We start from the raw sequence: 115,343 nt of genomic DNA on the forward strand, positions 1-115,343 counted from the left end.
ACCCTCGACCACGTCATTCCGAAGTCGCGGGGTGGCAAAACCAACTGGGATAACCTGCTGACGGCCTGCAAACGTTGCAACTCGCGCAAAGGTGATTTCACCCCGGAGGAGGCAAACCTGAAAATGCGTCACAAGCCCTTCAAGCCGTCCTTCATCGTCTTCCTCCGCGATTTCTCCGGTGTGATCGACGATAGCTGGATGCCTTTTCTGACCACTAAGCGGGAACGCATCTACGACTAGGTACGTGGATTGACGAGCAACGCAGTCCGCCGCTATAAGTAAGGGCCGCCGGTCAATGAGTTAGGAAAGCCCTGAGTGGCAGGTCCTCAACTCGTTGACCGGCGGCCCTTACCTATAGCGGCGGACTGCGTTGAACTTATATCGCTTGAGTGTCAGGTACGTGAACTAAATCCCAACTGCAATTGCTATCTTTGCACTCCTTTTTCAGAGAGGAGTGTATCGGTTAACCATGTGGTTACCTGATGCAGCGTATGTTCAACACAAAAGTCAGTTCGTTTCGACCCGGCGAACTGATGTACTGGATGGGTCGAGTTAAACTAGTTTATGAGCAAATCGCAGCAGTCTGCAAACTTGCCCGAATTTGATTGGGATCGGGCAGACAACAAAGGGTTCGGTAGTGGCTATTCCGCCGCTGAGCGGGAACGTATGGAGGAGATGTACGATGGTACACTCACCGAAGTAAACGAGAAAGATGTTGTAGTAGGAACGGTTGTAGGGATTACAGACCGCGAAATTCTGCTAAACATCGGCTTTAAGTCGGACGGCCTCGTGCCCTCATCCGAATTCCGGGATCTGCCTGACCTGAAAGTTGGCGATCAAATCGACGTGTACATCGAGAACCAGGAAGACCCCAACGGTCAGCTGATTCTGTCACGTAAGAAAGCCAAAGTAATTACCGCCTGGAAAAATATCCAGAAAGCCCTCGACGAAGACCTCGTTATCGACGGGTTCGTGAAACGTCGGACCAAGGGCGGTCTGATTGTCGATATTTATAGCATTGAAGCTTTCTTGCCCGGTTCGCAAATTGATGTGAAGCCCATTCGTGACTTCGACATCTATGTAGGCAAGAAGATGGAAGTGAAAGTGGTGAAAATCAACTACACCAACGATAACGTAGTTGTTTCGCACAAAGTCCTCATCGAGAAAGATCTGGAAGCACAACGCGCTCAGATCCTCAACAACCTCGAGAAAGGTCAGGTACTGGAAGGCGTGATCAAGAACATGACCAACTTCGGTGTCTTCATCGATCTGGGTGGTGTCGATGGTCTGCTGCACATCACCGACATCTCGTGGGGCCGTATCAGCCACCCGTCGGAAGTGCTTACGCTCGATCAGCGTGTCAACGTGGTTGTACTCGATTTCGACGAAGACAAGAAGCGGATTTCACTCGGTATGAAGCAACTCCAGGCTCACCCTTGGGATGCTCTGACCGAAGACATCCAGGTTGGTTCGAAAGTGAAAGGCAAGATTGTCAACGTAGCCGACTACGGTGCGTTCCTCGAAATCATGCCGGGCGTAGAAGGCCTGATCCACGTATCAGAAATGTCGTGGTCGCAGCACCTGCGCAACCCGCAGGAGTTCCTGAAAGTTGGTGACGAGGTAGAAGCCGTTGTGCTGACCCTCGACCGTCAGGACCGCAAGATGTCACTCGGCATCAAGCAACTGACTGCCGATCCCTGGACGCGCCCCGACCTCACGAGCAAGTACGCCGTTGGCACGCGCCACACGGGTATCGTACGCAACCTGACCAACTTTGGTCTCTTCCTCGAACTGGAAGAGGGCATCGATGGGCTGGTACACGTATCGGATCTGTCGTGGACGAAGAAGATCAAGCATCCGTCAGACTTCATCAAAGCTGGTGAAAACCTCGACGTGGTTGTCCTTGAACTTGACGTCGACAACCGCCGTCTGGCCCTGGGTCACAAGCAACTCGAAGAGAACCCGTGGGACACGTTTGAAGATACGTTCACCGTTGGTTCAGTTCATCGTTGCACCATCCTGTCGAAAAACGACAAGATGGCGACGCTCGAACTTCCCTATGGCATCGAAGGTTTCTGCACCCTGCGGAACCTGGCCAAAGAAGATGGTTCAGTAGCCGAAGTAGGTGAATCGCTTGACTTCAAAGTGACGGAGTTTTCGAAAGAAGATAAGCGCATTATGCTGTCGCACACACGTACCTGGCAGGAGAAAAACGAGCCGATTAAGGAAGCGAAACCCAAAGCGGCCAAGTCTACGCAGTCGGGTTCTTCACAACCGGAGCGTGGCGCCACCCTTGGCGACCTCGACGCCCTGGCTGCGTTGAAAGAGCAGATGGAAAGCAAGAACTAACCGTTCGTTGCCTTGAGTATAACGCCCCAGCGTCTTGATGACGTTGGGGCGTTTTCTTTTTGCGTACTTTGGACGGCTCACGCCTAGACTCGTCTTGCCTATATGTCTGCCCTTGAACTGACCATCCCCTTTGGGTCAGCGCATCTGTCTGCTACTGATTGGCCGCTGGAAGGAGCCAAAGCGGTTATCGGTCTCATTCATGGGTTCGGCGAACACTCAGGACGGTATAGGCATGTCGCCGAATTTCTGAATAAGCAGGGTTTCGCCGTAACGAGCTATGATCTGCCTGGCCACGGGAAAACGCCCGGTAAGCGGGGACACGTAGCTAACTACGAGGTACTGCTTGATAGCGTTGACGCATTCATGGGGTTTACAAAAGAACGCCACCCTGCTTTGCCCGTATTTCTCTTTGGCCATTCGATGGGCGGAAATATCCTGGCCAATTTCCTGATTCGCCGTCAGCCGGTTATTCGGGGGGCTATTGTGCAGGCTGCCTGGTTGCGAATGCCCTACGAGCCACCCAAAATGGAAATCTGGCTCGCCAAAACGATGCGGTATATCTACCCATCGATTCAGGTACCGTCAAAACTTGATCCGACGTCGGTTTCGCGTGACCCGGTTGTTATTGCGGCCTACAAAGCGGATACGCTGGTGCACGACAAAATAACGCCGGGTTGGTTTTTTGGCGCTTTCGAAGCGCAGGAGTATGCCATAAGCCATGCTGACCAAATCAACGTACCTACTCTAGTCATGCATGGAACCGATGACCGATTGGCAGCCCATAGCGGGTCGGTTGATTTTGCCATTAAAGGGGCTCGTAACGTAACAATGAAATCATGGTCAGGGCTTTATCATGAACTGCACAACGAACCTGAGCAGCAGGACGTCTTGCAGCTTATGACCGACTGGATCAATGATCAGTTAGAGTAGAAGCGTAAATTTTTAAAGTTGTGGCTTGGCAGGTGCGCCCGTAGCAAGAAAAGATTATATTTGCAGTCCAAACGCACAGGGTTCCGTGGCCGAGAGGCTAGGCTCAGCTCTGCAAAAGCTGCTACAGCGGTTCGAATCCGCTCGGAACCTCCCTTGGAAAGCCGTCAGATCACTATTTTCTGACGGCTTTTTTTTTCGCTCTGGCGAAAACTTGGACCGTTGCCCAGAGAGTTGAGCGTGTGATTGTGGGAATGATTTAGAACCTTTCCAGACAAGCGATTTAGTACTTAAAATAGCTCAAAAGCCCCTTTCGTAATTAACGTTCCTGCCGTACTTTTGTGCGCCAATGGAAATCAGTGGTGAGTATGCTCTCTAAAATTATTTATAAATCATTCGTTATGAGCCGTTTAACGAAGCTTTACGGAGTGGTGGCTCTGTCAACGACCTTGCTGTTGAGTGGTGGCCTTACGTACGGACAAGACTCCTCAGCTGCACAAGGTGGGGGTGGCCCGGCCACTCCAGCTCCCGCTGCCGCCGCAGGTGGTGGCGATGTGGCGAAGGGTAAAGAACTCTTCACCAACAATTGTCAGCAGTGTCACAACACCAATGAGGTGGCGCTGGTTGGCCCCGGTTTGAAAGGTGTTCGCCAACGTACCCCCGGCGATGCCTGGCTACAAAAATGGATTCGGAACTCGTCGGCTGTCATCGCTTCTGGTGATGCATACGCAGTGAAGATCTTCAATCAGTACAACAAGACGCAGATGTCGTCATTTCCGAATCTGACGGACGGTGACATCAAAGGCATCCTGGATTACATTGATTCGGAAAACGCAGGTGGCGCTGCTCAGGCTACCGCTGGCGATAACCAAGCTGGTGGTACCAAAGCCTCTACTGCCGCTGCTTCCTCATCAACGTCGTCAGGTCCGTCTGAATTGTTCACGTTCGTCCTGATTGCGCTACTGGTCGTTATGCTGCTGGTATTGGGCGTACTGTTCGTGATTGTGACCATCCTGTCGAAAGCGGTTAACCCGCAAACGGAAGGTGAGGTTGGCACGCGGGCACAACCCTTCGTACAGCGTCTTCGGGCCGGTCTGCTTGGCGCGGTTAACAACTCAACCGTTCGTTCGGTAGCGATCTGGCTGTTTATTCTGGTCGCTACGAAGATGTCGCTTGATGGCTTGTACTCAGTAGGTATCCAACAGGGTTACGCCCCTAAGCAACCTATTGCTTACTCACACAAACTGCACGCTGGTCAGTACAAAATCGACTGTAACTACTGCCATACGGGTGTGAACAAAGGCAAGTCGGCAACGATCCCCTCGGCCAACATCTGTATGAACTGCCACGGTGTGATCAAGAAAGAGTCGCCGGAGATTCAGAAGATTTACACGGCTATCGAGCAGAATAAGCCTATCGAATGGATTCGGGTGCACAACCTGCCTGATCTGGCTTACTTCAACCATGCTCAGCACGTAAACGTAGGCAACGTACAGTGCCAGAGCTGCCATGGTGAAATTGAAAAAATGGAAGTGGTTGAGCAGCGCTCATCGCTCACCATGGGCTGGTGTATTGACTGCCACCGCAAGACGGAAGTAAACACCAAAGACAACGCTTACTACGACAAGCTCGTTGCCCTACACAGCAAAGAGTCACGCGAACCTCTGAAGGTTGCCAATATTGGCGGTCTGGAGTGTTCAAAGTGTCACTATTAATTCTCTCAATCTCTACGAAGTATCAGCCAAACATCGGCTCGCTGCTTGAATCAATATATGGAACAAGTAACCAAACGGTATTGGAAGGGTGTTGAGGAGCTACGCAACGATGCTACGTTTGTAAAAAACGCGCAATCGGAATTTGCGGAGCCAACTGGGAATGATCTCCAGAATCTGCTGGATGGCACCAACGCCCCCCGCCGTGATTTTTTGAAAACACTGGGTTTCGGCATGGCGGCGGTTTCGCTCGCTGCCTGCGAAGCTCCGGTGCGCAAAGCCATTCCTTATTTAAATAAGCCGGAAGGCACGTTCCCCAGCATCTCTGATTACTATGCGTCGACTTATACAGACGGTGGCGATTACGCCAGCATTTTAGTCGAAACTCGGGAAGGTCGCCCCATTAAAATTGAAGGCAACCCGTTGTCGAGCCTGTCGAAAGGCGGTACAACTGCGCGGGTTCAGGCCTCGCTTTTGTCGTTATATGATAACGAGAAACTGCGTGGTCCGAAGCGGGGTGAGCAGGATATTACCTGGGATGTAGCTGATAAAGAAATCATCAGCCAACTGACCACGATCGCGGCACAGGGTGGAGCTATTCGTCTGGTTACGTCGTCGATTGTAAGCCCGTCTACAAAAGCAGTTATCGCTGATTTCGTAGCCAAGTATCCAACGGCCCGTCATATCATGTATGATGCCAACTCGGCGTCGGGCATCATTCAGGCCAATCAGGCTTCGTTCGGTAAAGCCGTTATTCCATCATACGATTTCAGCAAGGCCCGCACGATCGTCAGCATCGGTGCCGACTTCCTGGGTACGTGGATTGCTCCGCTTGATCACGCCATGCCTTATGCCAAAACGCGTAAGATCGGCGCCGTTGGTGGTGGTAATAAAGAAATGTCGCGCCACTACCAGTTTGAGACTATACTGTCGATGACTGGGTCAAACGCCGACTATCGGGGTACGTATAAGCCGTCGCAAGAGGGCTTGGTTGTTGCCAGTTTGTATAACAAAGTCGCTGCCAAGTTGGGTGGTCAGGCCATCAGTGCACCGGCCGTTGAGGTTCAGTACCTTGATAAAGCTGCTGCTGATCTGGTTGCATCACGTGGTCAGGCAGTTGTCGTTGCCGGGTCAAACGATCCGAACGTACAGATCGTCGTCAATGCGTTGAACAGCCTGCTGGGTAGCTACGCCTCGACGATCAATCTGAATACGCCGGTTAACTACCGTCAGGGGAATGATCAGCAAATGAACGCCTTCATCAACGAGTTGAAAGGCGGTCAGGTTAAAGCTGTGATGTTCCACATGGCCAACCCGGTTTATGATCATCCGCGTGGTGCCGAGATTGCTGAAGCGTTGCCCAAGGCTGCGCTGTCGATCTACTTCGGTGATCGTGCCGACGAAACAGGTTCACTCACGAGGTACATCACGCCAGCTCCTCATTTCCTGGAGTGCTGGAACGATGCCGAGCCCAAGGCTGGCTTCTATAGCCTGACGCAGCCTGCCATCACGCATATCTTCAAAACACGTCAGATGCAGTCAAGCCTGCTGACGTGGGCAGGTCGTAACAACGATTTTCAGGAATATGTACGTAGCTACTGGCGTACTAACATGTTCCCCAAAGCAACAGGCTATGCCAGCTTTGATGAATACTGGATTAAAGTACTGCATGATGGCGTTTTCGAAACGGCAACGGCTGTAGCCCCCTCGGCTGTTAGTTTCGCTGGTAACACAGCGGCTGCAGCAGCCGGTATTGCACAACGATACAAGCCTACTACAGGCATGGAGGTTGTTATTTACGAAAAAGTCGGTATGGGTACTGGTTCACAGGCCAACAACCCATGGATTCAGGAGTTTCCCGATCCCGTATCGAAAGCCTGCTGGGACAACTACGCAGCGATCTCGCAAAAGACAGCCACTGACATGGGGGTTGAGCAAGACGAACTGCTGAAAATCGACGTTGCTGGTAAGTCAATCGAGCTGCCCGCGCTGATCCAACCGGGTCAGGCTGATAACACGGTAGCTGTTGCCATCGGTTATGGTCGCTCGAAAGCTGGTAAATGTGCGGATGGCGTTGGTCAGAATGCGTATCAGCTTGCCTCGATCGTGGGTGGCACTGTTTCAATGGCCGCCTATACGGCTACAGTAAGCAAGGCTGGCGGTCGTCACGAAATTGCCCAGACGCAAACGCACGAAACGGTAATGGGCCGTCGGGCAGTGTTGCAGGAAGGCATCCTGGCTCGGTACAAAAAGGATCCCAAAGAAGGTCGCTACTTCCCGAAAGTAGAAACCTCAGAGGGCCCTGTTACACCGACTGATATTACACTCTGGCACGGTTACGGCAAGCCAAACCACTCATGGGGTATGGTCATCGACCTGAACTCATGTATCGGCTGCGGCGCTTGCGTAGTAGGTTGCATCTCAGAAAACAACACGCCTACGGTAGGCCGCGAAGAAGTGTTGGCCCGTCGTGAAATGCACTGGATGCGGATCGACCGGTACTACAGCAGCGATGCCGAAGAAGGCGATTATACCGCTCTGGAAAAAGCGTCGGCTAACCCCGAAGTGACCTTCCAGCCGATGCTTTGCCAGCATTGCAGCAACGCACCTTGCGAAACGGTATGCCCGGTATTGGCTACCACGCACAGCACGGAAGGGTTAAACCAAATGGTTTACAACCGTTGCATTGGTACCCGCTACTGCGCCAACAACTGCCCTTATAAAGTGCGTCGCTTCAACTGGTTTAAATACCACGACGAAGACAAATTCGATTACCAATTCAACAACGATCTGGGCAAGATGGTCATCAACCCAGACGTAACGGTTCGTGCCCGCGGTGTGATCGAGAAATGCTCATTCTGCGTACAACGGATTCAGGAAGGTAAGCTCACGGCGAAGAAAGAACGTCGTCGTCCGCTGCCCGACGAAATCCAGTCGGCCTGCGCGCAGGCCTGCCCAACAGATGCGATTATTTTCGGTGACATGAATAACCCCGAAAGCACTATCTCGAAGGTATTGGCTACTGAATTGAACGAACGCGCCTTCCACGTTCTGGAAGAAATCAACGTCCGCCCCCAAATTGCGTATCTGACCAAGATCCGTAACAAAGACGAAGGACCGAAGCAGGAGTCGACTCAGCATTCTCAGGCGTAGATAACGTACCCTTTAGCAAATTAGAAAGCAATGCATATTACTTCAGCCGTACGCACGCCACTTGTTTCAGGTGGTAAAACCTATGCAGACGTTACGGAAGACGTTTGCAAGCAGGTTGAAGGCAAACCCACCCGTGAGTGGACAATTGCCTTCACAATTTCGGCCATCGTATTGGTCTACGGCACTGCCTGTGTGTTCTACACCTGGTGGGAAGGCCTGGGCGTATGGGGGCTCAATAAAACAGTAGGTTGGGCGTGGGATATCACCAACTTCGTATGGTGGGTAGGTATTGGTCACGCAGGTACGTTGATCTCGGCCATTCTGTTGCTGTTCCGGCAGAAGTGGCGGACGTCAATCAACCGGGCTGCTGAGGCCATGACGATCTTCGCCGTACTTTGTGCCGCTTCGTTCATCTTCATGCACATGGGCCGCCCCTGGTTAGGCTACTGGGCACTGCCTCTACCCAACACGTTCGGCTCACTGTGGGTGAACTTCAAATCACCCCTTGTTTGGGACGTATTTGCCATCAGTACCTATTTCACCGTGTCGCTGGTATTCTGGTACATGGGTCTGGTGCCTGATCTGGCCACAATTCGTGACCGTGCCCGTAGCAAAGTAAGCCGTTATGTGTATGGCGCTTTCTCGCTGGGCTGGAACGGTTCGGCCAAAACATGGGCTCGTTACGAATACATGAGCCTTATCCTGGCCGGTATCTCGACTCCCCTTGTACTATCGGTACACACGATCGTAAGTATGGACTTTGCTACGTCGGTAATTCCCGGCTGGCACACTACGATCTTCCCGCCTTACTTCGTAGCGGGTGCAATCTTCTCTGGTTTTGCCATGGTGCAGAACCTGATGCTGATCACCCGGGTGGTTTTCAAACTGGAAGACTACATTACAACAGAGCACATTGAGTCGATGAACAAAATCATCACGCTGACGGGCTCGATTGTGGGGGTAGCGTACCTGACCGAGTTTTTCATTGCCTGGTATTCGGGCGTTGAATTTGAAGCCTATGCGTTCATCAACCGGGCAACCGGTCCTTATTGGTGGGCTTACTGGGCGATGATGACGTGTAACGTAATCTCACCGCAGCTTTTCTGGAGCGCTACTATTCGTCGTAGTGTGGTTTGGACATTCGTGCTGTCAGTTATTGTGAACATTGGTATGTGGTTCGAGCGCTTTGTGATTATCGTTACGTCACTGCACCGCGATTATCTGCCTTCAAGCTGGGCTATGTTTCACCCGACTTTGTTCGACATCAGCGATTACATTTTCTCGTTTGGCCTCTTCTTCACGCTCTTCCTGTTGTTCGCCAAATTCCTGCCTGTAGTCAACATGGCTGAAGTAAAAGCGATCATCAAATCTTCGTCTGAAAAACTACCGAAGTCGGTATCAGGCGTAGCGAAAGGTGAGCGTGTCACTAGCCCTACGTTCAATAAAAACGCTGATTAACCACCTCATTCCAATTGTATATGGCATCGCCAGTTAATAGTCGCTTTTTGGTAGGCATCTTTGATGACGACGATGTGGTCATGAAGGCTGTCAAAGAAGTTCGGGAAGCAGGCGTTCGGATTCACGAAGTATACACGCCATTCCCGATCCACGGGCTTGACGTGGCATTGGGTCATCCGCGCTCCCGTCTGGGTATTGTCGCTTTCATGTTCGGTCTTACGGGTTGCCTCTGTGCTTTGGCGCTGATGTCCTACACGGAGAAGTTCGACTGGCCGATGGTCGTAGGCGGTAAGGATTCATTTTCTTTCCCCGTTTATATTCCTATTACGTTCGAGTTGACGGTGCTGTTTACAGCCCTGGGCATGGTAGCCACTTTCATCATCTCAAATGGTATGGGGCCAACTGTGAAGCCGCTGATGTTCGATCTGCGGACAACCGACAACAAGTTTGCCATGGCAATCGACATGGAGAAGAACAAGCTGTCGGAAGCAGACATCGAATCGATTTTGAAGCAGTCGGGTGCTGCTGAAGTCAACGTCAAGCAGTTCTAATTCGCCGAATATGAAATTTAAGCATATAGCTCTGCCAACCATCGGATTTGCCGTTGCTCTACTGATGACCGCTTGTGGCGATGACCACAATTCGACCGGGGTTCAGTATGCGCCGCAGATGTACGATCCCGTTGGCTACGAAGCTTACAAACAGATCGATTCAAACCGCATCAATCCGTATGGATTGAATATGCGTGACCCGGCCCGAGGCACTGTTTCTCGACGGAACTACCACACCACGTTTGGTAAAGGCGATAGCGCTGTCACCGACTTGATGGTGTACAACATTCCCAAAGACAGTATCGGCATTGCTGAACGTACCCTGTCTAATCCTATCCCGGCCACGGAAGCCACGCTGGAAGAAGGCAAAGTTTTGTACGGACGTTACTGCGTACACTGCCACGGCGAAGGTGGTAAAGGCGATGGTCTGGTAGGCAAAATGTATGCTGGTGTACCGAACTACTCAGCAGACGCCTACAAGACGATGAATGATGGGCATATTTTCCACGTCATCACGCACGGCAAAGGTCGGATGTGGCCGCACGGTTCGCAGATGACGCCAGAAGAACGCTGGAAGATCGTTATGTACGTTCACAAACTTCAGCAAGGTTAAACCGCTAAACAACGCACAGACCTGACCAAAGCAGGATTGTGCATCATCTTTTAATCAGTCAATAATGGCATCAGTACACGCAATACCTTCTTTAGACGAGCAGTATGAATTTACGGCTGAGTCGAAGCGGCGGCTAATTATTGGTGGAGCCGTTGGCGTGGCACTTGTCGCGCTTGGTGCATTCCTGCTTGCGTCTGGAGTTGGTGAGCATGCCCACGAGGCAGTACAGGGACATGGCCTGAGTGAGGGCCACGAAGGCGCACACGGTCACTACAAATGGATTACCCGTATTTGGGCTAACTTGTGGGTAAACGCGGTTTACTTCACCGGTATCTCAGTCGCTGGCGTATTCTTCATTTCTTACAATTACTTGGCGCAAGCCGGCTGGTCGTCAGTAATCAAGCGTGTGCCCGAGGCCATGCCAGCTTTCTTGCCGGTGACCGGCGCGATTTTGCTGGGTGTTTTCTTCATTGCTGGCCACGACATTTTTCATTGGACTCATGAAGGACTTTATGACAAGGCAAGCCATGACTACGACCCGGTTATTGCTGGTAAGCATGGCTTTCTGAACACGCCCTTCTTCCTGATTCGCGTCGTTTTCTATTTCGTTGCCTGGTATATGCTGTGGCGTATCCTGCGTAACCTGTCATTGCAGGAAGACCTGTATGGTGGCACCGAGTACTACTACAAAAGCATGAAGTATGGCACCGCCTTCCTGGTTGTTTTTGCTGTAACTTCATCGACGGCCGCTTGGGATCTCATCATGTCGATTGATACCCACTGGTTCAGCACGATGTTTGGCTGGTACACACTGGCAAGCTGGCACGTAGCTGGTTTGGCAACCATGACGCTGACCGTGGTGATGCTGAAAGAGCAGGGCTACTTGAAAGCCGTGAACAACAGTCATCTGCAAGATTTGGGCAAATTTGTGTTCGCTTTTAGCATCTTCTGGACGTACGTTTGGTTTGCGCAGTTCATGTTGATTTACTATGCCAACCTGCCAGAAGAAACGATCTATTATCGGGAGCGCTTTAGCGGCTATAATGAGATCTACTTAGCTCCTTTCTTTGTTAACCTGTTCCTAAACTTTGTATTTCCGTTCCTTGTTCTAATGACACGGGATGCAAAGCGTACAACGCTCATTTTGAAGGTTGCTTGCTGGGGTGTACTTGTTGGTCACTACTTTGATTTTTACAACAACATCATGCCAGGAACGGTTGGCGAACACGGTGGATTCGGGCCAGTTGAATTTGGCATGATCCTCATTTTCGCTTGTGCTTTTATCTGGTCAGTGTCTACCCAACTGGCAAAGGCTAATTTGATTGCCAAGAATCATCCACTACTAGAAGAAGCCTTGCACCACGACATTTAGACTTTATCTAAATCTTATTCTTATGATTTACATCGTAGCACTATTGTCGCTCGTGTTTCTGGCCCTCGCCTTCATGGTGTTTGGCCGATTGACCAGCGTGCTTAAAGGCGTTAATGGCGGCGAAGAGGTAGAAGACTACGGCGGCACCAGCAACAAGATCAACGGGATCATGTTCATCGTGTTCCTGATCGGCGGTATTACTGCTGCAACGTGGTCGTTTATCCATTCGACGCAATACTTTCTGCCAGAAGCGGCTTCGGAGCATGGTCGCCGGACGGATTCGCTCTTCTGGTTGTCTATGGCCATCGTAACGTTGGCGGCTCTGGTTACTAACATTCTGCTTTTTGTTTTTGCCTGGAAGTACCAGTACAAAAACGGCAAGCGGGCAACCTATTATCCCGAAAACCACAAGCTTGAGCTAATCTGGACAGTAGTACCTGCCGTCGTAATGGCCGTGATGGTATTTACAGGCTGGCAAGCTTGGCGCGACATTATGTCTGAAGCGCCCGAAGGAGCCCAGGAAGTTGAGCTAGTTGGTAAGCAATTCAACTGGATTGCCCGCTACCCCGGCGTAGACAATAATAAACTGGGCGCTTTCAATTATAAGCTAATCGATAACAATAATGAAGTTGGTATTGATTACTCAGACGAAGCTGCATTTGATGATTTCACGGGTACCGACTTGCACATTCCTGTTGGCAAGCCTGTACTGATCAAAATTCGCGCTCGTGACGTGTTGCACAGTGTCTTCATTCCTCACATGCGTGTGAAGATGGACGCCGTGCCCGGCATGCCGACTCGTTTCTGGTTCAAGCCTGAGAAGACTACTGAGCAGATGCGTAACGAGACGGGCAATCAGAATTTCAAATATGAAATTGCCTGCACCGAGGTATGTGGCCGTGGCCACTTCTCAATGAAGATGAACCTGATCGTGGAAGATGAGGCTTCATGGAAAAAGTGGTGTGCTGAACAGAAACCACTGCTGACAACGTACCCAGAGTATGCATCGCGTATTCCGGCGAATTTGAAAGCAAAAGCGGCAAAATACCTGCCTGCGCAAACGGATAGCACAGCTACAGCTTCAACGGCTGGTGTTGGCGGTACGGGAAGTGCGGCATTACGTTAATTTCTTCAAAAACAACAAAAGCTACTACCTATGGCAACTACAGGAGCACTTTCTACGACTGCGGTTCAAGTGGCTGAGCACGATCACCACGACCACGAACTGAACTTTTGGAGAAAGTACGTTTTCGCCGAAGACCACAAAACGATTGCTAAGCAATACCTGATCACAGGTATTCTTTGGGCAATCATCGGCATTAGCTTCTCCGTCATATTTCGTCTTCAACTGGGCTTCCCAGCGATGAAGATGGAATTCCTGCGTCCCCTCATTGGTGGATGGGTTGATGAGTCAGGTAAGCTAAGTGCTGACTTCTATCTGGCACTAGTTACAATGCATGGTACCATTATGGTATTCTTTGTATTGACAGCTGGCTTGAGCGGCACGTTCTCAAACTTCTTGATCCCATTGCAGGTGGGTGCCCGTGATATGGCATCGGGCTTCCTGAACATGCTCTCTTACTGGTTCTTCTTTATGGCCAGTCTGGTAATGTTTGTTTCGCTCTTCTTAGAAACTGGTCCCGCAGCGGGCGGTTGGGTTGTTTATCCGCCTTTGAGTGCCTTGCCCCAAGCTCATGATGGGTCAAAGATGGGTATGACGCTCTGGCTTACGAGTATGGCGCTGTTCATTGTGTCGCAGTTGCTGGGTGGTATTAACTATATCACAACGGTGATCAACCTGCGTACGCGCGGTATGTCGTTCAGCAAACTGCCATTGACAATCTGGGCTTTCTTCCTGACGGCTGTGCTTGGTCTGATCTCGTTCCCCGTTCTTTTGTCAGCCGCTCTGTTGCTGATCTTCGACCGGAGCTTCGGTACGAGCTTCTATTTGTCTGACATCTATATTGGTGGGGAGGCGCTTCCTAACGTTGGTGGTAGCCCCATTCTGTTCCAGCACTTGTTCTGGTTCTTGGGTCACCCTGAGGTGTACATCGTGATGTTGCCTGCTTTGGGTATTACCTCAGAGATCATCGCGACGAACTCGCGCAAGCCGATCTTTGGCTATCGTGCCATGATTGCCTCAATGATGGGTATTGCTTTCCTAGCGTTCATTGTTTGGGCTCACCACATGTTTGTAACAGGTATGAACCCCTTCCTTGGGTCGGTGTTCATGTTCCTGACGTTGATCATTGCCGTTCCGTCGGCGGTGAAAGCGTTTAACTATATTACAACACTGTGGCGGGGTAACATTCGGTTCACACCGGCCATGTTGTTCTCAATCGGTCTGGTATCGTTCTTTATATCAGGTGGGGTAACGGGATTGATTCTTGGTAACTCTGCCCTGGATATTCAACTGCACGATACCTATTTCGTTGTTGCTCACTTCCACTTGGTAATGGGCGCTTCATCGGCTTTTGGTCTGCTGGCAGGTGTGTACCACTGGTTCCCCAAAATGTTTGGCCGGATGATGAACGACAAGCTTGGGTACGTTCACTTCTGGATGACGTTTATCGGTATCTACTGTGTGTTCTTCCCAATGCACTATATCGGTATTGCCGGCTTCCCCCGTCGTTACTACGCTTTCACAAGCTACGATTTCACGAAGAACATTTTCCAGGATATGAATGCCTTCATCAGCATCGCAGCTATCCTGACGTTCTCCGCGCAGTTCCTGTTCTTGTTTAACTTCGTCTATAGCTTGTTTAAAGGCCGTCGGGCTTCTCAGAACCCGTGGAAATCGAACACGCTGGAGTGGACAACGCCGGTCGTTCCGGGACATGGTAACTGGCCGGGCGAAATCCCTGCGGTGTACCGTTGGCCGTATGATTACAGCAAGCCGGGTGCGAATGATGACTTCATTCCGCAGAACGTACCGTACTCGCAAACCCCTGAATCAAATCTTCCACATGAGAATGAATTGATTTCACTGGAGAAAGCGATTGAAGCCCAAAACTTCAATGACCAGTTTAAACAACCTCATTAATGAGCGTTCGTTTCGGCGGCTGGCACTCCTGACGGTTATTGCAGTCTACCTACTGATTCTGGTGGGTGGCATCGTCAGGAGTACCGGCTCCGGGATGGGATGTCCCGACTGGCCTAAGTGCTTCGGTCAATGGGTACCTCCGACCAACGTTAATGAGTTGCCAGTTAACTATCAGGAGATTTATAGTCACCGAGGTTACGCGAATACAGAGTTTAACGTCGTAAAAACGTGGACAGAGTATTTGAACCGGCTACTAGGCGCGCTGATTGGCGTGTTTATCTTCCTGACGTTTATAGCCTCTACTGTAGCCTACTGGCGTAAAGATCGCGCCATCGTAGGCTATAGTTTTTTGGCCTTTATACTGGTAGGCTTTCAAGGTTGGTTGGGCGCTAAGGTCGTTTCGAGTGTACTGGCTACCTGGCTGATTACCTTGCATATGTTGCTGGCTATTGTCATCGTCGGTGTACTGATGTATGTCATGGCGCGTAGCCGGGCCGCTTTGCTGGTAAACGAGCAGACGAACGTGTCGAAAACCGGACAACGCTGGCTACTGATTAGCTCGATTCTGCTGTTAACGCAAATTTTGTTGGGAACGCAGGTACGTGAGGTAGTTGACGAGGTGGCCGATCAATTTGGGGCTCAGCAACGCTTTCGTTGGATCGATGAGCTAGGTATTCGTTTCTATATCCACCGCAGCTTTTCATTAGTAGTTCTTGCAACGCAGCTACTATGGATCTGGCCACTGGTTAAGAGCCAATCTCCAGCTAATACGGTGAGGCAATTGGCCCTTTCCATGGTAGCGCTGATTGGGGTGGAAATAGCAACTGGCATTGTTATGGCATACTGGGCAATACCGGCTTGGGCGCAACCAGTACACTTAACGTTGGCCGTTGTAGCGCTTGGAATTCAGTTCCTGGTAATTCTGTTTGTAAAAAAGGAGACGTTGCTAATCAATACAGCCCGTTCGGAAGTTCGGTATGAGCAGGTGTAGCAACAGCACGTTATGAATCAAACAGATCAACCCACGCTTAACTCCCCACGTCTTCGATCAAAAGCGGCCACCTGGAAAGATTATCTGGCGCTCACGAAGCTACGGCTGTCGTTGTTAGTTGGGTTCTCTGCGGCGCTTGGCTACATGATGGCTGCGCCACGACCATACGATGTGGGAGCAATTTTGCTGTTTACGTTGAGTGGTCTGCTAATTACGGGGGCCGCCAATGCGGTCAATCAGGTGCTGGAAGTTGAGTTTGATCGCCTGATGAAACGTACCGGTGGAAGACCACTGCCGTCTGGACGTATCAGCAAGCAAAGAGCGCTAGTGTTTGTCGCTGTGCTGCTGTTTGCGGGTCTCTTTATGCAGACGCTCTGGTTTAACCCACTGACGGCTGGTATCTCGTTCGTCTCGTTTCTGTTATACGGCTTTGTCTATACGCCTTTAAAACGCGTTGGATCGATTGCTGTGTATGTGGGTGCTGTGCCGGGGGGCTTGCCACCCTTGATTGGATGGGCTGCTGCTGCAGGTACGTTGTCGTCAGAAGCCTGGTGGCTGTTCGCAGTCCAATTCATCTGGCAATTCACTCACTTCTGGGCCGTAGCCTGGGTGCTCGACGAGGATTACGAGAAGGCTGGCTTCAAATTGTTACCGTTGAAACGACCCGCCACCGCCATGACGGCGTCGGTTATTTTGGCGTTTACCGTGTGGTTGATGCCGCTCGGTTGGTATGCCCATGACTGGGGCTTCGTGGGTACGGCTTCTGCCTGGATTGCTCTAGGTTCAGCCGTTGGGCTCACCATCCTGAACGGCATGCTGGTAGCAAACCCATCGATAGGGGCTGCCAAACGGCTCATGTTTGCGGCATTTGCGTATTTACCTATAGTGCAAATCGCGTTTGTGTTAGACCGTCTTTAAAATGCAGGAAGAAACTGAAGATATTAAATGGCTCGAGGAAGAGCCTGAAGAGACGCTCTCGGTGAACCCGCGCAAGTTTATATTGTGGCTGTTCATTGTGAGTATAGTCATGCTTTTTGCCTCCTTTACCAGCGCATATCTGGTACGGCGGGCCGAAGGCAACTGGCTTGAGTTTACGGTACCAGCCGTGTTTGGTTATAGCACGGTTGTGCTACTTGTGAGTAGTTTAACGATGCATTGGGCCTACTTTGCTGCCAAAAAAGACAATTTCAACGCACTCAGGATAGCGATATCTATTACTTTTGCGCTCGGAATGGTCTTCCTGTACATGCAGTTCCAGGGGTGGGTCGAGCTGGTGCGCAACAACGTTTATTTTGTGGGTAACCCGGCAGGCTCGTTCATTTATGTGTTTACAGGTATGCACGGCTTCCACCTGATCTCAGGGCTGGTTGTATTGGTGTTCGCACTAGTAGCGGCGTATCGGTTCAGGATACACGCGAAAGCACTGGATCAGATTCAGATTGCAACAACGTACTGGCATTTTCTGGATGCCCTTTGGCTTTACTTGTATTTCTTTTTACTCTATTTCCATTAATCTGCTTCGGTACGCATGGCGGCTACAGCGACAACAACCGACGAGTCGGTACTATTTGATAAGAAAGCCTGGATGGGTGGGGTAGAACCCATGAACGCCAGCTATGGTAAGTTGATGATGTGGTTCTTCCTCATCTCAGATACCTTCACGTTCTCGGCACTGCTTGTAACCTACGGACTTATTCGTTACAGCTACCCAGCATACGACCCGGCGATCCATGGGGTGCCGTTCCATTTCTCGAACATGTACTGGCCGGTTCCCGATCAAGTATTCAACGCGCTTCCATTCCTGCATGGAATGAATGCGCCCCTGATATTTGTGGGTATCATGACCTTTATCCTCATCTTCTCGTCGGTAACGATGGTACTAGCCGTTGAAGCTGGACACCGCCGCGATCAGGCTGATGTGGAGAAGTACATGCTCTGGACAATTCTGGGTGGCTTTGCCTTCCTGAGTAGCCAAGCCTGGGAATGGTCACACTTTATCCATGGTACCGAGCAAGGCTCAACCTTCCGAGAACTGATCGGGGGTGAGTGGGTGTCGCGCACGATTTTTGGTGCAAACTTGGCCGAAAACCAGTACGGCCCGCCAGCTTTTGCTGACCTGTTTTTCTTTATTACGGGTTTTCACGGTACACACGTGTTCTCGGGAGTGGTGCTGAACATCCTTATCTTCTACCGGACGGCGACAGGCATGTATGCACGTCGTGGACACTATGAGATGGTTGAGAAAGTTGGTCTGTACTGGCACTTTGTTGACCTGGTTTGGGTGTTCGTATTTACCTTCTTCTACCTGGTTTAAACGATTGTTGAAACCACTATTCTTTTTGCAAACATGGCAAATACACCTTACTCGGATAACCACGGTGGTACTGACGTTGCGCCACCACCTGCCAATACCAAAGCCATCTGGCGGACGTTCATTATCCTGTCGATCATCACTGGCTTTGAATTTCTGATTGCCTTCACGTTGCCAGCCAACCACCTTCGGGTTGCTATCTTCGTGGGCATGACGATCGTGAAAGCGTTCTACATTGTGGGTGAGTTTATGCACCTCAAACACGAAGTGAAAAGCCTTATATGGGCGATTCTGCTTCCGATCATCTTTATCTGCTGGTTGCTGTTGGCGCTGATGTATGAAGGCGGTTCGATTTTCGAACTTCGATAAAACAGAATGACTAAGTACCAGAAAGCCGGGACCCTCCTCGTAACGTTGATGGCCCCGGCTTTTGCGTATATATTGCTTAGAGCGTGTACGCAAAACCATTACACGTTACCTCGCTTTATTCCGGTCATCGACTCAACTCGGGGCGTGCCAGTTATGCAAACCGTTGTGGATGCTGACGGCAATAAGCGAGAAGATACCCTGTTTCGGACAATTCCTCCGTTCAAGTTGATTGATCAGGACGGGAAGCCTGCCACAGAAGCGTTAGCAAAGAACAAGATTCACATTGCCGATTTCTTCTTCACACGCTGCGGCACCATCTGCCCCAAAATTCAGTCGAATTTGACGCGGGTGCAGGAGTTGTTCAAAGACAATCCAGACATCGTCTTTCTGTCCTATTCGGTCGATCCGGTCAATGACCAGCCTACCGAGTTAAAAGCGTATGCCAAGCGCTACGGCGCCATTCCGGGTAAATGGTATTTTCTGACGGGCGATAAGGGGGTGATCTATAATTTGGCACAACGAGGGTACTTCCTGCCCGTTGTGGATCATGGGGTCACCTACGGCAAGCCAGACGAAACTTTTATCCACAGCGAAAAGTTGGTTTTAGTGGATAAACAGGGTGTTATCAGAGGCTTCTACGATGGCACCAACAAAGAAGACATCGAGCGGCTGATTGCCGAGATTCGTGTCTTGCTCGACATATATAAGAAGGAAGCGTAACCTATGGAAACCTCCACGCTGCTTACCAAAGAGAAGAACGCCAATCGGCTGATCAATGTCATTTCAGTAGCGGTTCCGATTGTAGTGGCCGTGCTGTTAGGGATTCGCCAGAAAGTGGATCTTGGGGAATGGACAACGTACCTGCCTCACATTAATGGCGTAATTAATTCCATCACATCCGTGTTGTTAGTAGTAGGCTACTACTTTATCCGGCAGAAGAACGTACCTGCGCACCGGGCCACTATGACGATGGCTTTCTCGCTAGGAGCGGTTTTCCTGGTGAGTTATGTGCTCTACCACATGTCGAATGAGTCGACGCCGTTTGGCGGTCAGGGGTGGGTACGTCCCGTCTATTACGTTCTGCTGATCTCACACATCGTTCTGTCGGTGGTGGTTCTGTGGTTTGTGTTGCGGGCCGTGTATTTCGCCTGGACAAAGCAATTTGTTCTTCATAAGCAGATGACCCGTTGGGCCTTGCCCATCTGGTTTTACGTAAGTACAACCGGCGTAATCGTTTACCTGATGATTCGCCCTTATTACACCCATTAAAACAGCCTGGAACGATGAAAACGTGGAGTTGGGCGTTTGTACTTGTCCTGATCTTACTCGGGCAAACCGATCTGATGGCGCAGTGTGCCATGTGTCGGAGTGTGGTTGAAAGCACAGTAAGCAATGGTCGGAGCGTTGTCGCGTCTGATCTGAATGTCGGAATTTTGTATTTGCTGGCAGCGCCCTACCTGATTGTGGCCGTTGTTAGCTATCTCTGGTATCGCACCAGTAAAAAAGAGCATGGCCAACGTCTCGAAATTGCAAGCCGTGTCCGCCGGGCTATGTCCTAGGTGTCGACAGGGTAAGATCTTCAAAACACCGCTGTACGCGCCGCTGGGTTTTGGTGAAATGAACGAGTTCTGTCCGCATTGCGGGCTACGCTTCGAGGTCGAGCCGGGGTATTTTATTGGCGCTATGTACGTCAGTTATGCGTTTTCGGGTGGTCTGGCGCTGATCCTCGGGTTTACTCTGTTCTACCTGCTCGATAACCCGCCCGGCTGGGTGTATGCGTTGGTTGTCTCCCTGGGGGTAATCATTATTGCGCCCATTAACTTCCGACTGTCACGGGTTGTGTGGTTGCATTACGTAGCTGGTATCCGATACGATCCTGCCCTGTGAAAACAAGGTGAGCGGATTTAGCTCACCGAGGCTTTGAATCCCAATCTGAGACGGTTGGGATTTTTTATTGGCCTTCATGCAACCTGAGCCCAAACCAAATGCATCTTCGCTACAAACAGGGACAGCATGGCCACCTCTATACCATACTACTTCTCGGAACGTGAGCTGGTAGTTGCGTTGCAACAGAGGGAAGCCCGCGCCCAGAAGATTGCTTACGAGAAGTATGCCGGCCGGATGATGGCTGTTTGTCTCCGGTACGTTGCCAATCGCGACGATGCCGAGGATGTACTGATTGAAGGTTTCATGCGTGTGTTTGACCGGATTGACCAGTTCAGAAATGAAGGTAGTTTTGAAGGCTGGGTACGTCGGGTGATGGTGACCGAGTCGCTGATGTACCTCCGCAAAAATAAAGCCTGGCGACAGGAGGTTCCGCTGGACGATCTGGGCGGTGAGCCAGACTACGAACTGGCCGATGCAAACCTGGATGCGGAGGCGCTGATTCGACTGGTTTCTCAATTGCCCGATGGATACCGCACCGTGTTTAACCTATATGCTATTGAAGGGTACAGCCACGCCGAAATTGCCGAACTGACGGGCATTAGCGAGGGCACCTCAAAATCACAATTATCCAGAGCCCGTGCTTTGTTACAAGACAAGATCCGCCGCCTGGAGATAGACTATAAGCCAGCTAACCACTATGGAAAAGCAGCCAGTTGACGACCTGTTCGCCCGGAAACTCCGCGACGCCGACGTAACACCCGGTGCCGATGTGTTTGGGCGTTTGCAGAGTCGGATGAATACGACCCCTATGCCAGTAGCCCAGCCTAAACGCCGGCTGGCAGGTTGGTGGTATGGGGCTGCCGCTAGCCTCTTACTAGGGGGACTCTGGCTGAGCTGGCCTCGTACCGGCAGCATAGATAAGCCAACCGCAACGGGCCACGATGTGGCTCATCAACTAGACACTGCGTCGCCCCGGCTATCAATGCCAAAAAACGAGTTGCCACAAACTGGTGCGGAATTAGCCACGGCAGCTGATAACGCTTCATCAGAAACGGTTAATCGCCCCCAACGAAAACCGCGCTTTGGGAAAGCGGATGCCTACGTAACGAAGAAAGAGATCAATAGCCGGGAGACTGCGCCAGTTGAACAAGTCGTCTCCCAAACTAAGACGCCAGACAACGTACCTGCGATTGTAAGCGTAGAAGCACCAAGTATTGCAAAAGCAGAAAAAGGCCCATCGACCGTAACTGAGTCGGAAAAGTCGTCTTCGGGTCGCACTGTTGTGTTGACGATCGCTGAGCCAGAACCAACTAAACTGGCGGCTTTGGAGCCGACAAAACCAGACGCCGCTCACAATGCCCCTAACCTGACCCAGTTTTTTGATAAAGTAAAACAGATTAAGCGTGGAGAGGTATTTGCCCGCGCTACCCCCACCCGGCAGGCGGCCGAACCCAAAACTGGGTTAGGTCGATTAATGAACGGCGTGCGCGAAAGCCTTCGTAACGAAAATAGCTTGGAACCATGAGAACTTTATTCACACTATGCTGCCTCATCGCCTTCGGACAGACGGCGCTGGCGCTCCCCGCCGACTCGCTTATTATTCGGTTTGGTACGTCTTCACGCGTGGCGATCTACGCGCCCACCAAAGAGCAATTAAAGAAGATCACGCAGTATGACCTAAACCAGATCGTACGAGAAATGGTCAGCAAACTCGACTCCGTGCCCGAGGGACAGGTGTACGCCATTAATGAACAAAACGGTAAACGCTACCTGCGCGACACGCTGATCGTGGTGGAGAAGTCAGGCGGAAACGTAACGATCAGCGTCAAAAACGATGATAGTAGGAGCAATGAGTCATCGGACGACTATCAGCGGGAGCGAAGTTCACGGACGCGAACCACACGAACCTATTCGTCACGCTCAAACTGGAAAGTAAACACCGACTTTCACATTGGTTTGAATACCTGGCTCAACGGCCCCACCGACGCCCTGTACAATGGCGGTTCATTTGAATTGAGCCCGTTGGGATCGCGCTATTTTGCCATAAGCCTCACCCAAAATCCGTCCATTGTCCGGAATGAACACGTTCGCATCAGCGTACGGTATGGGTTACAATTCGCCTGGAACAACTTTATGTTTCAGCAGAACGTGAGACTTGAACGCGAAGCCAACGGCGTAGCTTTCCAGACGTACCCCGTGCAACTGGAAAAGAGCAAGCTCACCGTCTGCAATCTGGAAATTCCGGTGGTGCCTCAGTTCGCTATTTATAATAGTAGCCGCAAGCGCGCCTTCAGTATCGGATTTGGTGGTTTTATCGGCTATCGGCTCGATAGCTACACCAAAATCAAGCTGGAAAACAACGACGTAATTCGCGACCATAACAGCTATTTCCTGAATAATCTGCAGTATGGTTTGCAAGGAAATATTGGTGTCGCTGGCCTGAATTTCTTCGTCAAATACCACCTGACCAATACGTTCCAGGACAACCGTGGCCCTGCCTTACGGCCTCTTAGCTTCGGAATCACGATCTAAGAACCGGTAAGCCATAGGCCTACCAAAACGAAGCCGCAACAGGTACGTTGCGGCTTCGTTTTGCAGAAGTGTCAAAGAATTTTTGCGCGACCTGTTGACAACGGACAAAATCGTCGTACTTTTGCAACTCCAAACCGGGAAACGGCTAGGAATCGTTCTTTATTGATTGACTTGGGGAGTTTCCAGAGTGGCCAAATGGATCAGACTGTAAATCTGCTGGCGTACGCCTTCGGAGGTTCGAATCCTCCACTCCCCACCAACGAGTTTGTAGTTTGAGCGTGTTTAGTTTGCAGTTAGTTTCGGCTTTTCAACTGTAAATAAGAAACGCCCAAACTACAAACTAATTTTTGCGGGAGTAGCTCAGTTGGTAGAGCGATAGCCTTCCAAGCTATAGGTCGCGAGTTCGAACCTCGTCTCCCGCTCAGTGACATTAACCAAAGTTTGCCTTCTTAGCTCAGTGGTAGAGCACTTCCTTGGTAAGGAAGAGGTCGTCGGTTCAAATCCGATAGAAGGCTCTAAGCTGCCAAATATTGCTCTGTTGGGGTAGCTTTAGAAGGGTGCTTCTTTGGGGGCACCTTTTGCGTAAGGGCAAATCAACTAACACTAACAATAGTTAATCTAAGCGTTTTTAGACATGGCAAAGGAGAATTTTGACCGCTCGAAACCGCACGTCAACATCGGTACGATTGGTCACGTTGACCACGGCAAGACGACGCTGACGGCAGCCATTACGAAAGTACTCGCCGAAAAAGGCCTGGCTGCAATGCGGGACTTCTCGTCGATTGATAATGCCCCTGAGGAAAAAGAGCGTGGTATCACAATCAACACCTCACACGTAGAATATGCAACGGCTAACCGCCACTATGCACACGTTGACTGCCCGGGCCACGCTGACTATGTGAAGAACATGGTAACGGGTGCCGCTCAGATGGACGGTGCCATCCTGGTAGTAGCTGCAACCGACGGTCCCATGCCCCAGACTCGTGAGCACATCCTGCTCGCCCGTCAAGTAGGTGTACCCCAGCTTGTTGTATTCATGAACAAGGTGGATATGGTCGACGATCCCGAGCTGCTCGAACTCGTTGAGATGGAAATCCGCGAGCTGTTGAGCTTCTATAACTTCGACGGCGACAACATTCCTGTTATCCAGGGTTCTGCACTGGGTGGCCTGAATGGCGACGCGAAGTGGGTGAAAACTATCGAAGAACTGATGGACTCGGTAGACTCATTCATTCCCCTGCCTCCGCGTCAGACCGATCTGCCGTTCCTGATGCCGGTGGAAGACGTATTCTCGATCACGGGTCGTGGTACGGTTGCTACGGGTCGTATCGAGCGTGGTGTGATCAACTCAGGTGAGCCGGTTGAAATCCTCGGGATGGGTGCCGAAAACCTGAAATCAGTTGTAACGGGTGTAGAAATGTTCCGGAAAATTCTGGACCGTGGCGAAGCCGGTGACAACGTAGGTCTGCTGCTCCGTGGTATTGAAAAAACCGATATCCGTCGTGGTATGGTTATTTGCAAGCCTGGTTCAGTAACGCCCCATGCCAAATTCAAGGCTGAGGTGTACGTACTGTCGAAAGAAGAAGGTGGCCGTCACACGCCGTTCTTCAACAAGTACCGTCCGCAGTTCTACTTCCGTACCACGGACGTAACGGGCGAAATCGTACTGCCTGCTGGCGTTGAGATGGTAATGCCTGGTGATAACATCACCATCGAAGTTACCCTGATCAACAAAATCGCCATGGAGAAAGGTCTTCGCTTCGCTATTCGTGAAGGTGGCCGTACCGTAGGTGCTGGTCAGGTAACCGAAATCCTCGACTAATCGATTGATTCATAAACAAGTGCATTTCCGCAAGGGAGTGCACTTGTTTTTTGATAAGAATTTCCGATCTTTGCAGTCCGTTTCGGCGGGGCATACAATACACGGGTGTAGTTCAAGGGTAGAATAGCGGTCTCCAAAACCGTTGATGGGAGTTCGAATCTCTCCACCCGTGCCAATCCTTACATACAATGGACAAGGTGACATCCTTCCTCAAGTTGTCTTGGGAAGAAGTTCAACACAATGTGACTTGGCCGAAATTCAGCGAATTACAGGGCAGTTCGACGCTGGTACTGGTAGCTTCGCTGATTTTTGCGCTTATGGTCGGACTGGTCGATTACGTTTTTGAAAACGTACTCAACCTCTTCTACCAGTCATTTTAATTACCACCATTTAGCATGGGCACTGGCATCAACTGGTACGTCATTCGGGCGGTATCCGGGCAGGAGAAAAAGGTTAAGTCGTATCTCGACAACGAAATCCACCGGCAAAATTTGTCGGAAGTGATTCCGCAGGTATTGATTCCTTCAGAGAAGGTCTACGAAATGCGGAATGGCAAAAAGCGGATTCGCGAGAAGTCGTTCTTTCCCGGTTATATCCTGATTTCGGCTGATTTGGGCAATGCCCGCGCGCTCGACCTGATCACCAATATGCCGGGTGTGATCGGCTTTCTGGGTAACACGGGGTCGGGGAATTCGAAGATTCCGGTTCCGCTGCGTGAAGCCGAAGTGAAGCGCATTCTGGGCAAAGTCGAAGAAGAGACCCAGGAAGCAGCAACGCCGACAGTCGCTTACCTGAAAGGTGAGTCGGTGAAGGTAGTTGATGGGCCGTTCAGCGGCTTCATTGGCACCGTTGAAGAGGTGTTCGATGATCGGAAGAAACTGAACGTTGTCGTGAAGATCTTCGGTCGGAGCACCCCTGTTGAATTGAGTTACGCACAAGTTGATAAAGAGAGCTAACAGTCGTTGGTTCTCACGTTTTGCCGCCGAGGCTTCCATTCGAGGCGATAAGACACCACAACAGTCCGCAGGCAGGCGCCGACTCCCCGATTAGGCTATGACACTACTCGAGGCCGACGTACCTGATACGACTGATTAACTAAGTACTAACAATGGCAAAAGAAGTAGCTGGCTACGTTAAGTTGCAGGTAAAGGGTGGCCAAGCCAACCCGTCTCCTCCAATCGGTCCTGCGCTGGGTTCCAAGGGTTTGAATATCATGGAATTCTGCAAGCAGTTCAACGGTCGGACGCAGGACAAGATGGGTATGGTTTTGCCGGTACTCATTACGTACTACAAAGACAAGTCGTTTGACTTCGTCATCAAGACCCCGCCCGCGCCGATTATGTTGCTTGAGGCCGCTAAACTGAAAGGTGGATCGGCACAGCCTAACCGGAACAAAGTTGGTTCGGTGAACTGGGATCAGGTACGTACCATTGCCGAGACTAAAATGCCCGATTTGAACTGCTTTACGGTCGAGTCGGCCATGAAACAGGTTGCGGGTACGGCTCGTAGCATGGGTATCACGGTAACGGGAACGGCCCCTTGGGAGGCGTAGCAAACTTGCCTTAGGCATCTTAACGAATTATGGCAAAGTTGACAAAGAAACAAAAAGAAGCGCAGTCGAAGTACGATGCTACGCAGGTTTACTCGCTTGAGAAAGCGGCTGAAATCCTGAAAGAAATTTCGTACACCAAATTCGACGCTTCTGTAGACATCGACGTTCGCCTGGGTGTTGATCCGCGTAAAGCGGACCAAATGGTTCGGGGGGTAGCAACGCTGCCACACGGCACAGGCAAAACGGTACGGGTTCTGGTTCTCTGCACACCCGACAAGGAAGCAGAAGCCAAAGAAGCCGGAGCAGATTATGTAGGCTTAGACGATTACATCCAGAAAATCGAACAAGGCTGGACCGACGTTGACGTGATTATCACGATGCCGACGGTTATGGCCAAAGTAGGTCGTCTGGGTCGCGTACTGGGTCCTCGTGGTCTGATGCCGAACCCCAAGTCGGGTACGGTTACGCTGGAAGTAGGGAAAGCTGTGACGGAAGTGAAAGCTGGTAAAATCGATTTTAAAGTCGACAAAACTGGTATCATCCACACGAGCATTGGCAAGGTGTCATTCACGCCGGAGAAGATCGCTGAGAATGCTCAGGAGATCATCGCCACGCTGTTGCGCCTGAAGCCCTCTTCATCAAAAGGTACTTATGTGCAGACGATCTATCTGTCGAGCACCATGAGTCCGAGTGTTAGCATTGACAAAACTACCGTTGCCGGGCTGTAAACAATGACAAGAGAAGAAAAAGGCGCGATCATCGACGAGCTGAGTCAGAAGTTCCAGTCAATCCCGTATTTCTACATTACTGATGCCTCTGGCATGTCAGTAGCCGAAACCAACGACCTGCGTCGGAAGTGTTTCGAGAATGGTATCGAATACGTGGTGGTAAAGAACACCTTGATCAAAAAGGCGCTCGAAACGGTAACTAGCACAGATTATACTCCTTTTGACGGCGAAGTGCTGAAAGGGTTCTCAGGCGTGATGTTTCACCCGGAGAACGGTAAAGCAGCCGCTAAGCTGATCAAGGAGTTCCGCAAGACCAACGACAAGCTGAAACTGAAGGGTGCTTCGGTTGACTACAGCGTGTTCGTAGGGGCTGATCAACTCGATACACTCATCAACCTGAAGAGCCGTACCGAACTTATCGGCGACATCATTGGCCTCTTGCAATCACCTGCGAAGAATGTGGTTTCGGCCCTTTCGAGCGGTGGCGGCAAACTGGCTGGTATCCTGAAGACGCTGTCGGAGCGCGACGAACAATAAGCCCGACGTTTCATTTTTTCAATCAATCTTGTAACAACTTAATTTTCCAATACGAAAATGGCAGATTTGAAAGCATTCGCTGAGCAGCTTGTTAACCTGACGGTTAAAGAAGTAAACGAGCTGGCTGCTATCCTGAAAGATGAGTATGGCATTGAGCCCGCAGCCGCTGCTCCCGTTATGGTAGCCGGTGGTGGCGCTGGTGCTGGTGATGCCGCTCCTGCTGCTGCAGAAAAAACCTCTTTCGACGTGATCCTGAAAGCTCCCGGCGCCGGTAAACTGGCCGTTGTGAAGCTGGTGAAAGACCTGACGGGTCTGGGTCTGAAAGAGGCGAAAGAACTGGTTGACAGCGCGCCGAAGCCGGTTAAAGAAGGTGTTGCTAAAGACGAAGCCGAAGCGCTCCGTAAGCAATTGGAAGAAGCTGGTGCTGAAGTAGAAGTTAAGTAAGCATACAGCCGATCTACCATACTCCAAGCAGAAAAGGCCTGGCAAACTGTCAGGTCTTTTTCTGCTTGGAGACTTTTTATCTACATACGTCGCCCCGTTAAAACTAATTTTTGGCGGGCGGTGTTGCTTTTTTACGCCCTTTTATATACGTTACCAGATTTCGTATTGAAAGGGGGTTTTTTAGTACAGAATCAGTCGCTCAACTAAACGCAGAAGAGCCTTGGCTACAAACGCTAAAAACACCAACACACGCAAGAACTTTGCGACGATTCAGCCTGTAGTTGATTATCCCGACTTTCTGGATATTCAGCTGAAATCATTCCGTGACTTCTTTCAGTTGGACACGCCTTCAGATAGCCGTTCGCAGGAAGGGCTGTACAAGGTATTCCAGGAAAACTTCCCAATCTCGGATTCGCGCGAAAATTTCACGCTGGAATTTATCGATTATTCAGTTGACCCGCCGAAATACTCTGTGGATGAGTGTATCGATCGGGGGCTGACCTATTCCGTTCCGCTGAAGGCGAAACTACGGCTGTCGAACAGTGACCCCGACAACGAAGACTTCGAAACCATCGAGCAGGACGTGTTTTTGGGCAACATCCCGTACATGACCGAAAAGGCGTCGTTTGTAATAAACGGAGCTGAGCGGGTCATTGTTTCGCAGTTGCACCGCTCGCCGGGTGTGTTCTTCTCGATGAGCAAGCACACCAACGGCACCAAACTGTATTCAGCCCGGATCATCCCCTTCAAAGGATCCTGGATTGAATTCTCGACCGACGTAAACAACGTGATGTATGCGTACATCGACCGGAAGAAGAAATTCCCGGTAACGACGTTGTTGCGTGCGATTGGCTTCGGTTCAGATAAAGATATTCTGGATCTGTTTGGCCTGTCAGAAGAGATCAACGCTACCCCCAACACGCTGAAGAAGGCCATTGGTCGTCGGTTGGCGGCGCGGGTGCTACGTACCTGGACCGAAGACTTCGTTGATGAAGATACCGGTGAGGTTGTATCGATCAGCCGGAACGAAGTGCTCATGGAGCGCGACTCGGTGATCGGTGCTGATGACATTGATACGATTGTTGAATCGGGCCAGAAATCGATCATCCTGCACAAGGAAGATATGAACGTGGCCGATTACAACATCATTTATAATACGCTGCAGAAGGATAGCTCGAACTCGGAGAAAGAAGCCGTTGAGCAGATCTATCGGCAACTGCGGAACACCGAAGCGCCCGACGAACAGTCGGCTCGGGAGGTGATCCAAAGCCTGTTCTTCTCAGACAAGCGGTATGACCTGGGTGACGTTGGCCGGTATCGGATCAACAAGAAGCTGGGCTTGGACGTAGCGATCGACACGAAAGTATTGACGACCGAAGACATTGTCTCGATCGTGAAATACCTGATTGGCCTGATCAACGCCAAAGCGGTTGTCGATGATATTGACCACTTGAGCAACCGCCGGGTACGTACCGTTGGCGAGCAGTTGTATGCGCAGTTCGGCGTAGGTCTGGCCCGTATGGCCCGGACCATCAAAGAGCGGATGAACGTGCGGGATAACGAAGACTTCAAGCCGGTTGATCTGATCAATGCCCGGACGCTGTCGTCGGTGATCAACTCGTTCTTCGGCACCAACCAGCTGTCGCAGTTCATGGACCAAACCAACCCGCTGGCCGAGGTGACGCACAAGCGTCGTATGTCGGCGCTCGGGCCGGGTGGTCTGTCGCGCGAGCGGGCCGGTTTTGAGGTACGTGACGTACACTATACGCACTACGGTCGCCTGTGTACGATTGAAACGCCGGAAGGACCGAACATCGGTCTGATTTCGTCGCTTTGCGTCTATGCTAAAGTGAACAGCATGGGCTTTATCGAAACGCCCTACCGGATCGTTGAGAACGGTAAGGTGCCCGATAAGCCGGTAATGTATCTCACGGCTGAAGAGGAAGATTCGCACTACATCGCGCAGGCAAGCTCGGCTGTCGATAATAAAGGCAACTTTAAAGTGGATCGGTTGAAGGCTCGTTTTGAAGGCGACTTCCCAATGTCGGAGCCAACGAGCGTATCGTTCATGGATATTGCCCCGAACCAGATCGTGTCGGTGGCTGCGTCGATGATTCCGTTCCTGGAACACGATGACGCCAACCGCGCCCTGATGGGATCGAACATGCAACGTCAGGCGGTGCCCCTGCTGCGTCCCGAAGCCCCCATCGTAGGAACGGGTCTGGAAGGTCGCGTTGCCGTTGACTCGCGTGCCCTGGTTGTGGCCGAAACGGATGGCGTGATCGACTTTGTTGATTCGACCAAGATCGTTGTCCGGTACAACCTGGATAAAGACACGAGCCTGGTGACGTTTGATGAAGACGTGAAAACGTACAACCTCATCAAATTCCGCCGGACCAACCAGGATACCTGCATCAACCTGAAGCCGATCGTACTGAAAGGCCAGAAGGTGAAGAAAGGGGAGGTGCTTTGCGAAGGGTACGCCACGCAAACAGGCGAACTGGCGCTGGGCCGTAACATGAAGGTTGCCTTCATGCCCTGGCAGGGTTACAACTTCGAGGATGCCATCGTGATATCGGAGCGTGTTGTGCGCGAAGACATCTTCACGTCGATCCACATCGAAGAGTTTGAACTGGAGGTACGTGATACCAAGCGCGGCGAAGAAGAACTGACCTCAGAGATTCCGAACGTATCGGAAGAAACGGTCCGGAACCTCGACGAGAACGGTATCGTGCGCGTGGGTACGGAGGTGAAAGAAGGCGATATCCTGATCGGTAAGATTACGCCGAAAGGGGAGAGCGATCCGACTCCGGAAGAGAAACTGCTCCGCGCCATCTTCGGTGATAAAGCCGGTGACGTGAAAGATGCCTCGAAAAAGGCGCCACCGTCGCTGAAAGGGGTTGTTATCGACACCAAACTGTTCTCGCGGCCCTCGAAAGAAGATCGGGGTAAGCACAAGGAAGAACTGAAAGTGCTGATGAAAAAGTACAGCCGTGACTTGACGTCTTTCCGTTCGCGGGGGATCGACAAGTTGGTTGAATTACTTGACGGCAAAACCAGTGCTGGTGTGAAACACCGCTTCGGCGATGAAATCATCAGCAAGGGCACGAAGTTCAGCCGGAAGAACATCACCGACAACCTGTTCCCTGACAAGAACCCGTACCGCGACGAAAGCGGTTACGCGGTACCTGAAGAGGTAAACCTGCTGGGCGATCTGGTACTGGAAAACTGGACTGACGACGCCGAGACGAATGAGTTGCTGGTGCGTCTGGTGAAAAACTACAACACGCGCCGCAATGAGATCACAGGTCGCTTCAAACGCGAACGGTTTACCCTCGAAGTAGGTGACGAACTGCCGGCAGGTATCGTGAAGCTGGCTAAAGTTTACATCGCCAAGAAGCGGAAGCTGAAGGTGGGTGATAAAATGGCTGGTCGCCACGGTAACAAAGGGGTTGTTGCTCGGATCGTACGGGACGAAGACATGCCGTTCCTCGAAGACGGCACGCCGGTCGACATCGTACTGAACCCTCTGGGTGTACCTTCCCGGATGAACCTCGGACAGATCTACGAAACGGTATTGGCTTGGGCGGGTCAGAAACTGAACCGCAAGTACGCCACACCGATTTTCGACGGAGCTACCGAACAGCAGGTTGCTGATGAGCTAACCGAAGCTGGATTGCCTGAGTTTGGCCGGACGTACCTGTACAACGGTCTGACGGGTGAGCGCTTCGATCAGAAAGTAACGGTGGGTATCATCTACATGCTGAAACTGGGTCACCTGGTTGATGATAAGATGCACGCCCGTTCAATTGGGCCCTACTCACTCATTACGCAGCAGCCGCTGGGTGGTAAGGCACAGTTTGGTGGTCAGCGTTTTGGCGAGATGGAAGTGTGGGCGTTGGAGGCCTTCGGGGCGTCGAACATCCTGCAGGAAATCCTGACCGTTAAATCCGATGACGTAGTCGGCCGGGCTAAGGCGTACGAAGCCATCGTGAAAGGCGAAAACCTGCCGAAACCAAACATCCCGGAATCATTCAACGTACTCGTTCACGAGCTGCGCGGTCTGGCACTGGAAATCACTTTAGAGTAAATAGTTGAAACGTCCTCAGTCCACTGCCTTCTGTTGTCTTGCTTCTTATGGAGCGTAACAGAAGACAGTGGACTGAGGACTGACAACAGAAACAGTTAAATCTCCAACCAATGTCTTTCAAAAAGAACAAGAAGCTCAACAGCGACTTCTCCAGCGTAACGATCAGCCTGGCGTCGCCCGAGTCCATTCTGGAGAGTTCATACGGCGAAGTCACTCAGCCCGAAACGATCAACTACCGGACCTACAAGCCCGAAATGGGCGGGTTGTTCTGCGAGCGGATCTTCGGGCCGGTGAAAGACTGGGAGTGCCACTGCGGTAAGTACAAGCGGATTCGCTACAAAGGCATTATCTGCGATCGCTGCGGTGTGGAAGTAACGGAGAAAAAAGTACGCCGGGAGCGTATGGGCCACATCGAACTGGTGGTGCCTGTGGCGCACATCTGGTATTTCCGTAGCCTTCCCAACAAAATTGGTTACCTGCTCGGGCTTTCGACCAAGAAGCTCGATCAGATCATTTATTACGAGCGGTACGTGGTTGTACAGGCTGGTATCAAAGCCGCTGATGGCATCAATGAACTCGATTTCCTGACGGAAGACGAGTACCTCGATATCATCGATAAGCTGCCGGCCACCAACCAACATCTCGACGATAAAGACCCGAATAAGTTTATCGCCAAGATGGGTGCCGACGCGCTGGAAATGCTGCTGTCGCGCCTGGAACTGGATTCGCTGTCATACAACCTTCGCCACGCGGCTGCTACGGATACGTCGCAACAGCGGAAGGCAGAAGCGTTGAAGCGGCTGAAAGTCGTTGAGGCGTTCCGGGAGGCTAATGGCCGGGTTGAAAACCGCCCTGAGTGGATGATCATCCGCATGGTGCCGGTTATTCCGCCCGAACTGCGCCCGCTCGTTCCCCTCGATGGTGGCCGTTTTGCTACGTCCGATCTGAACGATCTGTATCGTCGGGTAATCATCCGGAATAACCGTCTGAAGCGCCTGATCGAGATCAAAGCGCCTGAGGTGATCCTGCGGAACGAGAAGCGGATGCTTCAGGAGGCCGTCGATTCGCTGTTCGACAACTCACGTAAGGTAAACGCCGTTCGTTCGGAAGGGAACCGTGCGCTGAAGTCGCTGTCTGACATGCTGAAGGGTAAGCAAGGTCGTTTCCGGCAGAACCTGCTCGGTAAGCGTGTTGACTACTCGGGTCGTTCGGTGATTGTGGTCGGTCCGGAATTGAAAATGCACGAGTGTGGCCTGCCGAAAGACATGGCTGCCGAGCTGTTCAAACCGTTCATTATCCGCAAGCTGATCGAGCGGGGCATCGTGAAAACGGTGAAATCGGCCAAGAAAATCGTTGACCGGAAAGACCCTGTTATCTGGGACATTCTGGAAAACGTACTGAAAGGGCACCCTGTACTGCTGAACCGGGCTCCGACCCTGCACCGTCTGGGTATTCAGGCGTTCCAGCCGAAGCTGATCGAAGGTAAAGCTATTCAGCTGCACCCGCTGGTAACGACGGCTTTCAACGCTGACTTTGACGGTGACCAGATGGCCGTTCACGTGCCGCTGGGTCAGGAGGCCGTACTGGAAGCGTCGCTACTGATGCTGGCTTCACACAACATCCTGAACCCTGCCAACGGCGCGCCGATTACGGTACCCTCGCAGGACATGGTGTTGGGCCTGTACTATGTGACAAAAGGCCGCAAGTCGACCGAAGAGTACCCTGTGGGTGGTGAAGGCATGACCTTCTATGGCCCCGAAGAGGTCGTCATCGCGGTAAACGAAGGCAAACTGTCGAAGCACGCCAACATCAAGTGCCGGGTGAACGTCCGCAACGAGCTTGGCGAGTTGGAGTCGAAAGTAATCGAGACCGTAGCCGGTCGGGTGCTTTTCAACCAGCACGTACCTGAAGAAGTAGGCTTCATCAACGAACTGTTGACGAAGAAGAAACTCCAGCAGATCATTGCCTTGATCTTCAAAATCGCGGGTGTGGCCAAAACGGCTGCCTTCCTCGATGATATCAAAGAACTCGGTTTCCAGATGGCCTTCCGGGGCGGTCTGTCGATCGGTCTGAGCGACGTGAAGATTCCGGACGCTAAGCAGGAACTCGTCGACGAGGCCAAGCAAGCCGTGCAGGGCGTATGGGACAACTACCTGATGGGTCTCATCACCGAAAACGAACGGTACAACCAGGTCATCGACATCTGGACGCGCGTAAACTCACGCGTGACCGAGACGCTGATGAAGCAACTGGAAGCCGATCAGCAGGGCTTCAATTCTATCTACATGATGATGCACTCGGGGGCCCGTGGTTCGCGTGAGCAGATTCGTCAGTTGGGTGGTATGCGGGGTCTGATGGCCAAGCCACAGAAAAACCTGCAAGGGTCAGTAGGCGAGATTATCGAAAACCCGATTCTGTCGAACTTCAAAGAAGGCCTCGACGTATTGGAGTATTTCATCTCGACGCACGGTGCCCGGAAAGGTCTGGCCGATACCGCCCTGAAAACGGCTGATGCCGGTTACCTGACGCGTCGTCTGCACGACGTAGCCCAGGACGTCATCGTAAGCGAAAACGACTGCGGTACGTTGCGTGGCATTCAGATTCAGGCGCTGAAAGACAACGAAGACATCGTAGAACCGCTGTCAGAGCGGATTCTGGGACGTACCTCGGTGCACGATATCTATGACCCGCTGAAGAAAAACGAAGCAGGTGATCCGTTGCTGCTAGTCGGCGCTGGTGAGTTGATCACGGAAGAAATTGCCGCTGAAATCGACGAAACGAGCATCGAAATGGTTGAAATCCGGTCGGTGCTGACGTGCGAAGCGAAGGTCGGTGTATGTGCCAAGTGCTACGGCCGTAACCTGGCAACAGGTCGGATGGTCGACATCGGTGAAGCGGTGGGCGTAATTGCCTCACAGTCGATCGGTGAGCCGGGTACACAGCTGACGCTCCGTACCTTCCACGTGGGTGGTACGGCGTCGAACATTGCCGTTGATGCCGCCCTCAAAGCGAAATTCGACGGGATGGTTCAATTCGAAGAAATGCGTACAGTTGAATCGCAGGACAACGAAGGCAACGCCCAAACGGTCGTGATGGGTCGTTCAGGTGAGATCAAAATTGTTTCGCCAACGGATCCGAACCTTGTGTTTATCAGCAACAACGTACCGTACGGCGCGTTCCTGCGGGTGAAAGAGGGCGACATGGTGAAGAAAGGCGACGAGCTTTGCGCCTGGGATCCATACAACGCCGTCATCCTGTCAGAATTGACTGGTACGATTTCGTTCGACGCCATCGAGGAAGGTATTACCTACCGCGAAGAGTTTGACGAACAGACGGGTTTCCAGGAGATGGTTATCATCGAGACTCGTGACAAAGCGAAGAACCCGGCTATTGTGGTGAATGGCACAACGACGCTGCTGGACGACACGACAGAGAAAGGCTATAACCTGCCCGTAGGCTCACGCCTGGTGGTGAAAACGGGTCAGCCGATCATTGCTGGTCAGCCGCTGGCGAAGATTCCGCGTAACGTGGGTAAGACCCGCGATATCACGGGTGGTCTGCCGCGTGTAACGGAACTGTTCGAAGCCCGTAACCCGTCGAACCCGGCGGTCGTATCGGAAATCGATGGTATCGTATCCTACGGCGCTATCAAGCGTGGTAACCGCGAGATCTTCATTGAGTCGAAAGACGGCACGCGGAAGAAATACCTGGTACCCCTGTCGAAGTTTATCCTTGTACAGGAAAATGACTTCGTACGGGCTGGTGCGCCGCTGTCGGATGGTGCCATTACACCAAGCGATATTCTGGCGATCAAAGGGCCAACGGCTGTGCAGGAGTACCTTGTGAACGAGATTCAGGAAGTATACCGTCTGCAAGGTGTGAAAATCAACGATAAGCACATCGAGTCGATTGTTCGGCAGATGATGCAGAAAGTTGAGATCACGGATTCAGGCGATACCAACTTCCTCGAAAATCAGGTTGTCGACAAGTGGTTGTTCCGTCAGGAAAACGACAAGATGATGGATGCCAAAGTGGTAACGGATGCAGGCGACTCAGAGAACCTGAAACCCGGTCAGATCATTTCGGCCCGTCGCTTGCGTGACGAGAACTCAAGCCTGAAACGTCGCGACATGAAGATCGCAACGGTGCGGGATGCCATGGCCGCCGTATCACAACCGATCCTGCAAGGTATTACGCAGGCATCGCTGGGTACCGACAGCTTTATCTCGGCGGCTTCGTTCCAGGAAACGACGAAAGTGTTGAGCGAAGCCTCGATCCGTGGCAAGCAAGACAACCTCGAAGGCCTTAAAGAGAACGTGATCGTAGGTCACCTAATCCCGGCCGGTACGGGGGTACGTCGTTACCAAAGTGCCATCGTCGGTTCACAGGAGGAACTCGAAACGATCACCGAGTCGCGCGAGCAGTTCACTAAAAGCAAAAAACGCCAGACGGTATAAACTGCTAGCGTAACGTAATAGAAAAGGCCAGTCTGACGTCAGACTGGCCTTTTTGTATTGGCTCTACATGGCTTAACCCGCTCAATATCCCCGGCTGAAATCAACCACGTTGGCCAATGGTAACCCGGCCTGATAAGCGTGTAGATTCTTGATAAATACGCGCACCATATCGCGTTTTTCGTCGGCGTACCCACCGCTCGTATGCTGGGTCAAGATAACGTTCGGCAACTCCCAGAGTAAGTGATCAGCGGGCAGGGGTTCCACGGCGGTTACGTCGAGTACGGCACCGGCCAAATGACCACTCGTGAGCAAGTCGATTAAAGCCGGTTCGTCTAGTAGCGACCCACGGCCAACGTTGACCATCACGCTGCCCCGTTTCATCAGGCTAAGCCGCCTGGCATCGAGCATATTAATGGTTTCGGCTGTTTCGGGCAACGTACCCACCACCAAATCAGCTTCGGGCAACAGCGAATCCAGATCAGCAAACGTAGGCGCTTCACTGCGTCGCACATACGTCACCTCACAGCCAAACGCTTCCAGCAACCGACCCGTCGTCTGACCGATAGCCCCGGCACCCAGCACTAACGCTTGTTTCCCCGACAAGACATGCAGCGACGGACGGAGTTTACTGCCCACCCATTCGTGGTCGCGCTGGTAGTCGACTAAGGGCGCGATACCTCGGTACAGAGCCAAAATACCCGCTAAGGCTGTTTCAGCGCACGACTGCCCGAAGAAGCCGTGCAGATTCGTCACAACGACCTGGGGCCGTTGCGTCCAGTCGAAGCGATTATAGGGGTTGAGCCCCGCCGAATTCAACTGAAGCCAACGGAGGTTGGCGTTGTTGGCCACCCAGTCTATGGGTACGTTCCCAAAAATAACCTCGGCTTCTCCAGAACGTACCTGCTGTTTAGCCGGGGAGAGATCTTGAGCGAAAAAGCACTGATCGGTAGGCGATAAGGCGTTGAGCAGCGATTCTTTATCTGAATCGGCTAAGTGTACGTGGCAGTAGATAGTCATTGGTAAGCAGCATGGCACAGGCCGTTGAACCTGCACAAGTCGGTGAAAAGACATCAGGCTACCGCTAGCCCGGTTCGGTTGTATTTACGACGATAAGCCTGAGGGGTAAGCCCTGTTACTTGCCGAAATACTTTTCTGAACGTTTTGGCATCGTTATAACCTACGTCGTACATAACCGTGGCGATGTCGTTTGTGTCTTTCTCCAGCGCTTTTTTGGCCGATTCGACCTTCACGCGCTGAAGGTATTCCTGCGGCGTATTTTGCGTCGCTTGTTTGAATCGACGGATGAAATTGCGCTTACTCATGTTAGCCTGTTCGGCAATTTGCTCTACCGTCAACGGGAGATGAAAATTGGTTTCGATGTAGGTCTGAGCCCGCAAGATCCCCTCGTCTTCGTGCTGCCGTTGCCCCTGAAACACCGCGAAATACGACTGACTCACCCGATCGAGATCGATGTTGAAGAGGCGGCTGATACCGATGCAGATATCGCGGCCACAGAATTTTTCGATCAGATAGAGGACCAGATTCCACGACAACAGCGCACCCCCGCTGGTGTAAATCCGATCATGGTCGGTCATGACCGTATCGGTCAGCACGTGCACGTCGGGATAGCGCTGCCGCATCTCATCGACCGACTTCCAGTGGGAGGCGCAAGTCTTACCCGTCAACAAACCGGCTTCGGCTAAGAAGAAACTGCCCACGCACATGCTGGCGATTTCGGTACCGGCCGCATATCGATCGGCTAGCCAGTCGATGAGGGCTTTGTTATGCGCGATAGCCGCTTCTGGCTCAATGTAAAAAGCGGGAACGATAATAAGGTCACTGTCGGTAGCTTCATCGAGTGTGCGCGAACAGAGGAATTGAGCCGGTACGGCCAACTGAATCGAGTTCCCTTTCTCACTGACCAACTCCAGCCGGAACGGGGCGGGCCGCCCCAATTGCTGCACAAACTGATTGGTGGCCATCAACAGATCGATCACGCCCGAGACGGAGGCCAGCACGGCTTCTTCGTACACGAGCAGCGAAATAGTTTTCATATACGTGAGGTTTAGTGGTCAGGAAGGTTACCCTAAGATACGAAATTAGGGGCAAATGGGGAAGCGCGGCTGGGTAGGTTCAGCCTAAAAAAACAGGCTGGTCAGGCAGTTCTGAACGTGCCTAACCAGCCTGTTGCTGGGCGGTTGGAATGCTGCGGATTATTTCAAAATCGGCTCCAGCGCGGCCCGGTTTTCGTCGAGCCAAACGTGGATGTCAGAGACAATATCCTGCATTGTTTTCTCGGGTTTCCAGCCGGTGAGGGCCGTTACCTTAGTGTTGTCGGTAATGTACAGGCGAATGTCGGCCGCCCGGTTTTCGGTAACCTGCCGGATGGGAATGGTTTTGCCCGTTACGTCCTGACAAATCTTGGTCAGTTCCTGCAACGAGGCGCTGCATTCGACGCCGCCACCTGCGTTCAGAATCTCGCCATTGACGGTATCCAGGTTGTGCAATTGCCAGTCGATCAGGCGGTAGAGATCATCCACGTGCAGCATATCGCGGGTTTGCTTGCCCGTTCCGCCATAGCCGATATAAGCCAGTTGCTGTTCAAAATAATGCTTGGCGATCCACAGCACCATCACGCCCTGATCGATTTTGCCCATCTGCCAGGGGCCGGTGATAACGCCGCAGCGGTTGATGACCGTTTTCAGACCATAAAACTCATTGTATTCCTGAATGATCAACTCCGACGCCAGTTTGGTGGTGCCATAGAGCGACCGAGCGCCATCGAGCGGAAAATTCTCAGCAATACCTTTGGTCGATACACCCGGTACGGGCTGCTCGTCAATTAGCTCAAACCGGGTTTCGCCTTCCTTGAAATTCAGTGTTTCCAGCGTCTTGATGGGATAAATCCGGCTGGTTGAGAGGAAGATAAACGCAGCTTTGTGCTTCAGCGCGTAGTTGAGGCAATTGACCGTGCCGAACAGGTTGGTGTTGATGAGGTAGTCGGGCGTGCCATCCAGGCCGGCCAATACCGATGGCTCGGCTGAGGCTTCGATGACCGTATCGACGGCGGGCAGGGCGTCAAAATCTTCTTTGCTCCGAATGTCGCCGTGCACAAACTCGACACCCGCCTGTTTCAGCCGTGAAATGTTGAGTTCAGAGCCGCGCCGCTTGAGGTTATCAAGGCAGTAGATGGTGTAATCGGGGTAGTTTTTCTTCAGCGCAATGGCGAGCGACGACCCAACAAATCCGGCCCCGCCGGTGATAAGAAGCTTCATAAGTAAAGGAGTGAATGACAGACAGCGTGAACGCGTGATGTTTGGGCACAGGTACGTTCATTCCGGGTACGTTCGGCAGCGTCGATATCGCGCGTCTACGCTGGCTCTCGTTCACGCATTAGTTCAAGATGGAATTCGTTTCAAAGTAACATTCTCGACGGGCCGGATCACGAGCGGGACTTTTTCGACTTTCACCGAACTGCTGTCGAGACCAAACCAGCGGTCTTCCGGCGTCGTGAATCCTTTGATCGAGAAGTAGGCATTCATGATCAGGCGCTCAAACGTAGGCAGGTCGTTCTCGAACGACAGGAATTTTTCGAGCACCACAAACCGGAAGTCGCCAATCACGTTCTGGCGGTTAAGCGATTCGTACCGGCTCGTGATATCCACCTCCTTGTTGCGCACCATGTCTTCAATCACCTTGCGCAGGAACAGGTTGATGCGTTGCTCGACCCGGAAACCGAGCTTAAACGTGATTTTGTAGGCGTCATCGGGCGCGATGGTATTCACTTTGTACTCCATCGTATAAGGGTCGTCGGTGGTGTCGACGTGCACAAACCAGTAGATGTCGGCGCGTTTGGGGCGTTTCTGGAAAATCGAATAGATAATCTTTGACTCGATCTCCGACTGTCGCGCGGCGTTGCTCATGAACACGATATGCGTGGCGTACTTTGGAATGCTGATGTCGCGACTAAGCTCTTTCAGCGATTGCAGGTAGTGGTCGATTCGCACGTATTCCGTCAGGCGCAGCTTGATCTGGAATGCCTGCAACCAGATATACATCACGCCCGCGATGGTGGCCCCGATCAGCAGTGACACGTACCCACCATGCGGGAATTTGATGAGGTTAGCTACCAGAAAGGAGCCCTCAATCGCCAGATAGACCGACAGGAACAGCACCACACCCCAGGCCTGGTATTTTTTGCTGTAGAGGTAATAGGCCATCAGCATCGTTGTCATCAGCATCGTCAGCGTGATGGCTAGCCCGTAGGCGGCTTCCATGTTGCTCGACTCGCGGAAATACAGCACAATGCCCACGCAGCCTAGCCAAAGCAGCAAATTGATGCTGGGTACGTAGAGCTGTCCTTTCTGTACCGACGGGTAACGCAACCGAACCTTGGGCCAGAAATTGAGCCGGATGGCTTCGCTGATGAGCGTAAACGAGCCACTGATGAGCGCTTGCGAGGCGATAACCGTCGCCGACGTAGCAATGACAATCCCGACGGTGAGGAACCACTCGGGCATCAGCTGGAAAAACGGAATCCGCTCGTTGAGGTTCTCGTTGGCGTGATTAACGAGCCAGACACCCTGCCCGAAATAGTTGAGCAGCAGACAGACCTTCACGAAGGCCCAGCTCACCCGAATGTTGGCACGGCCGCAGTGGCCCATGTCGGAATACAGCGCTTCGGCTCCGGTTGTACACAGAAAAACCGACCCCAGCAACCAGAAGCCGCCCGGATACTCGACCAGCAGTTCGTAAGCGTAGTAAGGGTTAAGCGCCACAAAAATGCTTGGATCCTGGGCGATGCTGCCAATGCCCAGCACGGCTAGCATACCGAACCACACCATCATGACCGGCCCGAACGCCGTACCAACCACGCTCGTGCCAAAGGCCTGAATCAGAAAGAGTACTGTCAGGATACCAATCACAATGGTAACGATCTGGCTTTCTGTGATGGTGGGGTAGAGCTGGCGCAGTCCTTCTACCGCTGAGGTGACGGAGATGGGGGGAGTAATAATCCCGTCGGCCAGCAGTGCCGAGCCTCCGATGATAGCGGGCAACGTGAGCCAGCGGGCATGCCGGCGCACCAGCGCGTAGAGTGCAAAAATCCCGCCTTCGCCCCGGTTATCGGCTCGCAGAATCAGGATTACGTACTTGACGGTGGTTTGAAGCGTGAGCGTCCAGAAAATACAGGAGAGCGCTCCGCGTACAACTTCGGCATCAATGACGTTGGTGGGGCCAACGATGGCGCGAAGCGTATAAAGTGGCGACGTACCGATGTCGCCGTAGATGATGCCCAAGGCTACCAGCAAACCGGCGGCGGAAACCTTGTCTAAGCTTTTTTTATCTTCCATAGAAGCCTATTGATCGCAACTGCATAGCGGTGAGCGATCATAGCGGGCGCAAAGATAACAGGTGGCTGTACAGAATGTTCATGGTGCACCATCAGGAGGTCCTTACGATAGGATGGGGGCATTGCTGCCGGGAATCCGCTATTTTTGCACCAATTGATGACCTTTTCCGGCTGCTCGATAGCCAGCGACCCGATCTAGGGTCAGGCTTTTTATGTTTATACTCTACGCTAAATTGGTTGCCTCGCTGCTACTGGCGGCGATTCTTTTTCTTGTTCTCTGGCAACGGCAGCGTATCGAAAGCGAGCTAGCGCGACCCAATGTGCCCTGGTTACCAGTATTCTGGCTGGTCCTGCGCCTGGTGCCGTTCTTGTTTATTTACGTAATACAGGATTTTCATCCCCAGTCAGATGTGCGGGGGTATTATTACCCGATCGCCCAGGCGGCCGCGTATGGCAAGGTGTTGTATCGCGATGTAATCTGTCCATACAGCCCGCTCTTTGGCTATTGGCTGTCGCCGTTTGTCTGGATCTGGCAGGATCCTAAAGGGATTGTGCTGGCCATGACGCTCTTCGAACTGCTGGCCGTCTGGCTAACCTACCGCGAGCCCCTGTCTCCCGAAAAGCGGCCGGCGCGGCTGTTCCGTTGCCTGGTGTATTACCTCTTGCCCGTGTCATTTGTCTTCTGCGTGACAAGTGGGCAGGAAGATGTGGTGCTGTGGATCTTCGCCCTGCTGGCCGGGAAAGCCCTTGCCAACAATCAGTCGTTCCGGGCCGGGCTGTGGTTTGCGTTGGGGCTCCTGTCGACCAAGGCCCTGTTTGTGTTGATGGGCGTACCTCTGTTTTTTATGGCGCGGAAAAAGTGGCCGTTCATCGGCGCCTGTGTAGCGCTGGGCCTGCCAGTAGCGCTGTTTTATTACTGGAAAGCCGAGTTACTTTTTATTCAGCAGCCGCTGGAGGAGGGTGCTTACCTGAAAGCCCCCAACCTGCGCTCGGTGCTGGCCCCTTTTATCGGCGAAGCGATCAACCGTTTCCAGCGTATAGAAAGCTACCTTGGGCTGCTCACCACCGTTGGCCTGACGGGTTACGTGTTATACCGGCGGCATCAACTTGGTCAATTGCAGAGCAATGTCCGGACCACGGTCGCTCTGTTTTATATCCTGATTTTTAGCTGGACAACTGTCGTGCAGCACAATGCCATCAGCAACTACGCCTACCTGACGATGTTGCCGATGCTGTTCGTGATGGTCGACCTCACCAACAGACGAGCCATGGCTGCTCTCCTCGCCTTCAATGTGCTGGCTGCCGTGCATTCATCGTTCTGGTGGAGAATTGGGCAGCCTTTCTTTTACAGCTTTCGCCAGATAGACCGGCCAACGTACCTGCTCGATTACGGAATAGAACTCCTTTTGGTAAGCGGTTTTGCGTTATTTGCAATTCAGGCTGTGAAGCAGCTACTGATCGGGCAGAACACCCAATCGGCTGTTCAGCGCCCTGTGCCTGAACACTGAACCGTTGCCGCTGACCAACGAGCCCCGTCCCACCCATGCTGTTTGATTCACTTCAGTTTCTTCTTTACTTCACCGTCGTCACCCTAACCTATTACAGCCTGCCAAAAGGCAATGGGCGGTGGTCGCTGTTGCTGATCGCGAGCTGCTACTTCTACGCGGTCTTTCAGCCAACATATATTTTTATCCTGTTCCTGACCATCGTGATCGATTACATCGCGGGTATCTGGCTGGAAAAAACGCCCGTTGGGCGCGGGCGCAAATGGCTGCTGATTCTGTCGCTGCTCTCAAACGTTGGCATCTTGGCTTTCTTCAAATACCTGGGTTTCTTCACCGAAAACATTGCCTGGGTGTTCAACCACCTCGATCTGCCCGTGTTGGCCGAGCACGTTACTCACGTAGCCAATCGGCTGTTTCTGAAAGTAATTGAGGTGTTTGGGCAAAGTGGCGTGTCGTCCTACAAAGACAACATGGCAATTCTGCCCATCGGGCTGTCGTTCCACACGTTTCAGGCCATGAGCTACACCATCGAGGTGTATCGGGGTAACCAGAAAGCCGAGCGGCATTTTGGCATCTACGCCCTATACGTGATGTTCTACCCGCAGTTGGTGGCGGGCCCGATCGAACGGCCGCAGAATGTACTGCACCAGTTCCACACGCACTTTGCCTACGATTTCGAAAACGTCAAAGCGGGGCTGATGCGGATGGCCTTCGGTTTTTTCAAGAAATGCGTGATTGCTGACCGGATTGCTATGATGGTCGACCCGGCCTATGCCGACCCCGCCAACCACAGCGGCCTGAGCCTGCTGATCGCCACCTTTTTCTACACCTTCCAGATTTACTGCGACTTTTCGGCCTATTCCGACATTGCCATCGGTACGGCGCGGGTGATGGGCTTCACGCTGATGGAAAACTTCAAAGCGCCGTACGTGGCCCATTCCATCACCGAGTTCTGGCGGCGTTGGCACCTGTCTTTGTCGACCTGGTTTCGGGATTATCTATACATTCCGCTCGGCGGGAATCGCAAAGGCGAGTTTCGGCGCAACCTGAACCAGATGACGGTTTTCCTGGCGTCGGGTTTGTGGCACGGGGCCAACTGGACCTACGTGATCTGGGGCGGCCTGCACGGGCTGTACCAGGTAGGCGCGGGCCTGCGCGACAAATGGCTGGGGAAAACCGGCGAACGGCCCATCACGCAGCAGGCTGGGGGGGCCGTGGGCGGTCGTCTGTGGCACGTAGGCAACGTGCTGATTACGTTCGCGCTGGTGATGCTCACGTGGGTGTTCTTCCGGGCCACCAGCGTCCGGTCGGCGCTGCTGATTCTGAAAAAAATTGCTACGTTCTCGCCCGTTGGCGGGTTCCAATCGCCGCTGAACAGCACTGAACTCTGGTTCAGCGTAGCCCTGATTGGGTTCCTGCTGGTGAAGGAATCAACGTACCTGACGATCCCCACGCGCAGTACGCCCCGCTTTTTCGCGCTGATGACCGTACTGGTGCTGGTGATCTACTTCTTCGGCGTCTTCACGTCGAATCAGTTTATCTATTTTCAGTTTTAAGCGGCAAACCAGCGGGCTAGTTGATGGCGTTCTTCAACTGCTTGATCGCGTCGTCGGCGTCTTCCTGCGTCTTCTTCAGCTTCTTGCCGTAACTCCTGACCGCATCGGTCGTACCCGCGTCGGCCAGGTCGTCCGCCGCGTTGGCCGATTTCTTGGCCACTTTACTCATTTCGTCCAGGTATTTCAGGTCGAGGGCTACCCCCGGTTCAGCATGCTGCAAATCGGCCAGCCGGTCTTTGCCTTCGCTAGACAGTGTGGCGGGCAGTTCAATCTTTAGTTCGGTAGCCAGACGGCGCAGTTCGTTATCGGCCTGTTGGTTGGCCGAAATAACCCGTTGCGCATACGCCTTTACCTGCGGATTGGTAGCCCGCCGCGAGGCTTCCTGACTTAGTTGATTGGCCGTTTGTTGCATGCTGGCCAGATCGACCATCTTGTCGGCCATGCTCTTGGCATCGTCTTTGGCTTCGTTGCTGAAAACCGCCGCCTGTCCGTCGATGCGTTTGTCATTGGCTTGTTTAACCTTGTCGGTGCTGTCGGTCGAGCAACTTGTGACCACGGTTAGGAGGCCAATGGCCACTAAGAGCAGGCAGACCGTGGTAATGCCGATCAGGCCCGCCCGGGTTGCAGAATTATTCATGTTCATAACGTTTTGTTGGTACCATCGAAACGTCATGTACAGGTCTTATGTTTAGACTATTCAATAAGTAGGCAAGTCGCCAACGTACCTGATTATTGCAGCAGCGTCAGCCATGCCTCCCGAACCTGTTGCTGCTGTAACAACTGATGCGCACGGTGATGCAGCAGATCGGGCAGATATTGGCAACCGTTCTGGGCTTCGTCGCGAAGTGCCCGAATCGCCTCCGTTTGGCCGTATTCCCGAATCTCGTCGGGCGTCGGGACGACCTCATAACTGCCGAGCTTGCCCAAATCATTACCGGTCAGGATGCGGCTGTTGCGGACAGCAGTGGGCAACCCATCATAGCCAATGCCGACTTTGGGACGCGCCACTTCGAACAGCGCATCGCCATTGGCCCGGCAGTACCAGTCGGCGCCCATGCGGCCAACCAGATCAATTTTATGCGGGTCGATCAGCCCGTTTTCACCGAAAATGTCGTCGTGAAAATGAGCCGTCAGCACTTCGGCCAGCACGATCGTACCGGCACCGGGGCTGTCGCCCGTCGGGATAAGCTGCCGAACGACGCACTCAAACGCGGCGGGTGACTCGGCCACGCGCGGCGGACGTACCCGATCCGACGGCACTTCGGTAAAACCCGCTTTGACAAACTCATTGACGTGCCGATCGTATTCTGCACTCGCCAGCGACATCTGCTCGACCATCCGGTGGCTCACCACGTTGATCACTACTTCGGGCACCTCCTCCACGTTCAGTAGGGAGTGCTTTTTATGCCCATGCCGGTTAAGATTTGGCACGAACATCAGCATCGGTGGATTAGACCCAACCACATTGAAAAAGCTGAATGGGCTCAGATTTACGTGCCCGTCGGCGCTGATGGTGCTGGCGAAAGCGATCGGTCGCGGGCCAACAGACCCGATCATATAGCGGTAAAAAGCCAGTTGAGGCAGGCTATCGGCAGAAATGGTTGTCATGCTAACAAAGCTACACAACTATTTGGAAGGCTGTTGTGGCCCCGTCGAATAGGCTCGACGCGGAGTCAGCGTGTAAAGCAGTTGCAGCGTTACCCCGCCCGTCAGATCGATTGGCGTGGTTCGTTCACCAGACGGAGTTAGCCCAACGTAACGCCCGATACCAGGCAGGTAAGGAGGAGCCATCGACTGCGCTGGCATGCGATTATGAAAAATGCCGTAATGAATACAGGTGCGCAACAGCCAGCGCTGACCCAGGCCGAAATCGCGGTTGGTTTGCCCTTCAATACCCACGGCCCCGCCCGTTGCGGAGGGAACGGGCAGCGTAGTGGCGCTGAACAACCCCGCTGGAATACGCACTTCGCCGGTAGTCTGCCAGACAGAAGCGATGAGTAAAGCAGCCTGTGTCCACTTGGGGCCAGGAACCCATTCCATACCCGCTTTCAAAAAGCCACCCGTCAGGTTCAGGTACGTTTGCCCAAAGGCCGCACCGGTGTAGCGCGTCACGCCCAATTGACCCTGCCACCAATGCCGCTTGTCGGGTCGTTCGAGCCGAATGACCGGTTCGATGGTGAAGAACGTTTCACGCTGCAACGGAAAATTGCTAAGCGGCCTTCCAATCCAGGAAATAGGCATTTTAGCCAGATCAAGACCCAACTGTAGCCGTCGCGGCTCTATCGGGTCTTCGGATAAGGGAGCCTGTGCCCTCCCTAACTGCGTAGCAACAGCCAGGCAAATCAGAATATAGAGCGCTTTCTGCATCGAAAAAATGATTAGAGGCTTAGTTGCACCCGGACAGACCCCGGCTTCATATACCGGACGGGAAGGTTGGCTGGCAGGGTATCGCCGCTGTAATAAACGGCCTCGACAGCGCCCAGCACACGTCGCGCCGTTGGGCCCTGCGTGGGGCGATCCAGTAGTACACTGTAGCCGCATTTATCCGACGGATTCGCCAAGCGAACAGCGTAGTTGACGGTCAGCGTATCCGTTTGCCCGTCGATTCGTACCGTGTACCGGGTCGATGAAGCGCTTAGGTTAAGCGGAAACTCAAGAACCTGCCGCCCGGTGGTAGACCCATATGTCGTGAAGGTGCGGGCCGGCCCCGTTTGATCCAGAACCTGCCAGTCCTGTACTTGCCGCCCAGCCGGAACCATAACATCGACCAGCAGACTCGGCACCTCGTTGGCGCAGGGCGGGTTGCAACTGCTGAGTAACAGCATCAGTGACAGGAGGCATGCGTACGGTTTCATAGTTGATAGACCAAATTGATGTTACCGCTTAGGCCAATACCGCCTGTTTGAGCTATCTTCAGCCAGTCGATACCTGATAGATGAGGTGGTTCGATCGCCAGCGCGTTGCGCGTCTTAGCGAGTAAGGTTGTCCGCAGAAAACACCTCAGGGCCAGCCGGGGCCCCAAGTCAATTTCGCTACCAAGGTGGGCCTCAACGCCGAGCGCCAGACCGTTAAGTGGCCCGGTTGGTTGCAGGTAATCGCCTAACGCTGGCCCTTTAAACAGGATCGAGCCTTCGCCTGACCAGTTTGCCAGTAGCGCTCCATAGCCGAGTAAGAGCTTCTTTCGCCGAATCTCGATCCCTGCCCGAACGTGTGCGCTCTGCCCGCGCTGATAAACGGTTCGGCGTAACGTACCTGCGTAGGTCGCGTACCCGATACTGGCATAAGCGTTCCGGTCTTCGAGTTGCCGTGGCCGAACGGGCCAGTACACAATCAGGGAAATCGGTTTGTAATAAATGGGCGTTTGCGCGCTGTTAAGCGCCGCATAGGCCCACCATATGCCCCGCGACAGATCGGTGCCAATCCATGGCCGACGCGATTGGGCTAACTGCGCTTTCTGCTGAGCCAACGCGGTAGAATACAGCGGGATGGTATCCTGCGCCTGAGCAGACAACGTCAGCAGCAACGTACCCAGGACTACTAAAGCGCGTTGCTTCATGGCAGCGTAATACTGACGGTGATATCACTCTTGGTGTAATAGCTGGTTAAGGCATTACTCGACAACTGCGTGCCTTCGTAATACACACTGCTAACTTTGCCCAGGGTCGAACGGGCGCCTAGAGCAAGGTTAGGTAGCCCCGTCGGGGTGGTTTTCGCGAAACCAGCGGGTGGCTGCACGTCGACCCAATAGCCACAATCGTCGTCCTTGTAGGAAAACACACGTTGGTAGTTCACCGTGAGCGTATCGCGACGGGTTGCCGACGTCAGCACGTAGCGGGTCTGATCGGCAGCGAGGCTGTAAGGCACATTGAACGACACCGAGCTTGTGGCCTGATCCGGGTCGGTGGGATGCAGGCGGGCGGGGTCGAGCAACTCCTGTGTCAGGCCGACACCCCGAATGCTGGTAGCCACGCTGCGGGCTGTAAGCGATTGCCCCGACGAGGAACTGACGTAGATGGTAAGCCTCGGTTCCTGATCAGCATCGGGGCCGCAACCGGGCGTGCAGGCTGGCAGTCCGTCGGCCAGCAGCACCAGCAAAGCGTAGAAGTGACCGCGTCGCATACAGACAAAGTTGGTTAGTCGTCACCAAGACCCCAACCGAGGCGCGCTGGTTGTAACGTTATGCGCTAAAATTACGATAAATCGAATCCATGATGCGCGTAAAGTGCTGGTAATCTTCGTCGCTCAGTTCGCCCCAGCCTTGCCGCCTGATATCGACGACCATTGGCAGTAACTGGGCATAAACGCCTTCACCCGCAGCCGTCAGTGAAATCAGGAATTTGCGGCGGTCATCGTCCGACATCCGGCGTTCGGCGAGGCCTTTTTTGGTCAGAATGTCGATGATACGCGTCACGGTAGGCGCGTCTTTGGTCGTCAGTTCACCCAGCTGATTCTGGCTAATACCGGGGTTGCGGTGCAGGTGGTCGATGAGCACCCATTGGTCGACGGTAAGGTCGAAACCAGCGTCGGTGAAGCGTTTTTGCAGGGCGTACCGAATCCGCTTGATGGCGGTATCAATCTTAAAAAAATAAGCGCGCTCGTCGGAAGGGTGCGTCATCAAGAAGGCACAATGAACATTGGACAATGAACAATATTACGCATAAATGGCTCATTGTTTACCCTTTGTCACGTGCTAGGCCTTCTCGGCGAGTAGCTCTTCCAGCGTCGTTTCGATCGCCGGCACCGACTCGTACAGTTGTTCGTAGGAGTCGATCACAAAATACTGTTCTTGAAAATGGTCGATGATATAGGGCGTTTGCAGCAGCGTTGCTACGTCGTAATCCATCCGCCTGGGTACGTCGCTTTCGAGGGCGTAAACGGTCTCACCGGGCGACGACAGAATGCCTCCGCCGTAGATCCGCAGGTGGCTGTTGCCCGACGCATCACGCTCCCGAATCAGGCCAAACTCGACCGTATACCAGTAGAGCCGGGCGATCATTTCAATGGCTTCCTCGTTATCGACGTGGCTCAGCGCCAGTCGGCTCAGCGAGGCCAGAAAGTCGCAGAACGACTGATTGGTCAGTACGGGTACGTGCCCAAAGGTGTCGTGAAACATATCGGGCTCGGGCAAATAGTCGAGTTGGTCGCGCGAACGTACCCAGGTGGTGGCCGGGAACTGCCGGTCGGCCATCAGCTCGAAAAATTCGCGGTTGCCAATCAGGCCCGGCACGGCCACCACCCGCCAACCCGTCAGGGGCAGCAGACGCGGGTTCAGGTCTTTCTCAAAGTCGGGAATGCGCTTATTGGGAAAGCCCGTCGCCACAATGCCGTCCATATAGGCCTGCGACGCCCGTCCCGGCAACTGCGCCATTTGTCGGGTAAAGAGCAACTCCCAAACTGCCTGCTCGTCGGGGGTGTATTTGGCGTAATCCTGATTCATGGTGCATAGGTTTTCACCACAGAGACACGGAGTGCGCAGAGGAACAACTACGATTTTTCTCTGCGCACTCCGTGTCTCTGTGGTGAAAACGTTATAGGGTTCCTCTCAATTCCTGTTCGCGTTCGATGGCTTCGAAAAGGGCCTTGAAATTGCCTTTGCCAAACGAGCGGGCACCCTTGCGCTGAATAATCTCGAAGAACAGCGTCGGCCGCGGACAGATGGGCTTCGTGAACAACTGAAGCAGATACCCTTCTTCGTCGCGATCCACCAGAATACCCAGCGGACGCAGCGTTTCGATTTCCTCGTCGATCTCGCCGACGCGTTCTTTCAGGTCGTCGTAGTACGTATCGGGCACGCGCAGGAATTCGACGCCCCGGTCGCGCAGGGCCGTTACGGTAGCCACAATGTCATCGGTCGCCACGGCCATGTGCTGAATACCAGCCCCGCCGTAGAAATCGATGTATTCTTCAATCTGTGACTTCTTCTTGCCTTCGGCCGGTTCGTTGATCGGAAATTTCACCCGGCCATTGCCGTTGCTCATCACCTTGCTCATCAGGGCGGTGTAGTCGGTCGAGATGTCTTTGTCGTCAAACGAGACCAATTGGCTGAAGCCCATCACGTTGGCGTAGAAATTAACCCATTGGTTCATTTCGTTCCAGCCTACGTTGCCCACCATATGATCTACGTAAAGCAGACCCGTCGGCGCAGGCTGATAAGCAGGTTGCCAGGCTTCGTAACCCGGCAGGAAAACGCCTGCGTAGTCGGTGCGCTCCACAAACAGGTGCACCGTGTCGCCGTAGGTGTGAATGCCCGACCGGACAACGTACCCAAAGCGGTCTTCTTCGCGGGTTGGTTGCAGAAAAGGCACAGCCCCGCGTTGAGTGGTTTCGCGGAACGCCGCCGTCGCATCGTCGACCCAGAACGCGACCACGCGTACACCGTCGCCATGTTTGTCGAGGTGCGCGCCAATATCAGTGCCGCCGTGGAGGGGTGAGGTCAGTACGAGCCGGATTTTGCCCTGCTCCACGACATACGATTCGCGGTCGCGGAGGCCCGTCGATAGCCCGGCATGGGCCAGTGGCTGAAACCCAAAAGCGGTTTGGAAGTAATGAGCTGCCTGCCGGGCATTGCTTACGTACAGTTCGACGTAATCGGTGCCGTTGAGCGGCAGAAAATCTGCTGAGGGCTGATTGTGTTGGGCAACGGCCAGCGCTTCTGTAGCGGGGTCCGAAACAAGCATCGCTTCCATACCGGAGAGAGCAACGGGCAGCATCGGAGGCTAACCAACCCCGATGCTACCGTCGCTCATTTGTTGATGAAGGTAATTAGCTTAACAACTATTGTTTAGCGTACAATTATAACAACAAACAACAGGTTATGGTACATTATCAAGAAGATTTATTATTGAATGGGTGAGTTATCACCTCACGGGTAACTAGCCGTAGAGTAAATGGGCGCGATACAGCCGTCGCTGACGTAGAACAAATGAATCAGGCTTGTATGTTTGTATACCACCTTATTGACCTGTATGCCCCGTTTTCGTGCTTTTTATGTAATCGCTGGATTAAGTTGGATGGTGGCCTGTTCATCACCTCAAAACGAACAGGCCCAGCAGGCTGCGGCCGATAGTGTGAGCCGGGCGGCCAGTACGTCGGCGGTTAGTGATTCGGTTACGGCCCCCACGGCGCCTACCGTTGCGAACTCGGCCAACCCGCCCATGCCGACGCGCTCGGCGCAGGATGTGGTGGCGGCGCTGTATGCGGCGCACGATGCCCAGAAAAGTCCGTTTTACCAGTCGGAAAGCCGCACGCGCATCCGGCAATATTTCACGACCGAACTCGCCAACCTGATCTGGCGCGATGCCAAAAGCACCTCGCGGGGCAAGCTGGGGCGCCTCGATGCCGATCCGCTCTACGACGCGCAGGATACCGACATCAAAGAGTTTATCATTCAGCCCGCTGTGGTCAAAAACAACGAAGCCGAAGTGCAGGTGACGTTCTCGAATCTGGGCGCGAAAAAAACCTTTACGTTCCTCCTACAAAACGAAAACGGCAACTGGCGCATCGGCGATATTCTCTACGGCGATGGCAGCCAACTCTACCAGAAGCTGAGCGGAAAGGCTGAGATTGTACAATGAAGCATGTATAATGAATAATGGATGATGTATAATGAACAATGGGGCTGACGCAAGAAAACACGCGTCAGCCCCATTGTTCATTATACATCATCCATTATTCATTCACACTCCCCCTAACTCCTGCACGGCGAGCCAGGCCATGAGGCCGGGGCCGATGGCGAGGGCGCTTTCGTCGATGTCGAACGTGGGCGTGTGGACACCGCTGGTAATGCCACGGGCTTCATTGCGGGTGCCGAGGCGGTAAAAGCACGAGTCGACCACCTGTGAGTAGAAGGCAAAATCTTCGCCTGCCATCCACAGATCCAGATCAACCACGTTTTCGCGGCCCATGTAGGCTTCGGCCTGGGTACGTAGGCGGCGGGTCAGCTCGGGGTGGTTTTTGAGGAAGGGGTAGCCTTTCACGCGGGTAAATTCGCAGGTGCCGCCCATCGCTTCGGCCATTGTTTCGGCCATTTTCTGCATCTGCGCCATGCCTTTCTCGCGCCACTCTTCATTCATGCACCGGAACGTTCCCTCGATTTCCACGTAGTTGGGAATCACGTTGGTGACGCCGTCGGCGATGAACCGCCCAAACGACAGCACCGACGGGCTGGCGGGCGGGCGGTTGCGACTGATGATTTGTTGCAGCGCCACGATAATGTGCGAGGCGATCAGCACCGGGTCGACGAGGTTATCAGGCATGGCGGCGTGGCCCCCTTTGCCGCGCACGGTCATGTAGATTTCGTCGGTGCTGGCCATGTACATGCCTTCCCGGAAGCCAATTTTGCCAACAGGTACGTTGGGGGCGACGTGCTGCCCAATCATACCCGCCGGCCGTGGGTTGTCGAGCACACCCTCTTTGATCATCAGCGAAGCGCCGCCGGGTGCTTTTTCTTCCGCGGGCTGAAATACCAGCTTGATCGTGCCCGAAAACTGATCGCGCAGCTGGGTCAGAATGCGGGCTGTGCCCAATAAGCTGGCCGTATGTACGTCGTGCCCGCAGGCGTGCATCACCCCCTCGACCGTCGACTTGTAGGGAACTTCGTTGGCTTCATGAATGGGCAGGGCGTCCATGTCGGCGCGCAGGCCAACGACTCGCTCATTGCCGGGCAACGTACCGGTGATGAGCGCCACCACGCCCGTATCGGCCACCCCTTCCTGCGGCTCAAGGCCCAGGGCAGTAAGCTCACGCGCGACAAACCGGGCGGTTTCACGTTCGTTGAACGACAGTTCGGGGTGAGCGTGAAGGTGCCGACGGGTCTGAACCGCATCGGCGGCATATTGCTGGGAAAGCGATTTTATCGAGTCAAGCATGTGTATTTAATGCACAATGACTAATGGACGATGGACAATGACCAATGCGAACCGCACTATCCATTATACATTGTTCATCGTCCATTAGTCATTCCGTTAATCCTGCATAGCCAGGTATTGATAATCATTAACAACGGCGTGGAGCAGTTGATAGCTGTCTAAGCTGGTTGTGATTGAAAGAACGTCTTTAATTTTTTCGGCGGCCCGTAACACGGCCTCCGACGATCCGCGCTGAAGCACCTCGCGGATAACCTGAATGTCCTGATCCGACAACTGGGCGGCTTGGGGGAACGTGACGCGGTAATCGTCGGGCAGTTGCGAATAGGTGATATCGCTGAGATTGACTTTAGGCTTCAACCGAATGACCGTCGTGCCGGCCGCCATATCGCCGAGGCGCTGCCCTTTGCCGTTGGCCGCCACACAGATCACCGCGACCAGGCCGCTAAAAATGCGCGTGTCGATCAGCCGGAGTAGCCAACGGAGCAAGTAGGCCCCGATACCCGGCTGGCTGCCGTCCATCATCACGACCCGAATTTTCATCGCAATCTTGCCCAGACTCTGCCCGTTGAGGAGCCATTCGCACAGGAAGTCGTAGAAAATAATGGGCAACCCGACCACAACGAGGTAATACACAATGCCGATCGTCTGGTTGAGCCCGTTGCGGCCTAAAAGCGTGGCGGGCAGGATGGCCGTCAGCAACACCCAGCCTGCGATCACTACATAGTCGATGACCGTGGCCAGGATGCGGTCACCAATGCTGGCGGGTTCATACTCAAGCAGTACATTCTGTGAGGTGTTGATTGCAATGGCCATGCGGTCGTTCGGCGTTAGCGGCGAAAAAGGACTACAACTGCCTGCAGCCAGATACGAAACCTGGCAACAAGCCTATAGGCTGACGACGCGAAGCTAATGCCCAACGACAAGTTTTTGTTTCTACTTCGTCCTTTTTTCAGTACTATTAACCTCAGAATCGACGACAACCATGCGTGAAGCCGCTTTTGTAAAACGGAATACCGACAAGTGGACTGAGATTGAGCAGAACCCGACAACCGACCCGGACGAACTGACCGCCCGGTATGTGGAGCTGACCGATGACCTGTCGTATGCCCGCACGTTTTACCCCAATGCCAATGTGACGCGCTACCTCAACGGACTGGCCGCGCAGATGCACCGGGGGCTGATGCAGAACCGGCGCGAAGAACGGGGCCGGTTTGTGGCCTTCTGGACGCGCGAGTTACCCACACTGTTCTACCAGTCGCACCGGTTACTAGCCGTATCGGCCATTCTGTTTGGGGTAGCCTGCTTCATCGGCTGGCTGTCGGCGCTCAACGACCCCACTTTTGTGCGGCTCATCCTGGGCGACGAGTACGTGAACATGACCCTCGAAAATATCAAGAAGGGTGATCCGCTGGGCGTGTATGGCAAGAGCGACCAATCGTCGATGTTTTTCCAGATTACGCTCAACAACATCGGCGTTTCGTTTCGGGCATTTGTGGCGGGCGTCGTCGCTTCCATTGGCACGGTGATGTTGCTGTTCTACAACGGGGTGATGCTGGGGGCGTTTCAGGCGTTTTTTTATGAGCGCGGCCTGCTGCTCGACTCGTTCCTCAAAATCTGGATTCACGGCACCCTCGAAATCTCGGCCATCGTGATTGCGGGCTGTGCGGGCCTTACCATGGGCAACAGCCTGCTGTTTCCAGGTACGTTCACCCGGATGGAATCCTTCAAGCGAGGTGCCAAACAGGGCCTGAAAATCGTGATTGGCCTGGTACCGATCTTCATCATGGCGGGCTTTCTGGAAAGCTTCGTTACGCGCCTCACGTTGCCGCCCATCCTAAGTTTGTTGATTATCGGAACATCGGCGGCGTTCATTATCTGGTATTTCATCCTTTACCCGATTCAACTCAACAGGAAGGGGGCGGCAAACCGGTAAACTGGATTCCATAAACACACACGGCTTCAACTGCCCCTTATAGATCCCTATCAATCCATCCTTTTTGCGCATGATCACGTTTGAACAACGCCGCGATTTCGGCGAAAAAATCAATATCACGTTCTCGTTCCTGACCGAAAACATTCGGGGGCTGGGGCTGGCGTTGCTCTACATTGTGGGGCCGGTGGCGCTGGTGGGTGGTATCATCTCAGGCTATGCCCAGGCCGGTGTGCTGGGTTCGGCTTCGTCAATCAAGACCCCCGATCAGATCATTGACTTTTACGGCCGTATCTTTTCGGGGGGGGCGCTGGTCGGCCTTGCGTTTCAACTGATTGGGTACGTGCTGGTGAGCCTCGTTACCTATTCCTACATTCATCTGTACCGCCGCAACCCCGGCCGCCCAATTGAGGTGAGCGAGGTATGGGCCGAAGTGCAAGGGTTCATTGGGTCAGGCATTATGCTCACCATTGCGTCGTCCATTATCATGGCGGTGGCGTTTGTGCTACTTATCCTGCCGGGTGTCTACGTGATGGTGGCGCTGTCGCTCGCTACGCCGGTGCTGGTATTTGAGCGGACCGACGTGGGGCAGGCCATCAGCCGGAGTTTCAAACTCATCGCCGACAACTGGTGGGCAACAGCCGGGCTGCTGTTGGTTATGGGTATCGTGGCGGGTATCATGAGTATGGTGTTTACGATCCCGGCCGGGATCGTTGGCGGCTTATTTGGCGCCGGTGTGCTCAAAGAGGCCACTATACTCACCACGCTGGTTACCGCTTTTGGCTCGGTGGGAACGTCCGTACTCCAGTCGTTATCGGCTACGGCGGCGGCGGTCCAGTATTTTAACCTGGTTGAACAGAAAGAAGGCAGTAGCCTCGACCACGCCATTGACCGCATTGGGCAGCCAACGAACCCAGCGGCCAATGAGCTGCCCGCTTCGGTGCGCCGGGCGGCCGAAGAAGAAGGCGAGTATTAAGTTGATTGAGAAGCGACGGTCAATGCCTATTGCCAATTCACGTATAATGCGTCAACTGCGAGTCTTTCTTTGCTGCCTGCTCTGTGTGACGGGATCGCCATTATGGGCGCAGGATTCAACGAAGGTTGGCCCGGCGCAGGGGAAACAGGTGGTGATTACCCCGGAAGATGCCGACGAACGTCAGGATACGGCATCGTATGCCGCCGCCAACGATCAGGCGCCGGTTCAGGTACGTTCGGCCAATGCCGATTTGCTGGACAAGCTGCGCTCCAGTCGCGATTATCAGTATGGCGACGATGTGCCGCCCACGGCCAGCCTGTGGGATCAGTTCTGGGCGTGGTTCTGGCTGAAAGTTGGTGAACTGTTGCGGACCCGAGCCTATCGGAGCGTCGGGCAGTATGTGCTGATGGTGGGCATCGCGGGGCTCGTCGTCTGGCTGCTGTATAAAGCCCAGGTGCTCAACCGGCTGTTTCCCGGTCGGGCACGCAACCTGGGCCTCGACTACACTACGCTGGACGAAGACATTCATGCCATCAACTTCGCCGACCGGATCGACGAGGCCGTGGCCGGGCGAAATTACCGGTTGGCAGTGCGGCTGTTGTATCTGCAAACGCTCAAACGCCTGACCGACACCGGCCTGATCCGCTGGCAACCCAACAAAACCAACCGGCAGTATGCCTATGAGCTAACCGGCAACCCCGCCCGGCTGGGTTTCGAGCAGTTGACCACCCATTTTGAATACGTGTGGTACGGCGACTTCCCCGTCGACGAAACGCGTTTTAACTCAATTCGCCAGGCGTTCACCCAATTCAATGCGTCCTAACAAATACATTGTTATCCTGCTGGCTACGGTGGTGGCGTTTGTGTTGTTTGAATACTACAAACCCAAACCCATCGACTGGAATCCGACGTACCAGAACGACGACAAAATTCCGTTCGGGGCCCAGGCGACCTTCGAACTGTTACCCAGTCTGATGCGGCAATCGTCGGTGCAAAGTACGCGACTGCCACCCTACAACCTGTTGACGGAGAGTCAACTGCCCGCCCGCAGCAACTACATCGCTATTTGCCAGACGTTCGATGCGGGCACGCTCGACACCCGTGAATTGCTGCGCTACGTGGCCAAAGGCAACACGGCCTTTCTGTCGGCCTACGAATTTTCGGATACACTCAGCCGGGCGTTGGGCTTCAAAGCTGACCTGAAAAATCCGCTCAAAGCCGATTCGACGCTGCGCTCTAATTTTGTGTTGCCCGCGTTGGTCCGGAAAGGGGGGTACACGTTCAAGCATGACGACGGGCGTAACTTTTTGATCGTAAAAAAGCCCAAATCGGGTATTACTGTACTAGCTCGGAACGCCCGCAACGAGGCAGTATTTCTGAAGGTTCCGCACGGCCGGGGTACGTTCTACATCCATAACCTGCCGCTGGCGTTTACCAATTATTACGCATTACAGCCCGCTTCCAGCGATTACATGGCCAAAGCGTTTTCGTTCCTGCCCGCCCAGCCGACCATCTGGGACGAGTACCAGAAACAGGGACGTTTTGGTGAAAACGAACAATCGCTGTTGCGCTACATCAAACAGCAGCCGGCTCTCAACTGGGCCTACCTGATTGGGCTCTGGGGGCTGATTCTGTACGTGTTTTTTGCGGGGAAACGTACCCAGCGCATTATCCCGGTGGTGGAACTGCCCAAAAACAGGTCGCTGGAATTTGCGCAGACGGTAGGCCGAATGTATTTCCAGCAGGCCAACCATGATAACGTAGCCCGCAAGAAAATACAGTACTTTCTGGCCGATATTCGCGAGCGATACCTCCTCAACACCCAAGCCCTCGACGCGGATTTTACGGAGACGCTCACCCGCAAGAGCGGCGTCCCACTCGATCAGGTGCAGACGCTTGTCCGGATGCTGGGGCAGGCTCAACAGGCCGTTTCGATCACTGAATTTGACTTGCTCCGACTCAACGCCGCCATCGAGCAGTTCTACGCGGCGGCGCATACTAAATTGACCACGTAACCTAAGCTGGCCACAGAATCAGGTCGTAAATTGTACATTGATAATCCCCGCATGGAACAACCGTTTGACACCCGCGTAGACCTACAAAGCCTGAAAACGGCCATCGATGCCATCCGTTCGGAGGTGGGTAAGGTGATCGTTGGGCAACACCAAACCCTCGATTTGCTGCTCACGGCGCTGTTGGCTGATGGGCACGTACTGATCGAAGGGGTTCCGGGTGTGGCCAAAACCCTGACGGCCAAATTGCTGGCCAAGACCATTTCGGTGCAGTTTAGCCGGGTACAGTTTACGCCCGACCTGATGCCCGCCGATGTGCTGGGTACGTCGGTATTCAGCCCGAAAACGGCCGAGTTTTCGTTCAAACCGGGACCCATTTTCGCCAACCTCGTGTTAATCGATGAGATCAATCGGGCCCCGGCCAAAACGCAGGCATCGCTGTTTGAGGTGATGGAAGAACGGCAGGTGACCAACGACGGGACAACGTACCCGCTGGCGCCGCCGTTTATGGTCTTGGCTACGCAAAACCCCATCGAGCAGGAGGGAACCTACCGCCTGCCTGAGGCGCAGCTGGATCGCTTTCTGTTCAAAATCGTAGTGGGTTACCCCGATCAGGCCGACGAAGTCGATATCCTGCGCGGGCACCATCAACGCCGGAATCTGGCCGATGCCATCGACGCGATTGATGCCGTGCTGGCCGCCGACCAATTGGCCGACCTCCGCAGCAAGGTGCATCAGGTGCACGTGGAAGATAACCTCTTCGATTACATCGCGCAGATTGTGCGAAGTACCCGCGCCAACAAATCATTGTATCTGGGCGCTTCACCACGGGCCGCCGTTGCGCTCCTGAATAGCGCCAAGGCGCTGGCTACCATTCGGGGCCGCGATTTCGTAACGCCCGAAGATGTGCAGGAATTAGCCGCCCCCGTGCTGCGTCACCGTATTCTGCTGACGCCCGAACGGGAAATGGAGGGCGCTACCCCCGACGACGTAATTGCCCAACTCGTGCAGCGCGTCGAGGTGCCCAGGTGAGCTAATGAATAATGTATGATGTACAATGTATAATGTATAATGGGCTGGCGCGTCTCCATTCTTGCGCCAGCCCATTATACATTATACATTGTACATCATACATTATTCATTAGCTCAACGGTCCGGCGAAGCTGATTAGGGCGGTTGCCAGGTTTGTCAGGTCTTTGCTGAAGGGGCCGTCGGGTGTGCTGTTGGCATATTCCTGCGCGGTGCCGGCCAATTCACGCATGAGCCGCTCTGTCGTGCGCATGTCGCCTGCTTCGAGCGCATCGCGCAATTGCAGGAGCGATGCCTCAATCCACTGGGTGCTCACGTCCGAGCGAACCACCGTGATCCAATCCTCGACCATGGCCGAACCCTGCTCAGGCGTAACGCCCGATGGTCCTGCCGAAAAGGTTTCTAGGGTATCGATGAACAGCTTCTGAGCTCGGTCGCCGGGGTTGTAAAGGTCATAAATAGTACCATCGGCCGTTTGGTTTTCGGCCAGTTGACTATCGTCGCCCACGCGGTTCAGATCGGTTGCAAACGAACGGAGCGATTCGGCCAGTTGCGTCAACTGATCAGTCATGTCGGCGTCGGCCGATCGGGCCAGCGATTGCGTTTGGGCCGCCAGTGCATTCAGGTGATGCTTTACCCGGTGGCTATCGGGCGTGGGGTTCAGCAGCTCATCATACAGGTCGGTCAGGTGCTGGCTGACGGTTTCGGTACCATCGGCATTTTTCAGAGCCGATTGCCATTCCCGGATCAGATCGGCTCCGCTGGCGGGTTGGGCGTCGGCCTTACCGAGTGCATGAAGCGTGTTTTGCAGAATCGTCTGCGGATAGGACTGTGCCATTGGTTTCGTTGTGTCTGTTTCTCACCGAACCAACCCGCGGGCCGAATGTTCGGCTGACTGCCTCAACGGGACAACCTGCACGTCCAATAACAAAAGCGACGGAAAGTAACGTGCGAAGTGCCCGACTGGTGACGAAACGCAGTAACCACGTCAACAGGAGGATGGCTATCCCAGACACTTCTGGACGGCTTTATCCCCTAACTCCCGTTGTTATCTGACACCATGTCTACGCCGTTTGCTAAGCGACATAACGTAGCTTTTAGCCTTGTAATCAGTCTGCTTTGCTGGTTTGGTGATGTGCCCGTTTCCCCAGGGCAAACGCTGCCTGCCGGCTTCAACAATAGCAAAGCACAGGATGGTTATACCATACCAATCGGCATTGTTTTCAGCAAAGACAGCCGCTATCAGTTTGTCTGGACTAAAGACGGCTACCTGTGGGCGTCGGTCTGGAACGGAACGCAGTATGTGAAACAAGCCACACCGGTTATCAACTTAGTCAATGAGGTGGGTAACTGGGGCGATTTCGGGCTGCTGAGCGTGGCGCTCGACCCGAATTTCGAGCAGAACGGGTTTGCTTATTTTTTCTACGTCGTCGACCGATACCAACTTTTCAACGGTGGCCGGGCCGACTACGACCTTAATCGGAATGACTACTACAATGCCACCATTGGCCGCCTGACCCGGTATAAGCTGGTGACCTCGGGCGGCACCGTCAGCGCCGATTACAACACCCGAAAGCTGCTGTTGGGCGAAAGCAAAAAGACGGGCGTGCCGCTCACGCACCAGTCGCATGCCGGTGGCACCATTGTATTTGGGCGCGATGGCTCACTACTCCTGTCGACTGGCGATAATGCCAGCTTTACCAGTATCGACAAAGGCTCTGCTCCCGAGACTTACTACCAGGCTGCACTGGCCGATACCATCATGACGCCCAACGAAAACGTCGGGGCTTTCCGGTCGCAGATGCTTACTTCGCTGTGCGGTAAAGTGCTGCGGCTCGACCCTAATACGGGCGATGGGCTCAGCAGTAATCCGTACTACGATCCGGCCAATCCACGGTCGGCGAAGTCGCGCGTCTGGACACTGGGTCTGCGCAATCCCTACCGGATGACGCTACAACCCGGTACGGGCAGCACCAACCCGGCCGACGGTAACCCAGGTACGTTGCTTATTGGCGATGTGGGCTGGGATCAATGGGAAGATCTGCACGTGATCCGGACGGGCGGGGAAAACGCAGGCTGGCCGCTGTTTGAGGGGATTACACCACAAACGGGCTACACAAACGCTGCGCAGACGTTGCTGAACCGCGATGAGCCCAACCCTGATCCGTCCTGTGGAAAGCCATATCTGACCTTCGCCGATCTGCTTCGCGACGAGGTCAGCCCTGCCGCAGGAACCGTGGTGGCGACAAGCCCTTGCGGCACAACTCCGCTGCCCGGTTTACAGCGCCGTTACTTCCATAGCCGGCCCGCCCTCGACTGGAGACATGGCGAAGCAATAGCCCGTACGCCTACCTTCAACGGCAATACGCCCACGGCTACGCCGCTGGGAGCGGCTGGCGGCGTGGCTGGTACGCCGTTTCCCGGCAACTGTTCTACCGCCGGGGCTTACTATCCGGCTAACCCGGCGTTTCCGGCCGCCTGGCAAAACACGTATTTCTTTGCCGATTATGGTACCAACTGGATCAAAGCGGCCACGCTCTCGCCCGATGGCAAAGTGACGCAGGTACGTGATTTTCTGTCGGCCTCAACGGGTATCAATAGCATCGTGGATGTGGAATACAACCCGCTCGACGGCGCGCTGTATTACGTGAATGTCTTCGCGGGCAGCGTCATGAAAATCAGCTATGGCGGCAATCGTCCCCCGGTGGCCGTGGCAACAACTACGTCGCTGACAGGTACGTCGCCGCTGAGTGTGACGTTCAACGCAGGCGCCTCGACCGACCCTGATGGCGACGCGCTCACGTATGCCTGGGATTTCGGTGACGGCACCAGTTCAACCCTGGCCAGCCCCGTAAAGGTGTTTGCCAGCTTGCCCGGCAAAGGCTTCACCGTGCAGCTGACGGTGCGGGATAGCAAAGGGCTAAGCGACAGCAAGTCGTTTCAGGTGTCGCTCAACAACGCCGCCCCCACGGCTCGAATCACCAGCCCGGTCGCCAACAGCAAGTATGCCCTCGACAAAGCCAGCAATTACACGCTCACGGCCAGCGTCGCTGACGAGTCGCCCGAAACGCTCACCTACGCCTGGCAGGTGCGGCTACACCACAATAACCACGAGCACCGGGAAGCGGTCATCAATCAGGCGTCACCAACCGTGGTGATCTCCCCCGTAGGCTGCGATGGCGAAGATTACTATTATCTGATTACGCTGAACGTCACGGATGCGGGTGGCCTCACCGCGCAGGATTCGGTGCGGATTTACCCGGATTGCAACTCGCCAAGCCTGGCCATCACCAACCTGACTGCCGCACCGCTCACCAATGCGGTACGGCTGAACTGGACCAACCCGACGATCTCGTTCGACAATGTACTGGTTGTGGGCAAAGTCGGCTCGGGTTTTACCGATCGGCCCAATGCGCCAACCTATACGGCCAATAGCAGCTTCACGGCCAACAGCGCTGAGTTTTTCGGCGGGAAGGTGCTGTACCAAGGCGTGGCGACTTCCCTGACAGTGACGGAGTTGATGGCTGGTCAACCGTATTATTTTCGGGTCTATACTCGCCGTGGTTCGGCCTGGACGGGCGGCGTGGAGATCAGCGCAACGCCTGCAGGCTCGACGCCGCCACCCCTATCGGTGACGGGCGTAGTGCCCAATACCTGCTACCGGATTTACTCGCGGGTGAGTGGCCGGGTGCTGGGTGTCGAGAATGGTGTAAAAGACGACGGGGGTGCCGTTCGGCAGCGCACCGACGCCAACCAGGATTGGCAGCGGTGGAAATTTGAACCCATCGATAATGGCTATTACCAGATCGTAGCGGCGCATAGCGATAAGGTGCTCGACGTATGGTGGTCGTCGCCCGAAAATGGGGCGGGGCTGCAACAGTGGAGTTCGAATGGGGTGTATAGCCGTAACCAGCACTGGTCGCTCCAGCGCAACGCCGAAGGGTACTTCCAGATCACGGCCCGCCACTCGGGTAAAGCGCTCGACGTGCAGAACAGCAATCAGACCGAAGGCGGGATGGTCGTTCAGTATACGCCTAACGGTACCACCGCGCAGCAATGGCTGATCGAAGAACGAGCCTGCACCACTACGGGCGGCAGTTCGACCACCGTAGCCCAGCCCACGGCCGTCATTGATCCGGCCAAGTGTTACCGGATTCAGTCACGCAGTAGTGGTAAAGTCCTGAACGTACCCTCCGGACTGCCCGACGATGGCGTGAACATTCGGCAGAACACCAACACGGATCGACCCTGGCAGAAATGGCGTTTCTATCCCATCGACGGCGGTTATTACCGGGTGTCGGTGCAGCATAACGGCAAGTCGATCGAGGTGCCCAATTACTCAACGGCCGACGGGACGCTGCTCCACCAGTGGACATTCTGGGGAGGCGATCACCAGCAGTGGAGCGTCGTACGCAATACGGAAGGCTTCTACACCTTCACGAACCGTAACTCGGGTAAACGCATCGACGTGCGGGGATTCAATACCAACGAAGGGGGCGACATTATCCAGTCGGCGGCTACAACCGGCACCAACCAGCAGTGGAGCATCACCGAAACGACCTGTCCCGTGGGTGGCCGGATCGGTTTTGTCGACGAACCCACAACGGCGGCCTTTAACCTGTGGCCCAACCCGGCCCGCGACCACGTGCTGATCGACCTCAGCGCGGTGGTTGGCCAACCGGTCGGGCTGAGTGTAACCGATCTGGCAGGCCGATCCCTACAACAGCTTCAACTAAATGCTGCTCCAGCCGCCCCCTTCCGACTAAATACAGGGCAGCTCGCCAACGGCCTATACCTGATCAACATTGCCCCCGACGGCTGGAAACCAGCCACGCTCCGGTTTATTATCCAACAATAAGGTACAGCCTCACCAATCGGGCAGGAGCCAGACAGTTGTCTGGCTCCTGCTTTTTTACGCCAAAAAAGCGGATTGGCGAGCGAAAGTCAGTACTTTAGAAAGTTAACTAACCGACTTTTTTCCGTGATTCACTTCACTCAACGCATTCGGCAACTGGCGTTGGGGCTGGCGCTGTTATCGACTGCCGCCCTAGCCCAGAAACTGCCTGCCGACAACCGGGCGGCTATCCGCGAAGTCGACCTCAAACGCGATCTCTACAAACTCGCCGACGACCATTTTCAGGGCCGCGTGGCGGGGTCGCTCAATGAACTGAAAGCATCTGCCTGGATTGCCGAGCAACTGCGGGCAATGGGCCTGCAACCCGGTGGCGACGACGGCACGTATTTCCAGTTTTTCCACATTCAACGTACCCGCGTGAGCGAAACGAGCCGCTTTGTAGTAGGTGGTAAAGCGCTGACGTACGGCCCCGACGTGATTGCGCTGGCCCCGGCCATAGCCTCCGTCGACGCGCCGCTGGTGTATGTTGGCACGGGCTCGCCCGAGGAGATGGCGAAGGTGGATGTGAAAGGCAAAGCGGTGGCGATTCTGTTTTCGGGAAATCCACCGGGCGACCTAAGTTTTCGCCGGTTTATGCTGTCGACCATGAACCGCCGCGCCGCCGAGTTCGTGAAAGCGGGTGCCGTGGCTACGCTCTTTGTATCAGACAGCCGGGCCGATGCTATCTACAACTGGTGGAGCAGCGCCATGGAAATGGGGCGCTATGACCTGCCGGGCGGTCCCAACACACGTGTCTTTTCGCAGGCTCCGCTGCTGTGGCTACCTGCCAAAGCATTGCCGATGGTGCAGCAGCCCAATCAGCAGTTTACCAACGTGGTCAATGTAGAAAGCTTCAGCTACCCGTCGGTGAACATTATAGCGAAATTACCCGGTACCGACCCGACGCTGAAAAACGAATACGTGCTGATCAGCACTCACCAGGATCATGATGGCATTCGCCGGGCCGTGGCGGGCGATTCCATCTATAACGGCGCCGACGACAACGCTACGGGCTGTGCGGCGGCGCTGGCGATTGGCCGGGCCTTTGCGCAAAAACCGGGCAAGCGCTCGCTACTGATCGTCTTCCACGGCGCGGAAGAGCGGGGGCTGCTGGGGTCGCGTTATTTTGTCGACCACCCAACGGTGCCTAAATCGAGTATCGCGGCGGTGCTGAATGGCGAGATGATGGGCCGAAATGCGCCGGATAGTGCGGCACTGCTTGGGTCACAGCCACCCCATCGCAATTCGCTCGACCTGGTCAATATGGCGATGGCGGCCAATGGGGCTACGGCGAAATTTAAGCTCGACACGCTCTGGGATCGGCCCGACCACCCCGAGGGCTGGTATTTCCGCTCTGATCACCTGCCTTATGCCCGCGCCAACGTACCCGCGATCTGCTTCACGACGCTGCTGCACCCCGATTACCACACCCCCCGCGACGAGCCCGCCCGCATCGACTACGCCAAGCTCGCCAACATGACCCGCTGGATGTACGTGACGGCTTGGCAAGTCGCCAACGAACCCAAACGCCCCGTCGTCGACGCCGGCTTCAAGCTGGAAAGGTAAAATAGGTACAATGTTCAACGTCCAATGTCCAAGGTTGGCTGACGCGTACTACACTGGCGTCAGCCAACCTTGGACCTTGGACGTTGAACATTGTACCTATTTCTTGAATACCATTGCTTTCCCCTCTGTCGGTACGGTAAACCGCTGGAGGGGAATTTTTTGGTTGAGTAGTTCCTTCGTTAGGTCTTGTTGGGGTTCAAACAGACCGTCATCGCCTTGCTGGAACGTGCCGAAATGAATGCCGACACTTTGCGGCCGCCCCAGATCATTGAACGCCTTCACCGCGTCGATGGGCGACATGTGCACTGGCGCCATGAACCAGGTGGGGCGGTAGGAGCCAATCGGCAGCATCGCCAGCTTGATAGCCCCGCTTTCACTGCTCGCAGCCTTCTGGGCTATTTTCGGAAAGAGATCGCCGTAGCCCGTATCGCCAGCAAAATAGATCGTGCCAAACCGGGTATGCAGCAGGTACCCCGCCCAGAGCGTACGATCACGGTCGCCCATGCCCCGATTGCTGAAGTGGCGGGCCTCGGTAGCGGTCACGGTCAGATTGGGTAGTAGCTCCAGCCGGTCGTTCCAGTCGAGTTCACGCGTGGTTTTGCCGCCCACTTTTTTCGGCAGGTACGACACGCCCAGCGGCGTTACCATTTGCGGCGAGAAGTCGCTGGCTAGTCGGCGCAACGTACCCAGGTCGAGGTGGTCGTAATGGCAGTGACTCAGTAGCACGACGTCGATGGGCGGCAGGTCTTCGTAACGCAGCCCCGGTGGGCGGCGGCGCTTGATGCCCAGCCACTTCGTAGGCCCGATTTTGTCGCTCCAGACCGGGTCGGTCAGGATGTTGAGGCCATCGGTCTGAATCAGAAAGCTGGAATGCCCGACAAACGTGATCACCACGCTGTCGCCCGGAACGCAGGTTGCTGGTTTAGGGCCCGGTAGCGCGTCGGGATTGTCGAGCCAGGGGCCTTTGTCGCGGTGCAGCAGCCATTTGAGCAGGCCCCCCTGCCGTTCCACTGGCGGGCCTGTATTGACAAACTTTTTACCATTGAAATGATCGGTAACGGGCCCTTTATAACGCGGGGCGCAGGCCGTCAGCAAGCAGAGTACGAGTAGCGTAGAGCGAATTATCATGGAAACGACCCCGCCGTTGAGCGGTGGTTACAGACCAAACTACGAATCGGACAAAGACAGATGGATTTTTCGAACATAAAAACGGGTGTTTTATGCTATTTGCCTCTAAATAGGTCCGTGCTAACCTCACCGTAGGCATATTAATTGCCCGTTATTTCCATCATGATGTTTATCCAAACCCCCGATGCCGCCCCCGCTGGCGGGCATTATTCGCAGGCCGTCACCCACAACGGTCTGGTTTACGTATCTGGTCTGTTACCCGTGTTGCCGTCCGGCGAAAAACTCATCGACGCGCCCCTGGCCCGGCAGGTACAGGCCGTTTTAGAAAATCTGAACGCGATCCTGACAGCCGCTCACAGCGCCCCCGATCAGGTGTTACAGGTACGTATCTACGTCATCGACATCAACGACTGGACCGAAATAAATCGCCTGTACATGGCCTTCTTTGGCCCACACAAACCCGCCCGCGCCGTGGTACCCGTGCCAACCCTACACTATGGCCTCCGCCTGGAACTGGAAGCCACAGCCGTCTGTAGCAACGAGGTGTAGGTGTCGAAGTAGTCCGTTTTTGTACTTAATCTATTGTGCCTGATGAATCGCTGACCCCGTAATGCACAAAACAGCCAAACAGCAAGCCGACTCAATAAGAAGCTGCTGGTTTAGCAGCTTGGTGAATTTTCGGAGCCCGTCGGCGTAAACTGGTTAACATACGGGTCGGTTCGGCAACAATTCGAGCGCCTGTCCAGGTAGAGGCGATGACCATCCCGGCCGCTACCAGAATAATGTCTTTGATGATATACTGCGCTGCCAGTGTAGGGGCATGCAGTGGACCAGGGAAGAGTTCGGCGGGGTAAATTAGCAACGGCGACATAGCACCTATCATCTGAAGGGCCATCAGCCAGACGCCGACGCGCAAAAAGCGGCCACTCAGAAAACACACACCAATCGCGCATTCCAGCCCGGCCACAAAATCCATGGCATTATGCCCTGTGAACACACCCAACGTCAACGTGGTGGTCGTACGCGTTGCCAGATCTTCGATTGGGCTGATGTGCGGAAAGAATTTTAGAATTCCGAAGCCAAGAAAAACCAAACCCATGCATACCCGCAGAATACCGATGCTATTCGCAACCAGCCATCGGTTAATACGCGTGTCTAGTTTGTCGAAACGGTCAAACAGTTTTTCGATCGTAGTCATGGCGCTGAGTTTAGCGTATTGTCGTGTCCACTTACGCCGCTCTGCTAAGCATAGATTCTTTGTCAGGATATTTCTGTCTGATCTGTTCAGAATGAGAAAGAGACCAAAGACACACTTCCGGGTTTGCCAATAGATAGCGACCTTTGCAGCGGGCCGAGCCACGGCCCGGCTGTTTTTCATGCTAGAAACTCTTGTTAATGCGTTCAGTGCGCAGGTCAGTGTGTTGATCAACACGGTGGCTTCGGTGCTGAAAGTGCTGATTAAATCCCGTTTCTCGGTCGATATTCTACCCCCTCAGCGGCCCGTCTGCGCCATTCTGGGCAACGGTCCGTCGCTGCGGCAATCGCTCGAAACGGACCTGGCTTTTATTCGGGAAACCGAGCTGTACTGCGTCAACAATTTTGCGTCGTCGGCCGAATATGCCCAGTTACAACCCCAGAACTACGCCCTGCTCGATCCGGCGTTTTTCCTGTATAGCGAGGAAAACAATGGTCGGAAAGATGTCGAAAAGACCATTCGCTGCCTGATCAACCTGACGGTGTGGCCCATGAACCTGTTTGTGCCGCAGACCGCGCGCAACAGCTATCTGGTGGCTCAGTTACACCGAAAGCACCCCAATGTGCGGGTAGTCTTTTACAACTACACCGTGGTGCGGGGCTATGCCTGGTTTCGGCACTTCGTGTTTCGGAAGGGGTGGGGCATGCCGCAATCACAGAACATCTTGGCGGCGTCGCTGTATCTGGCCATTACGCGCCGGTTTCGGGAGATCTACCTGTTTGGCGCCGACCATTCATGGCATGAAGAAATCAGGATTACCGACACCAACGAACTGCTCATGAAGCAGGAACATTTCTACGACAAACCCGGCGACGCCACTCACATCCCGATTTACGACGTTGTTAAGAAGGAAACCTCGCGGATGTCGGCCCAGTTTGCGTCGTTGTCTAAAGCCTTTTTCAGTTACGAAATTCTCCGCGACTACGCGCAGGCCATGCAGGTACGTGTCCTGAACGCCAGCGCCAAAAGCTACGTTGATGCCTTCAAACGGATAAAAATTTGATGTACAATGTACGATGCACCATGCATAGTCGCGTTCTGCGCCAGTATGCTGCGCATCGCTTCATTGTACATTATGCATCGTACATTGTACATTGATCTCCATGCTTGATCTTACCAATAAATCCATTCTTGTGACCGGCGGCACGGGCTCGTTCGGCAAGAAATTCGTCGAGACGATCTTCAAACGCTACCCCGACGTGCGACGTGTGATCGTGTACTCGCGCGATGAACTGAAGCAGTTTGAAATGAGCCAACTGTTTCCGCATAGTCAGTACAAGGCCATCCGGTTTTTCATTGGCGACGTGCGCGATGCCGACCGCCTCAAGCGTGCCTGCGAAGGCGTCGACGTGATCGTCCACGCGGCGGCCCTCAAGCAGGTGCCCGCCGCCGAGTACAATCCGATGGAGTGCATCAAAACCAACGTGTTCGGGGCTGAAAACGTGATCAACGCCGCGCTCGACACGGGTGTGCAACGCGTAGTGGCGCTCTCGACCGACAAAGCCGCCGCGCCCATCAACCTCTACGGAGCCACCAAGCTGTGCTCGGATAAGTTGTTTGTAGCCGCCAACAACATGAAAGGGCCGCGTGATCTGCGGTTTTCGGTGGTGCGCTACGGCAACGTAATCGGCTCGCGGGGATCGGTGGTGCCGTTTTTTCTGGAAAAGCGCAAAGACGGCGTGCTGCCCATCACTCACCCCGATATGACGCGCTTCAACATCTCGCTGGAAGACGGCGTCGAGATGGTGCTCTATGCACTCGAACACGCCTGGGGTGGCGAAATCTACGTACCGAAGATCCCGTCGTACCGCATTACCGAACTGGCCACGGCCATCGGGCCCAACTGCGAGCAGAAACTGGTGGGCGTGCGGCCCGGCGAGAAGCTGCACGAAGAGATGATCACCGAAACGGATTCGCTCAACACCATCGAGACGGACCGCTATTACGTAATTACGCCCTCAACGCCCACCTGGAGCATCGACGACTACCTGTCGGCGTTCGACGGCAAGCGCGTGGCTGAGGGTTTCAAATACAACTCAGGCACCAACGAGGAATGGCTGACCGTCGACCAGCTTCGCAGCGAAATCCGCCAACACGTTGATCCTCAATTTAATGTATAATGAAGGATGCGGTCCGCCGCTGCGGTATGATGAATAATGAATGTACTGCGGCGCACACTAACTGAGCAAGGCCAGCCTATTTATCATACATCTTACATTATACATTATTCATTCATTTCCTCATGAACAACCCCATTCCCTACGGTCGACAGCACATTACGGAGGAAGACATTGCCGCCGTCGCCGACGTGCTGCGCGGGCCGATGCTGACGCAGGGACCAACGATTGGTGCCTTTGAGAAAGCATTTGCCGCGTACATTGGCGCCCCCTACGCCGTGGCGGTGTCGAACGGGACGGCGGCGCTGCACCTGTGTGCGATGGTGCTGGGCGTTGGGCCGGGTTCGCGCGTGATTACCACACCCATCACGTTTTCGGCCTCAGCCAACTGCGTGCGCTATTGTGGGGGTGAGGTGCATTTCGCCGATATCGACCCCGACACCATCTTGCTGGACGTCGACGCTGTGCGGCGGCTGATCGAGTCGAAACCGAGAGGGTATTTCGCGGGCATCATTCCTGTCGATTTTGCGGGTTACCCGGTCGACTTTGCCCAGTTTCGGGCATTGGCCGACGAACACGGCCTTTGGCTGCTCGAAGACAGTTGCCACGCGCCGGGCGGATCGTTTGTGGATGCCCAGGGACGTACCCACCGCTGTGGCGACAGTTCGCTGGCCGATCTCGCGATTTTTAGTTTTCACCCCGTCAAGCACATTGCCTGCGGCGAAGGTGGCATGATTACGGCCCGCACCGAGGCGCACTACAACCACCTCATGCGCCTACGTACCCACGGCATCACCAACAAGCCTGGCGATTTTACGCCTCCCTACGATGGTGAACCCGAGCGCGGCGGCTGGTACATGCAGTTGCAGGAACTGGGCTACAATTACCGGCTTACGGATATGCAGGCGGCGCTGGGCCTGAGTCAACTTAACCGCGCTGATCAAATGCTGGCCCGTCGCCGGGCAATTGCCGCCCGCTACGATGCTGCTTTCGCGGGAACACCCGTGCAGATCATCGTGCCACCGGCGGGCGTTGGGCACGCTTACCATCTCTATGTGGTGCAGGTCGACGACCGGAAGGGCCTGTACGATGCCTTGCGGGCCAAAAACATCTTCGCGCAGGTGCATTATATCCCCGTTCATACCATGCCCTATTACCAGCAACAGGGCAACGTACCTGGGTCGATGCCCCATGCCGAGCGCTACTACAGCCGCTGCCTGAGCCTGCCCATGTACCCGACCCTGACCGACGACGAGCAGCAATTCGTAATCGACGCGGTACTGGATTTTACGGGCGCATGAAGCGGTGGGTGCTGATGGGACTGGCGCTGCTGCCGGTGCTGTATTACGTGGTGACGGTACTGACCTACGCCTACGATTTTCCGTACATGGACGACTACCCCACGGTGGTCGATTTTCTGAACCGGCTCCCCACGGCCACGACAGTTGGTCAGAAAGTTGGTCTGCTGATGGAACAGAACAATTTCCATCGGCTGGTGCTGGTCAAACTCATTGCCTGGCTAGACGTACTCCTGACCGGCTCGGTCGACTTTCGGCTACTACAATACGTGGGGCTGGCGTTGCTGCTACTAACGGCGGGTTTGCTGTGGCAATCCATGACCACCCCCAACCCCCTCCTTGCTAAGGAGGGGACTTCAGCTACCTTGCCTAACGAAGCCCCCTCCTTAACAAGGAGGGGGTTGGGGGTGGTCTTCCTGCCCGCACTTTTCCTGTTGTTTCAGTTTCAGGGGTGGAACATTGCTTTCTGGGGCATCGTCGCCGTGTCGAACGTGGGAGCTCCGGCGTTGGCATTGCTGGCGTTCTGGCTGGCCAACCGGCAGCAGCCCGTATGGGCGATTGGTGTCGGGCTGGTCGCGCTGTTTACCAATGGCAACGGCATCCTGGTGCTACCGCTACTGATTGGGGGCTGGGCAATGCAGGGGCGCTGGCGCTGGGTGCTGGCTACGTTGGCCGTGACGCTCCCGGCGCTTTGGTTTTATTTTCAGCATTACGAAAACCCCGCGGGTCCTTCGCTGGGTACGTTGTTGCGTCCCGAAAAGCTGATGCATCTGCTGGCGCTGGATACGGCCTTTCTGGGGGCGCTGGTCTACCATCCGGCCGTTGCCTGGTTGCCCATCGCATTGGGCAGCAGTACGCTGCTTTGGATGATATACCTGCTGCTGATTCGTTACGACCGCACGAACCCCACCCTGTTCTGGCTGCTGGTTTTTCTGCACCTGTCGGGCCTGATGCTGGCCGTAAACCGCATTCAGAATGACACCAGCATCGTGTTTGCCTCGCGCTATCGAAACATCACCGCCCTACATATCGCCGCAACGTACCTGACGGTGGTGCAGGTGCTGGCGCAACGCCGGGTACGTTGGCAAACCGCTTTCGTTGGGCTGGCTGTGCTGGGTACGTCCGGGCTGTGGGGCGTATCAAACTGGACGTACCACAGCAAGATTGTCCGGTTCCGTGAACTGAAACAGACCGACAATCTGCTCTGGCAACGCTACGGACAGATTCGGGCCTGTGCGCCGCAGTACCAGCCGGCCAGCCGGTTGAGTGAGCTGGCTCAACAGGGTTCCTTCAGGCCTGAAATGCCATCCTTGACCGCGCTTCAAAGTCAGCCGATCGCCTTAACCCCCGCAACGACGCCCGGCGACTCGTTGCAATACGCGGTCGATCTGAAGCGGGTCGATAGTGGCTTTCTGGTCGTCAGCGGTTGGGCCAAAGTGGCAGGTCGGAAAGCCAACTTCAACGATACCTACGTTGGCGTGCAGACAAGCGGCGGCTGGCAGTATTACACGACGCTCTTCCACCAACGGCTCGACAACGACGATTCGGCCAACGATAAAGACACGGGCTTTACGGCCATTATTCCGCTTACTGGAAAGATGGATGCCGCCAGCCTGCCACTGGCTATCTTCGTCAAATCAGGTCGTTTTTCGGCCTTTAAGGTGCTAAAAGTCGACAAGGACAAGTAGTGCGGAGGCTGGAAAGTCAGCGCAGGTGTTGCCTGTACGAGGCCATCACGAACACGACCCGCCAGCCACTTTACTACGAATACATCCGACTTTACAGACACATAACCCATGCCCAACCTCTGTATCATACCCGCCCGTGGCGGCAGCAAGCGCATTCCGCGCAAAAATATCCGGCCCTTCCTGGGTTCGCCCATCATCGCGTATTCCATCCGGGCGGCGCAGGAGTCGGGCCTGTTTGATGAGGTGATGGTGTCGACCGACGATGCCGAAATTGCGCAGATGGCGCTGATGTACGGCGCAGCGGTGCCCTTTGCCCGCTCGGCCGAAACCGCCACCGACCACGCCACTACCGGGGCCGTGCTCACCGAGGTGTTACAGACCTACGCGCAGCACGGGCATACGTTCGAACGTGCCTGCTGCCTGTATCCGACGGCTCCCTTCGTGACGCCCGATCGGCTGCGCGAGGCGTTCGGCAAACTGGAAACGGGCGATTTTGACGCCGTTTTTCCGGTGGTTCGCTATAGCTTTCCGGTTCAGCGCTCCGTGATCATGCAGGGCGACCGGCTGGCGTGGCTCTACCCCGAATTTGCCCAGACCCGCTCGCAGGATCTGCAACCCATTTACCACGATGCCGGGCAGTTTTACTGGTTCAACGTGCCCCGCTTTCTGGAAACCGGCCAACTGCTGGGGGCCAACACCAGCGGTCTGGAAATCCCCGAACTGGAAACGCAGGACATCGATACGCTCACCGACTGGCAACTGGCCGAACTGAAAATACGGATTCTGTATCAGGGTAACGAAACCGCCTGACCATACCTTGTTACGACGACTTACGGCCCGGCTGAAGCCGTACGCTACTTTACCGTTACCTTTGTGCCGAAAATCCGTATCCAACATACCTAACTCATGAAGAGAATTCTCTTTCGCGCCGACGGCTCGGCTCAAACCGGTATGGGGCACATCATGCGCAGCCTGGCGCTTGCCGACATGCTGGGCGAGGCAGAGGCTACCCCGTTTGACCACCGATTCGCCATTGCCAACCCGTCGGATTCGACGCGAAAGCTGCTGACCAAACTGCACATACCGCTCCTGGAACTGGCCAGCAATGAACTCGATGAGCTGCTGACGCACGTAACCGACGAGGACGTAGTAGTGCTCGATGGCTATCAGTATGACGAGGCGTTTCAGCGGGCCGTTCGCGACAAGGCGCATAAATTGGTCTTTATCGATGATCTCATGCAGGGGCATCAGGTAGCCGACGTGGTCATCAACCACGCGGGCGACGTTACCCCCGCCGATTACCAGACTGAACCGTATACCCAATTGCTGCTGGGCGCCGGCTACGCGCTGGTAAACCCGGCTTTCAAACAGAAAGCGCAACCCAAAGACGGCGAGCACAAGGCATTTGTCAACATGGGCGGTGCCGATCCGCACAACGTCAGCCGAACCATTGCCGAATTGCTGATCGATCAAAACCCGAACCTGCGCGTTACGGTGGCGCTCGGTGCGGCCAACCCTCATGCCGATACCTTCGCCGATTTACCCAAAGACCGGCTGAGCCTGTTGCACAACCTCTCGGCCAAGCAGATGGCTCGGGCCATTGGCGGCAGCGGGCTGAATGTGGTATCGGCCAGCACGATTGCTTACGAAGTGGCTACTGTGAGTCGCCCGATGGTGGTGGTGCAGACGGCCGATAATCAGAAACGGATGGTGTCGTTTATGCGCGACCGGCACCTGGTGCTGGGTACGTTGTCACTACCGATCGATGCCGACGCGTTGCAGATGGCCGTTCAAAAAGCCCGCATGACCCCCACCGTATTCAAACAGCGCCTCGTTTTCGACGGAAAAACCGCCGACCGCTACCGGCAGGTCTTCACGCAGCTATGCACTGCCGAGTAGCCAAGCCCGCCGACATGCGGCTGTATTTTGAGTGGGCCAACGACCCCGCCACCCGTCGGCAATCGTTTCAGTCGGCACCCATACCGCTGGCCACGCACGAAGCCTGGTTTGCCCGGAAAGTTATCGACCCTAATGCGCTCTTGCTGGTGTTTGAAACCGACGAGAACGTACCTGTCGGACAGGTACGTTTCGAAAAACAACCGGATGGCGAAGTAATTATTGGCGTGTCGGTCGACGCGGCGTTCCGGGGGAAGGGACTCGCGGCTGCGCTGCTGAACGAGGCCTGTAACGTATGCTGGCAGCAGTGGGGTAATGTACCCATCACCGCCTACATCAAACCTGATAATCAGGCATCGATGCGGGCTTTCCAGCGTGCGGGCTTTCAAGATGACTTGGGTTGGGCGGGCGCTGAAGGTAAAATACGTTTAGTGAAGCAATAGGCCATAAGGGTTATTTATATTGCGTAGTTTTCGGTTGATTAAGCTGCCATCCTTGTTTGCCGCTCATGCGCTATCCTCTATTCATCACACTATTGTTGCTGGCTATTCGGCCTATTGCTTTCGCTCAGGAACCTGCCGTTGGTCGATGGACGAACACCGGCGACGAAACGCGGATCACCCTACCGACGAGTGAGACTGGCCGGGTCGTCATTACAAAGGATAATCCGTGTGCGTCTGGCTACAACGAGCTCCTGCGCATGCAGGTGGCAACCTCGCCACGCGAATACATTGGCTTCCGGAATGGCACCACAGGCAGCATGCTGGTGCCGGTATTGCTGTCGTACACGGAAAACAACGCGGGCTCGGCCATGGTGCTGGCCAGCGTGACTAACCCGGTCAACGATCTCAACAGCAACTCGCCAATGATCCTATTCGACACGCGCACGCAGACCGACAATACGTTGAAAACAGGGGCCGGAGCCCTGCTAAGCCGCCCGTTGTTTTCGTGGCGGAACTACACCACTGTGCACATGCAGATGGCGGCCAACGGCAATTTAGGGTTAGGCACACAACGCCCGCAGGCGCAGTTGCACACCACCGGAACAGTGCGGTTTGGTGGTATACCTACTGGCTCGGGGGTGGCGTTTCTTATGACCGATGGCGAAGGCAACCTGATGCGCCATACGCTACCCAGCAGTACATCGATCTCCTCGTTCAGTTCGTCGGTGGGGAGTAACAACCTGCTCAAATACAACGGCGATGGTGTATTGGTCAACAGCCAACTGGTCGATAACGGGGTGGGCATCGGGCTGGGCGGTGTGCCATCGGCCAATGCAAAGCTGACTCTGTACGGGGCGATGAACCTCATGTCGGATGCCCGTTCCAAAACCAACGTAGTGCGGATGACGAATGCGCTGCAAAAAGTAAACGCGCTGAATGGCTATTACTACGACTGGAAAAATGGGTCGGGGGGCCGGGAGGTGGGCTTTCTGGCGCAGGAAGTCGAGCAGGTGTTGCCCGAAGTCGTATCGGAAAATGCGGACGGCGTCAAGTTCCTGAATTACGACGGCGTACTACCCCTGCTGACCGAGGCTATTAAAGAGCAACAGGCGCTTATCAAATCGCAGGGCGCTCTGATCGAGCAACTTCGCCGGGAAGTTGATGCCCTCAAGCGGAAGCGGTAATTTTGTGCGACAAAATTTGGTTTGTTCGTAAAGGCCGATTGGCCCCAGAACAGGCAAACCATCGTCTTCCGAACGCATGATTCAACCCATTCAGGTTGCACAGTTTACCATTTCCCCACAGCACCGGCCGTTTGTGATTGCCGAAATGTCGGGAAACCATAATCAGTCGCTCGACCGGGCCTTGGCGTTGGTCGATGCGGCGGCGGCGGCCGGGGCGCACGCGCTCAAGCTCCAAACCTACACGCCCGATACCATTACCTTCAACGGACAGTCTGACGAGTTTTTCATCCGCGACAATCAATCGCTGTGGGCCGATAAGAACCTCTACACGCTCTATAAAGAGGCCTACACCCCCTGGGAGTGGCACGGGCCTATCTTCGAGCGGGCCAAGCAGCATGGCATGGTGGCGTTCAGTTCGCCGTTTGATACCACCGCCGTCGATTTTCTGGAGTCGCTGAACGTCCCGCTCTACAAGATCGCGTCGTTTGAGAACACCGACCATATTCTGCTGAAGAAAGTGGCCCAGACGGGCAAGCCAATCATCATGAGTACGGGCGTGGCCACGGTGGCCGATCTGGCCGAATCGGTGAAGGTGCTACGCGATAACGGCTGCCGCGACCTGATTCTGCTGAAATGCACGAGCACGTACCCAGCCACGCCCGAAACGACCAACCTGCTCACGATTCCGCACATGAGCGCCCTTTTCGACGTACCTGTGGGCCTTTCCGACCATACGATGGGCATCGGGGCAGCCGTGGCGGCGACGGCGCTGGGCGCGGTGGTGGTTGAAAAACACTTCACCCTGCGCCGCGCTGATGGCGGCGTTGATTCGGCCTTTTCGCTGGAACCGGAGGAGCTGAAAAGTCTGGTCGTGGAGTCGGAGCGGGCGTTTCTGGCGATGGGTCAGGTGAGCTACACACCCACACCGAAGGAGCAAAAAAGCCTGCAATTCAAGCGGTCGTTGTATGTGGTGCGCGACATGGCGGTGGGCGAGGCCTTCACGGCCGAAAACGTGCGGAGCATCCGCCCGGCCAACGGCCTGCACACCCGCCACTACGACGAAGTACTGACCAAAACCGCCGCTCAACCCATCAAGGCGGGCACCGCCCTTACCTGGGAATTGACTAACTGATGGAACGCGGATGAAGCGGATTTTGGGGATGATTGCGGATTTTTGATTAGTCTGGAGCGGCCCGCATTGGCGAGAAAGCTGACACAACTCATCAAAAATCCGCGATCATCCCCAAAATCCGCTTCATCCGCGTTCCATACACCCAATGAGTTCCATCCAAAAACAAACCATTCAGGGAACGGCCTTTTCGTATGTTGGTATTGTCATCGGCTTTCTGACAACGGGCTTGCTGTTGCCTAACCTGTTGGGCAAAGATCAGAACGGGCTTATTCAGCTTCTGAGCAGCCTGGCGATCATCCTGACGCAGTTTGCTAACCTGGGCATCAACGGGGCGGGCGGGCGCTATTTCCCCTATTTCCGTAACTACGAGCGCGGGCATGGCGGCTTTCTGCTGTTGGCCGTGGGTACGTCGCTGCTGGGCTTTCTGGGCTGTGCTGTGGCGCTGTGGGTCTTCCGGCCCTGGGTTATCGCCGAAAATCAGGCCAAGTCGGCCTTGTTTGTGCAGCACTACTACCTGCTGCTGCCGCTCACATTTTTTACGCTCTTTTTCAACCTGTTCGACACCTATGCCCGCCTGCTTTACGACAGCGTGACGGGTACGTTCCTGAAAGACGTAGGGCAACGGGTGTTTTTCCTGTTGGCGGTGCTGGCGCACTGGTTTGGCTGGATCGACTTCTACACCATGCTGTGGGGCTGGCTCGGGTCGTACCTGATTCCGCTGGGACTGATGATCGCCAGTGTCGTGCGCAACGGCCATTTTACGCTCAACCCAACGTACCTGAACCTGCCGCCGGGGCTGGCCGTTTCGCTGTATCGCTACGCCGGCCTGACGCTCTTTGCGGGGTTGTCGTCGCAGGTGATCCTGCACATCGACAAGGCGCTGGTTAACAATTCGCTGGGGCTGAGTAGCACGGGCGTGTATGGCACGGCGGCCAACTTCGGATCGGTCATTGCTGCCCCGGCCATGATGCTCTATAAAGTGTCTGGTGTGGTGATTGCCGATGCTTGGAAAAACAACGATCTGGCCAAAATCCGGAGCGTGTACGCCAAAAGCTGCCTCAGCCAACTGTTGATCGGCTGTCTGGTGTTTGTGGGAATCGCGGCCAATCTGCCGAGTGTATTTCGTTTTCTACCCAAAGGCTACGAGGCCGGGTATTATGTCATTCTCTGGATCGGCCTGGGTAAGTTGTTCGACATGGCAACGGGCGTCAACGGGACCATCCTGAACACCTCCCGTTTTTACGTCTGGGATTCGCTCTTCAACCTGCTGATGGTGGTGCTAACCATTGTGCTGACGCCCATGCTCATCCGGCAATACGGGCTCAACGGCGCGGCGATTGGCGCGGCGCTCACGACGGGTCTGTTCAACCTGTCGCGGACCCTGTTTGTGTGGTATAAGTTTGGATTGCAGCCGTTTACCTGGCGCAATGCGGCCGTTATCGGTGTCGGTGGCCTGGTGTGGCTGATCGCTGCCTGGCCCGCCTACCCGACAGGTACGTTGGTAGCCGTCATCCTCGATGTGACCCTGCGATCGGTGGGCATTGTGGCGGCTTACGTGGGCCTTATCTTCGCGCTCCGAATCTACCCCGATCTGAACGGGATGCTGGCTCAGGGAGTGGCAAGGTTTCGTCGCTAATGACAGAAGTCGACTACTCACTGCCCGACAACTAATGATCTATTCATGCGCGTCGTTCATCTGAATACATACCATACCACGGGCGGCGCGGCCGTAGCGGCGGGGCGACTCAACCGGGCCCTGAACCGGTTTGGCGTCGATAGTACGCTGCTGGTGCAAGAAGCCACGTACCCAGACGCCAACGTCGACGCGCTGGCGACCAGTTTTCTGGCGCAGAAGATGGCCTTTGCCCGCTTTGGGGCCGAGCGGCTGGCGTTTCTGCCCTACGAGAAAGACAAATCGGTGCGGTTTCAATTCTCGCCGGCCGTGACGGGCGTCGACCTGACGTTCAACTCCGTGATCCGGCAGGCCGATGTGTTGCACCTGCACTGGGTCAACTTTGGGTTTTTCTCGGTCGAAGGGCTGGGTAGCCTGATGCGCCTGGACAAGCCCGTTGTCTGGACCATGCACGACATGTGGGCCTTCACGGGTGGCTGCCACCACAGCGGGACCTGCGAGAACTACCAGCGGTCGTGCGGCAATTGTGTCCCGTTCCTGCGTCGGCCCGGCCCCAACGACCTGAGCCACTCGGTTTGGCAGCGTAAGCAAAAGGCCTACGAAGCCGCTCACCTGGTGCCGGTCGGTTGCAGCGAATGGCTCGCCAACCGCGCCCGTAAAAGCGGGCTATTTCGGCCGTTTTCGGTATTGACTATTCCCAATCCAATCGATACGGAGCTTTTTCGGCCGATCGACAAGGCGGCGGCGCGGCAGGCACTGGGTTTGCCTACCAACCGGCGGCTGATTCTGTTTGCAGCGGCGAAAGTGAGCACCGTCGGGAAAGGGTTTCGGTATTTCGAACAAGCGTTGCACCAACTTCATGCTCAGCTTGAGAACCCCCGCGAGGTCGAACTGCTGATCTTCGGCGCGGGCGATAAGGGCCTGCTGCACGAGTTGCCGTTTCAATACCATTTCCTCGGCCCGCTGTCAGACATGCAGCAGATTAGTTACGCCTATAACGCCGCCGATATGTTCGTGATCCCGTCGCTGGCCGAGAACCTGCCCAACACGATTATGGAGGCTATGGCTTGTGGCACGCCCGCCGTGGGGTTTACGGTAGGCGGTATTCCCGAAATGATCCAGCACCGGGAGTCGGGTTATCTGGCGCAGTACAAATCGGCCGACGACCTGAGCGCGGGCATGCAGTGGCTGCTGGACCTACCACCCAACGACTACGCCGCCATCGCGCACGCCGCCCGGCAGCACGTGCTGGCGCATTATGATGAAGCCATTGTAGCCGAACAATACGCCAGCCTCTACGAATCGTTGGTGGGTGGCCGTGATTTACCGCTTCTGTAGGCATCGGTAAGCGGGCGCATTCATTCACCTGCTTACCGATGGTGCCAATCGCTTTATTCGTCGACCATGATTTCCATCATCACCATCACCTACAACGCCGGGCCGTTTCTGGAGCGTACCATCAAAAGTATCGCGGGGCAGGAGGGGTGCGTGCTGGGCGTCGATTACGAATACATCCTGGTTGATGGGGCGTCGCCGGACGATACACTCAATATCGTCCGGCGCTACGAAGGCCACCTTTCGCAGTGGATATCCGAGCCCGATCGGGGGCTTTATGACGCGATGAACAAAGGGCAGGCCCTGGCGACGGGGGAGTTTGTCTGGTTCATGAATGCGGGCGACGAACTCTACGACGAGCAGACGCTTCAGGCGCTGTTGACGTATATGCAGCGCAATCCGGCCTGTGACGTCTACTACAGCGATGCCCTGTTTGTTCGCGACGATGGCTCGCCGGTGGGGCTACGTAGCGAGGTAACGCCCCATCGGCTACCCACCGAACTGCGCTGGCAGGATATGGCACTGGGCATGAAGGTGAGCCATCAGGCATTTGTGGCCCGGCGGACCATCGCGCCAACGTACCCAATCGACAACCTCAGCGCCGATCTGGACTGGGAAATCCGCTGCCTGAAAGCGGCCCGCCGGGTTGGGTACGTGCCGTTTGCGTTGTGCCGTTACCTCGTGGGCGGATTGTCGGTGCAGAAGCATCGGCAGTCGCTCATCGACCGGTTCAAGGTGCTGACCTGGCATTTTGGCTTGCTGCCCACCCTCTGGAACCACGCCAAAATTGTGTGGCGGGCAGCCGTGAAATGAAGCCGAAGCCGTCAGGGTATTCATCCCATTTTTAGCCGGGTTCGTCCCATTTATTCATTCGGTCTGTGCGTGTTCGGTACACTTGCTACAGGAAACTGCTGTGCCGCAGCGTAACTGGAAACTAACTTCTTACCAGCCGAGTCATGATTGGGAGCTACATCAAAACCGCGACACGCAACTTGCTGCGCAACAAGCTGTTCTCGACCATCAACATTGTGGGCCTGTCCATCAGCATGTCCGTGGGATTATTGCTGATTGCGTTTGTGCTCGACCTGCGTTCGTACGACAGGTTTCACCAGAACGGCGAGCGGATTTACCGCGTCACCAGCGTGCTGTCGGCCAATAAGCAGCAAAGCCGGTCGGGCGATACGTATGCGTCTGCCTCCTTAAAGGCCGGCAAGCTGATCCGGGAGCGCGTGACGGGTATCGACCGGCATGCCGGTGCGGAGGTGACCATTATGCACGACTTTGCGCAGGATGCGAACGTGGGCGGCCAGACGCTTCCCATCAAAGGCTACTGGGCGGAATCGTCGCTGTTCAAGGTGTTCACCTTCCCGCTGCTGGAAGGCAATCCCGACCGGGCCCTGCGCGATCCGTACTCGATCGTGCTCACCCAGACGGCCGCCCGGAAGCTCTTTGGCGATGAACCTGCCCTTGGCAAGACGGTCAAGATCGACACTCTTGACTACCAGGTGACCGGCGTGATGAACGACGTGCCGTTTTTTTCGCACATCGATTTTGAAGCGCTGGTCTCGCTATCGACGTTCGAGCAACTAAACCGGAACGACCCGACGTTCGACAGCTGGACTAACATTGGGTTGACGTACGTGTATGCCCTGCTGCCGGAAAACGCTAACCTCATGGCTATTCAGGCGCAGCTCGATGCCATAGCCAGGGAGGAAAACCGCGCCGACAAAAGCGCGTTGATTCACCTCGAACTGCTTCCCCTGTATGACATCGTGGTGGGTAATGAACTCCGGGATATGCGGGGGGCGGTGCGCCGTCATATGCCGCCGGCCATGCTCTGGCTGTTGAGTGGGCTGGCGCTCGTCGTGATCCTGTCGGCCTGTTTCAACTACACCAACCTCTCCATAGCCCGGGCCATGCGGCGCTTTAAAGAAATAGGCCTCCGCAAAGCGATTGGAGCCGGGCGGGGGCAGATCGGGCAGCAGTTTCTGGCCGAGGCAATCCTGGTCTCGCTCGTAGCCCTGCTACTTTCGTTCGTCATCTTTCTCCTAATGCGGCCGCAGCTGATCAACCTGGCCCCGGAGATGCAGCGCACGGTGAAGCTCGAACTCACCCTGACGATGGTCATTGCCTTCATCGTCTTTTCGGTGACGGTCGGTATTATGGCCGGGTTCGTACCCGCCCTGTTCCTGTCAAACATAGGCGCCGTTCAGGCGTTCCGGAATAGCTCGTTGGCCAACGGATCCAAACGCCTAACTCTCCGGCGCGCGCTGGTGGTGGTTCAATACACGGTCACCCTGATCTTCATCACCGCCACAGCCATCGGCTATGTGCAGTACAAAAATATATTGGCGTTTGATCTGGGGTTCAATACGGCAAACGTGCTGAATATCAATATGCAGGGTAACCCGCCGGAGGCGTTGCTCAAGGAACTGAGCGAGGTGCCGGAAGTGACCGCACTGTCCCGGTCGCTGATCATCACCAGCGTTGGCAATGCCTGGGGCGGATATATGACCTACGACGATTCGCGCGACTCGGCCCTGGTGCTGACCAATAACGTCGACGAAAACTACCTGGCGTTGCATGACTACAAACTCATTGCCGGTAGCAATTTCAAAGCGCGACCCACCACAGCTGCTGCGGCTACTGAAGTGATCGTGAACCAGCAGGTGCTGAAACGATTCCACATTGGTGGCAACGACCCCGAGAAGGCCATCGGGAAATCGGTTACGTTCCGAAATAGGCAGGGCGCCCGCAGGATGACTATTATTGGTGTCATGAAGGATTTTCACTACGGCAAGGTCGATAACCTCATCGAGCCGGTCGCCTTCATGTTCTGGACGCCCGGCGACAGGGCCATCCTCAATGTCAAGCTGCAAAGCACCGACATGCTGGCAACTATGGCCAAGATCGAGTCGATCTGGAAGACGATCGATCGGGTTCATCCGTTCCAGGCGAAATTCTATGATCAGGAGATTGAGGAGGCCTACAGCGACTTGTCGACCCTGATCAAGATTATCGGCTTTCTGTCGCTGCTTGCCATTTCGATTGCGTCGATGGGGTTGTTCGGCATGGTCGTTTTCACCACCGAAACCCGATTACGGGAAGTCAGTATCCGCAAGGTGATGGGGGCCAGCACGGCCAGCGTAGTGTACCTGCTAAGTCGGAATTTCCTGGTGCTGCTATCGCTGTCGGCGCTTGTGGCGCTACCCGTAACGTACCTGTTCTTCGAACGAATCGTGCTCACCCGCTTCCCGTATCATACGCCGGTGCGGCTCGCCGAATTGGTGGTGGGTCTGGCGGCGGTGGTGCTGATCGCCTGTGTCCTGATTGGCTCGCAGACGGTGAAGGCCGCCCGGAGCAACCCGGCCGAAATTCTGAAAGGCGACTAGTCGCGTTGCCTATGTGGGGTTACCCCGTGATGCGAATACGGGCACCGCTGCTGTATTTCAACGTACCCAGCACCCGAGCCGCCTTCACCGATACGTTCTGACTGACCGTCACGACGTGGCCGGGATTCACGCAGATGCGCTCGCTCGCCACCGGCACGCGCCCCATCGACCAGGTATTGGCGTCGTTCCAGGGGCCGGAGCTGATGGTCTGGCAGGTATCCGAAAAGAGCGACACGGTGGGGAAGTTGTGCAGGAGCAACGAATCCGATTTGGTCTGTGTCGTGCCAAACCAATCGACCAGCATGTCGCGGTAAAGCCGCCGGAAGTCGATCTGCATCTTCACGTCGAAGTTGTTGCCGTAGCTCGGAATCAGGTCCGACAGGTTTGGGTTCTGGCCGATGACTTGCCGCTTCATGGCGGTGCCAAACACAAACTGCGGCGCCGCCACGCCATGATCGGTACCAAACGAGGCGTTGGAGTTGGCCCGCCGCCCAAAGTCGGAAAACGTCATACCTACGACCCGGTCCTGCACGCCCTGCTGCCGGAGGTCTTCCTGAAAGAGCCAGAGCGCGTCCGACACCTTGCCGAGCAACTCAGCATGGGCGCCCTGAAGTGGGTTGCCGTTGTAAATCTGCGTCGAATGCGTATCGAAGCCGCCGATTGACACGAAGTAAATCTTGGTCTTCAACCCGCCGTGAATCAGCCGCGACACGATTTTGAGCTGATCGGCGAGGTAGTTCTGGTTGGGCTGTGGGTACGTCGAAAAGTTCTGCCCCGCCCCGAATGCGGCCTTGATCTCACCTGCATAGCCAACGGCCAGTGCCTGTTGCTGCCGGATAAACGCAACCAGGTCGCCCGCGTCGCCCGGCGGTACGTCGGCAGGGGGCGTATCTTGCCCGGCGCCCACCAACTGATAAAACGCGTCGGGGTCGTTGACCGCCACGCCCATCGACTGCTGCGGCCCCAACAGGGTGGTGCTGGTGAGGTAGCCAATTTGCAGCGCCAGCGGGTCTTCCATCTGCGTGTTGGGGTAGCCGGTGGGGTAACCCGGATACTGGTCGGCGAGGTAACGCCCGGCCCAGCCCGACGTCAGCTGCACGTTCGAGTCAGCGGCGCTCATGTAAATATCCGTCGAGCGAAAATGCGACTGATCGGGGTTGGGGTAGCCAACCGAATTGATGATCGACAGCCGCCCGTCGTTAAACAGATTCCGCATACCCGTCATGCTCGGATGCAGGCCCAGTTCCGGGTGGCCGCTCAGCGCCAGCAGGTTGTTTTGCGGAATGGCGATGTTGTGGCGCAGCGTATCGTAACGGCTATACTGGTCGATGGGAATGACTGTGTTCAGGCCGTCGTTGCCGCCGTTGAGGTACACAATCACGAGCACGCGATCGGTGTTGACCGCGTTGGTGTTCATCAGCGACTGCACCAGCGCCGACTGCCGGGTCATGGCTTTCAGTTCCAGCCCGTTGAGCATGACAGGCACCGTAAACGCCGACGCGGCGGCCAGAAATTTTCGTCGGTTCATAAGCTTCTCAGTCTGGCAAGTCGGTATAGATGGCGTACATAGTCTGGAAAGGAACGGTACCTATATTGGGTGCCAAAAACGCCCAGACGACCTTCCAGAGGTCGGGACTGCACCTGCACTGACTTGCCTGGCTCCGGTTAACAAACATGGTATTCGGCCAGGCGCAGGGCGTAGCGCATCAGGAGTTGCAGCCGCCAGGTGACGGTGTTGGCGTTGGCCGGATGCGTGGGGTTGCTGCGGTAGGCGTTCCATTCAAACAGCCACGACGTGCGCGGGAGGCTCTGCATCATCATCGTGTCTATCAGAAAATCTTTGCGGGTCTGGGGTAACTCAAACACAAACAGATCGGCCGTAAAGGCCGCCAGCACCTGCTCGCAGGTAATGGGCGGCGTGCCGGTTGGGTTGGTGGTCGCGTTGTAGACGTTGCTGAAATCGGGTTGCAGCGACCGCGCCCACGCCAGTACATCGATGCCCAGGTTGTAACCCGGTTTGATTTCATACCAGCGCCAGAGGAGCGCGTCGGTAAACTCGTTGCGCTGGGCTACCGTGTTGGTATTGATCCAGTTTTTGGAGAACCCCGTCTGGTAAAACGGCTCGTAGCCAAACACCGTCGGCTGGTCGAGGGGATCCATCTGGAGCTGCTCCATCCGCCACTGCACAAACTCCATCAGCCGCCGAAATGCCACGTAGTCGGTGGCGATAACGGGTACCGGATGGTCGAAAAAACGCAATGAGCCCACCAGCAGATCGGCCGGGGATTTGACGATCGCCCCCCGGTTGCTGGCGTCGAAAAAGAGTTGGCTCGTCAGCAGTTTCACCACCACCGGCTGAATGGCCCAGTTGTTGGCCGCCGACGCGAAAAACGTGGCCAGGGGCGCAATTACGGTGTCTTCGATCGTCTGCGTGACGTGCGGGTTGACATAGAAGCGGTAGAGCTTCCGGCAGATGAATTTGGCCGTCTGTGGGTGGTTGAGCAGCATCGTCACCAGGTCGTTCAGTTCGGCATCGCCTGCGGTGGCTCCCGTTCGGCCCGTAATCACGGTGTTGTTGTGTTTGGCCGAAAAGGTTTTGTTGGTGCTGTCGTGGTCGGCGGGAGTAAATACCGTCGTGAAGGAGGTTGAGTCCTGGACCCAGAAATTAGTGTAACTCCAGCCGGTCAGCACGCGGGCGGCGGCTTTTACGTCGTCTTCGGTGTAGTTTTTAGCCCCGGCAAAATCGACCGCGCCGCAGGTAAACAACTCCTGTAGCTCGCGGGCGTAGTTTTCGTTGGGGCTGCTGGCTTTGTTTTCGTTGCCATTGAGGTAGCGCAGCATGGCCGGGTCTTTAGTCACGGCGATGAGCAGGCTCCGGAAATTACCCAGCGCGTTCCCCCGCAGCAGCCGGATGTAACGGTCGACGAAGCGGTAATCATCCACCGTGGCGCGGGTCGTGACGAAGTGGTTTTGCCAGAACATCGTCAGCTTGTCGATCAGGTTGGGCGCGTTGGTTTGCTGCGTCATCAGCCCCAGCCACCAGTATTTGATGAAATAGCCAAACTGGAAATTACGCCCCCCGTTGAACGGCCCGTTCAGGTATGGCTGCCCGGCCCCCGGAAAATTCTCGTCCATCTCGACGGGTGGCGGCGGGTTGTAATTGATGTTGCTGATGAGCGTTTGGACCGCCTGCGAAGCCGTCTGCCCAACCAGGGACGTGATCTCCGCTTTGGTGGGGCCAAACGTCGCCCGGCGCAATAGATGAGCCGCCGTCTCCCGGGTAAGCGGGACGGTGTAAGGGTCTAAAAGAGGCATTACGGTTGGGCAAAGCGCCGCCCGGTTAACGTGTCGTATCAGGCTGTATACCAAATATAGCAGCAAATAGCACGCCATTACTGGGCTAAGTTGGCCATTTGTCCAAAAGCGGTATCTTGCTGAGCAACAAGTAACAGTCTTACTACCAATGGCTACCGCTAATGGACTGACCCGGTTGATTTTACTGAGTTGGCTACTGCTCGGTGCCTTTTTCGCCCGGGCACAGGTCGTGCTTACGCCGCCTAGCCTGACCAACGGGCAAGGAGCCGTATCTGCCTTCAATCGCCTGAAAGCCGGGGCGTACCGCTACAAGACGGGTGGCGTTCTGCTAACGGTCAGCTTCAGATTGACCGAAACCGGCGAACTGGATACTGTGCGCGTCATTGCCGACGACGATGCGGAATTGCCCGTTGCTTATTTAGCCAGCATCGCGCAATCGCTACGTTCCCTAAACGGGCAATGGATACCCCAACGCCGCCATGGCGTCGCCGAAAAAAGCTACTGGCTGGTGGCTCGCTACTACCTGTTAAAGGAAGGGGCCATTTCACCGGCTATGAAGGCTACATCGTCGGCCTATCGGGTGCGGTATAACCAGGAACTAGCGGCATTCGACCAGAAACGACCCGGCCAGCCATCGGCTCAGACGGATGGCTGCTTGCTGGCTGGCGAAACATGGCTGTTTGCTCCTTATGCCTTCGCCTGGGTTAACTGCTCGATGGTCAATTGATCCCGCTAGCTATAGAGCACGCTTCGCTCCACCTGGGCGGGCAGTGGGCCTTTACGGGTGAGTTTGAGTGCGGCCAGTCTGGCACCCGCCTGGGCGCAGGCCGCCGGTACGTTGCCGTCGAGCCAGGCCGTCAGAAAGCCCGCCCAATAAGCGTCGCCCGCACCCGTCGCGTCGACGACCGTAAGTGGTTGGCCCGGCACCCGCACCACCGTAGCGCCGTGGTCCGACGAAATCAGGCTCCCGTCGGCACCCAGCGTGAGGCAGACGAGCCGGGCCCCCATTCGGTGAAAATCGGCCAGAATCTGCTCGTGAGTCGTCTCGCCAGGTACGTTGCCGTAGAGGCGGGCGGCATCATCTTCGCTCAGTTTCACCAGGGCACCCGTGCTGCAATAATCGGTTAGAATTTGCCAGGCCTGCTGACGGTCGGGCCAGATGCTGGGCGCGTAGTTGGCGTCGATACTGACTTGCACACCCAGCGCAGCGGCGCGCCGGGCCGCATCAACGATGGTCGACTGAGCCGGTTCGCGGCTGAGGGCAAAGCAGGTGGTATGGAACAGCGCCGCCTGGGCCAGCAGGCTATCGGGCAGGTGCTCGGGACGGATGAGCCGGTCGGCGGTTCGGTAGGCGATGAAGTCGGGCGTGGCGCGGGTGCGCGACACCACCACGATGCTCGTCGGCTCATCGGCGTCGGTGGCGATGTGGCTCACGTCGATACCCGTCTTGGCGACTTCCTGCACCAGAAACCGGCCTAGATTATCGTCGCCTACCGTGGCAATCAGCACCGATGCGTTACCGAGCCGGGCCATGTTGGCGGCCATGTTGGCGGGTGATCCGCCCTGAAAGCGGGTGAAATCAGCCGCGTCGAGCAGGCTTTCGGTAAAGGTTTGGCCTAGGAAATCGGCCAGTAGTTCACCAACGGACAGAACAAGGCGTTGCGACGGCATACAAGCGTGCGGTAAAGGGGTAGGTGGGATGGGTAAGCGATACTTAGTTGATCCGCCGTTTAACGACCTGTTTCAGCCAGCTGGACATGCCGAACTGATCCGGCTCCGCGTCGATCTGGTCGGGTTGCAGGTCCAGATAGGCCGTCAGGGTGGCCATCTGGTGGCGTAACTGCTCGTTGGTGACTTCCAGCTCAGCGACCCGATTGAGCACATCGTCGTACCGATCGTTGAGGGTGGCCTGCGAAATCAGCAACTCGGCGATTCGGTCTTCCAGCCTGTTTATTCGTTCTTCGAGTGACATAGGTTTGTGTGTCTATAGGAACGGCAAGTTAGTCAATGCGTTTATACATCACCACCTTTGGCCAATCCGAGCGAATCCGGAGCGCCCACCATTCCCGACCTTTGCCCTATGACGATTGACCACCTGGCTATTTGGGTTCGCGATCTGGAAGCGATGCGTGCCTTCTACGAAACGTATTTTGCCGCTACCGCCAACGAAAAATACGTAAACCCCCGAACCGACTTTTCTTCTTATTTTCTGTCGTTCCCTGACGGAGGTGCCCGCCTCGAACTGATGCGGAAACCGGGTATTCCTGACTCGCTGAATGATGCCCACGCCCAGTTTTCGGGCCTGATCCATTTCGCCGTATCCGTAGGCAGCGAGGCGGCCGTTGATGCCCTGACCGAGCGACTCCGAACCGATGGCTTTCCCATCGTTGGCGAACCCCGACGTACCGGCGACGGCTACTACGAAAGTGTCGTGCTCGACCCGGAGCAGAACCGAATTGAAATAACCGCTTAGAGTTTAGAGTTCGAGGTTTAGCGTGTAAAGTTGGCTGACGCATCCTAGTCTGGCGTCAGCCAACTTTACACGCTAAACGGTCTTCTCCACCCGGAAGAAGCGGACGTCGGCGGGTACGTTGGCCAGAAACTGCTGGGTACGTTCGGGGCGGGCGTCGGTGATGAATAGCTGGCCGAAAGTGCCGTCGCTGATGCGCTCGATGAGTTTAGCGATGCGGCCGTCGTCAAGTTTGTCGAAAATGTCGTCGAGGAGCAAAATGGGGCGCGTTTGTTTGTCGGCCAGCAGCAGGTCGAACTGGGCGAGTTTGAGAGCGATCACGAAGGTTTTCTGCTGCCCCTGCGACCCGAACCGTTTGAGGGCCACGCCGTCGATCAGAAACTCGAAATCGTCGCGGTGAACGCCCATCGTGGTGCGCTGCATAGCTACGTCGCGGCTGCGGTTCTGCACAAACAGATCCTCGAACCCCAGCTTGTTCAGGTCGGAATCATACACAATGTCGACGGCTTCGCGGCCTTCGCTCAGGTACGTGTAGTGCGCCTGTACGCTGGGCAGAAAATCCGCCACAAACCGCTTCCGCCGGTCGAAGATGCGCTGCCCGATGTACAGCAGGGGCTGGTCGTAGGTGTCGAGCAGGTCGTGATCTACCTGGCGGCGTTCGGCGAAGAGTTTGAGCAGGCTGTTGCGCTGTTTCAGCACATACTGGTACTGGAGGTAATCCTGAAGGTAGTCGATGTCGAGTTGCGAGAGCACGCCGTCGACAAACTGACGGCGGTCTTCGCTGTGTTCGCGCACCAGATCGGTGTCGTTTGGGGCCATCAGCACCACCGGGAAGCGGCCAATGTGCTCGCTGATCTTTTCGTAGGGTTTCTTATCGGCCAGAATCACCTTGCGCTGCCCCTTTTGCAGGCTGATGGTGATTTGCGTAGGCCGGTCGTGTTTGACGAAGATACCGTCGAGGATGAAAAAATCTTCGTCGTGCGTCACGCTCAGGGCGTCGATGGTCTGGAACGCGCTTTTCGACAGGGCCAGGAAGTAGATGGCGTCGAGGAGGTTGGTCTTGCCGCTGCCGTTTGGCCCCACGATCACATTCACCTGATGACTAAACGTAAAGAGGGCGTCTTCGTAATTCTTGAAGTTCGTCAGGCTCAGTTTTTCGAGGTACATACGTGGGCTTGCAGCGGACATAAGGGCTATAACGCAGCGATAGGCGGAGAAGCGCGGGGTTACGCAGAGAAGGGCTAAGCAGGAAATCTCTGCGTGACTCCGTGCTTCTCCGCCTATCGCTGCGTTATAGCTTTCGTTTCTCCTTTTCTCCCTTACTCCTTTATCGTTACTTTTGCAGGCAATTTGCCTTATAGCAGCAACAAAGATACATCGCCTTTGTTCTCCCCTCGGTGGGTGGCCGTCATAGGGCAATTACCTCTCTACTTACAGTATACACAATGGCAACTGTCAAAGACAAAGCGTCTGCTACCAAAAGTAACGGCAAGGCACCGGCCAAAACGCAGCACCCCAAAGAGCGTTACCTCTATTGGTATGAGTCGATGCAGCTTCAGCGGAAGTTTGAAGAAAAAGCAGGACAACTCTACGGACAGCAGAAGATTAAAGGCTTTTGCCACCTGTACATTGGGCAGGAAGCCTGTTCGTCGGGGTCTTACTCGGCCCTGACCAAAGACGATAAGTGGATCACCGCCTACCGCGACCACGGCATTCCGCTCGCGCTGGGCAGCAGCCCCAACGCCGTGATGGCCGAACTGTTTGCCAAGCAAACGGGCTCGTCGAAAGGTAAAGGTGGGTCGATGCACATCTTCGACAAAGACGTGAATTTTGTGGGTGGCCACGGCATCGTGGGCGCGCAGATTCCGATGGGGGCGGGTATCGCCTTCGCCGAGAAATACAACAAAACGGGCAACCTCTGCATCTGTTTCTTCGGCGATGGCGCCGTGCGGCAGGGTGCCTTGCACGAGGCGTTCAATATGGCGATGCTGTGGAAACTGCCCGTGATTTTCGTGGTTGAAAACAACGGCTACGCCATGGGTACGTCGGTAGCCCGCACCTCGAACGTGACGGAGCTCTATACCATCGGCGAAAGCTACGACATGCCGTCGGAGCCGGTCGATGCCATGAGCGTGGAAGCTGTGCACGAGGCCGTGAGCCGCGCCGCTGAGCGCGCCCGCGCCGGTGAAGGCCCAACCTTCTTGGAGTTCCGCACGTATCGCTACCGGGGCCATTCGATGTCTGACCCGCAGAAATACCGCAGCAAAGACGAGGTTGAGCAGTACAAACAGCGCGACCCGATCGAAAACGTGAAGGCGACGATTCTGAAGGAAGGCTTCGCCACGGAAGAAGAAATCGCGGCGATCGACGCTAGCATCAAAGCGCGGGTAGACGAGTCGGTGAAGTTTGCCGAAGAGTCACCCTACCCGCCGGCCGAAGAAGCGTTCAAAGACGTCTACATGCAGGCCGATTACCCATTCCTGACGGAATAGGAATTTTGAAGTCAACATAAAAAGTCCAATGGACATGGAGTTGTATCAACTGACAACCCCTTGACCATTGGACTTTTTATGTTGAACGGGTTCTCAATCGCCCAACAAACCCATCTCGTCTTTCAGGTCGACGCCCGATAGTTTGCGGTTGCGCATTTCGGTGAGCAGGTAAAGTAGCTTTTGCGCCGCCAGTTCGTAGGGCATGCCGTCGGGGCGGATATTAGAGACGCAGTTGCGGGATTCGTCGGTGAGGCCGGGGCGCGGGGCGTACGTGAGGTAAGCGCCGAGGCTGTCGGGGGAGGTGAGGCCGGGGCGTTCGCCGAGCAGGATCAGCGTGGCGTTGGCTTTCAGCGCATAAGCGACTTCGTCGGCTACGGCTACCCGCCCCTGCTGCACCAGGCAGAGCGGCGTCAGTAGCCAGCCCAAGTCAACCAACGCCGGAACGAGTTGGATCAGTAAAGGCACCACGTGCGTGTTGACGGCCGTCGCCGACAGCCCATCGGCGACGACGATAGACAGGTCGGGCGGGGTGGTAGGGGTTGGTAGCGCTTGCAGCCGAAGCCACGAATCGGCGTCGAGGCGACGGCCTTGATCGGGTCGTTTCAGGTACGTTGGTCGGTCGGGTGCCTGACTTTGCAGCAGCAGCGGCCGGGGCAGCACGCGGTCGAGGTCTGTGAGGAGCCGCCCGGTTTCTAGCGTCGAATAGACGGCATCACGGGCGCGGGCGTGGTCGAGCTGGAAATCGAGTAGGGCGCGCGTTGGCAGGCTGTGCCCAACCCGACCCCGCGCGATGCGGGCAGCGGTGAACGGTTGTAGGAAATCCCAGGGGTCGGCCTCGGTGCTAGCATGCGCCATCAGGTTCAGCGTTTTGTCTTGCTCACTTCGTCCACCAATATATAGCGGATCGACGAACCATCGGCTGGTGGATTTGGCACGGGCTCGCGTCGCACCACAACGACGTATTCGTACCCTTCTTCATACGTAAAGCCGTCAATGGAGTTGTAGAAAAGCTGCCAGTTGGCCGCATTGTCTTCTTTTACCTGTAGGCATTTTCGGGGGAAGGGGCCGTTGCAATCGCGGGTAGTAGACGCTATCTGAAGCGAGGAAACAATGGGCCACACGCTGGGGGTTACGCTATCGGTGCGGCAGGAAAGCGCCAGCGTGAGGAGCAGACAGAGCGTGGTTAGAAAAGAAAGGCGTTTCATAGGGGTTGTATCAGGGAGCCGATAAAAGTTTGACGACCTGATGACCCGGCTGCAGGGGTTGTAGTTGCAATTGCTCGTTCAGGATGCCCATCTTGATGAGCCAGGCCTCAAATTCGGGCGCGGGGCGTCGATTGAGCACCTGCCGAACGTATTGCGCATCATGAAAACTGGTGCTCTGGTAATGCAGCATCACATCGTCGGCACCGGGTAGGCCCATCACGAAGGTCACGCCCGCCGCGCCGAGCAGCGTCAACAGCGTGTCCATATCGTCCTGATCGGCTTCGGCGTGGTTGGTGTAACAGACGTCGACACCCATCGGCAAGCCCAGCAGTTTGCCACAGAAATGATCTTCCAGCCCCGCCCGGATGATCTGCTTCCCATCGTAGAGGTATTCGGGGCCAATAAACCCGACTACCGAATTGACCAGCAACGGATTGAACGCCCGCGCAACGGCATAGGCCCGCGCCTCGCAGGTCTGCTGATCGACGCCGTGGTGCGCGTTGGCTGACAGTGCGCTGCCCTGCCCCGTCTCGAAATACATCACGTTTTGGCCAACCGTCCCCCGGTTCAGCGCCAGTGTGGCCTCGTAACCCTCGCGCAGCAGGGCCAGATCGACGCCAAACGAGCGGTTGACGGCTTCGGTGCCTCCGATACTTTGAAACGCCAGATCGACCGGGGCACCCTGCTCGATGGCCCGGAGCGTGGTCGTCAGGTGACTCAGCACGCAGGTCTGGGTCGGGATGGCCAGCCGCTCCCGTACCTGATCGAGCATCCGCAGCAGGTTGATGGTCTGGGGTACGTTGTCCGTGGCCGGATTCACGCCGATGACCGCGTCGCCGGAACCGTAGCACAGGCCGTCGATGAGGCTGGCTGTGATGCCGCGCAGATCGTCGGTGGGGTGGTTGGGTTGCAGGCGCGTATGAAACCGACCCGGCCCGCCCATCGGGGTGCCTAGCGTATTCCGAAAGCGAGTGATGACATGGCAATTCCGCGCTACGCTGATCAGGTCCTGATTTCGCATCAGTTTCGATACGGCTGCCGCCAGTTCGGGCGTGATGCCCCACCGTACCTGAGCCAGTTGGTCCGGCACCGCCATTAGCAGCCAGTCGCGGAAACCACCGACGGTGAGGTGGCTGATGGGGGCAAAAGCGGCCCGGTCGTGGCTGTCGATGATGAGCCGGGTCACTTCGTCCTGCTCGTAGGGAATAACGGCTTCGGTCAGGAACGTACCCAGCGGCAGGTCGGCCAGCGCCATCTGCGCCGCCACGCGCTCCTCGGCCGAATGCGCCGCCAGCCCCGCCAGTTCGTCGCCCGACCGCAACGGCGACGCCCGCGCCAGCAGCGTTTTGAGGTCTTTGAACGTGTAGGTACGTTGGCCGATGACGTGGCGGAACATGAGTTGTTGGTTGCGTTGCGCTGCGTCCCGGTTTAAAAACCGGGGCTTGCCATCCGTTGGCAACCCGAAGATGCTCAATAAATGGATAGTTGGGCGTGATGACGGATTTATTCAGCCCTGGTTTTCAAACCGGGGTACGTGCGGCAGCCCATTCCGGCCAGAAAACCGTTATTTTTACTTTACCATTGCCCCGCTTCCAATGACTGAACGGACCACCTTTTTTGAAACCCGGCTCGAATACCTCAAAGGCATCGGCCCCCAGCGGGCTGAATTGCTGAATAAAGAACTGCACCTGTTTACCGTTGCCGACCTGATCCAGTACTTCCCGTATCGCTACGAAGACCGGACCCGGTTCTACACGATCAGTGAGCTGATGGAGTCGATGCCGTCGGCGCAGGTGCGGGGCCGGATTCGCGACTGGCATACGGAAGGCGAGGGCCCGAAAAAACGGCTCGTGGCTTCCTTCACCGACGGCACCGGCACGATGGACCTGGTGTGGTTTCAGGGGCTGACGTGGGTGGAGAAAAACCTGCGTCGTGATGGCGAATACGTGGCGTTTGGCAAACCGCAGGAGTTTCAGAGCAAATTCAGCATCGTCCATCCCGAACTCGACGCCGTGCGGGCCGATGCCGAGCCTGACGCCTCCCTGACGCCCGTTTACAACCTGACCGACAAACTTCGCAAACGCTTCATCGACAACAAGGTGATGGCGAAAGCGATGCGCTCGCTGCTCGAAAATGCCTGGCCGCACATCCACGAAACGCTGCCCGCCTCCCTGATCGACAAGTTTCGGCTGGTGGGTAAACGCGAGGCGATGTGGAACATTCACCTGCCCCAAAGCACTGCCTGGCTGCGGCAGGCCGAACGCCGCCTGAAATTCGAGGAGCTGTTCTACAATCAGTTGCGGCTGATCTCGAACAAGCTGTTGCAGAAAGAGGAGCATCCCGGCCAGATTTTCCAGAAAACGAGTCTGCTGACGCACTTCTACAAGCACCTGCTGCCGTTTCCGCTCACGGGGGCCCAACAGCGGGTGCTGCGCGAAATTCACAAGGATTGCCTCACGGGGCGGCAGATGAACCGCCTCTTGCAGGGCGACGTGGGCAGCGGCAAAACGATCGTGGCGTTCATTACGATGCTGCTGGCGATCGACAACGGTGCGCAGGCCTGCCTTATGGCCCCCACCGAAATTCTGGCCGACCAGCACTACAACGGCCTCAAACCCTACGCCGACGCGATGGGTCTGAACCTGGGCATCCTGACGGGCAGCACCAAAACCAAACGCCGGAAGGTACTGCACGAGGAATTGCAATCGGGGCAGATGCACATCATTGTGGGTACGCACGCCCTGCTCGAAGACGTAGTGCAGTTCCGCAACCTGGGCCTGTGCATCATCGACGAGCAGCACCGCTTCGGCGTGGCGCAGCGGGCTAAAATGTGGGCTAAAAACCCGGTGGTGCCCCCGCACATTCTGGTCATGACGGCCACGCCCATCCCGCGCACATTGGCCATGACGCTCTACGGCAACCTCGATATTTCGATTATCGACGAACTGCCCGCAGGCCGGAAACCCATCAAAACGGTCCACAAATACGACAAGCACCGCGCTGAGGTCTTTGGCTTCATGCGACAGCAGATCGAATTGGGGCGACAGGTGTACGTGGTCTACCCGCTGATCGAGGAATCGGAAACGCTCGATTACAAAGACCTCACCGACGGCCACGAAAGCATTCAGCGGGCGTTCCCGCAGCCCAAATACCAAGTGGGGATTCTGCACGGTAAGATGGATGCGTTCAGTAAAGACTACGAAATGACCCGCTTCGCCAAGGGTGAAACGCAGATTCTGGTCGCCACGACGGTGATCGAGGTGGGTGTGAACGTACCCAACGCCAGCGTGATGGTGATCGAAAGCGCCGAGCGATTCGGCCTGTCGCAGCTGCATCAGTTGCGGGGACGCGTGGGGCGGGGTGCCGAGCAGAGTTATTGCGTGCTGATGACGGATTATAAACTCAGCAGCGACACCAAAACGCGCCTGGAAACGATGGTGCGCACCAACAATGGTTTCGAGATTGCCGACGTCGATCTGCAACTGCGTGGGCCCGGCGATCTGGCCGGTACGCAGCAAAGCGGCCTCACCGACCTGCGCCTCGCCGATCTGGCCAAAGACGGTGCCGTGCTCACCGCCGCCCGCGAATCGGCCCAGCTGATTCTGGAAGAAGACCCCAATCTGGTGTTGCCCGAAAACGCCCCCATCCGCAACCACGTCGACGCCGTAGGCCGCACCAAATCCGACTGGAGCCGGATTAGCTAGCGGGGTAACGTACCTGAACTATCCAAATAACCCATCCAGATCGAGAGATAGGTCGGGGAAAAGTGCTGAGGTGGGGCGGCTTCCCTTTTCGTACACGGCCGTTTCCACATACTGGTCGCCGTTCAGGGCGTAGGCATAGATTTCGGCGCTTTTCGGCACGACAATCCAGTACTCACGAACCCCCGCCGATTCGTAGAGATCAAATTTTTCGTTGAAATCTTTTTTGTGCGTCGAGGGGGATGTAATCTCGATGATCCAGTCTGGGGCACCCACGCACCCATACTCGTCGATCTTGGCGGGGTCGCAGATGACACAGATGTCGGGTTGTACCACCGTGTATACCTTGTTGTTGTAGCCCGGTTCGTAGTCGGGGTTGGGCAGGCGGACATCAAAAGGTGCCGTGTAAAGTTCGCAGGTACGATCGCGGAAGTAATTATACAACTCGCCCGTGATGCGCATAGAAACGCGCTGATGTCCCGCCCTCGGGGCAGGCGACATATCATATAGCTTGCCCTTAATGAGTTCGACGCTCTGCTCAAACTGCCATTTCAGGTAATCGGCGTACGTATAGGTGCCGTTGGGGTCGAGTTGAGATAGGTTCGTAATCATACGAAACGACGCGGTTGTCCACCAAAAATACGAAAACGAATCGACGCACCCGTCTGTTCGCTACACCCCCAGCCGCTGGGCTTCTTCGAGCAGGCGGGTGCGGTCGATGGGGACGACGCCGACGCTTTCGCAGACCAGTCCGCCACCCAGATTCGATAGGGCGGCGATGCGACGGGGCGCTTGCTGCAAGGCAACGCAACAGGCGGCAATGCTGATGACCGTATCGCCCGCGCCCGACACATCGGCAATCTTGCGGACGTGCGCCGGGAGCTGCTCCTGCGCTCCGTCGAAGTCGATGTAGACGCCGCGTTCCGACAGGGTGATCAGCGTTCCGGCGAGCTGCATTCGCTCTTTCAACTGCCCTACTACGCTCGCCAACTCGGCTGGCCGATCCACATTAAAATCAATTTTGAGGCCTTCTTTCAGTTCCTTCAGGTTGGGCTTGAACAGCGTGACGTGTTGGTAGTCAAGAAAGTGCCGCTTTTTGGGGTCGACTACCGTGGGTACGTGGTGATCATTGGCGAAGGCCGTGATCTCGGCGATGGCCTCGCGGCTCAGCACGCCCTTATCGTAGTCTTCGAACAGCACCACGTGGCAGGTCGGGATAAGCGCCTTCGCTTTCTCGATTAGCTGGGTACGTTCGTCGGGAGTGATGTAGGCGTCGGTTTCGGTATCGACCCGCACCACCTGCTGCGACCCGGCAATGATGCGCTCTTTGATGGTCGTGATGCGCGACGCCGACCGGATGAGCCCTTCGCAGTTGAGGCCTCGTTCGGTAAGTTGCTGCTGAAGTTGATCGCCCGCCTGGTCAGTACCGATGACCGAGCAGACTACGGCTTCAGCCCCTAGGGCTTGCACGTTCAGCAGTACATTGCCTGCCCCGCCCAACCGTACTTCGCGGCGTTGCACGGTCACTACCGGCACCGGCGCTTCGGGCGAAATCCGGTCGACGCGGCCCCACACGTAGGCGTCGAGCATAACGTCGCCGATGACCAGTACACGCAGGCGGTTGAATTGGGAAAACAGATCGGGGAGGGGGAGTAATGACGAAAAAGACATGCCGCAAAGATAAGCGGGTTCAGGAGGAAGGTTCAATACGCACTAGTCAACGCCGCTTACGCCTAGCTGATGCGGCGTTGACTAGTGCGTATTGAACCTGACAGTTTAAATCCGCTGAATCAGCTCGTTGACTTTGTGGATTTCCTCGCGGCCGACGATGTGGTCGATGATGGCGATGGCGTGTTCGCGGCCATTTTCGATGAACACTTTTTCGGTGTAAATCCCCGCCATGACCGTGCCGCAGACATATAGTCCAGGTACGTTGGTTTCGAATGTCTGCTTGTCGTAGACCGGAATCTGCGTATCGGGGTCAAGGTCAATACCGCAACGAGTGAGCAGTTCGGCGTCGGGGGTGTAGCCCGTCAGCATCAAGACAAAATCGGCGGGGATGGTCTGGGTTTCGCCCGTCTTCAGGTTATGCATCCGGACGTAATCGGGCCCAATGCGCGTTACGCAACTATCGAATGCCGTTTTAATCTTGCCTTCTTTCACCCGGTTTTTCACGTCGGGAATAAGCCAGTACTTCACCGTCGGCTTAAAATCCTCACCCCGGTGCACCACCGTCACATCCACATTGTGGCGGTACAACTCAAGCGCGGCTTCAACGGCGGAGTTGGCCGCCCCCACAATCACCACCTTGGTAAATGAGTACTGGAACGGCTCGTCATAATAATGGCTGACGTGCGCCTGATCTTCACCCGGAATACCCAGCCAGCGGGGTTTGTCGAAGTAGCCCGTTGCCAGAATGACTTTGTAGGCCTGAAAAGTGTCACCGTTGGTCGTCGTGACAATGAACAGGTCGCCCTGCTTCTGCACCTTCTGCACCTCCGTAAACATCTTTGTATTTAGCTGGAAATAGGCCGCCACCTTGCGGTAATACTGCAAGGCTTCGTTGCGGTTGGCCTTCACGCCCGAAATCGGAAACGGGATACCACCGATCTCAATGTTTTCGGCGGTCGAGAAAAAGCGCATCAGTTTTGGGTACCGCCGAATCGACTCGGTAATGCTGCCTTTTTCCAGAATAAGGTGGGTCAGACCGCTTTTGGCGGCTTCAATGCCCGCTGCCAGTCCGCAGGGGCCACCGCCCACAATGATGACATCGTAAGGGTGTTCGCTTGTAGTCATATCGGCTGTATTACGCTCAGATGGATATACCTCTAACGCAAAATTAGCCCGGAAAGGTCGGGAAGTAGGGAATGGATAATGCACGATGGATAATGTACAATGGGAGCTGCCACGGCTCATCGTACATTGTCCATTCCCTTTACTTGATTCGCCGGAAGCTGAGGGGCATACACCCGCCGGGGCCGATGGTGATGGTTACCAGAGCCGGTGTGCAGCCATCGACGAGGCCGGGCTGGGGAATGAGCAGGGCGTAGAGGTAGCGTGTTTGTTCGACAGGGCTCCGATTCTGAACGGGCGGTAGCGTACTGCCCGGCAGGGTTGCGACCAGATCGACTTCAGGCGTGACGGTCGCCAGCGTAGTGCCGCCTGTATAGGCGCTACTGCTGCTTTGCGGGGTGTCGAATAGCACAAACGCCACCTGATCGCCCGGATTCACCTGATTGAGCAGCACCCGCACATCGGGCAGTAACTCGCCAGCACAGAGCGTGAGCGCATCGGGCGTGTCCAGAAAAGGTTGTGGGCAGGGATCGTTAGTGGGCGCTTCAACCACCACGATGTCGTAGGCTTCGCAGCCCGTTTCGAGGTCTTTCACCACAATCGTGTAGCTGCCTTCTTTCGACACAATCGGAAAAGGATCGGTACTGCTGAAGCCGTCAGGGCCCGTCCAGATAAACAGCGGCACTGTGGCGTCGGTTTCTACCGACAGCATGACGGAGCATGTCTTGCAGGCCATAGCCCCGCCCTGAGCGGCAATGAGTGGTGGCGGCACGGGGCTCTGCGATACGCGCGCGGGGTTCGACGCATCGACGCACCCGTTGGCAAACGTGACAATGGCCCGGTAAATGCCCGGTGCGCTGACGCTGAGCGTATTGCCTTCGCCCGCCATACCCCAGGGACCTGTCCACAAAACCGAGCTGTAGCGTCCCGTGATGGTCGCCGTGAGGGTTATCGTTGGTGTGCTACAGCTCAACGCCCCCTGGTTGACGGATACCGTGCCCGGCCGCTGATCGCTGCTGACCGTGGCGGTCGTTGCGGTGCCCCAGCAGTTGCCGAGCCGCCCCGTGAGCGTGTAAGTACCGGGCTGACTCACCGTGATCGACGTACCGCTGGTGGGCGTTGGACTACCGCTGCGCCACCACGAATAGCTGGCCCCCGGCGTAGGGTTAGTCAAGCTCAGGGCGGCGTAAGGATTGGTGCAGGTCAGGGTTGTCGACCGGGGCGTCAGCGCCATCGATACGCCCGGAAAGACTGTGACGGTGGTTTGGGCCGATACCCGACACGCTGGGTCGCTGGGGGTGGGAGCGAGCAGGCCGTAGACGTAATACACGACGGCCGTGCCGGTAGCGTTTGGTAGACTGGCCAGGGAGGCCGTAACGGTGCTGGCCAACGGGTTGGTGAGTGCATACGTACCCAGCGGGGTGCCGCCCGAGTACATGGCCGTGCCTGACTGCGGGCTGGTGAAATAGACCAGCCGCAGGCTATCGGTGGAGGTTGTGTTGGTAGAGACTAAGGGCAGGCTGGGCGCGGTCGCATTGGCACATATCGATAGCGCGTTGACAGGCGTTGTCAGGGTAGGGCAGCCTACCCGATTGGCAGTAATGCTGGTTGTAAAGAAGGTGTCCCCCGCGACCTGCGCCTGGATCTGGAAACTGGCTATCAGGAGCAAACTGGTTAGCCAACTTCGCAAGGCCATCCCCCATTGGACGGTTGCGTACTCGTTTTTCATCTGAGGCTGTACTACGTAAATAGGCTGTACTAAGGCAGATAGCTCGATCGAGGCGCGTCGGATTGAGTTTGCAGGCAAAATCAGGCGCTGGTCGGCGTATCTTTATGGGCTGGGGGGTAGGGCTTTTGCATCAAATCCCTTGCCAGTTTGGCCAGTAGCATCGGGTATATTTACTGGAAGTGACTTTCTCATGAATGAAACGGCAACAAATACACTATTTTCCTACTCGACTACCGAAGAAATCACCGTCTTCGCCGATCTGATTTTGCCGATACCCGTGCCACGTTTGTTCACGTACCGGGTCAAGCGCGACATGGTCGAGGCGATCAAGGTGGGGGCGCGGGTGATTGTACCCTTCGGGAAGAGCCGGGTCATTACGGCCGTCGTGGCGAAGCTTCACAACCAGCCGCCCCAAAACTACCAGGCCCGCTACGTGCTCGAACTACTCGACGAATACCCGCTCGTGACGGGCTATCAGTTGCAGTTATTCGATTGGATGTCAACCTACTACATGTGCTGCATCGGCGAGGTGCTCAACGTGGCGTTACCGTCGGGCCTGAAGATCACGAGCCAGTCGAAGGTGCAGTTCAACCCCGATTTCGATTACCCCGAACTGCTAAATGAACAGGAGTCGGCCCTGCTCGAGCAACTGAAGAAACACCCGTCGTTGAGCTACGAAGAACTGGGCCGCCTGGCGGGTGAAGTGAACGTACCCACGCTGATCAAATCGCTGGTCGACAAGCGGGCGGTCATCGTGTTCGACGAGGTGAAAGAAAAATACGTACCCAAGATGGTGCGGAAGGTGAAACTCCACCCCAACTACGAGCAGCCCGAACAGTTGCTGGCGCTGTTGCAACGGCTCGACAAGCTACCGAAGCAACAGGAGGTGGTCATGCGTTACCTGCGGCACGTGCCCATGCAACGCAACCCGGCGCTCAACAAAAACGGCCTCGACAAAACCATCCTGAATCAGGACGACGAATTGTCGCAATCGTCGCTGGGTACGTTGATCAAGAACGAGGTGTTCCTCACGTTCGAGGTCATTCAACCGCGCTTCGCCGATACGTTTTCCCCGCAGAAAGAAATCAAACTGACGCCCGCCCAGCAAACCGCTGCCGACAGCATCATGGCGCAGTTCGGCGAGAAAGGCATCGTGCTCTTCCACGGCATCACGGGTAGCGGTAAAACCGAGGTCTACATCGATCTGGTGCAGAAGGTGCTGGCGAGCGGATCGCAGGTGCTGTACCTACTGCCCGAAATCGCGCTGACGACCCAGATTGTGGTGCGCCTGCAAAAAGTCTTCGGCGATAAAATGGGCATTTACCACTCCAAGTTCTCCGACAACGAACGCGTGGAGGTTTGGAAAGGCATCGTGTCGGGGCAGTTTCAGTTTGTGGTGGGCGTACGGTCGGCGGTGTTTCTGCCGTTCGACAACCTTGGTCTGGTGATCGTGGACGAAGAGCACGAAACCTCCTACAAGCAGCACGACCCGGCTCCGCGGTACCACGCCCGCGACGTGGCGATGATGATGGCCCAGTGGCAGCAGGCCAAAGTGCTGCTCGGTTCGGCCACGCCCAGCATCGAAACCTACTACCAGGCCAAGCAGGGGCGCTACGGGCTGGTTGAATTGTTTCAGCGATACGGCGACGCCAATCTGCCGTTTATCGCGCTGGTCGACGTGAAGCGCGAACGCAAGCAGAAGACGATGAAAAACGAGTTTTCGTCGGTCTTGTATGAAGCGCTGGCCGATAATCTGGAGCGGAAACAGCAGAGTATTCTGTTCCAGAACCGGCGCGGCTACTCGCCCTACCTGCAATGCGAAGACTGCGAATGGACGAGCCAGTGTCTCAACTGCGCCGTCAGCCTAACCTATCACATGCGGGCGGCCGAACTGCGCTGCCATTACTGCGGCCACAAAGAAACGGTGCCCAAAGTCTGCCCTACCTGCGGTTCGACCAAGGTGAAGACGGTGGGTTACGGGACCGAGAAGCTCGAAGATCAGTTGCAGATCATGTTTCCCGACGCCCGCATTCAGCGTATGGACCTCGACACCACCCGTGCCAAAAATGCCTATCAACAGATTATCAGCGAGTTTGAGGCGGGTAAGGTCGATATCCTGGTCGGGACGCAGATGATTACGAAGGGTCTCGACTTTGACAACGTGAGCCTCGTCGGTATTTTCGACGCTGATCGGATCATTCACTTCCCTGAATTCCGGGCAACCGAACGGGCGTTTCAGATGATCACGCAGGTATCGGGCCGGGCGGGGCGCCGGGCCGACCGGCAGGGGCGCGTGCTCATTCAGACCGGCAACCCTACACAGCCGGTGCTGCAAAAAGTGATCGATAACGATTATTTGGGTCTCTACGAAGACGAGATCGGCGAACGGCGCGACTTCAACTACCCGCCCTTCTCCCGGCTCATCAAACTGACCGTGCGCCACACCGATCAGCGCATCAGCAAACGCGCCGCCGACCGCCTCCGCGCCGAACTAGCCGAAAAGCTGGGCGACGAGCGCGTGCTGGGGCCGGAAGAGCCGCTGGTGGAACGCATCCGCAACCAGTTTCTCTACGACATTCTGGTCAAGCTTGAAAAGGACAAGATCAACGTCAAGGCGGTGAAAACCTTTATCCAGGAGCGTATCACCGACATCCTCACCGACAAAGGCCTCCGCCAGGTCAGCATCGTGATCGACGTGGATTGTTTGTAACAGCTTCCGCCTACTCAATACCATGGTTGCTATCCTGCCAGCTATTTATTGCGGAAAATAGCGCGTGCATTCGTGATGAACTAGCTATATGCCCGCGAACATCATGCCGGATTGAGCAGGCTAAATCAACCAATTAAGGCGGTTGGTTAGGTCTTTTTCCGGGGTTAGAAACCGGGGAAGATACGGTGCGTTGAGGGGCATTGGGCTTCTATTTTTGGGGCTTCACGAAACGAATGCTATCCCACATGTCTACCCGCCTGCTCACCCTATTAAGCTGGCTGTCAGCTACCGCCGTAGTGGCTCAGACGCCCGCCGATACCAGTCAGTATTATCCGCGCAAAACGCTGCTTTTCCTGAACCGCCTCGCTCAACGCCCTGACAAGGCGTTGCCCCTGTCAAAACCCCGCCCACGCAGTATGCAGCCGGTAACCGAGCGGGCGGCAATGGTTATCGAAATGCCCGCCGAGTCAATGGAGTTGGGCGGGAAGGGTGGTAAGCACACATGGTCACCCAAGGGTGCGAAAAAAATCGCGGCGAATGATCTGCTTAGTAAACCCACGCTGAATCGGTACATGGCCGTACAGACGGTGCGCTACCTGACGGGAAAAGAGGATGTGAGCTACTACGACACGTATTTTTCGGCCAATTCGTCGGATGGACTGATTACACTAGGGCGTACAAAGACGAACAAAGATTCGGCTGAACAGGTACAGTCGGTTTGGAATTACGGGCTGAAGACGAAAATAATCACGGGGTTGGGCAACCTGTTTAGTGGCCGAAAATTCAGCCGGGAAGTGGGACTGTATGCCAACTTTACGGTGTTTGGTCGGGGCAGTATCTGGTACGACAAGGTGCAGGTCGATACTATGCGACGGGAACGGGAATACATTCTACAGACTATCGTTGTTGACTACGCGCGCGATACGGTTCAGTTTAACCAGCAGCAGCGACAGGCGTTGGCTGCATTTTTATCGGGCTACACGGGACAGGAACCAAGCTTCGAGAAGGACACCGCTGCATTCCGTAAGAGCCTGCTACGCGATCGGATCGCCTTCTATGGGGTGCTGGACAAAAAGTACAAAGATCAGTATTTCGAACTGGAAATGAAGGCCGGTAAACCGCGCGTCAACTATGTGCGCTCAAACTGGTGGACGGTCCTGGGCAACCTCTCGGGCGTAACCGATGCCATTCGCCCAGATTCGACGCAACCCGCTGGGGATGGGCTATTCATCGGGGCCAAAGCAGGGCTCAGTTACTCGGTATTTACGGAAGATTTTCGCCGTGAAAAAGATGGCTCCCGCGCCTGGTATCGGCTACGGTCGCTGGCAACCCTATCAGCAACGGTGCAGAACACGAATCAGCTCCGGTTGCTGGAAACTTACGGAGCCGATGCCGCGCCTCAGTTGCGCGGGAAAAGCATCACCAAAGATGGATCGACTTACTGGCAGGGACCTTACGAAAACTGGGCCATGTTGAACCTGGAAGGGCGGATTTTGCTTACAATGCCCAATTTGACCAACGTGGTGAGTCTGGATCTGTTTGGTGGCACAACCACCGGCCGCTACGCCAGCCAGAATCTTGGCTTTGGGTTCCTGTTTTCGCTGCCTGACCAGACGAAAAAAGCGCCTGTCAACGTAGAGCTGATGGCCAATTTTATGGATCTGAATCGCCAGTTGCTACCCGGCAAAAGTGCTCTTGACCGGCTTCAGGTTGGCATCAGTCTCGCTTTGCCCTTCAACAGCAACCTGAATAACCTGTAAAGTGGATTCCGCGTCAACCTGCTTGCGATGCATTTGAGTTGCCTTTGCAAGGGGCAACTCAAATGCATCGCAAGCAGGCCGCAGTAGTTTTACCGCCTTACGCTCTGCGTTTAAACAAGCCCAGCGGCCAGCCTTCGGCGAGTTGAATGGTTGAACCAGCCACGGTGCGGCCCGTGAGCACATCCGTCCAGGTACCAGTGCCGGGAAGTGTCACCCGCGTATCCTGCCAGTCGAGCGCGAGTGGGTCGGTAGCGCCGGTTTGGTTGGCGAGGCGAGCCAGGTGTAGCGGCACAATGACGACGTACCCAGCCGTGTCGGTCTGGCGGGCAAACGCCAGTACATGGTCGCGGTGCGTACCGTCTACGGGTAGGGGAACGTACCCAGCCGACGCCCAAAAGTCCGGATGCTCGCGGCGTTCGGTCAGGAGTTTGTGCGTCAGCCAGAGTTTAATCTGACCCGTGCGGCGGCTTTCCCAGAGCCGGTCGGGTTGTGGCGCTTGGTCGCTCTGAAGCGCGGTCAGCAGTTGGGTTCGTAGCTCGTAGTTGACCGCCCGCCGGTTGTCGGGGTCTACCAAGCTCAGGTCAAACAGTTCACAGCCCTGATAAACGTCGGGCATGCCGGGCGTGGTGAATTTCAGCAGCACCTGCGCCAACGAATTGACAATCCCGAAATCGGCAATGCGGTTAATGAACGCGTCAAGCTCGGGCCAGAGCGGGCCATTTTTGTCGAGCCAGGCATCGGCGTAGGCGTAGGTTGCCTCCATGTACGGTTTGTTGGGACGTACCCAGCTCGTGTGCCGCTTGGCCTCCTGCAAGGCTTTCTCCAGGTACTTACGCATCCGCCCGCCGAAGTTGTCTTCCTGATCCCAGGCCGTTGAGCCTTCCTCATACGGGTAAGCGCCAACCAGCGTTTGGAGCACGAAGTAAGCGTCGTTGGGGTCGGGCATGTTGTTGGGGCGTTGGGCGGCGCTCAACGAAAGCCAGCGTTGGGCGGTCTGTGGCCATTCGTCACCTAGGGCCGTGAGCACGTTGAGGCGGGCGCGTACGTCTTCACCCCGTTTGGTGTCGTGGGTCGACGTGCCGTTCATGGCCAGCGGCCACTGCGCCTGCCGGTCCTGCATGGCCAGGTGGAAAGTGTCGATGTCCATGCCAAACGCCTCCGCCGAATCGCCCACTTCGTTATGACCGATGAAGCGGGAATAGGTATACAGCAGCGTGTCTTCCACGCCTTTTGCCATGATTGGTCCCGTAAACTGCATGCAGCGCTGGTAGAACCGCAGGGCGCGGGCGTTGTAATCCGCATCGCCTTCGAGTGGCTTTTGCAGCCAGATATCGGTCAGCAGATCGACCGATGCCCCAAACTCAACAGCCCGTTCGCGCACAGAATCGAGCAACTGCCGAACAGCCTCCGCTTCATCGGCCGGGAGCGGAAACTGATTGCCGTAGAACCGATAAACCGGGCATCGCACCAGCAGTTCGGCCAGCGTCAGCAGAAACATGGTCTCGTTGATGGTCGCCATGCGCTCGGCCGGCACCAGTTGCTGATTGTAAAAAAGCTTGTACAGGTTGGCCAGTTCGCCACCCATATCGTGATACAGAATATAGGCCTTGCGGCTGAACATCTGATCGTGTACCGACGTCGCATTGCCCACCAGTTGCTGGTAGAAGGTGGTGAAAGCCGCCTCACCCGTCGCATCGGTCAGCAAATTATTGACCAGCGCCAGATAATCGTAGCCGCTGCTTCCCTGAATGGGCCAGTTGGGTAGGTTTTCGCCCGGCTCCAGAATTTTTTCAACTACGATGTAGGATTCGTCGCCCATCGCCCGACGCAGGTTGTCGAGGTATCCCGCCGGATCGAACAGCCCATCCACGTGGTCGACGCGCAGGCCCTGAAACGTACCGTCGTCAACCAGTTCCTGAATGAGTGAATGCACGTGCTCGAATACCTCTGGGCGTTCCACCGCCAGACACAGCAGGCCGTTGACCGTGAAAAAACGCCGGAAGTTGATGCGCCGCCGTGTTTCCTCACCATCGCACAACCGGTAGTGCTGATCCTCGGTGAGCGCGTGCAGTTCATCGACCGATTGGTTGATGGTGGCTAACCGATACTCGACATAAGCACGCACCTCGTCGTTATCCTCCATTAAGGCGGCCAGTTCCAGCCGGGCAGCGTCCCAGGCAGCAGCCGCGGTAGTATGCTCATCAGCTGTCGAATGGGCACGGCGGGCTTCGGGTTGCGCCTGTTGGCCCTGCGTGGCTACGTTACCTTCGTAAACGGTCGGGTGCGTCGGCTCAGGTACGTAGAGCCCGTCGATCTGATCGAGCCACTGAGCCAGTGCCGCCGGTACGTTGGCTGGCTCAACCGTGGTGCCGACGGGCGTGGTCAGCACGTGGGCGTAGGTATGCGGGGCCAGCGGAAAATGGTTTTCGTAGTAGGCCAGCACCAGCCGCTGATGTTGATAAGCCACCTGTAACTCGCCCCCCGCGATGATGTTCTTTAGCGGTTTGCCCAGAAACGGCGCCATCAGCGTACCGCTGAACAGCTCGTTGGTGCCGGGAATATCGAAATAGCCCGCGTAGACCGATTGCTGCCCTTTTTCCAGCACGTCCGTCACCCAGGGGTTGGCGGGGTGGTAAGCAAGGTGGTTAGGCACAATATCCTGCACCCAGCCCATACCCCGGTCGCGTAGCCATTGGCTCAGTTCCCGCAGTTGCGCGACGGTACCAATTTCGGGGTTGATCCGTTGCGGGTCGATGCCATCATACCCGTGGGTACTGCCGGGGGTGGCAGCCAGGGTAGGCGCGGCGTAGAGGGTGGTTACACCGAGTTGGTGCAGGTAGTTGAGCTGCTGTTGCAGGTGGGCGAAGGTAAAGCCGGCATGCAATTGCACGCGATAGGTCGAGACAGGATTGTACATAACGTGGTGTGACCCCACCCCCAGCCCCTCCCCTGAAAGCAGGGGAGGGGAGTTTTGGCTTCGCCTTACTCTGAAGAGCCAACGCAGCGGAGCTCTCCCCTCCCCTTTTTTAAGGGGAGGGGCCGGGGGTGGGGTAGTAATTCTTATCTTTAACCAGTAAAGCCGACCGTAGTTGCATGAAACTTTTTCTACTGCCTATTCTGGCCTTGTTCTGCTGTGGGACTGCCCCGTTGCGAAGGGTTGAACCGACAGTGAAACCGGCCCGTACCTGTACCACCTCCGCCGATCCACGCATGCACCTGTACGACGATCTGGACCTGGAATTACTGGGGCTGAACCGGCGGGCGTATGAACTGGGCGTGAGCGGGATGCAGTACGTAGCCAAACCAAAACCCCTGTTGCTGCTGGCCGACATGACGCAGCCCTCTGTTAACAAGCGCCTGTACGTCATCGACCTGGCTAACCGGAAACTGCTGTTTCAGACGTACGTGGCGCATGGGCAGGGCTCAGGTACGTTGCGGCCCCGCCAGTTTTCAAACGTGGCGTCCTCGATGCAGTCGAGTCTGGGGTTTTACCGCACGATGGGTCGTTACTGGGGAAAGCACGGCTTATCGCTCAAATTGAAAGGGCTGGAGCCGGGTATCAACGATCGCGTGTTTGACCGAAACATTGTGTTGCACGGGGCGGCCTATGTGTGCGAAGATACCATCCGCCACACCGGCATGCTGGGCCGCAGCCAGGGATGCCCCGCTGTTCCTGACGCCCTGTCGACGCCCATTATCAAAACCGTAGAAGGTGGCGCTACGCTGTTTGTGTACTACCCCGACAGCCAGTATCTGGCTACGTCGTCGTTTATCAACGGAAAGCGTGAGTCATTGGCGGTAGCGGCCCGGTAATGGGTTAATTTCAGCTATTTAATCCCATTCTCGATAGGAAACTTCACCCGTTCTCTGCTTTTACTTCAATAGCAACCGGAAGCCAGTGCGGCTCTTCCGAACGTACCCTAAATTTCATGATCAATAAATCATTTATTGCGGCTGGCGCTTTCTGGGCCTGCGTGTGCCTGCTGGCAACGCCTACAGTGGCCCAAACACAGACTGTCGACGCCGGAAAACCGCTGGTATTGACTACGCAGCCCGCTGATTTTCTGCTGCAATTCGACTGGATGCCGACAAACGGCGCGACCCCCATGCTGACCCTATCGAACGGACAGGCGATTCCGCTGCAAAACGGTAAGGTCGGTAAACTACCCGGCCTGTGGCAAACCGTGTCGCTGAGCTATCAGGCCGCCCGCAAGGGTATGCCTCCCATGCTCAACAAGCTGCTGATCAACGGTGTGACCGTGCAGGAGGGCGCTAACCTGATTGCCGGTAAAGGGGGCAACCAACCCGTACAGCTGACGGTTAACAACGGCTCGGCAACGGTGCGTAACGTGGTGGTGCGCCCCCTGGCCGACCGCTCCGTGGCCAACTGGGCTGGCCCCGTAACCTACAAGCTGTATAAAGGCAGCTTCGAAAACCGGGCCGAACTCGACAAGCAGAAACCCGTGAAAACCGACACCGATGCGGGCATCAACTACAACGTGTCGTACGGGCAGTCGGGGCGCTTCACGATCCTGTATGATGGCAAATTGAACGTACCTGCGGCGGGCGATTACATCCTCGACCTGCAAATGGGTGGCGTGGCCGGTGTCTGGGTCGATGGTAAGCCGGTGATTCAGATGACCTACCGTGACCTGGTCGATCCCGTCTCGCAGCCGATCAACCTTTCCGCCGGTACGCACGACGTGCAGGTAGCCTTTGCCCGGTCGTGGCCCGCCCCCGGTCTGGGCCTGTTCATCAGCCAGCCCGACACGCGCCCTCAGCCGCTGCACGTGAGCGGATCGTTGCCCGAAGTCACGCCCATCAGCACCATGCTGGCCCAGCCCGAACCCCGCCCCACGCTGATCCGGTCATTTATCCAGATGCCCGGCGAGGTGTCTAAACGGACCCACGCCTTGTCGGTAGGGAGCCAAACGGGTATGCACTACAGCGTCGATTTGAACCAGATGGCGCTGCTGATGGCCTGGAAAGGCGATTTTGCCGACGTAACGCAGATGTGGTACGAACGTGGTGAACCGCAATTGCTCCAGTCGGCCGGTACGACGGTGCGCCCCGCTCCCCGCACGGCTTTAGCCCCGCTCGCCAACACGGATGCTGCCTGGCCCGATAGCCTGGGTACTAATGTATTGCAGTATAAAGGTCTGGTGCTCGATAAAGAAGGCAACCCCACCGCCGAATACACGCTGGCTGGCGCAACGGTCCGCGATCAAATCCGCGCCTCGGCCAATGCCCTTGCCCGCACGCTGACCATCAACGGAACGGCTTCATCGCCGCTGTACTGCCGACTGGCGGCCAGCAAAAACATCGAAGCCGTAGGCAAAGGCGTGTATGCCATCGACGACCGCAGCTATTTTGTGCGTCTCGACCCCAAAGCGCCCGCTTCGATTCGGCAGAGTGGCGGGAAGCAGGAACTGGTGATGCCTGTTGCGCTCAAAAATGGGAACGCCACCGTTAGTTATTCCCTTGAATTTTAAGATGGAGCCCCTTAGCTGGACCGAATTTGAGCGCGTTGATATGCGGGTCGGGACCATCCAGTCGGCCGAGCCCTTTCCGCAGGCCCGCAAACCCGCCTACAAACTCACCATCGACTTCGGCCCCGAGGTGGGTATCCGGCGGACGTCGGCGCAGATCACGCACCTTTACCAGCCCGACACGCTGGTGGGGCAGCAGGTGGTGGCAGTCGTCAATTTTCCGCCAAAACAAATTGGTCCGTTCATGAGCGAATGCCTGGTATTGGGCAGTGTAGCTCCCGACAAAACCGTTACCTTATTAACAACCACCCATCCCGCCGAAAATGGCCTGCGGATCGGATAACTTCTTCATCTTAAACCTATAAGGTTTTGAAAACCTTATAGGTTTGGGTGTTTGACAATCAAAACTCTATGAAAAAGCTCGCGCTTTCGCTGATTGCTCTTTCGCTGATTCACACGGTAACGCTGGCGCAAAAACCGGCTAGCGAAGATGATTATTACCGCATCGTGACCCTGCCCGTTCCCGAAGGGGTTGCGCTCGAAGTGGGCGGCATGACCTCCATGCCCGACGGACGGCTGGCTGTAAGCACCCGGCGTGGTGAGGTCTGGCTGATTGGTAACCCCTACATGCAGGGAAGCCGCCAGCCGACGTTCAAACGCTTTGCCACCGGCCTTCACGAGCCGCTCGGCTTGCTCTACCGCACCACCGGCCCTTTCAAGGGCGAGCTGTTTGCTACGCAGCGCGGCGAAGTAACCCGCCTGATCGACACCGACGGCGACGACATTGCCGACGAATACCGCTCGTTTTACAAATGGCCGCTCTCGGGCAACTATCACCAGTACAGCTATGGTCCGCTACCGCTGCCCGATGGCGACATGGTGATCACGCTCAACGTCGACTGGATCGGGAAAGGCGGGAGCCTCTCAAAATGGCGCGGCTGGATGCTGCGGCTGAATGATAAAGGCGAAATGACCCCCTGGGCCACGGGCCTACGCTCGCCGGCGGGCTTTATGGCTCTGCGGGATGGCAGCATCTTCTACGCCGAAAACCAGGGTGACTGGGTTGGCTCGGGCCGGGTGACGCACCTCGAAAAAGGCGACTTTGCCGGTAACCCCGCCGGGTTGCGCTGGAGTGGCGAAGAAGGCTCACCGCTAAGCCTCAAACCCGAAGACGTACCCAGCACGGGCAAACCCATGCACGAAGTGGCTAAAACGGTGAAAAACCTGAAGGTGCCCGCCGTGTGGTTCCCCCATACGCTAATGGGCATCTCGACCTCCGACATGCGCGAAGACACCACCAACGGCGCGTTTGGTCCCTTTGCCGGGCAGGTGTTCGTGGGCGATCAGGGCCACAGCAAGATCATGCGGATGACGCTCGAAAAGGTAAACGGTAAGTGGCAGGGCGCCTGTTTCCCGTTCCGCGAGGGCTTTCAGTCAGGGATTCTGCGGATGCTATGGGGGCAGGACGGCTCTATGTTCGTGGGGATGACCAGCCGGGGCTGGGCCGCAACGGGCAAATCGCCGTTTGGCGTGCAGCGCCTCGTCTGGACGGGTAAAACACCTTTCGAGATGAAGACCATCAGCTCGCGGCCCGACGGTTTCGAGATCGCGTTCACCATGCCTGTCGATCGTAAAACTGGCGAAGACCCGGCTAGTTACAGCCTCAATAGCTTCACCTACAAGTACCACAGCACCTACGGCAGCCCCATCGAAGACGCCCGCACCGTACCCATCCGGGGCGTCATCCTGAGCGCCGACGGTCTCTCGGCCCGGATTGTGGCCGACACTACGCTGCGCGAAGGCTATATTCATGAAGTGAAAGCCGAGGGTGTCAAATCGGCTACGGGCGGGCTGTCGCTGCTGCACAACACCGGCTACTACACACTCAACGCCATTGCCCCTGGTGACCGCGCCAACGTACCGGCCCGCATGATGGCGTCGGCGAGCACCGCACCGATGGCCCACGACCACTCGGCTATGATGGCGAGCACCACGCCCGCTACCAACGCGAAGGGCGGTAAAGCCGCTGGCAAAGCGATTACGCCCGCCAAAAAGACGGTGGCCGCCGTAGCCGCCAAGCGCACGACGGAGCAGCCCGCCGACTGGACCAACGGCCCCGATCAGACGATCAGCATCGGCACCAAACCGGGCCTGAAATTCGATACGGAGCAGGTGGAAGTGAAAGCGGGTAGCCGGATCAAATGGGTCTTCAACAACAACGACGACATGCTCCACAACTGCGTGATTGTGAAGCCGGGTACGTCGGCGTCGGTGGGTGAGGCAGCCCTGAAGCTGAACCTCAACGGCGCGAAGCTCAACTACGTACCCAACTCGCCGAACGTGCTGTACCACACGAATATTCTGCAACCCGAATCGGCGGAGAGCATCTACTTCACCGCCCCCACCGAGCCCGGCAATTACCAGTTCGTCTGTACCTTCCCCGGCCACTCCATGTTCATGGTAGGTACGTTGCGCGTCGTGAAATAGGTAACAAATCCCAGCTACTCCCAAGGTCAGGCTCTTTTCAGATTATAGGCTGAAAGTGAGCCTGACCTTGGGAGTAGCTTTTGGCTAACAGAGTCGATTCCGACAGAT

The 115,343-nt window shown here is 55.6% G+C and carries 97 protein-coding genes and 5 tRNA genes (1 of these 102 running past the window's edge); 71 read left to right on the forward strand and 31 right to left on the reverse strand.

The window, feature by feature from the left end; genetic code table 11:
• The 37 genes from FAES_RS05315 to rpoC form a co-directional block, all read left to right on the forward strand.
• Window positions 1-240: the final stretch of an HNH endonuclease gene (locus FAES_RS05315; RefSeq protein ID WP_015330175.1), read on the forward strand. The gene continues 279 nt to the left of window position 1, outside the view; 240 of the gene's 519 nt are visible here — the last part of the coding sequence; its start codon lies off the left edge, out of view; it ends in the stop codon at window positions 238-240.
• 324 nt (window positions 241-564) lie between these two features.
• Complete coding sequence (gene rpsA / locus FAES_RS05320; protein WP_015330176.1) at window positions 565-2,349, forward strand: 30S ribosomal protein S1; 1,785 nt, start codon at window positions 565-567, stop codon at window positions 2,347-2,349.
• A gap of 102 nt (window positions 2,350-2,451) precedes the next feature.
• Complete coding sequence (locus FAES_RS05325; protein ID WP_015330177.1) at window positions 2,452-3,279, forward strand: alpha/beta hydrolase; 828 nt, start codon at window positions 2,452-2,454, stop codon at window positions 3,277-3,279.
• Window positions 3,280-3,358: 79 nt separating this feature from the next.
• Window positions 3,359-3,429: transfer RNA gene (locus tag FAES_RS05330), tRNA-Cys, on the forward strand.
• Between the two features lie 248 nt (window positions 3,430-3,677).
• A complete protein-coding gene (locus FAES_RS05335; protein ID WP_229364428.1) occupies window positions 3,678-4,991 on the forward strand; it encodes a cytochrome c3 family protein in 1,314 nt (437 codons plus the stop codon).
• Window positions 4,992-5,048: 57 nt separating this feature from the next.
• Complete coding sequence (locus FAES_RS05340) at window positions 5,049-8,141, forward strand: TAT-variant-translocated molybdopterin oxidoreductase (RefSeq protein WP_015330179.1); 3,093 nt, start codon at window positions 5,049-5,051, stop codon at window positions 8,139-8,141.
• A gap of 30 nt (window positions 8,142-8,171) precedes the next feature.
• Window positions 8,172-9,599 (forward strand): NrfD/PsrC family molybdoenzyme membrane anchor subunit, encoded by a 1,428-nt coding sequence (nrfD, locus tag FAES_RS05345; protein WP_015330180.1) that lies wholly within the window; start codon window positions 8,172-8,174, stop codon window positions 9,597-9,599.
• Window positions 9,600-9,619: 20 nt separating this feature from the next.
• On the forward strand, window positions 9,620-10,150 hold the full coding sequence (locus FAES_RS05350; RefSeq protein ID WP_015330181.1) for a DUF3341 domain-containing protein: 531 nt from the start codon (window positions 9,620-9,622) through the stop codon (window positions 10,148-10,150).
• Between the two features lie 10 nt (window positions 10,151-10,160).
• Entirely contained in the window at window positions 10,161-10,763 is a 603-nt protein-coding gene (locus FAES_RS05355) for a c-type cytochrome (protein ID WP_015330182.1), read from the forward strand.
• Between the two features lie 64 nt (window positions 10,764-10,827).
• Window positions 10,828-12,135 carry a hypothetical protein gene (locus tag FAES_RS05360; RefSeq protein WP_015330183.1) on the forward strand — a complete coding sequence of 436 codons (1,308 nt, stop codon included), beginning with the start codon at window positions 10,828-10,830 and terminating at the stop codon, window positions 12,133-12,135.
• Between the two features lie 22 nt (window positions 12,136-12,157).
• A complete protein-coding gene (locus tag FAES_RS05365) occupies window positions 12,158-13,261 on the forward strand; it encodes a cytochrome c oxidase subunit II (protein ID WP_015330184.1) in 1,104 nt (367 codons plus the stop codon).
• A 30-nt stretch (window positions 13,262-13,291) separates the two neighbouring features.
• Window positions 13,292-15,178 (forward strand): cytochrome c oxidase subunit I, encoded by a 1,887-nt coding sequence (locus FAES_RS05370; RefSeq protein WP_015330185.1) that lies wholly within the window; start codon window positions 13,292-13,294, stop codon window positions 15,176-15,178.
• Complete coding sequence (locus FAES_RS05375) at window positions 15,153-16,169, forward strand: COX15/CtaA family protein (RefSeq protein WP_015330186.1); 1,017 nt, start codon at window positions 15,153-15,155, stop codon at window positions 16,167-16,169. The genes FAES_RS05370 and FAES_RS05375 overlap by 26 nt, the downstream gene beginning before the upstream one ends.
• Window positions 16,170-16,181: 12 nt before the next feature.
• A complete protein-coding gene (gene cyoE, locus FAES_RS05380; protein ID WP_015330187.1) occupies window positions 16,182-17,087 on the forward strand; it encodes a heme o synthase in 906 nt (301 codons plus the stop codon).
• A 1-nt stretch (window position 17,088) separates the two neighbouring features.
• A complete protein-coding gene (locus FAES_RS05385) occupies window positions 17,089-17,682 on the forward strand; it encodes a cytochrome c oxidase subunit 3 (RefSeq protein ID WP_015330188.1) in 594 nt (197 codons plus the stop codon).
• Window positions 17,683-17,697: 15 nt separating this feature from the next.
• Window positions 17,698-18,483 (forward strand): cytochrome c oxidase subunit 3, encoded by a 786-nt coding sequence (locus FAES_RS05390; RefSeq protein WP_015330189.1) that lies wholly within the window; start codon window positions 17,698-17,700, stop codon window positions 18,481-18,483.
• A 33-nt stretch (window positions 18,484-18,516) separates the two neighbouring features.
• Window positions 18,517-18,849, forward strand: a complete 333-nt coding sequence (locus FAES_RS05395; protein WP_015330190.1) for a cytochrome C oxidase subunit IV family protein — start codon at window positions 18,517-18,519, stop codon at window positions 18,847-18,849.
• 153 nt (window positions 18,850-19,002) lie between these two features.
• The gene (locus FAES_RS05400; RefSeq protein WP_015330191.1) at window positions 19,003-19,569 is read left to right on the forward strand and encodes an SCO family protein; all 567 of its coding nucleotides are present in this window, start codon (window positions 19,003-19,005) and stop codon (window positions 19,567-19,569) included.
• A gap of 3 nt (window positions 19,570-19,572) precedes the next feature.
• Window positions 19,573-20,118 carry a DUF420 domain-containing protein gene (locus FAES_RS05405; protein ID WP_015330192.1) on the forward strand — a complete coding sequence of 182 codons (546 nt, stop codon included), beginning with the start codon at window positions 19,573-19,575 and terminating at the stop codon, window positions 20,116-20,118.
• A gap of 14 nt (window positions 20,119-20,132) precedes the next feature.
• Window positions 20,133-20,408 (forward strand): CAMCR motif-containing small membrane protein, encoded by a 276-nt coding sequence (locus FAES_RS30880; RefSeq protein WP_015330193.1) that lies wholly within the window; start codon window positions 20,133-20,135, stop codon window positions 20,406-20,408.
• A gap of 58 nt (window positions 20,409-20,466) precedes the next feature.
• Window positions 20,467-20,736, forward strand: a complete 270-nt coding sequence (locus FAES_RS05415) for a DUF983 domain-containing protein (RefSeq protein WP_229364429.1) — start codon at window positions 20,467-20,469, stop codon at window positions 20,734-20,736.
• A gap of 126 nt (window positions 20,737-20,862) precedes the next feature.
• Window positions 20,863-21,453 (forward strand): RNA polymerase sigma factor, encoded by a 591-nt coding sequence (locus tag FAES_RS05420; RefSeq protein WP_015330195.1) that lies wholly within the window; start codon window positions 20,863-20,865, stop codon window positions 21,451-21,453.
• Between the two features lie 265 nt (window positions 21,454-21,718).
• Window positions 21,719-22,261 (forward strand): hypothetical protein, encoded by a 543-nt coding sequence (locus FAES_RS05425; RefSeq protein ID WP_148289295.1) that lies wholly within the window; start codon window positions 21,719-21,721, stop codon window positions 22,259-22,261.
• A complete protein-coding gene (locus FAES_RS05430; RefSeq protein ID WP_015330196.1) occupies window positions 22,258-23,268 on the forward strand; it encodes an outer membrane beta-barrel protein in 1,011 nt (336 codons plus the stop codon). The genes FAES_RS05425 and FAES_RS05430 overlap by 4 nt, the downstream gene beginning before the upstream one ends.
• Before the next feature lie 173 nt (window positions 23,269-23,441).
• Window positions 23,442-23,527, forward strand: a tRNA-Tyr gene (locus FAES_RS05435).
• Window positions 23,528-23,617: 90 nt separating this feature from the next.
• A tRNA-Gly gene (locus FAES_RS05440) sits at window positions 23,618-23,690 on the forward strand.
• 21 nt (window positions 23,691-23,711) lie between these two features.
• Window positions 23,712-23,783, forward strand: a tRNA-Thr gene (locus FAES_RS05445).
• A gap of 119 nt (window positions 23,784-23,902) precedes the next feature.
• A complete protein-coding gene (gene tuf / locus FAES_RS05450; RefSeq protein ID WP_015330198.1) occupies window positions 23,903-25,090 on the forward strand; it encodes an elongation factor Tu in 1,188 nt (395 codons plus the stop codon).
• 101 nt (window positions 25,091-25,191) lie between these two features.
• Window positions 25,192-25,265, forward strand: a tRNA-Trp gene (locus tag FAES_RS05455).
• A gap of 13 nt (window positions 25,266-25,278) precedes the next feature.
• Window positions 25,279-25,470 carry a preprotein translocase subunit SecE gene (gene secE / locus FAES_RS05460; protein WP_015330199.1) on the forward strand — a complete coding sequence of 64 codons (192 nt, stop codon included), beginning with the start codon at window positions 25,279-25,281 and terminating at the stop codon, window positions 25,468-25,470.
• Between the two features lie 15 nt (window positions 25,471-25,485).
• Window positions 25,486-26,046, forward strand: coding sequence for a transcription termination/antitermination protein NusG (nusG, locus tag FAES_RS05465; protein ID WP_015330200.1), 561 nt, complete (start codon window positions 25,486-25,488; stop codon window positions 26,044-26,046).
• A 152-nt stretch (window positions 26,047-26,198) separates the two neighbouring features.
• Window positions 26,199-26,642 (forward strand): 50S ribosomal protein L11, encoded by a 444-nt coding sequence (rplK, locus tag FAES_RS05470; RefSeq protein WP_015330201.1) that lies wholly within the window; start codon window positions 26,199-26,201, stop codon window positions 26,640-26,642.
• Window positions 26,643-26,671: 29 nt separating this feature from the next.
• Window positions 26,672-27,370 (forward strand): 50S ribosomal protein L1, encoded by a 699-nt coding sequence (gene rplA, locus FAES_RS05475; protein WP_015330202.1) that lies wholly within the window; start codon window positions 26,672-26,674, stop codon window positions 27,368-27,370.
• A gap of 3 nt (window positions 27,371-27,373) precedes the next feature.
• Window positions 27,374-27,907 carry a 50S ribosomal protein L10 gene (gene rplJ / locus FAES_RS05480; protein ID WP_015330203.1) on the forward strand — a complete coding sequence of 178 codons (534 nt, stop codon included), beginning with the start codon at window positions 27,374-27,376 and terminating at the stop codon, window positions 27,905-27,907.
• A 57-nt stretch (window positions 27,908-27,964) separates the two neighbouring features.
• Complete coding sequence (rplL, locus tag FAES_RS05485) at window positions 27,965-28,351, forward strand: 50S ribosomal protein L7/L12 (RefSeq protein ID WP_015330204.1); 387 nt, start codon at window positions 27,965-27,967, stop codon at window positions 28,349-28,351.
• Window positions 28,352-28,571: 220 nt separating this feature from the next.
• Entirely contained in the window at window positions 28,572-32,441 is a 3,870-nt protein-coding gene (rpoB, locus tag FAES_RS05490) for a DNA-directed RNA polymerase subunit beta (RefSeq protein ID WP_015330205.1), read from the forward strand.
• Window positions 32,442-32,551: 110 nt separating this feature from the next.
• Window positions 32,552-36,898 carry a DNA-directed RNA polymerase subunit beta' gene (gene rpoC, locus FAES_RS05495; RefSeq protein WP_015330206.1) on the forward strand — a complete coding sequence of 1,449 codons (4,347 nt, stop codon included), beginning with the start codon at window positions 32,552-32,554 and terminating at the stop codon, window positions 36,896-36,898.
• 81 nt (window positions 36,899-36,979) lie between these two features.
• Here rpoC and FAES_RS05500 read toward each other — a convergent pair whose 3' ends face one another.
• The 4 genes from FAES_RS05500 to FAES_RS05515 all read right to left on the reverse strand — a co-directional run bounded on the left by FAES_RS05500 (window position 36,980) and on the right by FAES_RS05515 (window position 42,249).
• Window positions 36,980-37,915 carry a D-2-hydroxyacid dehydrogenase gene (locus FAES_RS05500; protein ID WP_041257575.1) on the reverse strand — a complete coding sequence of 312 codons (936 nt, stop codon included), beginning with the start codon at window positions 37,913-37,915 and terminating at the stop codon, window positions 36,980-36,982.
• 53 nt (window positions 37,916-37,968) lie between these two features.
• Entirely contained in the window at window positions 37,969-38,952 is a 984-nt protein-coding gene (locus FAES_RS05505; protein ID WP_015330208.1) for a GlxA family transcriptional regulator, read from the reverse strand.
• A 159-nt stretch (window positions 38,953-39,111) separates the two neighbouring features.
• Window positions 39,112-40,173: an NAD-dependent epimerase/dehydratase family protein gene (locus FAES_RS05510; RefSeq protein WP_015330209.1), complete on the reverse strand. Its 1,062-nt coding sequence runs from the start codon at window positions 40,171-40,173 to the stop codon at window positions 39,112-39,114.
• A 123-nt stretch (window positions 40,174-40,296) separates the two neighbouring features.
• Window positions 40,297-42,249, reverse strand: coding sequence for a KUP/HAK/KT family potassium transporter (locus FAES_RS05515; RefSeq protein ID WP_015330210.1), 1,953 nt, complete (start codon window positions 42,247-42,249; stop codon window positions 40,297-40,299).
• A 211-nt stretch (window positions 42,250-42,460) separates the two neighbouring features.
• Between FAES_RS05515 and FAES_RS28855 the strand changes: the two genes are divergently transcribed.
• On the forward strand, window positions 42,461-43,756 hold the full coding sequence (locus FAES_RS28855; RefSeq protein ID WP_015330211.1) for a hypothetical protein: 1,296 nt from the start codon (window positions 42,461-42,463) through the stop codon (window positions 43,754-43,756).
• Window positions 43,757-43,791: 35 nt separating this feature from the next.
• Entirely contained in the window at window positions 43,792-45,309 is a 1,518-nt protein-coding gene (locus FAES_RS05525) for an MBOAT family O-acyltransferase (protein ID WP_015330212.1), read from the forward strand.
• Window positions 45,310-45,325: 16 nt separating this feature from the next.
• Here the strand turns inward: FAES_RS05525 and FAES_RS05530 are convergent, their stop codons facing one another.
• The 9 genes from FAES_RS05530 to hppD form a co-directional block, all read right to left on the reverse strand.
• Window positions 45,326-45,946, reverse strand: a complete 621-nt coding sequence (locus FAES_RS05530; RefSeq protein ID WP_158408752.1) for a DUF4142 domain-containing protein — start codon at window positions 45,944-45,946, stop codon at window positions 45,326-45,328.
• Window positions 45,947-46,038: 92 nt separating this feature from the next.
• Window positions 46,039-46,917 (reverse strand): flavin reductase family protein, encoded by an 879-nt coding sequence (locus FAES_RS05535; RefSeq protein ID WP_015330214.1) that lies wholly within the window; start codon window positions 46,915-46,917, stop codon window positions 46,039-46,041.
• An 18-nt stretch (window positions 46,918-46,935) separates the two neighbouring features.
• Window positions 46,936-47,676 carry a hypothetical protein gene (locus FAES_RS05540; protein ID WP_148289296.1) on the reverse strand — a complete coding sequence of 247 codons (741 nt, stop codon included), beginning with the start codon at window positions 47,674-47,676 and terminating at the stop codon, window positions 46,936-46,938.
• Between the two features lie 11 nt (window positions 47,677-47,687).
• Window positions 47,688-48,164 (reverse strand): hypothetical protein, encoded by a 477-nt coding sequence (locus FAES_RS05545; protein WP_148289297.1) that lies wholly within the window; start codon window positions 48,162-48,164, stop codon window positions 47,688-47,690.
• Complete coding sequence (locus FAES_RS05550) at window positions 48,161-48,865, reverse strand: hypothetical protein (protein ID WP_015330216.1); 705 nt, start codon at window positions 48,863-48,865, stop codon at window positions 48,161-48,163. Before FAES_RS05550 ends, FAES_RS05545 begins: the two co-directional genes overlap by 4 nt.
• Window positions 48,862-49,428: a hypothetical protein gene (locus tag FAES_RS05555; RefSeq protein WP_015330217.1), complete on the reverse strand. Its 567-nt coding sequence runs from the start codon at window positions 49,426-49,428 to the stop codon at window positions 48,862-48,864. Before FAES_RS05555 ends, FAES_RS05550 begins: the two co-directional genes overlap by 4 nt.
• A 58-nt stretch (window positions 49,429-49,486) precedes the next feature.
• On the reverse strand, window positions 49,487-49,924 hold the full coding sequence (locus FAES_RS05560; RefSeq protein ID WP_015330218.1) for a MarR family winged helix-turn-helix transcriptional regulator: 438 nt from the start codon (window positions 49,922-49,924) through the stop codon (window positions 49,487-49,489).
• 75 nt (window positions 49,925-49,999) lie between these two features.
• Entirely contained in the window at window positions 50,000-50,746 is a 747-nt protein-coding gene (gene phhA / locus FAES_RS05565; RefSeq protein ID WP_015330219.1) for a phenylalanine 4-monooxygenase, read from the reverse strand.
• 91 nt (window positions 50,747-50,837) lie between these two features.
• Window positions 50,838-51,986 carry a 4-hydroxyphenylpyruvate dioxygenase gene (gene hppD / locus FAES_RS05570; RefSeq protein WP_374755359.1) on the reverse strand — a complete coding sequence of 383 codons (1,149 nt, stop codon included), beginning with the start codon at window positions 51,984-51,986 and terminating at the stop codon, window positions 50,838-50,840.
• 288 nt (window positions 51,987-52,274) lie between these two features.
• Between hppD and FAES_RS05575 the strand changes: the two genes are divergently transcribed.
• Window positions 52,275-52,883: a DUF3828 domain-containing protein gene (locus FAES_RS05575; protein WP_015330221.1), complete on the forward strand. Its 609-nt coding sequence runs from the start codon at window positions 52,275-52,277 to the stop codon at window positions 52,881-52,883.
• A 102-nt stretch (window positions 52,884-52,985) separates the two neighbouring features.
• Here FAES_RS05575 and FAES_RS05580 read toward each other — a convergent pair whose 3' ends face one another.
• Together FAES_RS05580 and FAES_RS05585 are read right to left on the reverse strand one after the other, a co-directional pair.
• The gene (locus FAES_RS05580) at window positions 52,986-54,176 is read right to left on the reverse strand and encodes a M20 metallopeptidase family protein (RefSeq protein ID WP_015330222.1); all 1,191 of its coding nucleotides are present in this window, start codon (window positions 54,174-54,176) and stop codon (window positions 52,986-52,988) included.
• A 96-nt stretch (window positions 54,177-54,272) separates the two neighbouring features.
• Entirely contained in the window at window positions 54,273-54,989 is a 717-nt protein-coding gene (locus FAES_RS05585) for an RDD family protein (protein WP_015330223.1), read from the reverse strand.
• 169 nt (window positions 54,990-55,158) lie between these two features.
• Between FAES_RS05585 and FAES_RS05590 the strand changes: the two genes are divergently transcribed.
• The 5 genes from FAES_RS05590 (at window position 55,159) to FAES_RS05610 (ending at window position 60,126) form a co-directional block, all read left to right on the forward strand.
• Window positions 55,159-56,109 (forward strand): stage II sporulation protein M, encoded by a 951-nt coding sequence (locus tag FAES_RS05590; RefSeq protein WP_015330224.1) that lies wholly within the window; start codon window positions 55,159-55,161, stop codon window positions 56,107-56,109.
• A gap of 70 nt (window positions 56,110-56,179) precedes the next feature.
• Entirely contained in the window at window positions 56,180-57,082 is a 903-nt protein-coding gene (locus FAES_RS05595; protein WP_015330225.1) for a DUF7847 domain-containing protein, read from the forward strand.
• 46 nt (window positions 57,083-57,128) lie between these two features.
• Window positions 57,129-57,905, forward strand: a complete 777-nt coding sequence (locus tag FAES_RS05600; RefSeq protein WP_041257580.1) for a DUF4129 domain-containing protein — start codon at window positions 57,129-57,131, stop codon at window positions 57,903-57,905.
• A complete protein-coding gene (locus FAES_RS05605) occupies window positions 57,895-59,097 on the forward strand; it encodes a DUF4350 domain-containing protein (protein WP_015330227.1) in 1,203 nt (400 codons plus the stop codon). The genes FAES_RS05600 and FAES_RS05605 overlap by 11 nt, the downstream gene beginning before the upstream one ends.
• A gap of 51 nt (window positions 59,098-59,148) precedes the next feature.
• A complete protein-coding gene (locus FAES_RS05610; protein WP_015330228.1) occupies window positions 59,149-60,126 on the forward strand; it encodes an AAA family ATPase in 978 nt (325 codons plus the stop codon).
• Window positions 60,127-60,235: 109 nt separating this feature from the next.
• On the opposite strand, the gene FAES_RS05615 is transcribed toward FAES_RS05610, so the two are convergent.
• Window positions 60,236-60,961: a hypothetical protein gene (locus FAES_RS05615; protein ID WP_015330229.1), complete on the reverse strand. Its 726-nt coding sequence runs from the start codon at window positions 60,959-60,961 to the stop codon at window positions 60,236-60,238.
• Between the two features lie 297 nt (window positions 60,962-61,258).
• On the opposite strand from FAES_RS05615, the gene FAES_RS05620 reads away from it, so the two are divergent.
• Window positions 61,259-64,981 (forward strand): RICIN domain-containing protein, encoded by a 3,723-nt coding sequence (locus FAES_RS05620; RefSeq protein ID WP_229364430.1) that lies wholly within the window; start codon window positions 61,259-61,261, stop codon window positions 64,979-64,981.
• Window positions 64,982-65,104: 123 nt separating this feature from the next.
• Window positions 65,105-66,583 (forward strand): M28 family peptidase, encoded by a 1,479-nt coding sequence (locus FAES_RS05625; protein ID WP_041257581.1) that lies wholly within the window; start codon window positions 65,105-65,107, stop codon window positions 66,581-66,583.
• Window positions 66,584-66,679: 96 nt separating this feature from the next.
• On the opposite strand, the gene FAES_RS05630 is transcribed toward FAES_RS05625, so the two are convergent.
• Complete coding sequence (locus FAES_RS05630; RefSeq protein ID WP_015330232.1) at window positions 66,680-67,711, reverse strand: MBL fold metallo-hydrolase; 1,032 nt, start codon at window positions 67,709-67,711, stop codon at window positions 66,680-66,682.
• Window positions 67,712-67,873: 162 nt separating this feature from the next.
• On the opposite strand from FAES_RS05630, the gene FAES_RS05635 reads away from it, so the two are divergent.
• Complete coding sequence (locus FAES_RS05635; protein WP_015330233.1) at window positions 67,874-68,260, forward strand: RidA family protein; 387 nt, start codon at window positions 67,874-67,876, stop codon at window positions 68,258-68,260.
• A gap of 91 nt (window positions 68,261-68,351) precedes the next feature.
• Here the strand turns inward: FAES_RS05635 and FAES_RS05640 are convergent, their stop codons facing one another.
• A complete protein-coding gene (locus FAES_RS05640) occupies window positions 68,352-68,909 on the reverse strand; it encodes a hypothetical protein (protein ID WP_041258607.1) in 558 nt (185 codons plus the stop codon).
• 178 nt (window positions 68,910-69,087) lie between these two features.
• Here FAES_RS05640 and FAES_RS05645 point away from each other — a divergent pair, with 178 nt between their 5' ends.
• From FAES_RS05645 to FAES_RS05705, 13 genes are all read left to right on the forward strand, one after another.
• Window positions 69,088-69,969 carry a hypothetical protein gene (locus FAES_RS05645; protein ID WP_015330235.1) on the forward strand — a complete coding sequence of 294 codons (882 nt, stop codon included), beginning with the start codon at window positions 69,088-69,090 and terminating at the stop codon, window positions 69,967-69,969.
• A 100-nt stretch (window positions 69,970-70,069) separates the two neighbouring features.
• The gene (gene pseB / locus FAES_RS05650; protein ID WP_015330236.1) at window positions 70,070-71,086 is read left to right on the forward strand and encodes a UDP-N-acetylglucosamine 4,6-dehydratase (inverting); all 1,017 of its coding nucleotides are present in this window, start codon (window positions 70,070-70,072) and stop codon (window positions 71,084-71,086) included.
• A gap of 122 nt (window positions 71,087-71,208) precedes the next feature.
• Window positions 71,209-72,384 (forward strand): UDP-4-amino-4,6-dideoxy-N-acetyl-beta-L-altrosamine transaminase, encoded by a 1,176-nt coding sequence (pseC, locus tag FAES_RS05655; RefSeq protein ID WP_015330237.1) that lies wholly within the window; start codon window positions 71,209-71,211, stop codon window positions 72,382-72,384.
• A complete protein-coding gene (locus tag FAES_RS05660; RefSeq protein WP_148289298.1) occupies window positions 72,381-74,069 on the forward strand; it encodes a hypothetical protein in 1,689 nt (562 codons plus the stop codon). The genes pseC and FAES_RS05660 overlap by 4 nt, the downstream gene beginning before the upstream one ends.
• A 108-nt stretch (window positions 74,070-74,177) precedes the next feature.
• Window positions 74,178-74,879, forward strand: coding sequence for a pseudaminic acid cytidylyltransferase (pseF, locus tag FAES_RS05665; protein ID WP_015330239.1), 702 nt, complete (start codon window positions 74,178-74,180; stop codon window positions 74,877-74,879).
• Between the two features lie 96 nt (window positions 74,880-74,975).
• Entirely contained in the window at window positions 74,976-75,968 is a 993-nt protein-coding gene (pseG, locus tag FAES_RS05670) for a UDP-2,4-diacetamido-2,4,6-trideoxy-beta-L-altropyranose hydrolase (protein ID WP_015330240.1), read from the forward strand.
• Complete coding sequence (locus FAES_RS05675) at window positions 75,953-76,408, forward strand: GNAT family N-acetyltransferase (protein ID WP_015330241.1); 456 nt, start codon at window positions 75,953-75,955, stop codon at window positions 76,406-76,408. Before pseG ends, FAES_RS05675 begins: the two co-directional genes overlap by 16 nt.
• A 65-nt stretch (window positions 76,409-76,473) precedes the next feature.
• Entirely contained in the window at window positions 76,474-77,592 is a 1,119-nt protein-coding gene (locus tag FAES_RS05680; RefSeq protein ID WP_015330242.1) for a tail fiber domain-containing protein, read from the forward strand.
• 76 nt (window positions 77,593-77,668) lie between these two features.
• A complete protein-coding gene (gene pseI / locus FAES_RS05685; protein ID WP_015330243.1) occupies window positions 77,669-78,724 on the forward strand; it encodes a pseudaminic acid synthase in 1,056 nt (351 codons plus the stop codon).
• Between the two features lie 145 nt (window positions 78,725-78,869).
• The gene (locus tag FAES_RS05690) at window positions 78,870-80,360 is read left to right on the forward strand and encodes a lipopolysaccharide biosynthesis protein (RefSeq protein WP_015330244.1); all 1,491 of its coding nucleotides are present in this window, start codon (window positions 78,870-78,872) and stop codon (window positions 80,358-80,360) included.
• Between the two features lie 45 nt (window positions 80,361-80,405).
• A complete protein-coding gene (locus FAES_RS05695) occupies window positions 80,406-81,695 on the forward strand; it encodes a glycosyltransferase family 4 protein (RefSeq protein WP_015330245.1) in 1,290 nt (429 codons plus the stop codon).
• A gap of 66 nt (window positions 81,696-81,761) precedes the next feature.
• Window positions 81,762-82,505: a glycosyltransferase family 2 protein gene (locus tag FAES_RS05700; RefSeq protein ID WP_015330246.1), complete on the forward strand. Its 744-nt coding sequence runs from the start codon at window positions 81,762-81,764 to the stop codon at window positions 82,503-82,505.
• Between the two features lie 143 nt (window positions 82,506-82,648).
• Window positions 82,649-85,084 (forward strand): ABC transporter permease, encoded by a 2,436-nt coding sequence (locus tag FAES_RS05705; RefSeq protein ID WP_015330247.1) that lies wholly within the window; start codon window positions 82,649-82,651, stop codon window positions 85,082-85,084.
• Between the two features lie 19 nt (window positions 85,085-85,103).
• Here the strand turns inward: FAES_RS05705 and FAES_RS05710 are convergent, their stop codons facing one another.
• Window positions 85,104-86,612: a DUF1501 domain-containing protein gene (locus FAES_RS05710; RefSeq protein ID WP_015330248.1), complete on the reverse strand. Its 1,509-nt coding sequence runs from the start codon at window positions 86,610-86,612 to the stop codon at window positions 85,104-85,106.
• A gap of 137 nt (window positions 86,613-86,749) precedes the next feature.
• Window positions 86,750-88,399, reverse strand: coding sequence for a DUF1800 domain-containing protein (locus tag FAES_RS05715; protein WP_041257582.1), 1,650 nt, complete (start codon window positions 88,397-88,399; stop codon window positions 86,750-86,752).
• Between the two features lie 148 nt (window positions 88,400-88,547).
• Here FAES_RS05715 and FAES_RS05720 point away from each other — a divergent pair, with 148 nt between their 5' ends.
• Window positions 88,548-89,126, forward strand: a complete 579-nt coding sequence (locus FAES_RS05720; RefSeq protein WP_015330250.1) for a hypothetical protein — start codon at window positions 88,548-88,550, stop codon at window positions 89,124-89,126.
• Between the two features lie 5 nt (window positions 89,127-89,131).
• Here the strand turns inward: FAES_RS05720 and FAES_RS05725 are convergent, their stop codons facing one another.
• A complete protein-coding gene (locus FAES_RS05725; RefSeq protein WP_015330251.1) occupies window positions 89,132-90,070 on the reverse strand; it encodes a carbohydrate kinase family protein in 939 nt (312 codons plus the stop codon).
• Between the two features lie 43 nt (window positions 90,071-90,113).
• The gene (locus tag FAES_RS05730) at window positions 90,114-90,371 is read right to left on the reverse strand and encodes a hypothetical protein (RefSeq protein WP_015330252.1); all 258 of its coding nucleotides are present in this window, start codon (window positions 90,369-90,371) and stop codon (window positions 90,114-90,116) included.
• 108 nt (window positions 90,372-90,479) lie between these two features.
• Here FAES_RS05730 and FAES_RS05735 point away from each other — a divergent pair, with 108 nt between their 5' ends.
• Window positions 90,480-90,872 carry a VOC family protein gene (locus tag FAES_RS05735; RefSeq protein WP_015330253.1) on the forward strand — a complete coding sequence of 131 codons (393 nt, stop codon included), beginning with the start codon at window positions 90,480-90,482 and terminating at the stop codon, window positions 90,870-90,872.
• A 72-nt stretch (window positions 90,873-90,944) separates the two neighbouring features.
• On the opposite strand, the gene recF is transcribed toward FAES_RS05735, so the two are convergent.
• Window positions 90,945-92,036, reverse strand: coding sequence for a DNA replication/repair protein RecF (gene recF / locus FAES_RS05740; RefSeq protein WP_041257583.1), 1,092 nt, complete (start codon window positions 92,034-92,036; stop codon window positions 90,945-90,947).
• 278 nt (window positions 92,037-92,314) lie between these two features.
• On the opposite strand from recF, the gene pdhA reads away from it, so the two are divergent.
• Window positions 92,315-93,361, forward strand: coding sequence for a pyruvate dehydrogenase (acetyl-transferring) E1 component subunit alpha (gene pdhA / locus FAES_RS05745; protein ID WP_015330255.1), 1,047 nt, complete (start codon window positions 92,315-92,317; stop codon window positions 93,359-93,361).
• A 93-nt stretch (window positions 93,362-93,454) separates the two neighbouring features.
• Here the strand turns inward: pdhA and eutC are convergent, their stop codons facing one another.
• Genes eutC through FAES_RS05760 form a run of 3 tightly spaced genes read right to left on the reverse strand, consistent with a single transcriptional unit; the run spans window position 93,455 to window position 95,962 of the window.
• Window positions 93,455-94,216, reverse strand: coding sequence for an ethanolamine ammonia-lyase subunit EutC (gene eutC, locus FAES_RS05750; protein WP_015330256.1), 762 nt, complete (start codon window positions 94,214-94,216; stop codon window positions 93,455-93,457).
• Window positions 94,217-94,221: 5 nt separating this feature from the next.
• Window positions 94,222-94,566, reverse strand: a complete 345-nt coding sequence (locus tag FAES_RS05755) for a DUF4377 domain-containing protein (protein ID WP_015330257.1) — start codon at window positions 94,564-94,566, stop codon at window positions 94,222-94,224.
• Window positions 94,567-94,576: 10 nt separating this feature from the next.
• Entirely contained in the window at window positions 94,577-95,962 is a 1,386-nt protein-coding gene (locus FAES_RS05760; RefSeq protein WP_015330258.1) for an ethanolamine ammonia-lyase subunit EutB, read from the reverse strand.
• A gap of 199 nt (window positions 95,963-96,161) precedes the next feature.
• On the opposite strand from FAES_RS05760, the gene recG reads away from it, so the two are divergent.
• Entirely contained in the window at window positions 96,162-98,270 is a 2,109-nt protein-coding gene (gene recG / locus FAES_RS05765; RefSeq protein ID WP_041258611.1) for an ATP-dependent DNA helicase RecG, read from the forward strand.
• A gap of 18 nt (window positions 98,271-98,288) precedes the next feature.
• Here the strand turns inward: recG and FAES_RS05770 are convergent, their stop codons facing one another.
• The 4 genes from FAES_RS05770 to FAES_RS05785 all read right to left on the reverse strand — a co-directional run bounded on the left by FAES_RS05770 (window position 98,289) and on the right by FAES_RS05785 (window position 102,789).
• Window positions 98,289-98,879, reverse strand: a complete 591-nt coding sequence (locus FAES_RS05770; RefSeq protein WP_015330260.1) for a Uma2 family endonuclease — start codon at window positions 98,877-98,879, stop codon at window positions 98,289-98,291.
• Between the two features lie 60 nt (window positions 98,880-98,939).
• The gene (locus FAES_RS05775) at window positions 98,940-99,938 is read right to left on the reverse strand and encodes a bifunctional heptose 7-phosphate kinase/heptose 1-phosphate adenyltransferase (RefSeq protein ID WP_015330261.1); all 999 of its coding nucleotides are present in this window, start codon (window positions 99,936-99,938) and stop codon (window positions 98,940-98,942) included.
• 105 nt (window positions 99,939-100,043) lie between these two features.
• Window positions 100,044-101,063 (reverse strand): YpdA family putative bacillithiol disulfide reductase, encoded by a 1,020-nt coding sequence (locus tag FAES_RS05780; protein WP_041257584.1) that lies wholly within the window; start codon window positions 101,061-101,063, stop codon window positions 100,044-100,046.
• Between the two features lie 139 nt (window positions 101,064-101,202).
• The gene (locus FAES_RS05785) at window positions 101,203-102,789 is read right to left on the reverse strand and encodes a hypothetical protein (protein ID WP_015330263.1); all 1,587 of its coding nucleotides are present in this window, start codon (window positions 102,787-102,789) and stop codon (window positions 101,203-101,205) included.
• A 190-nt stretch (window positions 102,790-102,979) separates the two neighbouring features.
• On the opposite strand from FAES_RS05785, the gene priA reads away from it, so the two are divergent.
• Together priA and FAES_RS05795 are read left to right on the forward strand one after the other, a co-directional pair.
• Window positions 102,980-105,499, forward strand: coding sequence for a replication restart helicase PriA (gene priA, locus FAES_RS05790; RefSeq protein WP_015330264.1), 2,520 nt, complete (start codon window positions 102,980-102,982; stop codon window positions 105,497-105,499).
• 245 nt (window positions 105,500-105,744) lie between these two features.
• Window positions 105,745-107,259 (forward strand): hypothetical protein, encoded by a 1,515-nt coding sequence (locus FAES_RS05795; RefSeq protein ID WP_041257586.1) that lies wholly within the window; start codon window positions 105,745-105,747, stop codon window positions 107,257-107,259.
• Window positions 107,260-107,356: 97 nt separating this feature from the next.
• On the opposite strand, the gene treY is transcribed toward FAES_RS05795, so the two are convergent.
• Window positions 107,357-110,176 (reverse strand): malto-oligosyltrehalose synthase, encoded by a 2,820-nt coding sequence (gene treY, locus FAES_RS05800; protein WP_015330266.1) that lies wholly within the window; start codon window positions 110,174-110,176, stop codon window positions 107,357-107,359.
• 293 nt (window positions 110,177-110,469) lie between these two features.
• On the opposite strand from treY, the gene FAES_RS05805 reads away from it, so the two are divergent.
• From FAES_RS05805 to FAES_RS05820, 4 genes are all read left to right on the forward strand, one after another.
• Window positions 110,470-111,072, forward strand: coding sequence for a murein L,D-transpeptidase catalytic domain family protein (locus tag FAES_RS05805; protein WP_229364431.1), 603 nt, complete (start codon window positions 110,470-110,472; stop codon window positions 111,070-111,072).
• Window positions 111,073-111,188: 116 nt separating this feature from the next.
• Complete coding sequence (locus tag FAES_RS05810) at window positions 111,189-112,751, forward strand: protein of unknown function DUF1080 (protein WP_015330268.1); 1,563 nt, start codon at window positions 111,189-111,191, stop codon at window positions 112,749-112,751.
• Window position 112,752: 1 nt separating this feature from the next.
• The gene (locus FAES_RS05815) at window positions 112,753-113,091 is read left to right on the forward strand and encodes a tRNA-binding protein (RefSeq protein ID WP_041257587.1); all 339 of its coding nucleotides are present in this window, start codon (window positions 112,753-112,755) and stop codon (window positions 113,089-113,091) included.
• A 68-nt stretch (window positions 113,092-113,159) separates the two neighbouring features.
• A complete protein-coding gene (locus FAES_RS05820) occupies window positions 113,160-115,235 on the forward strand; it encodes an auracyanin family protein (RefSeq protein WP_015330270.1) in 2,076 nt (691 codons plus the stop codon).
• Window positions 115,236-115,343 lie beyond the last annotated feature (108 nt).

The organism is Fibrella aestuarina BUZ 2 (genome assembly GCF_000331105.1).
GTDB lineage: Bacteria > Bacteroidota > Bacteroidia > Cytophagales > Spirosomataceae > Fibrella > Fibrella aestuarina.

Coding starts and splice junctions, on each gene's coding strand:
- FAES_RS05375 (WP_015330186.1), top strand. CDS start 15,153: ATGACCAGTTTAAACAACCTCATTAATGAGCGTTCGTTTCGGCGGCTG.
- FAES_RS05390 (WP_015330189.1), top strand. CDS start 17,698: ATGGCGGCTACAGCGACAACAACCGACGAGTCGGTACTATTTGATAAG.
- FAES_RS05710 (WP_015330248.1), bottom strand. CDS start 86,612: ATGAACCGACGAAAATTTCTGGCCGCCGCGTCGGCGTTTACGGTGCCT.
- FAES_RS05560 (WP_015330218.1), bottom strand. CDS start 49,924: ATGACGCACCCTTCCGACGAGCGCGCTTATTTTTTTAAGATTGATACC.
- pseF (WP_015330239.1), top strand. CDS start 74,178: ATGCCCAACCTCTGTATCATACCCGCCCGTGGCGGCAGCAAGCGCATT.
- FAES_RS30880 (WP_015330193.1), top strand. CDS start 20,133: ATGAAAACGTGGAGTTGGGCGTTTGTACTTGTCCTGATCTTACTCGGG.
- FAES_RS28855 (WP_015330211.1), top strand. CDS start 42,461: ATGTTTATACTCTACGCTAAATTGGTTGCCTCGCTGCTACTGGCGGCG.
- rpoC (WP_015330206.1), top strand. CDS start 32,552: ATGTCTTTCAAAAAGAACAAGAAGCTCAACAGCGACTTCTCCAGCGTA.
- rplK (WP_015330201.1), top strand. CDS start 26,199: ATGGCAAAAGAAGTAGCTGGCTACGTTAAGTTGCAGGTAAAGGGTGGC.
- FAES_RS05810 (WP_015330268.1), top strand. CDS start 111,189: ATGATCAATAAATCATTTATTGCGGCTGGCGCTTTCTGGGCCTGCGTG.
- FAES_RS05640 (WP_041258607.1), bottom strand. CDS start 68,909: ATGACTACGATCGAAAAACTGTTTGACCGTTTCGACAAACTAGACACG.
- FAES_RS05695 (WP_015330245.1), top strand. CDS start 80,406: ATGCGCGTCGTTCATCTGAATACATACCATACCACGGGCGGCGCGGCC.
- FAES_RS05770 (WP_015330260.1), bottom strand. CDS start 98,879: ATGATTACGAACCTATCTCAACTCGACCCCAACGGCACCTATACGTAC.
- FAES_RS05405 (WP_015330192.1), top strand. CDS start 19,573: ATGGAAACCTCCACGCTGCTTACCAAAGAGAAGAACGCCAATCGGCTG.
- priA (WP_015330264.1), top strand. CDS start 102,980: ATGAATGAAACGGCAACAAATACACTATTTTCCTACTCGACTACCGAA.
- nrfD (WP_015330180.1), top strand. CDS start 8,172: ATGCATATTACTTCAGCCGTACGCACGCCACTTGTTTCAGGTGGTAAA.
- FAES_RS05785 (WP_015330263.1), bottom strand. CDS start 102,789: ATGAAAAACGAGTACGCAACCGTCCAATGGGGGATGGCCTTGCGAAGT.
- rplA (WP_015330202.1), top strand. CDS start 26,672: ATGGCAAAGTTGACAAAGAAACAAAAAGAAGCGCAGTCGAAGTACGAT.
- FAES_RS05820 (WP_015330270.1), top strand. CDS start 113,160: ATGAAAAAGCTCGCGCTTTCGCTGATTGCTCTTTCGCTGATTCACACG.
- phhA (WP_015330219.1), bottom strand. CDS start 50,746: ATGAATCAGGATTACGCCAAATACACCCCCGACGAGCAGGCAGTTTGG.
- FAES_RS05400 (WP_015330191.1), top strand. CDS start 19,003: ATGCAAACCGTTGTGGATGCTGACGGCAATAAGCGAGAAGATACCCTG.
- cyoE (WP_015330187.1), top strand. CDS start 16,182: ATGAATCAAACAGATCAACCCACGCTTAACTCCCCACGTCTTCGATCA.
- recF (WP_041257583.1), bottom strand. CDS start 92,036: ATGTACCTCGAAAAACTGAGCCTGACGAACTTCAAGAATTACGAAGAC.
- FAES_RS05425 (WP_148289295.1), top strand. CDS start 21,719: ATGCCAAAAAACGAGTTGCCACAAACTGGTGCGGAATTAGCCACGGCA.
- FAES_RS05555 (WP_015330217.1), bottom strand. CDS start 49,428: ATGCGACGCGGTCACTTCTACGCTTTGCTGGTGCTGCTGGCCGACGGA.
- treY (WP_015330266.1), bottom strand. CDS start 110,176: ATGTACAATCCTGTCTCGACCTATCGCGTGCAATTGCATGCCGGCTTT.
- FAES_RS05535 (WP_015330214.1), bottom strand. CDS start 46,917: ATGACAACCATTTCTGCCGATAGCCTGCCTCAACTGGCTTTTTACCGC.
- FAES_RS05360 (WP_015330183.1), top strand. CDS start 10,828: ATGGCATCAGTACACGCAATACCTTCTTTAGACGAGCAGTATGAATTT.
- FAES_RS05690 (WP_015330244.1), top strand. CDS start 78,870: ATGAGTTCCATCCAAAAACAAACCATTCAGGGAACGGCCTTTTCGTAT.
- FAES_RS05595 (WP_015330225.1), top strand. CDS start 56,180: ATGATCACGTTTGAACAACGCCGCGATTTCGGCGAAAAAATCAATATC.
- tuf (WP_015330198.1), top strand. CDS start 23,903: ATGGCAAAGGAGAATTTTGACCGCTCGAAACCGCACGTCAACATCGGT.
- FAES_RS05795 (WP_041257586.1), top strand. CDS start 105,745: ATGTCTACCCGCCTGCTCACCCTATTAAGCTGGCTGTCAGCTACCGCC.
- FAES_RS05540 (WP_148289296.1), bottom strand. CDS start 47,676: ATGCAGAAAGCGCTCTATATTCTGATTTGCCTGGCTGTTGCTACGCAG.
- FAES_RS05675 (WP_015330241.1), top strand. CDS start 75,953: ATGCACTGCCGAGTAGCCAAGCCCGCCGACATGCGGCTGTATTTTGAG.
- rplL (WP_015330204.1), top strand. CDS start 27,965: ATGGCAGATTTGAAAGCATTCGCTGAGCAGCTTGTTAACCTGACGGTT.
- FAES_RS05385 (WP_015330188.1), top strand. CDS start 17,089: ATGCAGGAAGAAACTGAAGATATTAAATGGCTCGAGGAAGAGCCTGAA.
- FAES_RS05325 (WP_015330177.1), top strand. CDS start 2,452: ATGTCTGCCCTTGAACTGACCATCCCCTTTGGGTCAGCGCATCTGTCT.
- FAES_RS05660 (WP_148289298.1), top strand. CDS start 72,381: ATGAAGCGGTGGGTGCTGATGGGACTGGCGCTGCTGCCGGTGCTGTAT.
- hppD (WP_374755359.1), bottom strand. CDS start 51,986: ATGCTTGTTTCGGACCCCGCTACAGAAGCGCTGGCCGTTGCCCAACAC.
- FAES_RS05760 (WP_015330258.1), bottom strand. CDS start 95,962: ATGTTCCGCCACGTCATCGGCCAACGTACCTACACGTTCAAAGACCTC.
- FAES_RS05805 (WP_229364431.1), top strand. CDS start 110,470: ATGCACCTGTACGACGATCTGGACCTGGAATTACTGGGGCTGAACCGG.
- secE (WP_015330199.1), top strand. CDS start 25,279: ATGGACAAGGTGACATCCTTCCTCAAGTTGTCTTGGGAAGAAGTTCAA.
- FAES_RS05550 (WP_015330216.1), bottom strand. CDS start 48,865: ATGAAGCAACGCGCTTTAGTAGTCCTGGGTACGTTGCTGCTGACGTTG.
- FAES_RS05530 (WP_158408752.1), bottom strand. CDS start 45,946: ATGAATAATTCTGCAACCCGGGCGGGCCTGATCGGCATTACCACGGTC.
- FAES_RS05815 (WP_041257587.1), top strand. CDS start 112,753: ATGGAGCCCCTTAGCTGGACCGAATTTGAGCGCGTTGATATGCGGGTC.
- FAES_RS05615 (WP_015330229.1), bottom strand. CDS start 60,961: ATGGCACAGTCCTATCCGCAGACGATTCTGCAAAACACGCTTCATGCA.
- FAES_RS05355 (WP_015330182.1), top strand. CDS start 10,161: ATGAAATTTAAGCATATAGCTCTGCCAACCATCGGATTTGCCGTTGCT.
- FAES_RS05600 (WP_041257580.1), top strand. CDS start 57,129: ATGCGTCAACTGCGAGTCTTTCTTTGCTGCCTGCTCTGTGTGACGGGA.
- FAES_RS05505 (WP_015330208.1), bottom strand. CDS start 38,952: ATGAAAACTATTTCGCTGCTCGTGTACGAAGAAGCCGTGCTGGCCTCC.
- FAES_RS05705 (WP_015330247.1), top strand. CDS start 82,649: ATGATTGGGAGCTACATCAAAACCGCGACACGCAACTTGCTGCGCAAC.
- pseB (WP_015330236.1), top strand. CDS start 70,070: ATGCTTGATCTTACCAATAAATCCATTCTTGTGACCGGCGGCACGGGC.
- FAES_RS05545 (WP_148289297.1), bottom strand. CDS start 48,164: ATGAAACCGTACGCATGCCTCCTGTCACTGATGCTGTTACTCAGCAGT.
- FAES_RS05585 (WP_015330223.1), bottom strand. CDS start 54,989: ATGGCCATTGCAATCAACACCTCACAGAATGTACTGCTTGAGTATGAA.
- FAES_RS05590 (WP_015330224.1), top strand. CDS start 55,159: ATGCGTGAAGCCGCTTTTGTAAAACGGAATACCGACAAGTGGACTGAG.
- pseI (WP_015330243.1), top strand. CDS start 77,669: ATGATTCAACCCATTCAGGTTGCACAGTTTACCATTTCCCCACAGCAC.
- FAES_RS05335 (WP_229364428.1), top strand. CDS start 3,678: ATGAGCCGTTTAACGAAGCTTTACGGAGTGGTGGCTCTGTCAACGACC.
- FAES_RS05780 (WP_041257584.1), bottom strand. CDS start 101,063: ATGACTACAAGCGAACACCCTTACGATGTCATCATTGTGGGCGGTGGC.
- pseC (WP_015330237.1), top strand. CDS start 71,209: ATGAACAACCCCATTCCCTACGGTCGACAGCACATTACGGAGGAAGAC.
- FAES_RS05365 (WP_015330184.1), top strand. CDS start 12,158: ATGATTTACATCGTAGCACTATTGTCGCTCGTGTTTCTGGCCCTCGCC.
- FAES_RS05630 (WP_015330232.1), bottom strand. CDS start 67,711: ATGATAATTCGCTCTACGCTACTCGTACTCTGCTTGCTGACGGCCTGC.
- pdhA (WP_015330255.1), top strand. CDS start 92,315: ATGGCAACTGTCAAAGACAAAGCGTCTGCTACCAAAAGTAACGGCAAG.
- FAES_RS05580 (WP_015330222.1), bottom strand. CDS start 54,176: ATGCTTGACTCGATAAAATCGCTTTCCCAGCAATATGCCGCCGATGCG.
- pseG (WP_015330240.1), top strand. CDS start 74,976: ATGAAGAGAATTCTCTTTCGCGCCGACGGCTCGGCTCAAACCGGTATG.
- FAES_RS05525 (WP_015330212.1), top strand. CDS start 43,792: ATGCTGTTTGATTCACTTCAGTTTCTTCTTTACTTCACCGTCGTCACC.
- FAES_RS05420 (WP_015330195.1), top strand. CDS start 20,863: ATGGCCACCTCTATACCATACTACTTCTCGGAACGTGAGCTGGTAGTT.
- FAES_RS05510 (WP_015330209.1), bottom strand. CDS start 40,173: ATGAAGCTTCTTATCACCGGCGGGGCCGGATTTGTTGGGTCGTCGCTC.
- FAES_RS05635 (WP_015330233.1), top strand. CDS start 67,874: ATGATGTTTATCCAAACCCCCGATGCCGCCCCCGCTGGCGGGCATTAT.
- FAES_RS05610 (WP_015330228.1), top strand. CDS start 59,149: ATGGAACAACCGTTTGACACCCGCGTAGACCTACAAAGCCTGAAAACG.
- FAES_RS05575 (WP_015330221.1), top strand. CDS start 52,275: ATGCCCCGTTTTCGTGCTTTTTATGTAATCGCTGGATTAAGTTGGATG.
- nusG (WP_015330200.1), top strand. CDS start 25,486: ATGGGCACTGGCATCAACTGGTACGTCATTCGGGCGGTATCCGGGCAG.
- rpsA (WP_015330176.1), top strand. CDS start 565: ATGAGCAAATCGCAGCAGTCTGCAAACTTGCCCGAATTTGATTGGGAT.
- FAES_RS05700 (WP_015330246.1), top strand. CDS start 81,762: ATGATTTCCATCATCACCATCACCTACAACGCCGGGCCGTTTCTGGAG.
- FAES_RS05515 (WP_015330210.1), bottom strand. CDS start 42,249: ATGGAAGATAAAAAAAGCTTAGACAAGGTTTCCGCCGCCGGTTTGCTG.
- FAES_RS05775 (WP_015330261.1), bottom strand. CDS start 99,938: ATGTCTTTTTCGTCATTACTCCCCCTCCCCGATCTGTTTTCCCAATTC.
- FAES_RS05415 (WP_229364429.1), top strand. CDS start 20,467: ATGAACGAGTTCTGTCCGCATTGCGGGCTACGCTTCGAGGTCGAGCCG.
- FAES_RS05340 (WP_015330179.1), top strand. CDS start 5,049: ATGGAACAAGTAACCAAACGGTATTGGAAGGGTGTTGAGGAGCTACGC.
- FAES_RS05350 (WP_015330181.1), top strand. CDS start 9,620: ATGGCATCGCCAGTTAATAGTCGCTTTTTGGTAGGCATCTTTGATGAC.
- FAES_RS05730 (WP_015330252.1), bottom strand. CDS start 90,371: ATGTCACTCGAAGAACGAATAAACAGGCTGGAAGACCGAATCGCCGAG.
- FAES_RS05645 (WP_015330235.1), top strand. CDS start 69,088: ATGCTAGAAACTCTTGTTAATGCGTTCAGTGCGCAGGTCAGTGTGTTG.
- FAES_RS05500 (WP_041257575.1), bottom strand. CDS start 37,915: ATGACTATCTACTGCCACGTACACTTAGCCGATTCAGATAAAGAATCG.
- FAES_RS05755 (WP_015330257.1), bottom strand. CDS start 94,566: ATGAAACGCCTTTCTTTTCTAACCACGCTCTGTCTGCTCCTCACGCTG.
- recG (WP_041258611.1), top strand. CDS start 96,162: ATGACTGAACGGACCACCTTTTTTGAAACCCGGCTCGAATACCTCAAA.
- FAES_RS05370 (WP_015330185.1), top strand. CDS start 13,292: ATGGCAACTACAGGAGCACTTTCTACGACTGCGGTTCAAGTGGCTGAG.
- FAES_RS05395 (WP_015330190.1), top strand. CDS start 18,517: ATGGCAAATACACCTTACTCGGATAACCACGGTGGTACTGACGTTGCG.
- rplJ (WP_015330203.1), top strand. CDS start 27,374: ATGACAAGAGAAGAAAAAGGCGCGATCATCGACGAGCTGAGTCAGAAG.
- FAES_RS05735 (WP_015330253.1), top strand. CDS start 90,480: ATGACGATTGACCACCTGGCTATTTGGGTTCGCGATCTGGAAGCGATG.
- eutC (WP_015330256.1), bottom strand. CDS start 94,216: ATGGCGCATGCTAGCACCGAGGCCGACCCCTGGGATTTCCTACAACCG.
- FAES_RS05680 (WP_015330242.1), top strand. CDS start 76,474: ATGCGCTATCCTCTATTCATCACACTATTGTTGCTGGCTATTCGGCCT.
- FAES_RS05605 (WP_015330227.1), top strand. CDS start 57,895: ATGCGTCCTAACAAATACATTGTTATCCTGCTGGCTACGGTGGTGGCG.
- FAES_RS05430 (WP_015330196.1), top strand. CDS start 22,258: ATGAGAACTTTATTCACACTATGCTGCCTCATCGCCTTCGGACAGACG.
- FAES_RS05715 (WP_041257582.1), bottom strand. CDS start 88,399: ATGCCTCTTTTAGACCCTTACACCGTCCCGCTTACCCGGGAGACGGCG.
- FAES_RS05720 (WP_015330250.1), top strand. CDS start 88,548: ATGGCTACCGCTAATGGACTGACCCGGTTGATTTTACTGAGTTGGCTA.
- FAES_RS05725 (WP_015330251.1), bottom strand. CDS start 90,070: ATGCCGTCGCAACGCCTTGTTCTGTCCGTTGGTGAACTACTGGCCGAT.